At 71.7% G+C, this 113,571-nt stretch carries 97 protein-coding genes, 7 tRNA genes, 1 other RNA gene and 7 pseudogenes (1 of these 112 cut by a window edge); 61 read left to right on the top strand and 51 right to left on the bottom strand.

The annotated features are described in order from the left end of the window. Positions 1-97, bottom strand: the beginning of a protein-coding gene (locus tag IPT68_RS18150; RefSeq protein ID WP_265583749.1) for a metallophosphoesterase. Its footprint begins 1,007 nt before the window's first position; the window shows 97 of its 1,104 coding nt (coding positions 1-97); it begins with the start codon at positions 95-97; the stop codon falls past the left edge of the window. Between the two features lie 204 nt (positions 98-301). Then, positions 302-1,414, bottom strand: coding sequence for a LacI family DNA-binding transcriptional regulator (locus tag IPT68_RS18145; RefSeq protein ID WP_189696027.1), 1,113 nt, complete (start codon positions 1,412-1,414; stop codon positions 302-304). A 418-nt stretch (positions 1,415-1,832) separates the two neighbouring features. On the opposite strand from IPT68_RS18145, the gene hisC reads away from it, so the two are divergent. Then, a complete protein-coding gene (hisC, locus tag IPT68_RS18140; RefSeq protein ID WP_189696028.1) occupies positions 1,833-2,912 on the top strand; it encodes a histidinol-phosphate transaminase in 1,080 nt (359 codons plus the stop codon). Between the two features lie 289 nt (positions 2,913-3,201). Here the strand turns inward: hisC and IPT68_RS18135 are convergent, their stop codons facing one another. Beyond that, on the bottom strand, positions 3,202-3,579 hold the full coding sequence (locus tag IPT68_RS18135) for a cyclophilin-like family protein (RefSeq protein WP_189696029.1): 378 nt from the start codon (positions 3,577-3,579) through the stop codon (positions 3,202-3,204). 108 nt (positions 3,580-3,687) lie between these two features. On the opposite strand from IPT68_RS18135, the gene IPT68_RS18130 reads away from it, so the two are divergent. The 5 genes and pseudogenes from IPT68_RS18130 (at position 3,688) to IPT68_RS18110 (ending at position 12,742) form a co-directional block, all read left to right on the top strand. Then, the gene (locus IPT68_RS18130; protein ID WP_189696030.1) at positions 3,688-5,193 is read left to right on the top strand and encodes a cytochrome ubiquinol oxidase subunit I; all 1,506 of its coding nucleotides are present in this window, start codon (positions 3,688-3,690) and stop codon (positions 5,191-5,193) included. A 20-nt stretch (positions 5,194-5,213) separates the two neighbouring features. Continuing rightward, the gene (gene cydB, locus IPT68_RS18125) at positions 5,214-6,218 is read left to right on the top strand and encodes a cytochrome d ubiquinol oxidase subunit II (RefSeq protein ID WP_189696031.1); all 1,005 of its coding nucleotides are present in this window, start codon (positions 5,214-5,216) and stop codon (positions 6,216-6,218) included. Positions 6,219-6,269: 51 nt separating this feature from the next. Then, entirely contained in the window at positions 6,270-9,806 is a 3,537-nt protein-coding gene (gene cydD / locus IPT68_RS18120) for a thiol reductant ABC exporter subunit CydD (RefSeq protein ID WP_189696032.1), read from the top strand. A 56-nt stretch (positions 9,807-9,862) separates the two neighbouring features. After that, a pseudogene (locus IPT68_RS18115) lies at positions 9,863-11,550 on the top strand (GAF domain-containing sensor histidine kinase). Between the two features lie 133 nt (positions 11,551-11,683). Beyond that, a complete protein-coding gene (locus IPT68_RS18110) occupies positions 11,684-12,742 on the top strand; it encodes a M23 family metallopeptidase (RefSeq protein WP_189696033.1) in 1,059 nt (352 codons plus the stop codon). A 93-nt stretch (positions 12,743-12,835) separates the two neighbouring features. Here the strand turns inward: IPT68_RS18110 and IPT68_RS18105 are convergent, their stop codons facing one another. The 6 genes and pseudogenes from IPT68_RS18105 to IPT68_RS18080 all read right to left on the bottom strand — a co-directional run. Then, on the bottom strand, positions 12,836-13,762 hold the full coding sequence (locus IPT68_RS18105; protein ID WP_189696034.1) for an HAD-IIB family hydrolase: 927 nt from the start codon (positions 13,760-13,762) through the stop codon (positions 12,836-12,838). Positions 13,763-13,860: 98 nt separating this feature from the next. Continuing rightward, complete coding sequence (locus tag IPT68_RS18100; RefSeq protein WP_189696035.1) at positions 13,861-14,763, bottom strand: LLM class flavin-dependent oxidoreductase; 903 nt, start codon at positions 14,761-14,763, stop codon at positions 13,861-13,863. A 60-nt stretch (positions 14,764-14,823) separates the two neighbouring features. Next, positions 14,824-15,372: an RNA 2'-phosphotransferase gene (locus IPT68_RS18095; protein ID WP_189696036.1), complete on the bottom strand. Its 549-nt coding sequence runs from the start codon at positions 15,370-15,372 to the stop codon at positions 14,824-14,826. Between the two features lie 114 nt (positions 15,373-15,486). After that, positions 15,487-16,431, bottom strand: a complete 945-nt coding sequence (locus IPT68_RS18090) for a MerR family transcriptional regulator (protein ID WP_189696037.1) — start codon at positions 16,429-16,431, stop codon at positions 15,487-15,489. A gap of 13 nt (positions 16,432-16,444) precedes the next feature. Continuing rightward, positions 16,445-18,202: an SDR family oxidoreductase gene (locus tag IPT68_RS18085; protein WP_189696038.1), complete on the bottom strand. Its 1,758-nt coding sequence runs from the start codon at positions 18,200-18,202 to the stop codon at positions 16,445-16,447. Between the two features lie 74 nt (positions 18,203-18,276). Beyond that, positions 18,277-18,603 (bottom strand): annotated as a pseudogene (locus IPT68_RS18080) (M24 family metallopeptidase); the annotation flags it as partial. Positions 18,604-18,866: 263 nt separating this feature from the next. Between IPT68_RS18080 and IPT68_RS18075 the strand changes: the two are divergent. From IPT68_RS18075 to IPT68_RS18050, 6 genes are all read left to right on the top strand, one after another. Further along, complete coding sequence (locus IPT68_RS18075; protein WP_228040571.1) at positions 18,867-19,892, top strand: ABC transporter ATP-binding protein; 1,026 nt, start codon at positions 18,867-18,869, stop codon at positions 19,890-19,892. Then, entirely contained in the window at positions 19,882-20,790 is a 909-nt protein-coding gene (locus IPT68_RS18070) for an ABC transporter permease (protein ID WP_189696040.1), read from the top strand. The genes IPT68_RS18075 and IPT68_RS18070 overlap by 11 nt, the downstream gene beginning before the upstream one ends. Continuing rightward, positions 20,787-21,698, top strand: a complete 912-nt coding sequence (locus IPT68_RS18065) for an ABC transporter ATP-binding protein (protein ID WP_189696041.1) — start codon at positions 20,787-20,789, stop codon at positions 21,696-21,698. Before IPT68_RS18070 ends, IPT68_RS18065 begins: the two co-directional genes overlap by 4 nt. Before the next feature lie 10 nt (positions 21,699-21,708). Further along, positions 21,709-22,428 carry an ABC transporter permease subunit gene (locus IPT68_RS18060; RefSeq protein ID WP_189696042.1) on the top strand — a complete coding sequence of 240 codons (720 nt, stop codon included), beginning with the start codon at positions 21,709-21,711 and terminating at the stop codon, positions 22,426-22,428. A gap of 98 nt (positions 22,429-22,526) precedes the next feature. Then, positions 22,527-22,769 (top strand): SGM_3592 family protein, encoded by a 243-nt coding sequence (locus IPT68_RS18055; protein ID WP_189696043.1) that lies wholly within the window; start codon positions 22,527-22,529, stop codon positions 22,767-22,769. 270 nt (positions 22,770-23,039) lie between these two features. Next, positions 23,040-23,130: transfer RNA gene (locus tag IPT68_RS18050), tRNA-Ser, on the top strand. A gap of 79 nt (positions 23,131-23,209) precedes the next feature. Here the strand turns inward: IPT68_RS18050 and IPT68_RS18045 are convergent. The 9 genes from IPT68_RS18045 to IPT68_RS18005 form a co-directional block, all read right to left on the bottom strand. After that, positions 23,210-24,028 (bottom strand): HAD family hydrolase, encoded by an 819-nt coding sequence (locus tag IPT68_RS18045; RefSeq protein ID WP_189696044.1) that lies wholly within the window; start codon positions 24,026-24,028, stop codon positions 23,210-23,212. Then, positions 24,025-25,302 (bottom strand): serine--tRNA ligase, encoded by a 1,278-nt coding sequence (gene serS, locus IPT68_RS18040; protein WP_189696045.1) that lies wholly within the window; start codon positions 25,300-25,302, stop codon positions 24,025-24,027. The genes IPT68_RS18045 and serS overlap by 4 nt, the downstream gene beginning before the upstream one ends. A gap of 542 nt (positions 25,303-25,844) precedes the next feature. After that, positions 25,845-26,777 (bottom strand): prephenate dehydratase, encoded by a 933-nt coding sequence (gene pheA / locus IPT68_RS18035; protein WP_189696046.1) that lies wholly within the window; start codon positions 26,775-26,777, stop codon positions 25,845-25,847. Between the two features lie 154 nt (positions 26,778-26,931). After that, positions 26,932-28,182 carry an iron uptake transporter deferrochelatase/peroxidase subunit gene (efeB, locus tag IPT68_RS18030; protein WP_189696047.1) on the bottom strand — a complete coding sequence of 417 codons (1,251 nt, stop codon included), beginning with the start codon at positions 28,180-28,182 and terminating at the stop codon, positions 26,932-26,934. Between the two features lie 88 nt (positions 28,183-28,270). Next, complete coding sequence (locus IPT68_RS18025; protein WP_189696048.1) at positions 28,271-30,250, bottom strand: copper resistance CopC/CopD family protein; 1,980 nt, start codon at positions 30,248-30,250, stop codon at positions 28,271-28,273. Between the two features lie 13 nt (positions 30,251-30,263). Beyond that, positions 30,264-30,707, bottom strand: coding sequence for a copper chaperone PCu(A)C (locus tag IPT68_RS18020; protein ID WP_189696049.1), 444 nt, complete (start codon positions 30,705-30,707; stop codon positions 30,264-30,266). Continuing rightward, positions 30,704-31,354 carry an SCO family protein gene (locus IPT68_RS18015; RefSeq protein ID WP_189696050.1) on the bottom strand — a complete coding sequence of 217 codons (651 nt, stop codon included), beginning with the start codon at positions 31,352-31,354 and terminating at the stop codon, positions 30,704-30,706. Before IPT68_RS18015 ends, IPT68_RS18020 begins: the two co-directional genes overlap by 4 nt. 78 nt (positions 31,355-31,432) lie before the next feature. Continuing rightward, a complete protein-coding gene (locus tag IPT68_RS18010; protein ID WP_189696051.1) occupies positions 31,433-32,185 on the bottom strand; it encodes a YcnI family copper-binding membrane protein in 753 nt (250 codons plus the stop codon). A 154-nt stretch (positions 32,186-32,339) separates the two neighbouring features. Continuing rightward, positions 32,340-33,173: a hypothetical protein gene (locus IPT68_RS18005; RefSeq protein ID WP_189696052.1), complete on the bottom strand. Its 834-nt coding sequence runs from the start codon at positions 33,171-33,173 to the stop codon at positions 32,340-32,342. A gap of 324 nt (positions 33,174-33,497) precedes the next feature. Here IPT68_RS18005 and IPT68_RS18000 point away from each other — a divergent pair, with 324 nt between their 5' ends. Further along, complete coding sequence (locus tag IPT68_RS18000; RefSeq protein WP_189696053.1) at positions 33,498-33,947, top strand: ATP-binding protein; 450 nt, start codon at positions 33,498-33,500, stop codon at positions 33,945-33,947. Between the two features lie 121 nt (positions 33,948-34,068). Here IPT68_RS18000 and IPT68_RS17995 read toward each other — a convergent pair whose 3' ends face one another. Together IPT68_RS17995 and IPT68_RS17990 are read right to left on the bottom strand one after the other, a co-directional pair. Beyond that, positions 34,069-35,535, bottom strand: coding sequence for an aminopeptidase P family protein (locus IPT68_RS17995; RefSeq protein ID WP_189696054.1), 1,467 nt, complete (start codon positions 35,533-35,535; stop codon positions 34,069-34,071). A gap of 97 nt (positions 35,536-35,632) precedes the next feature. Further along, positions 35,633-37,138, bottom strand: coding sequence for a PP2C family protein-serine/threonine phosphatase (locus tag IPT68_RS17990; protein ID WP_189696055.1), 1,506 nt, complete (start codon positions 37,136-37,138; stop codon positions 35,633-35,635). Between the two features lie 505 nt (positions 37,139-37,643). Here IPT68_RS17990 and IPT68_RS17985 point away from each other — a divergent pair. Next, positions 37,644-38,309 carry a bifunctional DNA primase/polymerase gene (locus IPT68_RS17985; RefSeq protein WP_189696056.1) on the top strand — a complete coding sequence of 222 codons (666 nt, stop codon included), beginning with the start codon at positions 37,644-37,646 and terminating at the stop codon, positions 38,307-38,309. Positions 38,310-38,364: 55 nt separating this feature from the next. Next, positions 38,365-38,949, top strand: a complete 585-nt coding sequence (locus tag IPT68_RS17980; protein ID WP_189696057.1) for a hypothetical protein — start codon at positions 38,365-38,367, stop codon at positions 38,947-38,949. A gap of 282 nt (positions 38,950-39,231) precedes the next feature. On the opposite strand, the gene IPT68_RS17975 is transcribed toward IPT68_RS17980, so the two are convergent. From IPT68_RS17975 to IPT68_RS17965, 3 genes are all read right to left on the bottom strand, one after another. Next, positions 39,232-40,197 (bottom strand): DUF5926 family protein, encoded by a 966-nt coding sequence (locus tag IPT68_RS17975; protein WP_189696058.1) that lies wholly within the window; start codon positions 40,195-40,197, stop codon positions 39,232-39,234. Between the two features lie 200 nt (positions 40,198-40,397). Next, positions 40,398-41,036: an ATP-binding protein gene (locus IPT68_RS17970; RefSeq protein WP_189696059.1), complete on the bottom strand. Its 639-nt coding sequence runs from the start codon at positions 41,034-41,036 to the stop codon at positions 40,398-40,400. A gap of 139 nt (positions 41,037-41,175) precedes the next feature. Beyond that, positions 41,176-42,003, bottom strand: a complete 828-nt coding sequence (locus IPT68_RS17965; protein WP_189696060.1) for a glycerophosphodiester phosphodiesterase family protein — start codon at positions 42,001-42,003, stop codon at positions 41,176-41,178. Between the two features lie 237 nt (positions 42,004-42,240). On the opposite strand from IPT68_RS17965, the gene IPT68_RS17960 reads away from it, so the two are divergent. After that, positions 42,241-43,719 (top strand): S1C family serine protease, encoded by a 1,479-nt coding sequence (locus IPT68_RS17960; RefSeq protein WP_189696061.1) that lies wholly within the window; start codon positions 42,241-42,243, stop codon positions 43,717-43,719. Positions 43,720-43,844: 125 nt separating this feature from the next. Then, a tRNA-Ser gene (locus tag IPT68_RS17955) sits at positions 43,845-43,929 on the top strand. A 119-nt stretch (positions 43,930-44,048) separates the two neighbouring features. Here IPT68_RS17955 and IPT68_RS17950 read toward each other — a convergent pair. Together IPT68_RS17950 and IPT68_RS17945 are read right to left on the bottom strand one after the other, a co-directional pair. Continuing rightward, positions 44,049-44,387, bottom strand: a complete 339-nt coding sequence (locus IPT68_RS17950) for a hypothetical protein (RefSeq protein ID WP_189696062.1) — start codon at positions 44,385-44,387, stop codon at positions 44,049-44,051. A gap of 152 nt (positions 44,388-44,539) precedes the next feature. Beyond that, a complete protein-coding gene (locus IPT68_RS17945) occupies positions 44,540-44,953 on the bottom strand; it encodes an Imm10 family immunity protein (protein WP_189696063.1) in 414 nt (137 codons plus the stop codon). 462 nt (positions 44,954-45,415) lie between these two features. Between IPT68_RS17945 and IPT68_RS17940 the strand changes: the two are divergent. Beyond that, a pseudogene (locus IPT68_RS17940) lies at positions 45,416-46,642 on the top strand (IS256 family transposase). A 105-nt stretch (positions 46,643-46,747) separates the two neighbouring features. Here the strand turns inward: IPT68_RS17940 and IPT68_RS17935 are convergent. Beyond that, positions 46,748-47,008: a hypothetical protein gene (locus tag IPT68_RS17935; protein ID WP_189696064.1), complete on the bottom strand. Its 261-nt coding sequence runs from the start codon at positions 47,006-47,008 to the stop codon at positions 46,748-46,750. Between the two features lie 941 nt (positions 47,009-47,949). On the opposite strand from IPT68_RS17935, the gene IPT68_RS17930 reads away from it, so the two are divergent. Both IPT68_RS17930 and IPT68_RS17925 read left to right on the top strand, forming a co-directional pair. Then, positions 47,950-48,237, top strand: coding sequence for a hypothetical protein (locus IPT68_RS17930; RefSeq protein WP_194073988.1), 288 nt, complete (start codon positions 47,950-47,952; stop codon positions 48,235-48,237). Beyond that, positions 48,210-48,713 carry a hypothetical protein gene (locus IPT68_RS17925; RefSeq protein WP_194073987.1) on the top strand — a complete coding sequence of 168 codons (504 nt, stop codon included), beginning with the start codon at positions 48,210-48,212 and terminating at the stop codon, positions 48,711-48,713. Before IPT68_RS17930 ends, IPT68_RS17925 begins: the two co-directional genes overlap by 28 nt. A gap of 134 nt (positions 48,714-48,847) precedes the next feature. Here the strand turns inward: IPT68_RS17925 and IPT68_RS35215 are convergent. The 3 genes and pseudogenes from IPT68_RS35215 to IPT68_RS17910 all read right to left on the bottom strand — a co-directional run. Next, positions 48,848-49,318: pseudogene (locus tag IPT68_RS35215) on the bottom strand (transposase); the annotation flags it as partial. A 583-nt stretch (positions 49,319-49,901) separates the two neighbouring features. After that, positions 49,902-50,333, bottom strand: coding sequence for a hypothetical protein (locus IPT68_RS17915; protein ID WP_189696066.1), 432 nt, complete (start codon positions 50,331-50,333; stop codon positions 49,902-49,904). 44 nt (positions 50,334-50,377) lie between these two features. Then, positions 50,378-51,253, bottom strand: a complete 876-nt coding sequence (locus IPT68_RS17910; RefSeq protein WP_189696067.1) for a bifunctional DNA primase/polymerase — start codon at positions 51,251-51,253, stop codon at positions 50,378-50,380. A 361-nt stretch (positions 51,254-51,614) separates the two neighbouring features. Between IPT68_RS17910 and IPT68_RS17905 the strand changes: the two genes are divergently transcribed. From IPT68_RS17905 to IPT68_RS17890, 4 genes are all read left to right on the top strand, one after another. After that, a complete protein-coding gene (locus tag IPT68_RS17905) occupies positions 51,615-51,938 on the top strand; it encodes a hypothetical protein (RefSeq protein WP_189696068.1) in 324 nt (107 codons plus the stop codon). A gap of 334 nt (positions 51,939-52,272) precedes the next feature. Then, entirely contained in the window at positions 52,273-52,830 is a 558-nt protein-coding gene (locus IPT68_RS17900; RefSeq protein WP_189696069.1) for a SigE family RNA polymerase sigma factor, read from the top strand. A 128-nt stretch (positions 52,831-52,958) separates the two neighbouring features. After that, complete coding sequence (locus tag IPT68_RS17895; protein ID WP_189696070.1) at positions 52,959-54,635, top strand: long-chain fatty acid--CoA ligase; 1,677 nt, start codon at positions 52,959-52,961, stop codon at positions 54,633-54,635. A gap of 690 nt (positions 54,636-55,325) precedes the next feature. Continuing rightward, a complete protein-coding gene (locus IPT68_RS17890) occupies positions 55,326-55,532 on the top strand; it encodes a hypothetical protein (protein WP_189696071.1) in 207 nt (68 codons plus the stop codon). A gap of 167 nt (positions 55,533-55,699) precedes the next feature. Here the strand turns inward: IPT68_RS17890 and IPT68_RS17885 are convergent, their stop codons facing one another. Beyond that, complete coding sequence (locus IPT68_RS17885) at positions 55,700-60,133, bottom strand: hybrid sensor histidine kinase/response regulator (RefSeq protein WP_189696072.1); 4,434 nt, start codon at positions 60,131-60,133, stop codon at positions 55,700-55,702. Positions 60,134-60,568: 435 nt separating this feature from the next. Beyond that, a complete protein-coding gene (locus IPT68_RS17880) occupies positions 60,569-61,033 on the bottom strand; it encodes an SSI family serine proteinase inhibitor (protein ID WP_189696073.1) in 465 nt (154 codons plus the stop codon). 196 nt (positions 61,034-61,229) lie between these two features. Here IPT68_RS17880 and IPT68_RS17875 point away from each other — a divergent pair. The 3 genes from IPT68_RS17875 to IPT68_RS34135 all read left to right on the top strand — a co-directional run bounded on the left by IPT68_RS17875 (position 61,230) and on the right by IPT68_RS34135 (position 62,094). Further along, positions 61,230-61,320 (top strand) — tRNA-Ser (locus IPT68_RS17875). Positions 61,321-61,536: 216 nt separating this feature from the next. Further along, a tRNA-Arg gene (locus IPT68_RS17870) sits at positions 61,537-61,609 on the top strand. Positions 61,610-61,758: 149 nt separating this feature from the next. Then, entirely contained in the window at positions 61,759-62,094 is a 336-nt protein-coding gene (locus tag IPT68_RS34135) for a site-specific integrase (protein ID WP_228039746.1), read from the top strand. A 320-nt stretch (positions 62,095-62,414) separates the two neighbouring features. Here the strand turns inward: IPT68_RS34135 and IPT68_RS17860 are convergent, their stop codons facing one another. Continuing rightward, positions 62,415-63,110 (bottom strand): TNT domain-containing protein, encoded by a 696-nt coding sequence (locus tag IPT68_RS17860; protein ID WP_189696074.1) that lies wholly within the window; start codon positions 63,108-63,110, stop codon positions 62,415-62,417. Positions 63,111-63,505: 395 nt separating this feature from the next. Here IPT68_RS17860 and IPT68_RS17855 point away from each other — a divergent pair, with 395 nt between their 5' ends. Continuing rightward, positions 63,506-64,717, top strand: coding sequence for a hypothetical protein (locus IPT68_RS17855; RefSeq protein WP_189696075.1), 1,212 nt, complete (start codon positions 63,506-63,508; stop codon positions 64,715-64,717). A 187-nt stretch (positions 64,718-64,904) separates the two neighbouring features. Beyond that, a pseudogene (locus IPT68_RS35020) lies at positions 64,905-65,027 on the top strand (hypothetical protein); the annotation flags it as partial. A 718-nt stretch (positions 65,028-65,745) separates the two neighbouring features. On the opposite strand, the gene IPT68_RS17840 reads toward IPT68_RS35020, so the two are convergent. Continuing rightward, positions 65,746-66,105: a DoxX family protein gene (locus IPT68_RS17840; protein ID WP_189696076.1), complete on the bottom strand. Its 360-nt coding sequence runs from the start codon at positions 66,103-66,105 to the stop codon at positions 65,746-65,748. Between the two features lie 120 nt (positions 66,106-66,225). Between IPT68_RS17840 and IPT68_RS17835 the strand changes: the two genes are divergently transcribed. Next, positions 66,226-67,116, top strand: coding sequence for a DUF2797 domain-containing protein (locus IPT68_RS17835; RefSeq protein ID WP_189696077.1), 891 nt, complete (start codon positions 66,226-66,228; stop codon positions 67,114-67,116). Between the two features lie 111 nt (positions 67,117-67,227). Next, complete coding sequence (locus IPT68_RS17830; protein WP_228039745.1) at positions 67,228-67,965, top strand: response regulator transcription factor; 738 nt, start codon at positions 67,228-67,230, stop codon at positions 67,963-67,965. A 252-nt stretch (positions 67,966-68,217) separates the two neighbouring features. Here IPT68_RS17830 and IPT68_RS17825 read toward each other — a convergent pair whose 3' ends face one another. From IPT68_RS17825 to IPT68_RS17815, 3 genes are all read right to left on the bottom strand, one after another. Beyond that, entirely contained in the window at positions 68,218-68,571 is a 354-nt protein-coding gene (locus tag IPT68_RS17825; protein WP_189696078.1) for a hypothetical protein, read from the bottom strand. 94 nt (positions 68,572-68,665) lie between these two features. Further along, positions 68,666-69,136 carry a PPOX class F420-dependent oxidoreductase gene (locus IPT68_RS17820; protein ID WP_189696079.1) on the bottom strand — a complete coding sequence of 157 codons (471 nt, stop codon included), beginning with the start codon at positions 69,134-69,136 and terminating at the stop codon, positions 68,666-68,668. 44 nt (positions 69,137-69,180) lie between these two features. Further along, the gene (locus IPT68_RS17815; RefSeq protein WP_228039744.1) at positions 69,181-69,546 is read right to left on the bottom strand and encodes an STAS domain-containing protein; all 366 of its coding nucleotides are present in this window, start codon (positions 69,544-69,546) and stop codon (positions 69,181-69,183) included. A gap of 286 nt (positions 69,547-69,832) precedes the next feature. On the opposite strand from IPT68_RS17815, the gene IPT68_RS17810 reads away from it, so the two are divergent. Beyond that, positions 69,833-70,513 carry a GAF and ANTAR domain-containing protein gene (locus IPT68_RS17810; protein WP_228039743.1) on the top strand — a complete coding sequence of 227 codons (681 nt, stop codon included), beginning with the start codon at positions 69,833-69,835 and terminating at the stop codon, positions 70,511-70,513. A gap of 4 nt (positions 70,514-70,517) precedes the next feature. On the opposite strand, the gene IPT68_RS17805 is transcribed toward IPT68_RS17810, so the two are convergent. The 3 genes from IPT68_RS17805 to IPT68_RS17795 all read right to left on the bottom strand — a co-directional run bounded on the left by IPT68_RS17805 (position 70,518) and on the right by IPT68_RS17795 (position 74,441). Then, the gene (locus IPT68_RS17805; protein WP_189696081.1) at positions 70,518-71,375 is read right to left on the bottom strand and encodes a YceI family protein; all 858 of its coding nucleotides are present in this window, start codon (positions 71,373-71,375) and stop codon (positions 70,518-70,520) included. A 75-nt stretch (positions 71,376-71,450) separates the two neighbouring features. Continuing rightward, positions 71,451-73,976 (bottom strand): MFS transporter, encoded by a 2,526-nt coding sequence (locus IPT68_RS17800; protein WP_189696082.1) that lies wholly within the window; start codon positions 73,974-73,976, stop codon positions 71,451-71,453. 15 nt (positions 73,977-73,991) lie between these two features. Continuing rightward, positions 73,992-74,441 carry a MarR family winged helix-turn-helix transcriptional regulator gene (locus IPT68_RS17795; protein WP_189696083.1) on the bottom strand — a complete coding sequence of 150 codons (450 nt, stop codon included), beginning with the start codon at positions 74,439-74,441 and terminating at the stop codon, positions 73,992-73,994. Positions 74,442-74,623: 182 nt separating this feature from the next. On the opposite strand from IPT68_RS17795, the gene IPT68_RS17790 reads away from it, so the two are divergent. After that, positions 74,624-74,818, top strand: coding sequence for a hypothetical protein (locus IPT68_RS17790; RefSeq protein WP_189696084.1), 195 nt, complete (start codon positions 74,624-74,626; stop codon positions 74,816-74,818). Between the two features lie 474 nt (positions 74,819-75,292). On the opposite strand, the gene IPT68_RS17785 is transcribed toward IPT68_RS17790, so the two are convergent. The 4 genes from IPT68_RS17785 to IPT68_RS17770 form a co-directional block, all read right to left on the bottom strand. Further along, the gene (locus tag IPT68_RS17785; RefSeq protein WP_189696085.1) at positions 75,293-76,228 is read right to left on the bottom strand and encodes an RNA polymerase sigma factor SigF; all 936 of its coding nucleotides are present in this window, start codon (positions 76,226-76,228) and stop codon (positions 75,293-75,295) included. 338 nt (positions 76,229-76,566) lie between these two features. Continuing rightward, positions 76,567-77,490 (bottom strand): RNA polymerase sigma factor SigF, encoded by a 924-nt coding sequence (locus IPT68_RS17780; protein WP_189696086.1) that lies wholly within the window; start codon positions 77,488-77,490, stop codon positions 76,567-76,569. Positions 77,491-77,637: 147 nt separating this feature from the next. Then, on the bottom strand, positions 77,638-77,931 hold the full coding sequence (locus IPT68_RS17775) for a Dabb family protein (RefSeq protein WP_189696087.1): 294 nt from the start codon (positions 77,929-77,931) through the stop codon (positions 77,638-77,640). Then, complete coding sequence (locus IPT68_RS17770) at positions 77,928-78,107, bottom strand: hypothetical protein (protein WP_189696088.1); 180 nt, start codon at positions 78,105-78,107, stop codon at positions 77,928-77,930. Before IPT68_RS17770 ends, IPT68_RS17775 begins: the two co-directional genes overlap by 4 nt. 192 nt (positions 78,108-78,299) lie before the next feature. Between IPT68_RS17770 and IPT68_RS17765 the strand changes: the two genes are divergently transcribed. The 4 genes from IPT68_RS17765 to IPT68_RS34640 all read left to right on the top strand — a co-directional run bounded on the left by IPT68_RS17765 (position 78,300) and on the right by IPT68_RS34640 (position 80,403). Beyond that, positions 78,300-78,893 (top strand): HhH-GPD-type base excision DNA repair protein, encoded by a 594-nt coding sequence (locus IPT68_RS17765; RefSeq protein WP_189696089.1) that lies wholly within the window; start codon positions 78,300-78,302, stop codon positions 78,891-78,893. 67 nt (positions 78,894-78,960) lie between these two features. Next, positions 78,961-79,638 carry an HdeD family acid-resistance protein gene (locus tag IPT68_RS17760; protein WP_189696090.1) on the top strand — a complete coding sequence of 226 codons (678 nt, stop codon included), beginning with the start codon at positions 78,961-78,963 and terminating at the stop codon, positions 79,636-79,638. A gap of 259 nt (positions 79,639-79,897) precedes the next feature. After that, positions 79,898-80,230 carry a hypothetical protein gene (locus tag IPT68_RS17755; protein WP_228039742.1) on the top strand — a complete coding sequence of 111 codons (333 nt, stop codon included), beginning with the start codon at positions 79,898-79,900 and terminating at the stop codon, positions 80,228-80,230. Positions 80,231-80,280: 50 nt separating this feature from the next. Beyond that, a complete protein-coding gene (locus IPT68_RS34640) occupies positions 80,281-80,403 on the top strand; it encodes a hypothetical protein (RefSeq protein WP_265583748.1) in 123 nt (40 codons plus the stop codon). A 92-nt stretch (positions 80,404-80,495) separates the two neighbouring features. Here IPT68_RS34640 and IPT68_RS17750 read toward each other — a convergent pair. After that, positions 80,496-81,116: pseudogene (locus IPT68_RS17750) on the bottom strand (helicase HerA-like domain-containing protein); the annotation flags it as partial. Positions 81,117-81,220: 104 nt separating this feature from the next. Between IPT68_RS17750 and IPT68_RS17745 the strand changes: the two are divergent. Both IPT68_RS17745 and IPT68_RS17740 read left to right on the top strand, forming a co-directional pair. After that, a complete protein-coding gene (locus IPT68_RS17745; protein WP_003991361.1) occupies positions 81,221-81,517 on the top strand; it encodes a type II toxin-antitoxin system VapB family antitoxin in 297 nt (98 codons plus the stop codon). Between the two features lie 122 nt (positions 81,518-81,639). Next, positions 81,640-82,281 (top strand): LytR C-terminal domain-containing protein, encoded by a 642-nt coding sequence (locus tag IPT68_RS17740; protein ID WP_228039741.1) that lies wholly within the window; start codon positions 81,640-81,642, stop codon positions 82,279-82,281. A 606-nt stretch (positions 82,282-82,887) separates the two neighbouring features. Here the strand turns inward: IPT68_RS17740 and upp are convergent. Then, positions 82,888-83,523, bottom strand: a complete 636-nt coding sequence (upp, locus tag IPT68_RS17735) for a uracil phosphoribosyltransferase (RefSeq protein ID WP_189696091.1) — start codon at positions 83,521-83,523, stop codon at positions 82,888-82,890. A 96-nt stretch (positions 83,524-83,619) separates the two neighbouring features. Between upp and IPT68_RS17730 the strand changes: the two genes are divergently transcribed. The 4 genes from IPT68_RS17730 (at position 83,620) to IPT68_RS17715 (ending at position 85,305) form a co-directional block, all read left to right on the top strand. After that, positions 83,620-83,823 carry a hypothetical protein gene (locus tag IPT68_RS17730; RefSeq protein ID WP_189696092.1) on the top strand — a complete coding sequence of 68 codons (204 nt, stop codon included), beginning with the start codon at positions 83,620-83,622 and terminating at the stop codon, positions 83,821-83,823. Between the two features lie 303 nt (positions 83,824-84,126). Further along, positions 84,127-84,663 carry a tRNA adenosine deaminase-associated protein gene (locus IPT68_RS17725; protein ID WP_189696093.1) on the top strand — a complete coding sequence of 179 codons (537 nt, stop codon included), beginning with the start codon at positions 84,127-84,129 and terminating at the stop codon, positions 84,661-84,663. A gap of 32 nt (positions 84,664-84,695) precedes the next feature. After that, positions 84,696-85,151: a tRNA adenosine(34) deaminase TadA gene (gene tadA, locus IPT68_RS17720; protein ID WP_189696094.1), complete on the top strand. Its 456-nt coding sequence runs from the start codon at positions 84,696-84,698 to the stop codon at positions 85,149-85,151. Positions 85,152-85,220: 69 nt separating this feature from the next. Further along, positions 85,221-85,305, top strand: a tRNA-Ser gene (locus IPT68_RS17715). Positions 85,306-85,397: 92 nt separating this feature from the next. Here IPT68_RS17715 and IPT68_RS17710 read toward each other — a convergent pair. Further along, positions 85,398-86,126: a siderophore-interacting protein gene (locus IPT68_RS17710; protein WP_189696095.1), complete on the bottom strand. Its 729-nt coding sequence runs from the start codon at positions 86,124-86,126 to the stop codon at positions 85,398-85,400. A gap of 91 nt (positions 86,127-86,217) precedes the next feature. On the opposite strand from IPT68_RS17710, the gene IPT68_RS17705 reads away from it, so the two are divergent. The 8 genes from IPT68_RS17705 (at position 86,218) to IPT68_RS17670 (ending at position 94,723) form a co-directional block, all read left to right on the top strand. After that, positions 86,218-88,332 (top strand): penicillin acylase family protein, encoded by a 2,115-nt coding sequence (locus IPT68_RS17705; protein ID WP_189696096.1) that lies wholly within the window; start codon positions 86,218-86,220, stop codon positions 88,330-88,332. Continuing rightward, a complete protein-coding gene (locus tag IPT68_RS17700; RefSeq protein WP_189696097.1) occupies positions 88,325-88,933 on the top strand; it encodes a GNAT family N-acetyltransferase in 609 nt (202 codons plus the stop codon). Before IPT68_RS17705 ends, IPT68_RS17700 begins: the two co-directional genes overlap by 8 nt. Positions 88,934-89,050: 117 nt before the next feature. Then, on the top strand, positions 89,051-89,524 hold the full coding sequence (locus tag IPT68_RS17695) for a cupin domain-containing protein (RefSeq protein WP_189696098.1): 474 nt from the start codon (positions 89,051-89,053) through the stop codon (positions 89,522-89,524). Continuing rightward, complete coding sequence (locus IPT68_RS17690; protein ID WP_189696099.1) at positions 89,521-90,285, top strand: SDR family NAD(P)-dependent oxidoreductase; 765 nt, start codon at positions 89,521-89,523, stop codon at positions 90,283-90,285. Before IPT68_RS17695 ends, IPT68_RS17690 begins: the two co-directional genes overlap by 4 nt. Before the next feature lie 314 nt (positions 90,286-90,599). After that, positions 90,600-92,549 carry a copper resistance CopC/CopD family protein gene (locus IPT68_RS17685; protein ID WP_373300488.1) on the top strand — a complete coding sequence of 650 codons (1,950 nt, stop codon included), beginning with the start codon at positions 90,600-90,602 and terminating at the stop codon, positions 92,547-92,549. An 82-nt stretch (positions 92,550-92,631) separates the two neighbouring features. Further along, a complete protein-coding gene (locus IPT68_RS17680; RefSeq protein WP_189696100.1) occupies positions 92,632-93,477 on the top strand; it encodes an Fpg/Nei family DNA glycosylase in 846 nt (281 codons plus the stop codon). A 469-nt stretch (positions 93,478-93,946) separates the two neighbouring features. Next, positions 93,947-94,339, top strand: a complete 393-nt coding sequence (locus tag IPT68_RS17675) for an NAD-dependent epimerase/dehydratase family protein (protein ID WP_189696101.1) — start codon at positions 93,947-93,949, stop codon at positions 94,337-94,339. 48 nt (positions 94,340-94,387) lie between these two features. Continuing rightward, positions 94,388-94,723, top strand: a complete 336-nt coding sequence (locus IPT68_RS17670; RefSeq protein WP_189696102.1) for an antibiotic biosynthesis monooxygenase family protein — start codon at positions 94,388-94,390, stop codon at positions 94,721-94,723. 331 nt (positions 94,724-95,054) lie between these two features. Here IPT68_RS17670 and IPT68_RS17665 read toward each other — a convergent pair whose 3' ends face one another. Beyond that, complete coding sequence (locus IPT68_RS17665) at positions 95,055-96,083, bottom strand: AraC family transcriptional regulator (RefSeq protein ID WP_228039740.1); 1,029 nt, start codon at positions 96,081-96,083, stop codon at positions 95,055-95,057. 621 nt (positions 96,084-96,704) lie between these two features. On the opposite strand from IPT68_RS17665, the pseudogene IPT68_RS34120 reads away from it, so the two are divergent. Further along, positions 96,705-97,148, top strand: a pseudogene (locus IPT68_RS34120) (site-specific integrase); the annotation flags it as partial. A 291-nt stretch (positions 97,149-97,439) separates the two neighbouring features. Here the strand turns inward: IPT68_RS34120 and IPT68_RS34635 are convergent. Both IPT68_RS34635 and IPT68_RS17650 read right to left on the bottom strand, forming a co-directional pair. Then, a complete protein-coding gene (locus IPT68_RS34635; protein WP_189696104.1) occupies positions 97,440-98,675 on the bottom strand; it encodes an SWIM zinc finger family protein in 1,236 nt (411 codons plus the stop codon). Beyond that, positions 98,672-101,479, bottom strand: a complete 2,808-nt coding sequence (locus IPT68_RS17650) for a DEAD/DEAH box helicase (RefSeq protein WP_189696105.1) — start codon at positions 101,477-101,479, stop codon at positions 98,672-98,674. Before IPT68_RS17650 ends, IPT68_RS34635 begins: the two co-directional genes overlap by 4 nt. Positions 101,480-101,742: 263 nt before the next feature. On the opposite strand from IPT68_RS17650, the gene IPT68_RS17645 reads away from it, so the two are divergent. The 3 genes from IPT68_RS17645 to IPT68_RS17635 all read left to right on the top strand — a co-directional run bounded on the left by IPT68_RS17645 (position 101,743) and on the right by IPT68_RS17635 (position 102,829). Beyond that, positions 101,743-102,054, top strand: coding sequence for a hypothetical protein (locus IPT68_RS17645; protein WP_189696106.1), 312 nt, complete (start codon positions 101,743-101,745; stop codon positions 102,052-102,054). Positions 102,055-102,182: 128 nt separating this feature from the next. Next, positions 102,183-102,431, top strand: a complete 249-nt coding sequence (locus IPT68_RS17640) for a hypothetical protein (RefSeq protein ID WP_189696107.1) — start codon at positions 102,183-102,185, stop codon at positions 102,429-102,431. Further along, complete coding sequence (locus tag IPT68_RS17635) at positions 102,428-102,829, top strand: DNA-binding protein (RefSeq protein ID WP_189696108.1); 402 nt, start codon at positions 102,428-102,430, stop codon at positions 102,827-102,829. The genes IPT68_RS17640 and IPT68_RS17635 overlap by 4 nt, the downstream gene beginning before the upstream one ends. Positions 102,830-103,034: 205 nt before the next feature. Here IPT68_RS17635 and IPT68_RS17630 read toward each other — a convergent pair. Continuing rightward, positions 103,035-103,122 (bottom strand) — tRNA-Ser (locus tag IPT68_RS17630). A gap of 73 nt (positions 103,123-103,195) precedes the next feature. Between IPT68_RS17630 and ffs the strand changes: the two genes are divergently transcribed. The 6 genes from ffs to IPT68_RS17600 all read left to right on the top strand — a co-directional run bounded on the left by ffs (position 103,196) and on the right by IPT68_RS17600 (position 113,440). Continuing rightward, positions 103,196-103,290, top strand: an RNA gene (ffs, locus tag IPT68_RS17625) — signal recognition particle sRNA small type. 89 nt (positions 103,291-103,379) lie between these two features. Continuing rightward, positions 103,380-105,815: a DNA polymerase III subunit gamma and tau gene (locus tag IPT68_RS17620; RefSeq protein WP_189696109.1), complete on the top strand. Its 2,436-nt coding sequence runs from the start codon at positions 103,380-103,382 to the stop codon at positions 105,813-105,815. A 796-nt stretch (positions 105,816-106,611) separates the two neighbouring features. After that, positions 106,612-107,865, top strand: coding sequence for a phosphoribosylamine--glycine ligase (gene purD / locus IPT68_RS17615; protein ID WP_189696110.1), 1,254 nt, complete (start codon positions 106,612-106,614; stop codon positions 107,863-107,865). A 321-nt stretch (positions 107,866-108,186) separates the two neighbouring features. Continuing rightward, positions 108,187-110,475: a hypothetical protein gene (locus tag IPT68_RS17610; RefSeq protein ID WP_189696211.1), complete on the top strand. Its 2,289-nt coding sequence runs from the start codon at positions 108,187-108,189 to the stop codon at positions 110,473-110,475. A 448-nt stretch (positions 110,476-110,923) separates the two neighbouring features. Continuing rightward, positions 110,924-112,429, top strand: a complete 1,506-nt coding sequence (locus IPT68_RS17605) for a N,N-dimethylformamidase beta subunit family domain-containing protein (protein ID WP_189696111.1) — start codon at positions 110,924-110,926, stop codon at positions 112,427-112,429. 111 nt (positions 112,430-112,540) lie between these two features. After that, positions 112,541-113,440 (top strand): phosphoribosylaminoimidazolesuccinocarboxamide synthase, encoded by a 900-nt coding sequence (locus IPT68_RS17600; RefSeq protein ID WP_189696112.1) that lies wholly within the window; start codon positions 112,541-112,543, stop codon positions 113,438-113,440. Positions 113,441-113,484: 44 nt separating this feature from the next. Here the strand turns inward: IPT68_RS17600 and IPT68_RS17595 are convergent. Continuing rightward, positions 113,485-113,557 (bottom strand) — tRNA-Gly (locus IPT68_RS17595). Positions 113,558-113,571 lie beyond the last annotated feature (14 nt).

The following is a 113,571-nucleotide window of genomic DNA, read 5'->3' as shown; positions in this document are numbered from 1 at the left end:
CGTGGACGTAAGCGGGCACCCGGAAGTCGCGCAGCGTCGCCGTCCGCTCCACCTCGGGTCCCTGACCGGCCCCCTGAGTCATCGACCCCTCCACCATCGCGCCGCATCTGCACCGCATCGGACTGCCTGGTCGCAGCGGCCCGCGGTGTCGTGCGCCCATCATAGGAATGCGGATCGCGCCGTGTGATGACCCAGGGGTGGTGAATCGGATCAGGAGTCCGGTTCACCGCGGCTTTCGCCCCGATTGGACCTGGCTTTCGCCGGCCCGGTGACCGTTTCGCGTCACCCCTGTGGCGGTGCCCTAACCCTTGTCGGGCGTGCGCGGAGGGCTGACCGTGGTGCGCGGGGAGCGCCGCTGCGATGACGTGCGCACGATCAGCTCGGTCGGTATGACCTGCTCGACGGGCTGCTCCGACTCGACGCCCTCGATGGCGTCGATGAGCAGCTGGATTACGGCCGTGCCGATCCGGCGCGGCTTGAGGGAGAGCGTGGTGATGGGCGGCTCGGTGTTGGCGTACACGGTGGACTCGCTGCAGCAGACCAGCAGCAGATCGTCCGGTACGCGCAGTCCGTAGCGGCGGGCGGCGGCGAGCAGGTCGGTGCCGTTCGGGTCGAACAGACCGTAGACGGCGTCCGGCCGGTCGGGCCGGGCGAGCAGCCGGTCGGCGGCGACGGCGCCCGCACAGGGGTCGTGCGCCGGGTACGCCTCGTACACCGGGTCCTGGCCGACCCGTTCGCACCAGCGCAGGTACGCCGTGGTGGACAGGTGCGTGTAGGTGTCGGTGGTGGTTCCGGTCAGCAGTCCGATCCGGCGGGCGCCGGCCTCGGCGAGGTGGTCGAGGATGCCGAGGACGGCGGCTTCGTGGTCGTTGTCCACCCAGGCCGTGACCGGCAGCGGGCCGGCCGGGCGGCCGTCGGAGACGACCGGTAAACCCTGCCTGACGAGTTCGCTGACGACCGGGTCCTGGTCGGAGGGGTCGATGACGACGGTGCCGTCGAGCGCGACGTTCGACCACACGTCGTGGCGGGAGGTCGCGGGCAGGATGACGAGGGCGTAGCCGCGGGCGAGCGCGGCCGAGGTGGCGGCGCGGGCCATCTCGGCGAAGTACGCGAACTCCGTGAAGGTGAAAGGTTCATCCCCGTACGTCGTGACGGTGAGACCGATCAGTCCGGACTTGCCGGTACGGAGGGTCCGGGCCGCGGCCGAGGGGCGGTACCCCAGCCGGTCGGCGACCTCGCGGACATGGCGTCGGGTGGCGTCCGGGAGCCGGCCCTTGCCGTTGAGGGCGTCGGAGACGGTCGTGATGGAGACTCCGGCGGCGGCGGCCACATCTCTGATGCCCGCCCGGCCCGGCCGACTTCCTCGACGAGAGGTTTCCGCGCGGCTCACCTGGTGCTTCCCTGCTGCTGTCATGGCGAGCCGATAGTAGGGCTCACGCGGTGGGGTAGTGCGGACGCATATGCACCCGTTGACAGGCACGTTTCTGCAAGGTCATAAGGGGTCGAAAACCTGGGAAGTCAAGGGAGTTGCACCCCACTGACGCAGTACGTGGCTTGTCGACGCGCACAGGCCTGCCAAGGCCCCGATGTTTCGAAGAGGTCTCAACTCACCTGACCGGGGGATGCGCGCCACGGCGTGAGCCACCGGCGCGTAGATATATGTTCGGCGCGCCCCCGGATTCGTACGCCTTCATGCGGTGATGCCCCTGTTGCCAGTGTGACTGATGTGGTCGGGCCTCACCCATACGCAGTCGCCCCGAATCCTCATAAGGTGAGAAGCATTGGAAGCCGACGGCAGCCCAGGGCCGTCGGTGGTCGCGAGGAGGACTGCGGTGAGCGAGACGAGCCCCAAGCTGCGCGCCGAGCTGGAGGGAATTCCCACCTACAAGCCGGGCCGGCCCGCGGCGGCCGACGGGCCGGTCGCCTACAAGCTGTCCTCCAACGAGAACCCCTATCCGCCGCTGCCCGGCGTGCTGGAGAGCGTGACGGCCGCGGCGTCGTCCTTCAACCGCTACCCGGACATGTTCTGCACCGACCTGGTGAACGAGCTGTCCGACCGTTTCGGTGTCCCCGCGTCCCACGTCGCCACCGGTACCGGCTCGGTCGGGGTGGCCCAGCAACTTGTGCAGTCCACAAGCGGTCCCGGCGACGAGGTGATCTACGCCTGGCGCTCCTTCGAGGCGTACCCGATCATCACCCAGATCAGCGGTGCCACGTCCGTGCAGGTGCCGCTGACCTCGGGTGCCGTGCACGACCTGGACGCGATGGCGGACGCGATCACGGACCGGACGCGGCTGATCTTCGTCTGCAACCCGAACAACCCCACCGGCACGGCCGTCCGGCGGGCCGAGTTGGAGCGCTTCCTGGACCGGGTGCCGGGTGACGTGCTGGTGGTGCTCGACGAGGCGTACCGCGAGTTCATCCGCGATCCCGAGGTCCCGGACGGCTGCGCGCTGTACCGCGAGCGGCCCAACGTGTGCGTGCTGCGGACGTTCTCGAAGGCCTACGGGCTGGCCGGACTGCGCGTCGGGTTCGCCATCGCCCATGAGCCGGTGGCGGCCGCGCTGCGGAAGACGGCGGTGCCGTTCGGGGTGAGCCGGCTCGCGCAGGAGGCGGCGATCGCCTCGTTGCGTGCGGAGGACGAGCTGCTGGGCCGGGTCGGGTCGCTGGTGTGCGAGCGCAACCGCGTGGTCGACGGGCTGCACGCCCAGGGCTGGACGGTGCCCGACACCCAGGCCAACTTCGTGTGGCTGCCGCTGGGGGAGCGGACGGTCGCCTTCGCCGCGGCATGTGAGCAGGCGGGCGTGGTCGTGCGGCCGTTCCCGGGCGAGGGCGTGCGGGTGACGATCGGCGAGACCGAGGGGAACGACATCTTCCTGAAGGTGGCGGAGGGGTTCCGCAAGGAGCTCTGAGCCAGCCGCGGGGCGGCACCCGCGACAGGACCACGAGAAGGCTCTGAAGCCGGGCTGAGGTGTGCCTGCGGCGGGACGGTCGAGGGGGCTGCTCCGTGCGGGGTTGAGGTGTGCCTGCGGCGGGACGGTCGAGGGGGCTGCTCCGTGCGGGGTTGAGGTGTGCCTGCGGCGGGACGGTCGAGGGGGCATCTGCGTCGGACGAAGGCGACGTCCGCGGCAGCACAGTCGAAGGGGTGGTCGCCCCGAGGCGGAACAATCCCCGCCCTCTCGTCGGATCAGGCGGCTCGCATCAGGTGATTTCCGCGATCTCCACCCGGATCGGGTCATCGTCCTGGACCGTCGCCAGGAGGCGGGGATCGCCGTCCACGCGGCCGAGGACATTGCGCGGGACGGCGAGGCGACACTCGTCGCCCGGGATGGGCGTAGGTCCGTAGAGGAGTGCGAGGGCGTCGCCGTCGGTCCAGAAGGCCACCGTGCCGGGCTCGACGACCTGCCGAGCGTCGGTTTCACGTGAAACGGCGACGCGCGTGTCGAAGAAGACCTGCTTGCCCAGGCGTGCGCTGGAGGCGAGTGGCAGTGCCTTGGCGAGGGCCCGGATGGTGGGGTGCCGTCGGGGTTGACGTGAGATAGGGGACCCCCCTGTAGAAGTCGGACAGATGTGCGTCATAATGGCTTGTGAATGTGAACGCGTTCACAAGCGCGCCGATTGCCTGCGGTTTGAAGGGCAAAAGGGGCACCCAGTCGTACTGTCCACGGCGATGTAAGGAGAGGCGACGTGGAATTGGCTTTGGCGCCGGAGACTCTGGCGCGATGGCAGTTCGGCATCACCACCGTCTATCACTTCCTGTTCGTTCCCCTGACGATCTCGCTCGCCGCCCTCACGGCCGGCCTGCAGACCGCCTGGGTGCGCACCGAGAAGGAGAAGTACCTCAGGGCCACCAAGTTCTGGGGCAAGCTGTTCTTGATCAACATCGCCATGGGTGTCGTCACCGGCATCGTGCAGGAGTTCCAGTTCGGCATGAACTGGTCCGACTACTCGCGCTTCGTCGGTGACGTCTTCGGCGCGCCCCTCGCCTTCGAGGCGCTCATCGCCTTCTTCTTCGAGTCCACCTTCATCGGCCTGTGGATCTTCGGCTGGGACAAGCTCCCCAAGAAGATCCACCTGGCCTGCATCTGGATGGTCTCGATCGGCACGCTGTTGTCGGCGTACTTCATCCTCGCGGCGAACTCGTGGATGCAGCATCCGGTCGGCTACCGGATCAACGAGGAGAAGGGGCGGGCCGAGCTCACCGACTTCTGGGTCGTGCTGACCCAGAACACCACGCTCAACCAGGTCTTCCACAGCTTCTCGGCGGCCTTCCTGACGGGCGGCGCCTTCATGGTGGGCATCGCCGCCTTCCACCTGCTGCGCAAAAAGCACATCCCGGTCATGCGGACTTCTCTCCGGCTCGGCCTGGTCACCGTGGCGGTCGGCGGCCTGCTCACCGCGGTCAGCGGAGACACCCTGGGCAAGGTCATGTACGAGCAGCAGCCGATGAAGATGGCCGCTGCGGAGGCACTGTGGGACGGCGAGGAGCCGGCGCCGTTCTCCGTGTTCGCTTACGGCGACGTCGACGAGGGGCACAACAAGGTGGCCCTGGAGATACCCGGGCTGCTGTCCTTCCTCGCCCACAGCGACTTCGAGTCCTACGTGCCGGGCATCAACGACACCAACAAGGCCCTCCAGGAGAAGTTCGGGCCCGGTGACTACAAGCCCATCGTCCCCGTCGCCTACTGGGGCTTCCGCTGGATGATCGGCTTCGGCATGGCGTCCTTCTCCATCGGGCTGCTGGGGCTGTGGCTCACCCGGAAGAAGTTCCTGCTGCCGGCCGCGTGGCGAACCGGTGAGGACGAGGTCCCGCACCTGGTGCTGCTGAGGAAGCCGCTCCGACCGCGGCTCACCCGCCTGTACTGGCTGGTGGCGGTGTGGACGATGGCCTTCCCGCTGATCGCCAACGCCTGGGGCTGGATCTTCACCGAGATGGGCCGCCAGCCGTGGGTCGTCTACGGTCTGTTCCAGACCCGCGACGCGGTCTCCCCCGGTGTCTCCCAGGCCGAGGTCCTCACCTCGATGATCGTCTTCACCACGCTCTACGCCGTCCTCGCCGTGATCGAGGTCAAGCTGCTCGTGAAGTACGTCAAGGCCGGCCCCCCTGAGCTGACCGAGGCCGACCTGAACCCGCCCACGAAGATCGGCGGCGACGCCCGTGACGCCGACAAGCCGATGGCCTTCTCGTACTAGGCCGAGGGAGCTGCACAGTCATGGAACTGCACGACGTCTGGTTCGTTCTGATCGCCGTTTTGTGGACCGGCTACTTCTTCCTGGAGGGCTTCGACTTCGGCGTCGGTGTCCTCACCAAGCTGCTGGCCCGCAACCGGCCCGAGAAGCGGGTGCTGATCAACACGATCGGCCCGGTGTGGGACGGCAATGAGGTGTGGCTGCTGTCGGCCGGTGGCGCCACCTTCGCCGCCTTCCCCGAGTGGTACGCCACGCTCTTCTCCGGCTTCTACCTGCCGCTGCTGCTCATCCTGGTCTGCCTCATCATCCGGGGCGTCGCCTTCGAGTACCGGGTCAAGCGGCCCGAGGAGAACTGGCAGCGCAACTGGGAGAACGCCATCTTCTGGTGCTCGCTGATCCCGGCCTTCCTGTGGGGTGTGGCCTTCGGCAACATCGTCGGAGGCGTGAAGATCGACCGTGACTTCGAGTACGTGGGCAGCCTCGGGGATCTGCTGAGCCCGTACGCGCTGCTCGGTGGCCTGGTGACGCTGACGCTGTTCACCTTTCACGGCGCGGTGTTCACGGCGCTCAAGACGGTCGGGGACATCCGGGAGCGGGCCCGCAAGCTGGCCTCCCGGGTCGGTCTGATGACGGCCGCGCTGGCGCTGCTCTTCCTGCTCTGGACGCAGGTCGAGAGCGGGAACGGCAAGAGCCTGGTCGCCCTGGTGGTGGCGGTGGCCGCGCTGGTCGTCGCCCTGTTGGCGAACCGGGCCGGGCGTGAGGGCTGGTCGTTCGCGCTCTCCGGCGTCACCGTCGTCGCCGCGGTCGCGATGCTCTTCCTGTCGCTGTTCCCGAACGTCATGCCGTCCTCGCTCAATGAGGACTGGAGCCTGACGGTCACCAACGCCTCGTCGAGCCCGTACACCCTGAAGATCATGACCTGGTGCGCGGGGATCGCCACGCCGCTCGTCCTGCTCTACCAGTCGTGGACGTACTGGGTCTTCCGCAAGCGGATCGGTACGCAGCACCTGGCCGAAGCCGCTCACTGAGTCCGGCCGGGGTGTGTTTCACGTGAAACGCACCGCATGGGCCTGAAGGGCATGTTTCACGTGAAACCCATCGATCCGCGTCTCCTGCGCTACGCCCGCGCCACCCGGCTCTTCCTGGTGGTGCTCGTCGGTCTGGGTACCGTCGGCGCCGCGCTCGTCATCGCGCAGGCCATGCTTATCGCCGAGACGGTCGTCGGCGCGTTCCAGCACGGGATGTCCGTCGCTGACCTGCGTACTCCCCTCCTGCTCCTGCTGGCCGTCGCCTGCGGCCGTGCGGTCGTCTCCTGGCTCACCGCACTCGCCTCTCACCGGGCCAGTGCGGCAGTGAAGTCGGAACTGCGCGGACGGCTGCTGGAGCGTGCCGCGCAGCTCGGCCCCGGATGGCTGAGCGGTCGGCGCACCGGATCGCTGGTCGCCCTCGCCACGCGCGGAGTCGACGCCCTCGACGACTACTTCTCGCGCTATCTGCCGCAGCTGGGCCTCGCGGTGGTCGTGCCGATGGCCGTGCTGGCGCGGATCGTCACCGAGGACTGGGTCTCCGCCGCCATCATCGTCGGCACGCTGCCGCTCATCCCGGTCTTCATGGTGCTGATCGGCTGGGCCACCCAGTCCCGGATGGACCGTCAGTGGCGGCTGCTCTCCCAGCTGTCCGGGCACTTCCTGGACGTGGTCGCGGGACTGCCGACCCTCAAGGTGTTCGGCCGGGCCAAGGCGCAGGCCGAGTCGATCAAATGGATCACCGGCGAGTACCGGAAGGCGACGATGCGGACGCTGCGCATCGCGTTTCTGTCGTCGTTCGCGCTGGAATTGCTCGCCACGATCTCGGTGGCCCTGGTCGCGGTGACGATCGGTATGCGGCTCGTGCACGGCGAGATGGACCTCTACATCGGCCTGGTCATCCTGATCCTGGCGCCGGAGGCGTATCTGCCGCTGCGGCAGGTGGGCGCCCAGTACCACGCGGCGGCCGAGGGGCTCGCCGCCGCCGAGGAGATCTTCTCCGTGCTGGAGACGCCGCTGCCGCCGTCCGGCACCCGCACGCCGCCGACGGGTGCGCTGTCCTTCGAGGGCGTGAGCGTCCGTTACCCGGGCCGGGCCGCGGACGCGGTGTCCGAGGTGACCTTCGACGTCGAGCCCGGGGAGACGGTCGCCCTCGTCGGGCCGAGCGGTGTGGGCAAGTCGACGCTGCTGAACGCGCTGCTGGGCTTCGTACGGCCGAGCACGGGACGGGTGCGGGTCGGGGGAGTGGATCTCGCCGAGGTCGATCTGGACCAGTGGCGGGCGCGGATCGCGTGGGTGCCGCAGCGACCGCATCTGTACGCCGGGACGATCGCCGAGAACGTACGGCTGGCGCGGCCCGACGGGGACGACGCGGCCGTACGGCGGGCGCTGGCCGACGCGGGAGCGCTCGCGTTCGTGGACGCCCTCCCGCAGGGCGTCGACACGGTGCTCGGAGAGGACGGGGCCGGGTTGTCCGCGGGTCAGCGGCAGCGGCTCGCCCTGGCGCGGGCGTTCCTCGCGGACCGTCCCGTGCTGCTGCTCGACGAGCCCACGGCCGCGCTCGACGGGGAGACCGAGGCCGAGGTCGTCGCGGCGGTACGGCGGTTGGCGGCCGGGCGCACCGTGCTGCTGGTCGTGCACCGGCCGGCGCTGCTGGGCGTGGCGGACCGGGTGGTGCGGCTGGCGGGGACCGACCAGGTGGTGCGGCAGATGGAGACGGACCGGAGGACGCGGCTGCACGACGCCGTCTCCCCCGCCGGGCCGACGACGCCGACCACCCGTCCGGCCGTTACGGGCCCGGCCCCCGCAGCCCCGCGCTCGACGCGCGAGACCGAACCCGGAACGCGCGGCGCAGGTGGCGTCCGCGCCCTGTCGGCGGCCCGGCGCGGACGGCTGTGTCTGGCGCTGCTGCTCGGCAGCCTCGCCCTCGGCAGTGCCGTCGGGCTCATGGCCACCTCCGGCTGGCTCATCTCCCGGGCCTCGCAGCAGCCGCCCGTGCTCTACCTGATAGTGGCCGTGACCGCGACCCGTGCCTTCGGGATCGGGCGTGCCGTGTTCCGGTACGCCGAGCGACTCGTGTCGCACGACGCGGTGCTGCGGATGCTGGCCGACACCCGGGTCGCCGTCTACGGCCGACTGGAACGGCTGGCGCCCGCCGGCCTGAGCCGGGCCCGCCGGGGCGACCTGCTGGCGCGGCTCGTCACCGACGTGGACGCCCTGCAGGACTACTGGCTCAGGTGGCTGCTGCCCGCCGGTGCCGCGCTCGTCGTGTCCACGGCCGCCGTCGGTTTCACCGGCTGGCTGCTGCCCGAGGCCGGAGCGGTGCTGGCCGCCGGACTGCTCGCGGCCGGCGCCGGCGTCCCGGTGGTCACCGCCGCCGTGGCACGTCGCGCGGAACGCAGGCTCGCCCCCGCCCGAGGAGTGCTCGCGACGCGCGTGGCCGACCTGCTCACCGGCACCCCGGAACTCACCGTGGCCGGTGCTCTGCCCGCGCGTACGGCCCAGACCCGGCGGGCCGACTCGGCCCTGACCCGGATCGCCTCGCGCGCCACCACCGCGACCGCGATCGGCGACGGGCTCACCGCGCTGATCTCCGGCCTGACCGTCACGGCCGCCGCCCTCGTGGGCGCTCAGGCGGTCGCCGCCGGACGGCTGAACGGCGTGGCCATGGCAGCCGTCGTGCTCACCCCGCTGGCAGCGTTCGAGGCGGTGCTGGGAATGCCGCTCGCCGCGCAGTTCCGGCAGCGGGTGCGCAAGAGCGCCGAGCGGGTGCACGAGGTGCTGGACGCCCCCGACCCCGTGCGCGAACCGGAGCGGCCGCGGCAGGCGCCCGTGTCGCCGTTCCCCGTCGTGGTCAAGGGTCTGACGGCCCGGTACCCGGGGCAGGACCGGGACGCTCTCGCCGGGCTCGACCTGAGGCTCGACAAGGGCCGGCGGATCGCCGTGGTCGGCCCCTCCGGGTCGGGCAAGACGACGCTCGCGCAGGTGCTGCTGCGCTTCCTGGACGCGGACGCCGGCGCGTACACGCTGGGCGGCGTGGACGCGTACGCCCTGGACGGCGACGACGTACGGCGGCTGGTCGGGCTGTGCGCCCAGGACGCGCACCTCTTCGACAGTTCGGTCCGCGAGAACCTGCTGCTGGCGCGGCGGGACGCGACGGAGGACGAACTGCGGGACGCGCTCGCGCGGGCGCGGCTGCTCGACTGGGCCGAAAGCCTGCCCGACGGTCTCGACACGCTCGTCGGCGAGCACGGGGCACGGCTGTCCGGCGGGCAGCGGCAGCGGCTGGCGCTGGCCCGCGCGCTGCTGGCCGACTTCCCCGTCCTGGTCCTCGACGAGCCCGCCGAGCACCTCGACCTGGCGACGGCGGACGCGCTCACCGCGGACCTGCTGGACGCGACCGAGGGTCGTACCACCCTGCTGATCACGCACCGGCTGGCCGGGCTGGGCGCCGTGGACGAGGTGATCGTGCTGGACGAGGGCCGCGTCGTGCAGCGCGGGCCGTACGCCGAGCTGGCCGTCGAGGCGGGGCCGCTGCGGGCCATGGCGGAGCGGGAGGCGGAGACGGAACTGCTGGTCGGGGCGAGGTAGCCGGGAAGGGGTCGCTTCCGGGTTTCCGTAACACATCCGGATCCATAGATCGGGGCATGTCCGCAGCGTCGTCGTCCGCTCCTGTGCCGCCCTCCCCGGGGCCGGCCGGCGGGCCGGCGGAGCGGGTGCAGCAGTTGCTGGAGGCCATGCGGTCCGTCGGCAGCGGGCTGGAGCTGCACTCCACGCTGGACCGGATCTGCGAGACGGCGGCGTCGCTCGCGGACGCGCGGTACCCGGCGATCGGAGTGATCGCCCGGGACGGCGGAGGGCTCGCCGACTTCGTCTTCCGGGGCGTCGACGCCGCGACCGCCCGACGCATCGGACGGCTGCCCGACGGGCATCATCGGGGACTGCTCGGCGCGCTCATCCGGGATCCGGAGCCGGTCCGGCTCGCCGATCTGACCGAGAACCCGCGCTCCTGCGGCTTCCCGGCCCACCATCCGCCGATGCGTACCTTCCTCGGGGTTCCATCCGCGTCCGGGGCGAGATCTACGGCAACCTCTCCCTCGCCGGGAAGTGCGGCGGGGAGCCGTTCAGCGACCACGATCTCGGCATGGCGCAGGTGCCGGCCACCGAGGCGGGCATCGCGAACGGCAACGCCCGGTTGTACGAGGCCGCGCAGCAGCGTGAGCGCTGGATCGACGGGTCGGTCGCCGTCACCACCGCCCTGCTGTCCGGCGGTGACACGGACGACGCGCTGCAGGTCGTGGCGGAACAGGCCCGCCGGTTGTCGGGTGCGGCGGCCGGGCTGGTGCTGCTGCCCGCCGACGGGGGCGGCCTGGAGGTGGCGGCCGTCTCCCCGGACCGGCCGTCGAACGCCCTCGGTTCGGTCCTCCCCGTGGACAGCCCGATCGTTGCCGAACTCCTCGACGGCCGGGCGGTGTTCCTGGCGGACGCCGCCGCGGACAGCCGTATGGTCACGGCACTCGCCCGCGACTTCGGGCCGACGATACTGCTGCCGCTGCAGAGCGACGGCCGGGTGGTCGGCGCCCTCGTCACCCCACGGGCGCGCGGCGAGCGGGCGTTCAGCGATACCGAGCGCACCCTCGCCGTCCAGTTCGCCTCGCAGGCGGCGCCGGCCCTGATGACGGCCGAGGCGCAGCGCGACCAGGAGCGGCTCGCGGTGTACGAGGACCGCGACCGTATCGCCCGCAATCTGCACGACCTGGTGATCCAGCGGCTGTTCGCCACCGCGACGACACAGGACGGCGCGCGGCGCGCGTCCCAGGTGCCCGAGGTGCGCGAAGGCGTCGGCAAGGCCGTCGACGCACTCGACGTCACCGTCCAGGAGATCCGCAGCTCCGTCTTCGCGCTCCGCCACGGCCCGTCGGAGGCGCCGCCGGGGCTGCGCACGCGGGTGCTGCGCGAGATCAACACGGCGGCCGTGCCGCTGGGCTTCAGGCCCTCGCACCGCTTCGTCGGCCCCGTGGACACCGTCGTCGACGAGCTCACCGGCAAGAATCTCGTCGCGGCCCTGCGCGAGACCCTCTCCAACGCCTTCCGGCCCGCCGCCGCCTCCCGGATCCACGTCGTTGTCGACGCGACCGCGAAGCTGCCGGACGGCCGCCGCGCGGTACGCCTGACCGTCGCGGACGACGGCGTCGGCATCCCCGAGGGCGGGCGGCGCAGCGGGCTGAGGAACCTCAAGCGCCGCGCCGAGTCGCTCGGCGGCGACAGCCGGCACGGGCCGGGCATCGGGGAGGACGGCGGCGGCACGACGGTGGTGTGGCAGGTGCCGTTCTGACCGACGGCTCGTCACCCCGGGCGGCAGGTGCACCCTGTTCGGCCGTAGCGCTGCTCCATCCGTGCGCGTCGGTTACCCCATGCGTACGACTTCGACAGGACCGGCGACGTCCGTGCGGGACAGGATCGCTGACATGTCGTCATCCTGTCGCCCCAGTTGGCTCGTTCCGGCGCTGCTGTGCGCGCTCGCCGTGCTCGCGGCCCGCCCCGCCGAGACACCTGGGAGGAGCCCGGCCCGGGGTGGCGCCGAGCTCGGGGTCAGCGCCCAGGTGGCGCGGCTGTACGAGGAGGCGGCCGTGGCGACGCGGCAGTACGAGGAGGGGCGGCGCGCGGCCGAGACCGAGCGGACGCGCGCCCGGCAGCTGGACGAACTCCTCGACCGTGAACGCAAGCAGCTCGCCGTCCTGCACAAGGACCTGGGCCGGATCGCTCGCGCCCAGTACCGCAGCGGCGGCGACGTCCCTCTCACCGCGCGCATGCTCCTCACGGACCACCCCGAGGAACTGCTGCGCAGGCAGCACGCGGTGTCGCGGGCGGACCTCGCCGTCACCGACGCGATCAGACGAAGCCGGAGCGCGGAGGCCAGGCTCGCGGCCGACGAGGTGAAGGCCGCGGCGCGGTGGCGGGCGCTGGAGCAGCGGAACGTCGAGCTCGTGGCGCTGAAGGCGGACATCGAGGCGAAGCTGGAGGAGGCCCGCCGGAGATTGCAGGTGCAGGCCGACTCCTCCACCGCGTCGGGCACCTGCCGGGGCGCCGTCCGGCTCGACCAGCCGCACAAGTCGGTCAGGCGCGCGTGGGTCGCGCCGGTGCGGGAGTACGAGTTGTCCGCGCCGTTCGGCAGCGGTGGGGCCAGGTGGGCGAACCGGCACACCGGGCAGGACTTCGCGGTGCCGATCGGCACGCCCGTGCGGTCGGTCGGCGGCGGCCGGGTCGTGAGGGTGTCCTGCGGCGGCGCCTTCGGCATCCAGATCGTGGTCGCCCACCCCGGCGGCTACTACACGCAGTACGCGCACCTCGCCTCGGTCGCCGTCGACCAGGGGGAGCGCTTGGTGCCGGGGCAGTGGATCGGTCAGTCGGGCACGACCGGCAACTCGACCGGCCCGCACCTGCACTTCGAGGTACGGGTCACCCCGGAACTGGGATCGGGCGTGGACCCGGTGCCGTGGCTGGCGGCACGAGGAGTGCGCCTCTGACGCCGACAGCCCGGCCGCGGCGACGTGCGGGCTGTTCCCGACCGCCGAGTACGGATGACGACACGCGGGCGGACCTGCACTCCCCGTGGACCGTCAGAGGCGCTCCGCCAGCATCCGCTCGATCACGACTGCCACCCCGTCGTCGTTGTTGGCGATCGTCCGGCCGGACGCCGCGGCGATCACCTCCGGGTGGGCGTTGCCCATGGCGTACGACTGGCCGGCCCAGGTGAGCATCTCCACGTCGTTGGGCATGTCGCCGAAGGCGACGACCTCCTCGTGGGAGATGCCGCGCTCGGCGCAGCACAGGGCGAGCGTGCTGGCCTTGGAGACGCCGGGGCCGCTGATCTCCAGCAGGGCGCTGGGGCTGGACCGGGTGACGTTGGCGCGCTCGCCGATGGCGAGTCGGGCCAGGGTGAGGAAGGCGTCCGGGTCGATCTCGGGGTGGTAGGCGAGGATCTTGAGTACGGGTTCGCCCGCCCCGGGCGCGTCCGGTGCCAGCAGACGCTCGGCCGGCGCGAGCGTGTCCGGGATCTCCATGTGCAGCTTCGGGTAGTCCGGCTCCTGGTAGAAGCCGTACGTCTGCTCGATCGCGTACACCGTGCCGGGCGCCGCGTCCCGCAGCAGCCGTACGGCGTCCAGCGCGTTCTCCCGTGCCAGCTCCCGGACCTTCACGAACCGGTGGGTGCCGGGGCCGCCGTGCAGGTCGACCACGGCGGCACCGTTGCCGCAGATCGCGAGGCCGTGACCGTGGACGTGGTCGCTGACGACGTCCATCCAGCGGGCCGGGCGGCCGGTGACGAAGAAGACCTCGATGCCCGCCTCCTCGGCGGCCGCGAGGGCGGCGATCGTCCGCGGGGACAGCGACTTGTCGTCGCGCAGCAACGTGCCGTCGAGATCGGTGGCGATCAGCCGAGGCGGAACCATGGGGGTACCTCCCTGCTCGAGCGAGGTCGAGCGCTGTGGGGAGGCCGGGGTCTCTGGCTGTCTCGTCGCTGGATTCACCCGGCCATTCTCGCGCATATGCCTGCACGGGCGTGCGGAAGTCCGCACATGTGAGTGGATGCCGCCGCCCACACCGGTGCGCCGGCGTTTCGCAGGCTCGCTTCGGAGGAGCCGGCTCACACCAGCTGTGCCGCTGCCTCCATCGCGATCCGCTCGAAGACCTTCTCCTGCGCGGCGAAGTCCGAGTCCGGGATGGGCCAGTGGATCACGATCTCCGTGAAGCCCAGTTCCTGGTGCCGCCCCGCGAAGTCCACGAACGCGTCGAGGGACTCCAGGGGCCGGCCGCGGTCCGGGGTGAACCCGGTGAGCAGAATCTTGTCCAGGCGGGCGAAGTCTCGGCCGCTCGCGGCGCAGGCGTCCGCGAGCCGCTCGGTCTGCCGGCGAATGGCCTGAACCGACTGTGCGGGGGTGCCGTCCTCGTACAGCTTGGGATCGCCGGTGGTGACCCATGCCTGCCCGTGGCGCGCGGCGAGCGTCAGTCCGCGCGGACCGGTGGCGGCCACCGCGAACGGCAGCCGGGGGCGCTGCACACAGCCGGGGATGTTGCGTGCCTCGTGCGCCGCGTAGTAGTCGCCCTGGTACGACACCGTGTCCTCGGTGAGCAGCCGGTCCAGCAGCGGCACGAACTCGGCGAACCGGTCCGCACGCTCCCTCGGGGTCCAGGCCTCCTGCCCCAGCGCGGTGGCGTCGAAGCCGGTGCCGCCCGCACCGATGCCCAGCGTGATCCGGCCGCCGGAGATGTCGTCGAGGGAGATCAGTTCCTTCGCGAGCGTCACCGGGTGCCGGAAGTTCGGCGAGGTGACCAGGGTGCCCAGTCGCATCCGGTCGGTGACGGCCGCCGCGGCGGTCAGCGTCGGTACGGCACCGAACCAGGGGCCGTCGCGGAAGCTGCGCCAGGACAGGTGGTCGTAGGTGTACGCGGTGTGGAAGCCGAGCTGCTCGGCGCGCTGCCAGGCCGATCGGCCGCCCTCGTGCCAGCGGCGGTACGGGAGGATCACAGTGCTCAGACGCAGACTCATGCATCCGAGCGTAAGCGGCACCCGCCGTTTCACGTGAAACGGTGACCGTGCGTGGCGACGTCAGTGCCGCTCGGCGAAGCGCACGTACTGCGGCGGTACGGCTCGCGTCAGCCACACCCCGTTCGCGCTGACCTGGAACACATGGCCGTCGCGGTGCATCGCACCCGCGTCGATCGTCAGCACCACGGGGCGGCCCCGGCGGGCGCCGACCCGGGTGGCGGTCTCCAGGTCCGCCGAGAGGTGCACGTCGTGGCGGTTCATGGGCCTGAGCCCTTCGGCGCGGATCGCGTCCAGGGCGCCGGCCACGGTGCCGTGGTAGAGGTACGGCGGCGGGGTCGCCGGGGGCAGTCCCAGGTCGACCGTGATGCTGTGGCCCTGACTGGCGCGGATCCGGGTGCCCTCGATCGCGAAGCGCCTCTTGTCGTTCGTGGCAACCACGTGGTCCAGTTCCTCGCGGGTGAAATGGAACCCGTGCGCGGCCGCCGCCGCCACCAGCGTGTCGATCTCGACCCAGCCGCCCTCGTCGAGCGTGAGTCCGATGCGCTCGGGTTGGTGTCGCAGATGCTTCGAGAGGTACTTCGACACCTTCACGGTGCGTCTTTCGTCCATGTCCTCAGCGTGCCGGGAGAGACCTGGATCACGCACTTGATTTTGCGTCACAGGTTTGATCCACAACCAACGGCAGTTATCCACAGGCGTACGGGTGGAACTGTGGACAACTACTCACCCGCCTTGGCCCGATTGGTGGTCGTTCGGACGGTCCGCCCCATGCGAAGCGAGGCGATCCAACGCACGCGCTCGCACCTCCCGTTCGGCGGCGAGCGCGACGAACGTACCCGCCTCCTCGGCGCCGACCAGCTCCTCCACGGCCCGCAGGGTGTCCGCCGGTATGCGCACCAGCCGCGTCTCCTCCTCCGCCAGGCCCGCTCCGCTCCCGCCGAGGTGCCGGCGCAGTTGCCGGGATGCCGACACACGCATCGCGCGGGCGAGTTCCGCGTCCACCGTCTGACGCGCGAGGGGACGCAGTCGTCGTACGAGCGAGGCCGCCTCCGCCGCGTCCGCGTCCGTCGGGCGGCGCGGTCCGTCCAGGTAGCGGGCGAAGACGTGCTCGGTGGTGAACTCCAGGAAGCGGACGGCGATGTGCTCGACCTGAGTCCTCAGCTCCCGCAGATGGTCGGCGATCGCGGACAGCGGCACCCCCGCCGCGTGCAGCTCCACCGCCACGGCCAGCTCCTGGGGACTCGGCACGACGAACAGGTCATCGTCGCCCGGCACCGGCTCCAGGACGCCGAGAGCGACGGCCTGGGCGATCGCCGTGTCGTCGGGAGTGCCGCCGAAGCGTTCGGTCAGTTCGGCGCGGGTGATCCGGGAGGGCTGCTCGTCGGTCCACGGTCCGTCCACCTCGGCCACCAGGCCGAGCACCCCGCCGAGGCCGCGGCCGGTGTCGTGTGCCTCCAGCAACTCCTTGATCGAGGCCAGCGTGTAGCCCCGCTCCAGGAGGTCGGCGATCTGCCGGAGGCGATGGACGTGCGCGTCCGTGTAGGCGTTGGCCCGGCCGCGGCGCTCGGGGCGGGGGAGGACACCGCGGTCCTGGTACGCGCGGATGGTGCGCACGGTCGTGCCGGTGAGGTGCGCCAGGTCCTCGATGCGATAGGTCGGCCCGCTCATGACCGTGCCCCGCTCACAACCGCGGTTCCACCCGGGCGAGCCTGCGCAGCGCGCCCGGCAGGAACCGCGACAACAGATAGGCGCCGCGGGCCTCGGGGGTCACCGGCGCCACCGCTTCGTTGCGCACGACCGCTCGCAGGATGGCGTCGGCGACCTTCTCCGGCGGATAGTTCCGCAGCCCGTACAGGCGTGCGGTCCGCTGCCGGCGCCGCTGCTCCTCCGCCGCGTCCACGCCCGCGAACCGTGCCGTCGCCGTGATGTTCGTGTTGACGATCCCGGGGCACACGGCCGTGACGCCGATGCCCTGTCCGGCGAGCTCCGCGCGCAGGCACTCGCTCAGCATCAGCACGGCGGCCTTGGAGGTGCTGTAGGCGGGCAGCGCCCGTGAGGGCTGGAACGCGGCCGCCGAGGCGGTGTTGACGATGTGGCCGCCCTGCCCGCGTTCGGCCATCTGCCGGCCGAACAGCCGGCAGCCGTGGATGACGCCCCACAGGTTGACGTCGAGGACCTTGCGCCAGTCCTCGGGGGTGGTGTCCAGGAACGAACCGGACAGACCGATCCCGGCGTTGTTCACCAGCACGTCCACGACGCCGTACTCGGCCGCGACTCTTTCCGCGAGTTTCACCATGGCCTGTTCGTCGGAGACGTCGACCGCCTCGGCCCAGGCCACGGGAGCGCCCATCAGGCGGGCCGTCTCCGCGGTCCGGGACGCACCCTCCGCGTCCCGGTCGACGGCGATCACCCGCGCGCCGGCCTCCGCGAACGCGAACGCCGTGGCCCTTCCGATGCCGCTGCCCGCCCCCGTGACGAGCACGAGCTGTCCGCCGAAACGGTCCGCGTACCGGCCGGGCGCCTCGATCACCGGCCTGCCTTCCTCGTTGGCGAGCACGAACTCCTCGATCCAGGCGGCCAGCTGGTCCGGACGAGAGCGCGGGATCCAGTGCCTGGCGGGCAGCGTGCGCCGGGTCAGTTGCGGAGCCCATCGCTCCAGGTCGTCGTACAGCCGCTCGGACAGGAACGCGTCGCCCAGGGGTGTGATGAGCTGCACGGGCGTGTGTGCGTACGCGTCCGGGCGTGGCCTGCGCAGCCGGCGCCGGACGTTGTCCCGGTACAGCCACGCCCCGTGCGCCGCGTCGGCGGGCAGCGACGAGGTCGGGTAGGTGTCGGACGGGATCTTCTCGACGCGCTCCAGGATGCGCGGCCAGTGGGCGCCGAGCGGGCCCCGCCAGACCAGTTCGGGCAGGGCGGGCGTGTGCAGCAGGTACACGTACCAGGACTTGGCGCCCTGGCCGAGGAGCTGGCCGATGCGGCGCGGGGTGGGGCGCCTGAGCCGCCGCCTGATCCAGTGGCCGAAGTGGTCCAGGGACGGTCCCGACATCGAGGTGAACGACGCGATCCGGCCCTCGGTGCGAGGGACGGTGACGAACTCCCAGGACTGCACCGAACCCCAGTCGTGCCCGACCAGGTGCACCGGGCGGTCCGGGCTCACCGCGTCCGCGACGGCCAGGAAGTCGTCCGTCAGTTTCTCCAGCGTGAACCCGCCGCGCAGCGGCCGCGGCGCCGTCGAGCGGCCGTGGCCCCGGACGTCGTACAGCACGACGTGGAAGTGTTCGGCGAGGCGGACCGCGACCTCGGACCACACCTCCTTGCTGTCCGGGTAGCCGTGCACGAGGACGACCGTGGGCTGCTTCGGATCCCCCAGCTCGGCCACGCAGAGCTCGACCCCGCCCGTGCGCACCCGGCGCTCCCGCGCGTCCGCCAACATGGTCACCTCTCCTCCGCCGGGCGCCGCGGTCCCCCACGGCCCTTCAGGGACTGCGTGCCGCACCCGAACGGCCGCAGCGACGATCGGCGCTCGCGCACCTCGCGCAGGATCAGCCCACGGTGTGCCCTCAGGTCGGCCATCAGCATGTTCCGCACGGGGTTGACGCCGAGCGAGCCCGAGCAGCCGATGTCCGCGGCGCGGTCGCCGAACCAGGCGAACGGCAGATGGAACCTGTCCCCCACGCCCCGCTCACCCAGCCACTGGCGCCGCATCCGCGCCGCCTCACGCTCCGTCACACCCGGCTTGAACCGGGCTGCCACGGCCTCCCCGCACGCGCAGGCGAGGCGCTGCACCGTGCGGAACCCGCGCAGCTGCACCGAGCGTTCACTGGTCACTGCCGTCGCCATGGCACCCCGTCCACCGGTTGCGGTACGTGCTCGTCATGTGACATCGGTGAATGTGACAGTTGTTGGAGGCTGCGTCAACAGGCGTGTGCTGGCCTGTGGACAACCGGGCCTGTGGACAACCGCGCGGACGGGGACGAACGGGAGGCGCGCCGTTCGACCTCAGGGGGACCCTCAGGGTCCCGTACTACTCGAGGGTGACTCGAATACGGCTCTGCGGTCTGACGACCGGCGTGGCGCGGATCACTACCGTCTGAGTCGTGACTGTGATCGCGACCGAAAGCCTGAGCAAGCGGTTCCCCCGGGTGACCGCGCTTGACCGGCTCTCCGTGGACGTCGGGCCCGGTGTGACCGGACTCGTCGGAGCCAATGGAGCCGGCAAGTCCACACTGATCAAGATCCTGCTGGGTCTGTCCCCCGCCACCGAGGGCCGCGCCGAAGTGCTCGGACTCGATGTCGCCACCAAGGGCGCCGCCATCCGCGAGCGCGTCGGGTACATGCCGGAGCACGACTGTCTGCCGCCCGACGTCTCGGCCACCGAGTTCGTCGTCCACATGGCGCGCATGTCCGGCCTCCCGCCCGCCGCCGCGCGTGAGCGCACCGCGGACACCCTGCGCCACGTCGGCCTGTACGAGGAGCGCTACCGCCCCATCGGCGGCTACTCCACCGGCATGAAGCAGCGCGTCAAGCTGGCACAGGCCCTCGTCCACGACCCGCAGCTGGTCTTCCTGGACGAGCCGACCAACGGCCTCGACCCCGTCGGCCGGGACGAGATGCTCGGCCTGATCCGCCGCGTCTGGACCGACTTCGGCATCTCCGTGCTGGTCACCTCCCACCTGCTGGGCGAGCTGGAGCGCACCTGCGACCACGTGGTCGTGGTCGACGGCGGCAAGCTCCTGCGCTCCAGCTCCACCACCGACTTCACGCAGACCACGACGACCCTCGCCATCGAGGTGACCGACTCCGACGAGCACCCGGACGGCACCCGCGCGGTGCGCGACGCGCTCCACGCGCGCGGGGTGACCGTCGCCGCCGGCAGCGGACTGCCCGGCGCCGGGCACGTCCTGCTGCTCACCGCGCAGGGCGAGGAGACCTACGACCTGGTCCGGGACACGGTCGCCGACCTGGGCCTCGGCCTGGTGCGCATGGAGCAGCGCCGACACCACATCTCGGAGGTCTTCACGACCGAGACCGGTACCGAAGCCGGCAGCAACAGCACCGGAACCGGCCCCAACGGCACCGGCACCGGCCCCGACGAGCAGCGGAAGGAGGCGGTCCGCCATGGCGGTTGAGCAGCCCGTACCCACGGCGCCGGGTGACCAGACCCGCATCCACAACATCGGCTACCGCACGTACGACGGCCCGCGCCTGGGCCGCGCCTACGCCCGCCGGTCCCTCTACTCGCAGTCCCTGCGCGGTGCCTACGGCCTCGGCCGCTCGGTGAAGTCCAAGGTGCTGCCGATGCTGCTGCTCGTGGTGATGTGCGTGCCCGCGGCCATCATGGTCGCCGTCGCGGTCGCCACCAAGGCGAACGACCTGCCCGTCGACTACACGCGCTACGCGATCATCATGCAGGCCGTGATCAGCCTGTACGTCGCCTCGCAGGCACCCCAGTCGGTCTCTCGCGACCTGCGCTTCAAGACGGTGCCGCTGTACTTCTCGCGGCCCATCGAGACCGCGGACTACGTCCGTGCCAAGTACGCGGCGCTGGCCTCGGCGCTGTTCATCCTCACCGCCGCGCCCCTGCTCGTCCTCTACGCGGGCGCACTGCTGGCCAAGCTCGACTTCGCCGACCAGACCAAGGGATTCGCGCAGGGACTGGTCTCCGTGACACTGCTCTCACTGCTCTTCGCCGGCATCGGCCTGGTCATCGCGTCGGTCACGCCGCGCCGCGGCTTCGGCATCGCCGCCGTGATCGCGGTGCTGACCATCTCCTACGGCGCGGTGTCCACCCTCCAGGCCATCGCGGACGCGCAGGGCACCTCCGACTCCATCGCGTGGATCGGCCTGTTCTCGCCCATCACCCTCATCGACGGAGTGCAGTCCGCCTTCCTGGGGGCGCAGTCCGCGTTCCCCGGCGGGATCGGCCCCACGAAGGGCGAGGGCGTCGTCTACGTCGTCGTCGCGCTGGGCCTCGTCGCCGCGAGCTACGGCCTGCTGATGCGCCGCTACAAGAAGGTGGGCCTGTGACCACGCTCTCCCTCGACCACGTCTCCCGCTGGTTCGGCAACGTGGTCGCCGTCAACGACATCACCATGACCATCGGCCCGGGCGTCACCGGCCTGCTCGGCCCCAACGGCGCCGGGAAGTCCACCCTGATCAACATGATGGGCGGCTTCCTGGCCCCCTCCACCGGCACCGTCACCCTCGACGGGCAGCAGGTGTGGCGCAACGAGCAGATCTACCGGCACATCGGCATCGTCCCCGAGCGGGAGGCGATGTACGACTTCCTCACGGGACGCGAGTTCGTGGTCGCCAACGCCGAGTTGCACGGCCTCGGTGCCAAGGCCGCGCAGCGGGCTCTGGCGACGGTCGAGATGGAGTACGCGCAGGACCGCAAGATCTCCACGTACTCCAAGGGCATGCGGCAGCGCGTGAAGATGGCGTCCGCGCTGGTCCACGACCCGTCGCTGCTCCTGCTGGACGAACCCTTCAACGGCATGGACCCGCGCCAGCGCATGCAGCTGATGGACCTGCTGCGGCGGATGGGCGACGAGGGCCGCACGGTGCTGTTCTCCTCGCACATCCTCGAGGAGGTCGAGCAACTCGCCTGGCACATCGAGGTCGTGGTCGCCGGCCGGCACGCCGCCAGCGGCGACTTCCGCAAGATCCGCCGCCTGATGACCGACCGGCCGCACCGCTACCTGGTGCGTTCCAGCGACGACCGCGCCCTCGCGGCCGCGCTGATCGCCGACCCGTCGACGGCCGGCATCGAAGTGGACCTGACCGAGGGCGCGTTGCGCATCCAGGCCGTCGACTTCGGCCGTTTCACCGCCCTGCTGCCGCGGGTGGCCCGGGACCACGGCATCCGTCTGCTGACGGTCTCGCCGTCCGACGAGTCCCTCGAGTCCGTGTTCTCGTACCTGGTCACGGCGTAGGAGGCCGAAGATGTACGACCCCACAGTCGCCCGGCTCACCTACCGGGCCCTGCTCGGCCGGCGCCGGGCCCTCATCCTCGGCGCGCTGCCCCTGCTGCTGATCGTGATCTCCGTGGTCGTGCGCGCCCTCACCGGCGCCGACGACCAGACCGCATCCGACCTGCTCGGCGGACTCGCGCTCGCCACCATGGTGCCGATCATCGGAGTCATCGCGGGCACGGGCGCGATCGGCCCGGAGATCGACGACGGCTCGGTGGTGTACCTGCTGTCCAAGCCGGTCAAGCGGCCGACGATCATCTTCACCAAGCTGATCGTGGCGATCGCGGTGACCATGGTGTTCTCGGCGGTGCCCACCCTCGTCGCCGGGTTCATCCTGAACGGCAACAGCCAGCAGATCGCCGTCGCGTACACGGTGGCCGCGCTGGTCGCCTCCATCGCTTACGCCGCGCTGTTCCTGCTGCTCGGCACGGTGTCCCGGCACGCGGTGGTGTTCGGTCTGGTGTACGCGCTGGTCTGGGAGGCCCTGTTCGGCTCCCTGGTGGCCGGGGCGCGCACGCTCAGCGTCCAGCAGTGGTCGCTGGCCGTGGCCCACAAGGTCGGCAACGGTGAGCTGGTGACCTCCGACGTCGGGCTGCCGACGGCGACGGTGCTGCTGGTCGCGGTGACCGTGCTCGCCACCTGGTACGCCGGGCAGAAGCTGCGGTCGCTGACGCTCGCCGGCGAGGAGTGAGGGACCGGGCCCCCGACGGGGCCCGGACCTGACGACGGCTTGACCTCCGTCCGAGCACACTGGGCGGAGGGGAGCACCGCACGAACGGGAGGACGGGGATGGCCGACGGGACGTCGCAGCACGAGGATCGCGGACCGTCGGGGGACGACGCCTGGGACGACCTGGTCCTGGACGACGACTTCGTCCGCGCGGCCGGCACGTCGGAACCGTCGGCGCGCGCCCGCATGCTGGGCGCCCGCTGGCGCCGCGAGAAGCCCGAGCCGCAGCCGTGGCGTTCCGACGAGCCGCCGGCGGGCTGGTTCTTCAGCAAGGTCCGTCGGCGCAGGTGGCGAAGGCGGTAGCGGGACTCCGGCCGTCCTTTATTCGGTGGCGCCCAACTCGGCGTACAGGCATGCTGGTTGTGTCCACGACGCCGGACCTGGCCGGCGCCACGCACGGGGAGAGGAGCCGGACGATGTCCATGCACGGCAGTACGTCCAGCTCCCGTCAGGGCAGCCCGAGGCGGACTCCGGAGTAGCCGCTACCGCTCCGTAGAGCCCGCCCCCCACGGGGAGCTGCCCGGGGCGGCCGCTTCGAGCACGCGATGTCGCTCTCGCGTGGGCCGCCCACCCGGAGGATTGGCCGAGTGGTAAGGCACTGGCTTGCTAAGCCATGGTCGGGCCTGGAAAGCCCGCGCACGTTCGATCCGTGCATCCTCCGCCAGACGCGGTCACCGGACCGACCCAAGGGGCGCGGGGAACTGCGCGACCGGCCACATGCGGCCCGCGGTTCACCGACGACCTCAACCCAGCAGACGCTCCAGCACCATCGCGATCCCGTCCTCCTCGTTGGACGCGGTCACTTCGTCGGCCACCGCCCGCAGTTCCTCGTGGGCGTTGGCCATCGCCACGCCCCGGGCCGCCCAGGCGAACATCGGTATGTCGTTGGGCATGTCGCCGAAGGCGATGGTGTCCGCGGCCTTCATCCCCAGGCGCCGGGCCGCCAGCGACAGGCCCGTCGCCTTGGACAGGCCGAGCGGGAGGAGCTCGACGATGCCCTGGCCCGCCATGGTGACGGTGACGAAACCGCCCGCGGTGCGCTGGGCCGCCTCGGCGAGCTCGTCGTCGGTCAGGGTCGGATGCTGGATGTAGATCTTGTTCAGCGGCGCCGACCAGAGGTCGGCGGCCTCCGTGAGGGGGGTCGCGGGCAGGCCGCCCTGGAGCGCGTAGCCCGGCCCGACCAGCACCTCACCCTCCAGGCCGGCACGGCTCGCCGCCAGGTGCAGCAGACCGACCTCCGCCTCGATCTTGGCGAGGGCGACCCCCGCCAGCTGCCGGTCCAGGGTCACCGACGTCAGCAGCCGGTGCTCACCGGCGTCGTAGACCTGTGCGCCCTGGCCGCAGACGGCGAGGCCGGCGTAGCCGAGGTCGTCGAGGATGTGCCGGGTCCACGGCACCGCGCGCCCGGTGACGACGATGTGCGCGGCGCCCGCCGCGGTGGCCGCGGCGAGCGCCTCACGGGTGCGCCGCGAGACCGACTCGTCGGAGCGCAGCAGCGTGCCGTCGAGGTCGGTCGCGATCAGCTGGTACGGGAACCCGGCGGTGCCTGCCGTGTCGCTCACTTGGCCACCGGCTCCAGGACCTCCCGGCCGCCGAGGTACGGACGCAGCACCTCGGGCACGCGCACGGAGCCGTCGGCCTGCTGGTGGTTCTCGAGGATCGCGACGATCGTGCGCGGCACGGCGCACAGGGTGCCGTTGAGCGTCGCCAGCGGACGCACCTTCTTGTCCTCGCGCACGCGGATCGACAGGCGGCGGGACTGGAACTCGGTGCAGTCCGAGGTCGACGTCAGCTCGCGGTACTTGCCCTGCGTCGGGATCCACGCCTCGCAGTCGAACTTGCGTGCGGCCGAGGAGCCGAGGTCACCCGAGGCCACGTCGATCACGCGGAACGGCAGCTCCAGCGAGTTCAGCCACTGCTTCTCCCACTCCAGCAGGCGCTGATGTTCGGCCTGCGAGTCCTCGGGAGCGACGTACGAGAACATCTCGACCTTGTCGAACTGGTGCACGCGGAAGATGCCCCGCGTGTCCTTGCCGTGGGAGCCGGCCTCGCGGCGGAAGCAGGGCGAGAAGCCCGCGTAGCGCAGCGGGAGCCGCTCGGCGTCGAGGATCTCGTCCATGTGGTACGCGGCGAGCGCGACCTCCGACGTGCCGACCAGGTACAGGTCGTCGTCGGCGAGGTGGTACACGTCCTGGGCGGCCTGGCCGAGGAAGCCGGTGCCGGCCATCGACTGCGGGCGGACCAGCGCCGGGGTGAGCATCGGGGTGAAGCCAGCCGCCGTGGCCTGCGCCATCGCGGCGTTCACCAGTGCGAGTTCCAGCAGCGCGCCGACCCCGGTGAGGAAGTAGAAGCGCGAGCCGGAGACCTTCGCGCCGCGCTCGACGTCGATCGCGCCGAGGATCTGGCCCAGTTCCAGGTGGTCCTTGGGCTCGAAGCCCTCGGCGCCGAAGTCGCGGATCGTGCCGTGCGTCTCCAGGGTGACGAAGTCCTCCTCGCCGCCCACGGGCACGTCCGGGTGGACGAGGTTGCCGAGCTTGAGGAGCAGTTCCTGGGTCTCGGCGTCGGCCGCGTCGCGCTCCGCGTCGGCGGCCTTGACGTCGGCGGCGAGCTGGCTCGCCCGCTTCAGCAACTCGGCCTTCTCGTCGCCGGAGGCCTTGCCGATGAGTTTGCCGAGGCCCTTCTGCTCGTTGCGCAGCTCGTCGAAACGGACGCCGGACGACCTGCGCCGTTCGTCGGCGGACAGGAGAGCGTCGACGAGCGCGACGTCCTCTCCACGGGCGCGCTGGGAGGCGCGCACACGGTCGGGGTCCTCACGGAGCAGGCGAAGGTCAATCACGCGCTCAAGGCTACCGGTGCGGCGTGAGGCTCCACGACTCACTATTCCGTGCTGCGGCTCACGTTGCGTCGCGCGGGAATTGCCGGCTGTCGCGCATCCCCGTCAATAACGATCTTCCATGTCCCTTGATCGAGGCAGTCGGGACGTGACCGGTTGACTGGATTTCCTTGCGGGAAACGGGACTTGAGGTTTCGGTTGTCCACAGGGATCCGTGCCCTCGGGAAGGTTATCCACAGGGTGTGGGGAAGATCTGTGGATTCGGAATTGATCAATCCGGAGGGTGCCGATGGATCTTTGGATTGCCAGGGGAAACCTCCCCCTACGCCCACTTTCGAGTGGAGATGCATCGCTCCGAAGAGTTGCCTCAAGGAAAAGAGTGGACGAAGGGCGACCTGCGCACCGGTGGACGCCGCGATGCCTTCTGCGGCGATTTGTCGACAGGGTCATGGTCCACTGTCGACTTGTCCCCAGGTCGAGAAGCGGACCTGTGGATAACACCTGTGGATAACGAAAATATACAGGTAGGACCGGCGGTCGACGGGCTAGAACCGACCGTCCTGGCACCGGGCCACCCAGTCGGCCGCCGCCGCGAACTCGTCGTCCGACGTGCCGGGCCGCGGGGGCCGCACGTCCCCAGGCTCGATGTCGGCGCGCGGGTAGGAGCCGAGGAAGCGCACCTGGAGGCAGATCCGCTTGAGCCCTGTCAGGGCCTCGGCGACCCGGCGGTCGGAGATGTGCCCCTCGGCGTCGATGCAGAAGCAGTAGTTGCCGATGCCGGCGCCGGTCGGGCGGGACTGGAGCAGCATCAGGTTGATGCCCCGGGTGGCGAACTCGCCGAGCAGGTCGCGCAGGCCGCCGGGGTGGTCGTCACGCTGCCACAGCACGACGGACGTCTTGTCCGCCCCGGTCGGCGCGGCGGGCCGGGCGGGCCGGCCGACCAGCACGAACCGGGTCTGCGCGTTCTCCGCGTCGTGGATGCCGGTCTCCAGGGCGGTCAGGCCGTACCGGGAGGCCGCGAACTCGCCCGCGAAGGCGGCGTCGTACCGGCCCTCCTGGACCAGGCGCGCGGCATCGGCGTTCGAGGCGGCGGACTCCCACAGCGCGTCCGGGAGGTTCTTCCTCAGCCAGTTGCGCACCTGCGGCTGGGCCGCCGGATGCGCGGAGACCGTCTTGATGTCCGACAGTTCGGTGCCGGGCCGGACCAGCAGCGCGAAGGCGATCGACAGCAGCACCTCGCGGTAGATCATCAGCGGCTTGCCCGCGACCAGCTCGTCGAGGGTCGTGGTGATCCCGCCCTCGACGGAGTTCTCGATCGGCACGAACGCGGCCTCCGCCTCACCCGTGCGCACCGCGTCCAGCGCGGACTGCACGGACACGTACGGGACGAGTTCGCGGGTCGCCGCCTCCGGCAGCGTTCGCAGAGCGACTTCGGTGAAGGTGCCCTCGGGACCGAGATACGCATAGCTCGCTGGCATGTCCTCACCCTAATGGGCTCCCGCGCACCCGGCTCATGCGTCTCACGAGAGCCCCCTCCCGTGAGTGAACGCGCCCCCTCCCAGGAGTGATCGGGACAGAGGGCGCCGGTCCCTGTGGTGGGTGAGGTGGTCGTGCGGGGCACCTGTGCACCAGTCACCCCTCCAGCAACGCCTGCCCCACGTACTCGCCCTCCGCCGCCCCACCCGGCACGGCGAACAACCCGCTCGCCTCATGCCGGATGAACCGCGACAGCGCGTCCCCGCGGTCCAGCTTCCGCTGCACGGTCACGAACCCCCGCAGCGGGTCCGCCTGCCAGCAGACGAACAGCAGACCCGCGTCCGGCACCCCGTCCCCGTCGAAGCCGTCGTGGTACGAGAACGGGCGCCGCAGCATCGCCGCGCCCCCGTTCTGGTCGGGCCGGCTGATCCGGGCGTGCGCGTTGATCGGGACCACCAGGTTCCCCTCGGCGTCCGTCTTCTCCAGGTCCATCTCGGTCGTCTCGGACCCGCCCGACAGGGGCGCCCCGTCGGACTTGCGCCGCCCGATGACGTCCTCCTGGTCCTTGAGCGACAGCTGCTCCCAGTCGTCGAGGAGCATGCGGATGCGGCGTACGACGACGTAGGAGCCGCCCGCCATCCAGGCCGGGTCGGCCGCGCCGGAGTCCGGAACGAAGATCCGCCGGTCGAAGTCCGCCTCCGTCGGCTTCGGATTCCGCGTGCCGTCGACCTGGCCCATGAGGTTGCGCGCCGTCATGGGGTGGGACGTGGCGCCCGGCGACCGGTTGAAGCCGTTCATCTGCCAGCGGACACGGGCCGCGCCGCCCGTCTCCTTCTGGATCGCGCGCAGGGCGTGGAAGGCGACCAGGGCGTCGTTCGCGCCGATCTGCACCCACAGGTCGCCGTCGCTGCGCGCCTTGTCCAGCTGGTCGGAGGAGAAGGCGGGCAGCGGATCGAGGGCGACCGGGCGCTGCTTCTCCAGACCCGTCCGGGCGAAGAAGCCGTGCCCGAAGCCGAAGGTGATCGTCAGCGACGACGGCCCGGCGTCCCGCGCCACATCCGTGTCGCCGTCCCTCGCGGGCTCACCCGCCATCAGCCGCCGGGCCGTCTCCGACCAGCGGCGCAGCAGTGCCGCCGCCTCCTTGCGGCCCGCGCCGGCGGCGAGGTCGAAGGCGACGAGATGGCCCCGCGCCTGCATCGGCGTGGTGATCCCGGGCTGATGTTTCCCGTGAAACATTACCTGGGCGTCGCCCAGCGAGGTGAGCGGCGTCTCCTGCGCGGGCGCGGCGGCGTATCCGACGGCGCCGCCCGCCGCGCCGAGCACCAGCCCGGTCGCGCCGGCGGTACCGAGGAGCGTCCGCCGCGATATGCCCTCCCCGCGGAGCCGGTCCGCCGGAACAGTTCTCATGGGAGGCGTACCGGGTGTCTCGGCGGTACGCGTACCTGCGGGGGACTGGTCAGCCGTGTGGTCAGCCGTGTGCTCAGCCATGGGGTGTTCAGCCGATCTGCGCGTTCTTGGAGACGGTCACCTGGTCGATGTCGGAGGTCCGCACGGTCACGGCGATTTCCCATTCGCCGGCCATGGGGATCTGCACTCCGCTCGCCGACCAGTGTCCGGTGGTGATGTGGTCGGGTACGACGGGCAGCGGCCCGAGGTTCTTGGACTCCAGGGTGAAGGCGACCTTCACCTCGGGGATGTCGAAGGCCCGCCCGTTGGGGCGCTGCACGTAGACGTGCATGTCGTTGCCGCCGACCCGGGCCGGGTCGATGTCGAGCCGAACGACGCCCTTGCCGTCCTCGCCGCCCGTGTCGAAGGCCATGTCCAGCGTGACCACCCCGGTGGCCGAGGACGCGACGGACGAGGAGGACGCGGCGGCCGCCTCGGCCTCCTCCACCGTGCGCCCCGGCTCGGCGGAGGTCAGAGCGGTCGTCACCGCGAGCAGGACGACCGCGACGCCCGCCTCGGCCAGCACCGAGCGGCGCAGCCCGTACCGGTTCGGATCCGCGTCCCGCTCGCGCTTCTGCCGGGCCGCGTCCACGGCGGCCCGCTGCCGCGCGAGCTGAGCGGCCCGCTGGGAGTCGCCGGAACCGCCCTGCGCGGAGTCGCCCGAACCGGCGCCGGCGCCGGACCCCTTGGCTCCCGCGGCCCCCGACCGCACCGCGCCCTTGGCCCCACGGCCCCCCGACGGCGTCCCGGCCTCGGCGTTCTCCCTGTCCCGCCGCTTCCCGGCGCCACCGGCGACCACGGTGTCCGCCAGCCGCCCGGTCCACCGGCGCGAGATCCATGCGACGCCGACCAGCAGCGCCACCAGCCCGACCTTGACCAGCAGCAACTGGCCGTAGCGCGTCCCGGTGAGCGCCGACCAGGAACCGACCTGCCGCCACGACTGGTAGAGGCCGGTCACGACCAGCGCGATCACGCTGCCGAAGGCGACCTGCGAGAACCGCCGCACCGCGCTCGCCTCCAGCGGAGCCTCGGCGGGCGCCCGGTACAGCGACACCAGCAGCGCGCTCAGCCCACCGAGCCAGGCTGCCACCGCCAGCAGATGGACGACGTCGACCGGCATGGCGATCCCCGGCTGGAGCCCGCTGGACGCGTGCTCCGCCATCGCCCACGTCGCGGCGATCCCCGCGGCCACGACACCCCCGCCGAGCGCCAGCCCGAAGGTCAGGTCCCGCTTCTCGTCGTCGTCCCGCTTCTCGTACGCCCCGAAGAGCACGGCGATGAACAGCGCCGCCGCGGCGAGCAGCAGCAGCCGTGAGACGAGCGCCGCCCCCGTCTTGGTCTGGAGGACCTGTCCGAGCAGTTCGAGGTCGAAGACGTCGCCGAGCGAGCCGGACCGGGTGTACGAGCCGCGCAGCGACAGCAGGCCCAGCGTCGCGGCCGTCAGCGCCACCCACCCCGCGACGACGAGCCGCTGCACGGTCCGCACGCCGGAGCCGCGCGGCCAGCAGGCCAGCACGAAGGCGGCCCCACCGGCCAGCACGACGAACCCGGCGTACGACACATACCGCCCGAAGCCGTACAGCCACCCGACGACCCCGCCGCCGGCCGTCTGACCGGTCACCGTGACGGAGGTCGACGAGGGCGCGCCGATGGAGAAGGTGAAGGCGCCGGAGATCGGATGGCTGTCGGCGGAGACCACCTGATAGGCCACCGTGTACGTGCCGTCGGGCAGGCCCGAGTGCAGTTTCACGGCGTACGTCGTCCCGCTGACGTTGCTCGGCCCGCCGGTGTCGGCCCGCTCGCCCTTGGGGTCGAGCACCTGGAGCGAGTCGTCGGAGAGCGAGACGGCCTCGGAGAAGGTGAGCGAGACCTGCGCCGGGGCCTTGTCGACCACCGTCCCCTGCCGGGGGTCGCTGCCGGTCAGCGCGGCGTGCGCGGAGGCGGTCCCGGCGGCGCCGAGAAGCAGCGCGGCGGCGGCCAGGATCAGCAGCGCCAGGCCACGCAGGCGGGCAGCGACGGTCGGTGTCACGGTGGTCCCTCCCTCAGTGCCCGGAATCCGGGGTGTACGTCGCGGACTTCACCGGCATCTCCACCGTGACGCGGCCGGACTCGGCGAAGTGCAGTTCGACGGAGACCGTCTCGCCCTGCTTCGGCTTGCGCTTCAGCTTCTCGAACATCAGGTGGTTTCCGCCGCTCTCCAGCACGAGTTCACCGTGCGCGGGCACCGGCAGCCGTGTGACCTCCCGCATCGCCGAGTCCACCGTCCGGTGCACGGTCACCTCGCCGATGTCGCTGGTCACGGACGTCAACGCGTCCTCCGTGCCGCCCCGGTTGGCGACGGTCAGGAAGCCCGCCGCCATGGTGTCCGAGACGGGCTGCGGCATGTAGGCGGCGCTCACGGACAGGTCCGCCTCCGAGTCGGAGCCGCATCCCGCGAGCGCCAGCGCGCCCGCCAGCAGGGCCGCCGTCACGGCCGTACGCCTCACGGCCTCTCCCCCTTGACCAGCTTGGGGAGGTCCTTGATGTAGTCGTCGACGGTGGCGTCCTCGCCGTAGAGCACGTACCCGGCGTCGGTCTTCGGGGAGAAGGCGACGACCTGGGTGCCGTGCGCGGAGACGATCTTGCCCTTCTCCTTGTGCGGCGCCTCGATGGAGATGCCGAGGGTGCGGGCGGCGGCCTGGACGGTCGGGAAGTCGCCGCTCAGGCCGACGACCCGGGGGTCGATGCCCTTGAGCCACTTGCCGAGCGCGGCCGGGGTGTCCCGGTCCGGGTCGGTGGTGACGAACACGATCCGCAGCTCGTCCTGCTGCGCCTTGGGCAGCTTGGTCTTGGCGACGGCGATGTTGTTCATCGTCAGCGGGCAGACGTCGGGGCAGTTGGTGTAGCCGAAGTAGATCAGCGTCGGCTTGCCCGCGGTCTCCTTGCGGAGGTCGTACTTCTCGCCGTCGGTGTCCGTCAGCACCAGGTCCGGCTTCTCGAACGGCTGGTCGAGGACGGTGCCCGCCTTGTCGGAACCGCCCTCCTCGGAGACCACGGCGACGGGCGAACCGCCGTCGTCGCCGGTGCCGCAGGCGGACAGGGTCAGGGTGGCGGCGGCGAGCAGCGCGGCCGCCGCGAACGTCTTCTTGCGCATAGAAAAATGTCCCAGATGTGAATTCTTCGGTGCGCACCGGGGCCGTACGCCCCGGCACACACCGTCGGAGCGGAGGCGTCAGGCGGTGTCGCGCCGACGGCCGGCCAGCACGCCGTACGCCACACCGGCCGCGCCGACGACGATGCCGACGACGCCGAGGACACGGGCGGTGGTGTCGGTGCTGTCGGCCGGCTCGACGGCGGCCTCGGCGGTGGTGTCGGCGGCGGCGGCCGAGGCGTCGTCGGAGGGCTCCTCGGAGGCCTGCCCGGACGCCGACGAGCCGTGGTGGTCGTCCTCGGCGGCGGTCAGCTCCAGCACGGGCGCCGGGTTCTCCGGCTCCTCCTGGCCCTCCTGCGGCACCTCGATCCAGCGCACGACCTCGTCGTTGTCGTACGTCTGGATCGCCTTGAAGACGAGTTCGTCGGCGTCCTCGGGCAGCGCGCCCACGGAGACCGGGAACTTCTGGAAGAAGCCGGGCTCGATGCCGTCGCCGTCGGCGGTCCAGGTGACCTTGCTGACTGCCTCGGTGATCTGCCGCCCGTGCACCTCGAGCGGCTTGTCCAGCGTGGACTTGGTCACCTTGACGTCCCAGCCCGGCACCGGCTCGGGCAGCACCGAGGACAGTGGGTGCTCGGTCGGGAAGTTGATCTCCAGCTTGGTGGTCGACGCGTCGTCGCGCTCGTTGGGGACCTTGAAGTCGACGACCGCGTAGCCGCCCTTGGCGGCCGTGCCCTCCGGCTGCACGCTGACGTGCGCGAGGGCGGGGGCGGACAGGACGACGACGGCCGAGGCGGCGACAGTGGTGGCGGCGGCGAGACGGAAGGCCTTCATGGCGATGAGCACTCCACTTCGAGTGAGGTTCCGTTGGCGAAGAGGGGTACGCGCGCGTGACGGTGCCCGTTGAGGCCCTGCGGTGATCGGGACGCACGCATGCGTGCCGCGCGACGGCGGCGGCCCACGGAAGGAAGTGGCGGAGCGCGGCGCGTCAGGCGGCGAGAACGAGCACGGCGGCAGGCGGCCCGCGCCGGATCACGGTGTGCTGGAGTGCGGTGGTGCGAGGCTCGGGGATCACGTGTGCGGGAGCGCGCCGGATGCCCGGGCGGACGTCCGGCGCGCCGGGGAGCCCGGCACGCAGGGCGCGCGCCAGCGCGAACGCCGCGCGCAGGGATCGTACGGGCGCGCCTTCCGCGACCGCATGCGCCGAGAGTTCGGCGATCCGCAGCAGGGCGAGGTCACCGCGGCGCAGCAGCCACCCCGCGACGACCGCCGCGAGGACGTGGCCGAGCAGCATGGGCAGCGACGGCAGCAGCGCGGTGGAGGAGTCGGCGGCGGTGGACATGGCGTCCGCCGGATGATGCGCGGCGTGCGTTGCCGGGTCGGTACCCGGGTAGAGCCGGGCGTCGACGAGGATCCGCTGGGCCTGCGCCGGACTGAGCGCCGCCGCCGTGGCTCCGCACACCAGCCGCGCGGCCTGCGCGACGAGCGCCGCGTCGGACGCCGCGCCGGTCACCGGGGGAGCCGCGGCGGACGCGGCCGCCGTACTGTGCTGACCCAGCCCGAACAGCGTGTGCAGCACGGTCTGCCCGGCCGCGAGCAGCGCCGCTATCGCCGGCAGCGAGCGCTCCCGCCCGGCGAGGGGCGCCGCCACCAGGAGCACTCCCAGGAAGCCGGCGCCCAGCGTCCACAGCGGAACCGTGGCGCAGGAGGCGATGGCGTGCCCGGCCCCGGACAGCACGACGCAGACCGCGGCGAAGACCGCGGCCCGCGGGATCCGGAGCCCTGCTCCGGTGCGCACCGTGCGCGGGTGGGGGGCAGACATGGCGGGCTCATCATCGCACTGGGCTCGTCGCCGTCATACGGCAGGTCCGCAAGATTCCGTACGGTCCACGAATTCCGTTCGGTCCGCAAGAATGCGTACGGTCCGCAACTTCCCTACGAGTCCGGAACATCCACGTCTGTACCGGCAGGCCCGGCGCGCCTGCCACCGCCGGTCACCCGTCCGGAAGACTCCGGCCCCACATACACCGTTCGCCACCGTGAGCGCATCCCCCGTATGGGCGGCATCACGTTGAATCCGCGCTTACATACGCCTACGCGCGGTAATAGGTAACGGTATGTCGAGCCGCGGCCAGGAGGCTGGAGCATGAGCATCTGGTGGTCACTCCATCTGCGGCGCGAGGCCGCGAGCGTGCCGCTCGCCCGGCGTCTGCTGCTCGGCACGATGGAGACGGCCGGAGTCGACCCGGACGTCTCGTACGACCTCTCCGTCGCGCTCACCGAGGCCTGCGCGAACGCCGTGGAGCACGGCGGGGACACCGCGCACGGCCGCTCCTGCGAGGTGTACCGGGTCACCGCCTACCTCGACGGCGAGAAGTGCCGCATCGAGGTCACCGACTCCGGCCCCGGCTTCACCCGCCCCCACCCCCGTACGCCGCCGGCCCGCACGGACGCCGAACACGGCCGGGGCCTCTGCCTCATCGAGGAACTCGCCGATCACGTCCACATCGGCAACCACCCCGGCCGGGACGGGGCCGTGGTCAGCTTCGACAAGATCCTCAAGTGGAGAGAGGACGCGCCGCTGATGGCGGTGTAGCGCTGCGGGACACGACGTTCCCGGCCGGTGAGAGCGAACGACGACGGCCGGACACCCCGCTCGGCGTCCGGCCGTCACGCCTCATTTCTCGAGGCACGTCGTCATCCTTCGAGGCTCGTCCTCACCCCTTGAGGGAGGCCATCCACTCCTCGACCTCGTCCGCCCGCCGGGGCAGCCCGGCGCTGAGGTTCCGGTTCCCGTCCTCGGTCACCAGGATGTCGTCCTCGATCCGGACGCCGATGCCCCGGTACTCCTCCGGCACGGTCAGGTCGTCGGCCTGGAAGTACAGGCCCGGCTCGACGGTCAGGCACATCCCCGGCTCCAGCACGCCGTCGACGTACGTCTCGGTCCGCGCCGCCGCACAGTCGTGGACGTCCATGCCGAGCATGTGCCCGGTCCCGTGCAGCGTCCAGCGGCGCTGCAGCCCGAGCTCCAGCACCCGCTCGACCGGTCCCTCGACCAGCCCCCACTCGACCAGCCTCTCGGCGAGCACGCGCTGAGCCGCGTCGTGGAAGTCCCGGTACTTCGCCCCCGGCTTCACCGCCGCGATCCCGGCCTCCTGGGCGTCGTAGACCGCGTCGTAGATCTTGCGCTGGATCTCGCTGTACCGCCCGTTGATCGGCAGCGTCCGCGTCACGTCCGCGGTGTAGTACGTGTGCGTCTCCACGCCCGCGTCCAGCAGTAGCAGATCACCCGACCGCACCGGCCCGTCGTTGCGCACCCAGTGCAGCGTGCAGGCGTGCGGGCCGGCGGCGCAGATGGAGCCGTAGCCCACGTCGTTGCCCTCCACGCGCGCGCGGAGGAAGAACGTTCCCTCGATGTACCGCTCGGAGGTCGCCTCGGCCTTGTCCAGGACGCGCACCACGTCCTCGAAGCCCCGCACCGTCGAGTCGACGGCCTTCTGCAGCTCGCCGATCTCGAACTCGTCCTTCACCAGGCGCATCTCGGAGAGGAACACCCGCAGTTCCTCGTCCCGCTCGGCGGTGACCTTGTCGTTCAGCGCGGCCTCGATCCCGGCGTCGTACCCCCGAAGGACCCGCACCGGACCGGTCGCCCCGCGCAGCCGGTCGGCCAGCTCACGGACGTCGGAGGCGGGGATGCCGTACAGCTGCTCCGCCTCGGTGAGCGAGTGCCGGCGGCCGACCCACAGCTCGCCCTGGCCGTCCAGCCAGAACTCGCCGTTCTCGCGGTCGGAACGGGGCAGCAGGTAGATCGTGGCCTGGTGGCCGCCCGCGGTCGGCTCCATGACCAGGACGCCGTCCTCGGTCTGGTTGCCGGTGAGGTACGCGTACGCGACCGACGCGCGGAAGGCGTACTCGGTGTCGTTCGAGCGGGTCTTGAGGTTTCCGGCGGGGATCACCAGGCGGTCGCCGGGGAAGCGGGCGGAGAGCGCGGCGCGGCGGGCGGCCGTCTCGGCGGCCTGCGGGATCGGCTGCAGGTCGCGCAGCTCGGTGTCGGCCCAGCCGGACTTCATGTTCTCGGCCAGCTCGTCGGACACGCCCGGGTACAGGCCGTTCTTGCGCTGCTTGATGGGCTCTTCCTCAGAAGCCTCAACCGGGGTCTCCGGGAGCTCTTCGGCCACGGTCATCCTCCTAGATACGGCACTGGACCCCCTCCATCGTACGGTCGCACGAAAGGGGGCCCGGGGCCGGAAGACCGTCCCGGGCGTCGGCGTGACGCCGGGGTCACTCGAAGCGCGCCGCCAGCAGCACCACGTCCTCCTCGCTGTCCGCCGAGTGCAGTTCGTCGGGGAGCACTGTCCGCAGGACGTGGTCGACCAGCGCGTCCGGATCACGGCGCTTGGCCCGCGGCAGGCAGGCCGCCGCGGCGTGCAGCCGGGCGAAGGCGCGGTCCACGGGGTCGCCGGTGCGCTGGAGCAGCCCGTCGGTGTACAGCAGAACCGTCTCTCCGGGCTCCGCCTGCACCTCCACGCTGGGCGCCTCCCAGCAGGCGAGCATGCCGAGCGGCGCCGAGACCGACGTCTCCACGAACTCCGTGCGCCGCTCCCCGATCAGCAGCGGCGGGCAGTGCCCGGCACCGGCCAGCGTGATCTTGTGCAACGCGGGTTCGACGTAGGCGAACAGGGCGGTGGCGGAGCGGGCGGGCTCGGTCAGCCGGAGCAGCAGCTCCAGGTCGGACAGGACGGCGACCGGGTCCTCGCCCTCCATCACGGCGTACGCGCGCAGGGAGGCCCGCAGCCGTCCCATCGCGGCGACCGCGCTGGGCCCCGACCCGGTGACGGACCCCACGGCGAGACCGAGGGCGGCGTCCGGCAGCGGCAGGGCGTCGTACCAGTCGCCGCCGCCGCGCGGTCCGGTGCGGTGCCGGGCGGCGAGCTGGACACCGGAGACGCGGGGGAGCCGGGACGGCAGCAGTTCCTCGGAGATGGTCGCCATGCACGCGCGCGTGCGCTCGACTTCGAGCAGCCGGGCGAGGTGTTCGCCGGCGTAGCGGGCGTACAGGCCGACGAGGTGCCGCTGCCGTTCGACCGGTTCGGCGGGTTCGTCGTAGAGCCACACGGCGGCGCCGAGGCGGCCGGCCTCGGTGGCCAGGGGGAGGGCGTAGCTGGCGGCGTAGCCGAGGCGGCGGGCCACCTCGCGGTGGCGGGGGTCGAGGCCGTCCTCGGCGAGCAGATCGGGCCGAACGATCTCCCGGACGCCGCCCGGCGGCCCGACCGGGGCGTCCAGCAGGTCGCCGTATGGCATCGAACCGCGCGGCACGGTCTCGATGTGGCCGAGATCCGCGGGGGCGAGGCCCAGCCCGACGGTGCGGCGCGGGCCGAGACCGTCGGCCGGTTCCAGTACGACGAGACCGCGCCGGGCGCCCACCAGGGCCGCTCCGGCGCGCAGCAGTTCCCGCAGCGCCTCGGCGAGTGTGCCCGTGCGGGCCAGGCGTTCGGTGAGTTCGTGCAGCGTCGTGAGGTCCGAGACCCAGCCGGCGAGGCGGTCCTGGAGGAGGGCCCCGGGGCCGGTGGTGACGGCGGAGGCGGTCGGGGAGGAGGGCGCGACAGTGTGTGCGGGTGCCGGAACCGTCGGATCGATTCCAGCCACTTTCGGAGGGTGCGGGGCGTTCATGGCGTCCGGCTTTCCGACCGGCGCGTTTTGCTCAGAAGCATCGCAAACCCCCATGTCATTTTGCGCCGCTAGCAGTGTCTCCACATGTACACGCACTCGTGAGGAGATGTCCAGCATTGTCCTGCTGGGATTACTGGTGTCCGTGGGTCTGTCGTGGTTTCCGGGCGGGATGTCCCGGGATCTCTTGCGGAAAGCGGAAGTTGGCTGAAAACTGCTTCGGGTAATGCCCCATTGCGGTCGACTGGGCTTGCTCCACGGAGCGTCACAGCGGTCGTGATGGGTACGTACTCGGTGAAGGCCAGGGGTGGTTGGGGGGCACCCGGAACCTGGTGACGGACCCGGGCGTCTTAGCCACCGACGACCGAGCCCCATCCTCCCGTGACGGCGGCGAAGAGAAATGCGCGGCACGGCAAACGCCACACTTCGCCACCCCACGCCACGCCCATGCTCGAGATGGACGCAGTATGGACGCGGACGCAGCCAACGATCGGCCCATAGGGGTTCCCCGTGCTCGATGGCCCGGGTGTGATGCGCCAACAGGTACGCACAGTGAAGTGATCGACACATGATGTGATGTGGACCACGGTGTTGCCAGGCGTGCAACGGAAAGGAACGAGCGCTCATGCGCGAGATCCTCGGAAGGCGACGCAGGCTCCTGTCCAGGCGGAACGACGGGAGGCCTGACGTGATCAGCGCGGCCCTGACCTTCGCGACGGAATGGAAATGGCCCGTACTCCCGGGCGTCATGGCGGACCCGCAGGGCCGGGCCGGCTGCGGCTGCCCCGACCCCGAGTGCACGGTGCCCGGCGCGCACCCCTTCGACCCCGGGCTGCTGGCGGCCACCACCGACGAGCGCATGGTGCGCTGGTGGTGGACCAACCGGCCGGCGGCGCCGATCATCCTGGCCACCGGCGGCACGGCACCCTGCGCGGTCAGCCTGCCGGCGCCCGCGGCGGCGCGCGCCCTGACCGCGCTGGACCGCACGGGCATGCGCCTCGGCCCGGTCCTCGCCTCCCGCACCCGCTGGGCGGTGCTCGTGCGGCCGTACTCCATGGAACAGCTCGGCGAACTGCTCTACGCCAAGGACTTCGTCCCCGGCTCCCTGCGCTTCCACAGCGAGGGCGGCTATCTCGCGCTGCCGCCGTCGGAGACCGGTCAGGGGCAGATCCGCTGGGAGCGAGCGCCGCTGCCCGGCTCGGCCGCGCCGTGGGTGCCCGACGTCGAGGCCGTGGTGGACGCCGTGGTCGACGCCCTCACCCGTACGGGTGTGAGCGCGCCCGAGTTCTGAGGGTGTCGGGCGCGCGCGGAACCCGGCGCCCGGTGCCGGTCGTTATCGTCCCCTCATGAATGTCCGCCTGCTCGCCCTCGCGGCCGTCGCGACGTGCGCGGTGGCACTGCCGCTGGCCATGGCGTCCGCGGGGCCCGCGGACGACGACCGGCAGACCGCTGCCGTACGGCTGTCGGAACGTGACGCCAAGGCCCAGGTCGCCGAGGAGCCCGCTGTCGGCGCCGACGCCCCCGACGGGGAGGCCACCGAGCCCGACGCCGCCCGCTCCCCCCACCTGCTCGGCCTCGGCCTGGCCACCGCCACCCGCTGCGGCCCCGAAGTCACCTCGCCCGACGGCATCGAGGCGCAGACCTGTGTGCTGACGCAGGGCGAGGAGACCTGGGCGCGCACCTACTACCGCAACGCGACCGGCGAGACCCTGGACGCCGTGCTGAGCCTGATGGGACCGGGCGGGCGGACGGTGCAGATGCGCTGTCCGGTCGGCGCGGAGGACGAACCGGCCAGTTGCGAGACGCCCCGGGAGCCGACGGGGGGCGAGCCGACGGCCTACTCGGCGATCGCGGAGTTCGGCGCGCCGGGCGGCCGGGGTCCGGCACTGCTGCGCACGGGGAGCAACTCCACGGCGCCTACGGGCAGTTGACCGACGGCGGCGTTGCGTGAGCGACTCCGCACAGGGAAAGACCCGGTTGCTGGCGACGGGGGATGCACCAGCAACCGGGCTCCTCGAACGGTAACAAGAGATCGGCGGTTAGCAAATTCGATCTCTTGCTTTCCCCGGCTATTCGGACACCGACTGGCTTACGGGCAACGGGAGTTGCGACTGGAGTCACCTGCTTCGGTGAACCCTCGGCTGACCGACCGGTCAGCCGAGGGCCTCTGCGGCCGCCGTGTGCCGGCGGAGCCGCTCAGCCGCAGCCGTGGGTCAGTTGAGGGTCACCTGACGGTTGGTCAGCCCTCCGCGCGCGCGGCGCTCGTCCGCGGTGAGCGGCGCGTCCGTGGCCAACGCGGCGGCGAGCCGCTCGGCGAACTCCGCCGCCGGCTTCTCGATGTCGTCGGCGGTGACACCGCTCGGCAGGTCCCACACCGGCACGGTCAGACCGTGCGCCCGGAACGAGCCGACGAGGCGGGTGCCCTCACCGAGGCCGGCCCGGCCCGCCGCGTGCAGCCGCGCGAGAGCGTCCAGAAGCTGCTCCTCCGGGTGCGGCATGACCCAGCGCAGGTGGTTCTTCTCCGGCGTCTCGCACCAGTACGCCGCCTCCACGCCCTGGAGCTTGACCGTCGGGATGGCGGCGGCGTTGGCCCGCTCCAGGGAGGCGGTCACGTCCGGCGTGGCGCTCTCCGGGTCCGGCACCCAGAACTCGAAGCCGGAGTGCACCACGGGCTCGAACGGGGCCTTCGGGTCGAGCAGGTCCTGCAGGCGGGGGCCGTCGGCGGGGGCGCGGCGGCCCTTCACCGGGGTTCCGGGCTGCGCCTGCAGCGCGCGCGACAGGGTGTCGGCGAGGTCGCGGCTGAGGTCGCCGGACGAGGTGTCGTTCTGCAGGCCGAGCAGGACCGAGCCGTCGTCGCGGCGCAGGGCGGGCCAGGCCATCGGCAGGACCGTGGCGAGCGTGACCGACGGGACGCCCTCGGGGAGACCGTCCTTCAGGGTCAGCTCGGCGGTGGCCGCCGGGACCAGCTCGCGCAGGGCGACCCAGTCGCACTCGCCGGGCAGCCCTTCGAAGGGGCGGTGCACCAGCTCGGTCGCGGCCTGTGCGGCGGCCCGGCCGTGGCACGCCTTGTAACGGCGTCCGCTGCCGCAGGGGCAGGGCTCACGGGCGCCGACGACCGGGATCTCTCCGTCCGTGAGCTGCGGGCGCGTGGCCTTCGTCTGGGGTCGCTTCTTGGCCATGGTGGGTGTCTCCCGGTTACGGCTCGTCTCGTACGGCGGGAGCCTAGCCGCTCGTGAGCGGCAGGACGGGACCCTGTGGACGACGGGAGCGTTGTGGACGACGGGGCCGGCGGGGCGGCGGGCCCGAGGTCACCCATGTGTGCGGAGAACTCGGTCACCCGTGGCCGGCTCTGGCCGGCCCGAGCCCGGCCGCCGTGGTCTCAGTCCAGGTCGTCGAAGGCGTCCGCGAAGTCCAGCTCGGTAAGGGCCGAGACGGGCGGTGCCGTGACACGCGTAGCGAAGTCCTCGCGGCGGTGCGCCGCGGCCGGATCGCGCACGCCGTCGTGGACCACCACCCAGACCGTGACCTCGCCCTGCGTGTCGTCCCGGACGCCCCAGTCGTCGGCCAGTGCCGTGATGATGTTCAGGCCGCGGCCGCCGTGCGCGGTGACCGAGGGCGTCGCCGGGGCCGGACGCGTCGGTCCGCCGCCGTCCGTCACCTCGACGACCAGCCTGCCACCCGGGTCCAGGCGCCACGCGGCCCTGACGTCACCGTCGCCGGCCAGGGCGTTGCCCAGCGGCCGGCCGTGTTTGCAGGCATTGCTCAGCAGTTCGGAAAGGACCAGTACGGCATCGTCGATGACCGATTCCGCCACGCCACCCCTGCGCAACTGGTCGCGCATCCGGTGCCGCGCCTTGCCCACGCCCGCAGGACCATGGGGTACGGCCATGCTCGACGACGTGGGCACCCCCTGTGCCACCACCAACGCCACCCCCGAGACCTCCTTCGCCCCACGCCACGGTGTGGATGCCCCATTGGCCTGAACCGGAAACCGGCCAATCAACGTCCGGAGACGCATTCGCAACGATCGAACACGGACCGAACGCGCCGGAGCACTCCCTGTAAGGGTCCGGTCGGCAGGTGGCTGGATTTCGACGGTGTAGCCGTGACCGGAGGATGATGCAGTCCCCCTTCCTGGTCAAGGTTCGTTTCATGGGTCAGCGACCCAGTTGCTCCAGCACCGCGCGCGGTCGGTTGGTGATGATGGCGTCGATCCCCAGGTCAACGCAGAGATCCACGTCCGCGGTCTCGTTCACGGTCCACACGTGCACCTGGTGCCCGGCTCGCTTCAGGCGCTCGATGTACAGGGGGTGATTGCGCACGATCCGCATCGAGGGGCCCGCGATCCGGACACCCGCGGGCAGTCGTCCGTCGCGCAGCCGTGGTGAGAGGAACTGCATGAGATAGACGATCGGCAGCGTCGGCGAGGCCGCCCGGACCCGGTGCAGGGAGCGTGCCGAGAAACTCATGACCCGTACCGCGGACTCCTCCGGCGAGGCCGGAGCGTCCAGTCCGAACCGCTTCAGGAGCAGCAGCAGCCGCTCCTCCACCTGCCCCGCCCAGCGTGTGGGGTGTTTGGTCTCGATCGCCAGCTCCACCCGCCGCCCGGAGTCCGCGATGAGGGCGAGCAGCCGCTCCAGCGTGAGGACGGAGGTCTCCGCAGGATCCTCCGGGCGGTGCACCCAGTCGGGCTCCTCGTCGCGGTGGTGCAGTGAGCCGCGGTACTTCCAGGAGCCGAAGTCCAGCGCGGCGAGGTCGGCCAGCTCCAGGGCGGAGACCGCGCCGCGGCCGTTGGACGTGCGGTTGATCCGGCGGTCGTGGACGCACACGAGATGCCCGTCGGCAGTCAGCCGGACATCGCACTCCAGGGCGTCCGCCCCGTCCTCGATCGCCTTCTTGTACGCGGCCAGGGTGTGCTCGGGGGCGTCCTCGGAGGCACCGCGGTGGGCGACGACCTGGGTCCGGTGCTGTCGTGCGTGCGTCACCCGCGTCATGGTGCCACCGACAGGGGGTAGCCGTGGGGGCGGAGGTAATTCGGCTGCAGTGGGAATGCGCCCTTTTAGTATGACTGGTCCCATATAAAGGTACGTCGCGCACCCACAGCGACCGCTTATCGTGCTCTGACGTCCCGTGGGAAAAGCTGACGGCATACATATTTCACAAGCGAGCACAGGTACAGCCGCATCGCGCCTGACCGACAGCAGTGACCGAGGAGAGAAGCTGTGAGCACCGAGAACGAGGGCACTGCGGTACCCCCGGCCCCGTCCGCACCTCCTGTGCCGGTGGACACCCCCGCAGCCTCCCCGCAGCAGCCCGCGCCCCCCTACGCCCCCGCCGTCGACGCGCCGACGACGCCCCTGCCCACCACGCCTCCCCACAGCGCCCCCGGAGCGGCGGAGCAGCCGTCGCACGCCCCGGGCGCTCCCGCGTACGCGTCGGCGCCGCAGGGCGGCTCCCCGGACTCCGCGCCCGAGGGCGGCTGGCCGCCCCCGCCGCCGCCCACGCACGCGTACCCCACGCAGGGCGCCGGCGGGGCGGGTGACGGCTCCGGCTGGGGAACCGCGTACGCGCAGCCCGAGCCGAAGCCCCGGGGCCGGCGCGGTGGCCTGCTCGCCGCGGTGCTGGTGGCCGCGCTGGTCGCGGGCGGTCTGGGCGGCGGCCTCGGCTACACGCTGGCCAAGAACGACGACGCGAGCTCCACCACCGTCTCCGCCTCCGAAAGCGGCGGCGACATCAAGCGCGATCCCGGTACGGTCGCCGCGGTGACCGCCAAGGCGCTGCCGAGCACCGTCACCATCGAGGCCGAGAGCAGCAGCGGCGAGGGCGGTACCGGCACGGGCTTCGTCTTCGACACCGAGGGCCACATCATCACGAACAACCACGTGGTGGCCGAGGCGGTCGACGGCGGCAAGCTGACGGCCACGTTCCCGAACGGCAAGAAGTACGACGCCGAGGTCGTCGGCAACGCGCAGGGCTACGACGTGGCGGTGATCAAGCTCAAGAGCGCCCCCTCGGACCTGAAGCCGCTCACCCTGGGCGACTCCGACAAGGTGGCCGTCGGCGACTCCACGATCGCCATCGGCGCCCCCTTCGGCCTGTCGAACACGGTCACGACCGGCATCATCAGTGCCAAGAACCGCCCCGTGGCCTCCAGTGACGGCACCGGCAGCCAGGCGTCGTACATGAGCGCCCTGCAGACTGACGCCTCGATCAACCCCGGCAACTCCGGCGGCCCGCTGCTGGACGCCAAGGGCAACGTCATCGGCATCAACAGCGCGATCCAGTCCAGCAGCAACGGCGGCTTCGGCACCGGCCAGTCCGGCTCCATCGGCCTGGGTTTCGCCATCCCGATCAACCAGGCGAAGTATGTCGCCCAGGAGCTGATCGAGACGGGCAAGCCGGTGTACGCGAAGATCGGGGCGTCCGTCTCCCTGGAGGACACCACCGACGGCGCGAAGATCACCGACACGGGCGCGGGCGGCACCGACCCGGTCGAGGCGGGCGGTCCCGCCGACAAGGCCGGCCTGAAGCCCGGCGACGTCATCACCAAGCTCGACGACACGGTGATCGACAGCGGCCCGACCCTGATCGGCGAGATCTGGACCCACAAGCCCGGGGACAAGGTCACGATCACCTACGAACGCGACGGCCGCACCAACACCGTGGAACTCACGTTGGGCTCCCGCGTCGGCGACAGCTGATCCCGCGTCCCCCTCCGCACAGGGGTGTCCCTCGACGGGGGCACCCCTTCCGCGTCGCCCGAGTCCCCCGCGTCCCGCGTCGGGCCGGTACTCTGTACCCGCTCCGCCACTGGTGGGCGGCGCGAGGTGGGTTGCCCGAGCGGCCTAAGGGAACGGTCTTGAAAACCGTCGTGGCGCGAGTCACCGTGGGTTCAAATCCCACACCCACCGCAGATGAACGGCCCCTGACCAGGAACATCGGTCGGGGGCCTTCACCTTGCGTGGTGCCCGCTAATGACCGTGATTCCCCGTGAGTTCCCGGTCGATCGGGCACGGATGGGGCACGGGCTTCAGTCGCCCTGAAACCACAGATAGCTGCCTGGGGTGCCGGCGCACTGCTCCAGCAACCTTGCAAGATCGTCCAAGGCAGCGAGCTGACGCTCATCGGTGCACCGTTGCCGTAGATCGGGGATCTCGCCGAGAGCAAGGACAACCTCCTGCTCGTTCATCAGAGCATCCCCGTACGGATCCACAACGGTCAGCCGCCCCGGCACTCCGAGCAGCCGAAGCGAGCCGATCGCATCGGCCAACGCGTCACCGTGCCCGTACGAACTCTTCAGCAGCGTCGTTCGGGACTTGCGCCAGTTACGCGCTGGCCGTGCTGAGTGCAGCTCCACGTCTATCCCCACGGGTTCATGATGCCTGCTACAGAGGCTCAGCATCTGATCCGTAGCTCTATGCGGAGCGGCTGTTGGTGGTCATACCGGTCCTGACGCGGCTATCGAGGGTGCTACCGGTCGGGCTTGGTTGCTGGGGTTGCTGTACTGCGCTGCTGTACTCGCTACAGGTTGATCAGTCTCGGGTGGGCACCTGGACGCCCGTACGCCAGGATGCGCGACAGCACCTCGCGCATGCGTGCCACGTCGACCGCCGGCGCCCGCAGCAAGGCCTCGACGATGGGGTCGGCCAAGCCGAGCGCGTCCAGCGACGAAGGGTCCAACGTCACCCGAAGCACGTCTCCGTCCAGTTCCACCTCACGCACACAGCCATATGCGGTGCCCTGATCCGGCGTGACAAGACAGTGGGTGTCCATCCCCAAGGACACTTCCTGCGCGTCGGGCTCCTCAAAGTCGCACATGAACAACAGGGAGAACCCATCCTCGTCGTCCGACTCGGCCACACCCGCCATCACACAGTCGTCTTGATCCGGATCATCGAACCCGCAAGCGATCTGCGCCGTGAATCTGTACGCCATGCGGGTGTTTCTAGCACTCGGGCCTGACAGTCTCGATCACTCGGGGGACCCCAGACAAGACAACGGGAGCGGCGCACCCCTTGCCAGGTGCACCGCCCCAGTTGTATGGCGCTATGGCCTCATCCTTATCAGGTCGATCACAGGGGACCGCTGGCGTCGGTCGACCGGGCCAGCGCCCCGGTCGATTGTCCCCTGAGGTTCGGCGCCGACCGCTGCTGTACGTGCTTGTTGGTGTCAGCCGCTGGTGTCAGCCGCCGCACGCAGCCTTGACAAGCGTGGCCATTCTCTCGGGCCTGGAGCACCAGTTTGGAAGACGCCGTATGCGGATGACGGCTGGCCTGGGCACTCCCTGAGATGGTGTCCCGCCGAGTGGTGTAGCAGCGATCTCCGCATAGCCCCTGGTCATGAGGCGGCCATCGCGCAACTCTCCGAGTAGCGAAGCTCGTTGAGAGAGGTGACACGATGGCCTTGTCCCAGCATGACTTACTCCGGCTGATGGAGTCACTGCGTACGGCGGACGGAATCGAGTTGATCAGGATCCTGGCCCAGCGGATCCTGCAGGAACTCATCGAGGCCGAGGCCACCGCCCACATCGGCGCGGAGCCCGGCGAGCACGTCGTGACCCGTACGACCTGGCGCAACGGTCACCGCGACAAAGTGCTGACCACGCAGGCCGGAGACCTGGACCTGGCCATCCCCAAGGTCCGCACCGGCACCTTCTTCCCGAGCCTGCTCGAACGCCGCCGCCGGATCGACCAGGCCCTTTACGCCGTCATCGTTGAGGCATATGTCCACGGAGTGTCCACCCGCAGCGTGGACGACCTGGTCAGGGCCCTGGGTGCGGACACCGGGATCTCCAAGAGCGAGGTCTCCCGGCTCTGCGCCGGACTGGATGCTGAACTCACCGCTTTCCGCACCCGCCCGCTGGACCACACCCGCTTCCCCTACATCTACCTGGACGCCACCTACTGCAAGGCCCGGGTGAACCACCAGATCGTCTCCCAGGCCGTGGTCATCGCCACCGGCATCACGGAGGACGGCGGACGCGAAGTGCTGGGACTGATGGTCGGCGACAGCGAGACCGAAGCGTTCTGGAGCGAGTTCCTACGCTCGCTGCGCGAACGGGGCCTGAACGGGGTCCGCCTGGTCATCGCCGACCACCACTCGGGTCTGGTCAAGGCCGTGCGCAAAGTCATGCTCGGCGCCGGCTATCAAAGATGCCGCGTTCATTTCCTGCGCAACGTTTTCGCGGTGATCCCGAAGGACTCCGCGGAAATGGTGGCCGCGACCGTCCGCACGATCTTCACCCAGCCTGACGCCGCAGCCGTCCGGGCCCAGCTCGACACCGTCGCCGACATGCTCGGCCACCAGTTCCCCAAGGTCAGGGCCATGCTCCTGGAAGCGAAGGAGGACCTGACCGCGTTCGCGGACTTCCCAGATCGGCACTGAAAGAAGATCCAGTCGACCAGCCCGCTGGAACGGATCAACCGCGAGATCAAACGCCGGACCGACGTCGTCCAGATCTTCCCCAACCCCGCCGCCCTCGAACGACTCACCACTGCCGTGCTCATCGAGATGCACGACGAGTGGATCGCCTTCCCCCGCCGCTACCTCCCCGAAGGCAGCATGGACAAGATCTACCCCAACAACGACCAGATCGGTCCGGCTACACCACCACAGGGGACATGACCCTCCCTGACCTGGGCCGAAGCATGGTTGGCGCCCTTGTTCCCCGTGAGTCCCCGTAATGTCCCGCCGGAACGGGCACGCAGGGGGCACGGCCATGAGGACCGTCTACACCGCTCGGCGCAGTCGAAGCTCGCCAAGCCATGCGAGTACCTGCTCGTCGTCGTGCAGGAAGCCGCCCGTGGCGCTCGCAGGAAGATCAACGCCGTGCAAGAGGTTGAGCGCCCACCATTCAAGATCACCCCAGGCAAGGTCGCTCTTGGTCACCCAGTGTGCCGCCCATCGATCGGCGTCGTCCCGGCTCAGCCGCCCCTCGACAAGAGCAACAAATCGGTCTTCGATCTCGTCAAGCGTCGGCTGAACATCCATACTCCGAGCCTACGGGCAGGGCCGACGAGTTCTTCTGGAAGTGGTGCGCCACGTTTCCCACCTGCACCCTTCTGCCCCCAGGCCTCGTTGATCTGCGTCGACTTGGTGGTTGGCTGTCATCGGTGGTCAACGCTGGTTCCCCTCGGACGGCCCCGTGACGGCCCGTGCCGCCTTGTATGTCCGATCAGCGAGACGTGGCTTGGCGTCTCCGCTCCCGCCACCGGCGTCCCGCTTCGGAAATCGGCCCGCCAGTCATCATCAAACCTACGAAAAACGCACAGTCTGCGAGGCCCTTGTCCATATCCAGCAGTCGCGCTATGCCCCACGACACGAGCGTCAGCAATGGCCAGGTGACCAGCACTGGGCCCGCCATTCTCCGCCACAGCGGGCGCTCTTCTTCCACGTGTCGGAGGGTACCTGGCCGGTGCCGCACGGTTCTTACGCGGGCGGCGTGGAGAGGCTTTGGCACGCGGGTCGCTTGCTTACCTGCACCACAGACGACCTCGCTGGCGAGTCCCTACTCAGCGATCGGATCGCAATTCCTAATCAGCAGCCGAGTCGTCGGGGGTGTCGGGCGGCGAATCGTAGGAAGCCACGGACGGCAGACCACTGAAAGCCACACTCGACCCCCCTGGGTGAGCCAACCCTACGAATGGCTCGCTCATCCCGATCAACAAGGTAGGGACCACTGAACCCCTTGAAATCGATCATCCAGCCAGATCAAGGCGGAGCCAAGGCCCCGCGCTGTGCCTGCCCCGGATCGACGTCAGAGGGTCGTGGTCACTGGTGCGTCGCTGTTGTTGGTGAAGTGTTCAACCGATGTTCTGACTCCGTAACAGCGAACCTTTCCCCTGTTCAGGTGGCCATGCGGGTTTTACGCTCCTCGCGTCATCAAGATCCCGTCAGGCGGAGTCCGGCGGGCTTAGGTGGGGGACACCAACGTGCGTATTCGCTCCTTTGTGGGTGCCGTCTGCGGCGCCCTGGCTCTTTCCGCGCTGGTCGCTCCGGCGGCCCAGGCGGAGGAGAGCCCGATCACGTTCTCCAGCATCGCGATCAACAGCGGTCAGCCGCTGGTCGTGGGGACGGGCACGCCCCGGACCTTCCGCGTGTACTACAACGTGCACCACACCCACAAGCTCTACTTCACCGAGGCGACCCTGTACGCGGGGGCTTCGATGCCTGGAGCGCCCGGAGCCGACCCGTGGCGGACGCATCCTGCCGGGACCTGAGCGCCACTGTCGCGCGCTGCGTGCAGAGCCTGGCGATCGACCCGAAGACGTTCGTCGGCAACGGCGTCGCGGGCACCTGGCACGTTTACCTCAAGGCGGTGGACAGCGACCACAACGTCGTCGGCAAGGGCGGCCTGTATCCGACCACGGTGAAGCGCGCCTCCGTCCTGGCCTACACCACCGCGGGTCCGGAGCCGGTGGTGAAGGGCCAGACCCTGACCGTCACCGGCAAGCTGACGCACGCGGACTGGAACACCCAGACGTACGTGGGGCAGTCCGGCAAGGCGGTGGAACTGCAGTTCCGGCCCGACGGGGGCTCCTACCGCGTGGTCAAGACGGTGCAGACCGGCAGTGGTGGCGCGCTGAAGGCCACGGTCACGGCCTCCGTCGACGGCGCCTGGCGGTGGGCCTACAAGGGCGACTCCACCACCGGCGGCGCGATCGCGGTCGGCGACGCGGTCGACGTCAAGGAGTAGTTGCGCGGTAAACCGTGAGGCGCCGGGCCACCACTACGGGGGTCCGGCGCCAACGTTTCTCGTCGATCGACGGCGGCCTTCAGACGGCCGCTGAGCAGGACAAGGCGTATGCGCAGTCCGTTGCGACACAGCAGCGCCATGAAGGCGTCGAGGTGCTTGGACACGTAACCCTTGTCGCCGACGATCGACTGTCCGGGGTGGGTGGTCAGCAGGTCCGGGTCGCCGGTGAGCATGTCCGCCAGTACCTCGCGTTCGTCGGCTTTCGGGTTGGCCAGGCCCAGGCGATCGGTAGCCCGCCGGGCGTGCACATCAGGTGCAGGCGCAGGCCCTAAAAGAACCGGGAGTGCGAGGGCAGTAGCCGTATCCGGCCCAGCCGGCCAGGTCGGAGCGTTTGACGGCGGCCGTGAGCGGGCGCATTCCACCGGGGTGGAGTTGACGATCCACCCGTCGTCGTGCCACAGGTCACTGTCGCGGGCGTGGGTGCGGATGAACCTGCTGATCAGGGTGTTGGCGGCCCGCAGGCGTTTGTTGTAGCCGGACTGGCCCGGCAGGTAGGGGGACTCGGCTGCCAGGTGGACGCGGGCGAACCGTAGCCAGCGGGCCTCGGGAGGGGCGCAGTGCCAGCCATCCGTCATCCGCCAGAACACAACGAGTCCGTGCGTCCGGGGCCCGCCGTCCAACCCAGCCCCGTCCGCGGTCCAATGGAGGGCGGTCCCCCGCGCCTCATCCCCTTGCTCGTCCGGCGGGTAACCCACGCCATCGAGGGCGTCGACGACGGCCGTGACATATCGACGCATCTCCGCGTGCCCCAGCAGTTCGGTGCCATCCGCGGACGAGGCGTCCGTCGCGTACATGGTCGGCAGCAAGCAGACGCAGCAAGCAGCGAGACCAGCAGCCGGCGGACGGTCCCGGTCTAGCGGTTGCGCGCCGTGATCCAGCGAAGCGCCGCGACAACCAACCCCACCATGGCGACGCATGTGACGACCATGGCGGTCTTGGTTCCGGCGTCCACCGTCCCGAACATGTGCGTCTCCCTCGTCGATCGGCCGCAGTTGCCCGCGGGCACCCGCTCGCGTCCTTGTGTGGGATGACCATGTCATGCCGTGCGGCGCCCGGAACGGACTAGCCGGAAGAACTGAGGATCTTCTGAGCTGCACCGTACGCACGGGTACGGGACCGGGAACCGGGTCAGAGCTCGTAGTCCTGCGCCAGCCGTTCCCACGCCAAGCCCAGCAGCCCCGCGTCGGCCTCATGCCCCGACGGCACGTCCGGTGTCGCCTGGAACCACACCACCGTGAGCCGGGACCGGTACTGGACCGGGTCATGGGCCTCGTCCACCGAGGTGGAGTGGAACGCCCCGACGCACCCCACCGCCGGCAGCACCTCCACGGGCCCGAACGCGCCAGCCCCTTCGTCGGGATACTCGCGCGGCGGCGGGATCAGGTGCACCCGCGTCGTCGGGTACGCCCGTTCCGCGCCCCGCACCAGCGCGTTGATCTTCATGTCGTTGACCGGCTCGCAGGGATGGCCCTCCAGCATCCCGCCGTACGTCGACGACATGCGCAGCTCGGTCAGTTCGATCGAGCGGCCGGAGGACAGGACGACCCGGGTCAGCGACATGGGCCACACCCTAGGGCGGAGTCCCGGGGCCGTTCACCCCGGTTTCACGGCCGGTGGCCCGTCAGCCGCGCCGCCGAGGCGATCGTCGCCCGCGCCTCCCGTTCGCCGAGCCCCGTCGCGCGGGCCGCCTCGACCAGGGCGGGGACCAGGTCCGGGGCCAGGCCGTTCTCGTAGGCGCGGCAGGCCGCCCAGAACAGGCGCGTGTTGCGCTGCCCCTCGTGCGCGGCGAGCACGAACTGGACGAGGCCTTGGCCATGGCTCCCGGAGTGCCCGGCCCCGCGGTCCGGCGTGGTGGGCGTGCGCGGCGGCGGGAGCAGGAGGCGCAGCAGGGCCGGTGGGCAGGGCGCCGGGGCCAGGTGGGCGGTGCCCGGCGCCGTGCCGTACACCCCGTGGTCGGTGCGGGAACCGGGGCCGACGAGGTAGCCGCCGGCGCCGCGGACGTCGATGCCGGGGGCGAGGCGGCCGGCCGAGTTGGGGACGGCGACGTCCGGCGGTCCGGTCAGCCACAGGTGCCGGCCGCCGCTGGGAGTGAGGACGACGACGGTGTCCGGGATCGTGAACAGGTGCCGCAGCGCCAGTTCGCGCAGGGCGGCCGTGGAGTCCGTACCCGACTTGGTGTCCAGGTCGATGCCGACGAGATGGTGCGGGGGCAGCCCGCAGGCGATTCCGTAGCCGGTGGCCCAGGGCGCGGCGGCGAACAGTTCGCGGATCCGGCGCGGGTCGGTCGAGGCGTCGTACACCCCGTGTCCGAAGCGGCCGCACTCGCCGTGGCAGGCGGGGGCCGCCGGGTCGGCGCGATGGGGGGAGCGGAGGGCCGGGAGCTTGGTCCGGGACAGGGGGATGACGGCCAGGCCGCGCTCGGCGGCTGTCAGGGCGTGCGCGAGGGCCAGCGTCGTGGCCTGCCGGTCGATGGTGGCCATGCCCTCATTTTCGTACGAATGTTCGATGAGGGGAAGAGGGCGTCTGCTCGACGCGCCGGTGACCAGGAGATTGTCGGAAAAGTTGCCGGAACGCTTCACCTCTTGTGCCGCTTGGGATGGAGGCGTCCTGTGTGCCCTGATGCGAGGGGTCGGAGTGACCTAAGGGGTTTATCGACATGTCATCACGCTTGAGGGCGAATGACGGCTTCCGGGATGGTTCGCCGGGGATTCGGTGGGCAATCTGATCTCGCGACGTCGTGCTCACACCACCGGGGCGGTCGGCCAACTGCCCTGGTGAAAGCCGTACTTCACGCTCAAGGCCGTCCGGCCCGGGGCGTCTTTGCTACTGGAGGAACCGAACATGGCAAGCATCCGTACCGCTCGCGTTGTCGCCGCAGTCTCCGCCCTTCCGCTCGCAGCCGCCCTCTTCGCCGGTGTTGCGACGGCGGACAACGGCTCCTTCGCGGACAACGGATCGACCGCCTCCGTCACCAACGCGTTCGCGGGCATCATCGGCAGCGGTGTCGGCGACGACAACAACGGCAACTCGTCCACCACGCAGCAGCAGGCGGTCGGCTCCGGCGCCTCGAACCAGAGCAACACCGCGCAGGTCGACGACTCGGCGTACACGGCCGTCCAGCAGGGCAACGAGAACGTCGCCGTCAACTTCTACCCGTGGTGGTGATCTGAGGGGGCCGGCGCACCGGCGCCGGTCCCCTCGATCCCGAGTGGGGCGTGTTCATTGGGGTGAACAAGGTCAGTCCGCGCGGCGGTGCTCCGGCACCGCCGCGCAGGCGTTTCCCCTACGCAGCCCCCATGGCTGAGCTGTGGGCGTACCCTGACGGCTCGTGAGGTGAGCCCCCGTTGTAGCCCCTAGGGGACACCCCCGCAGGAGGAAGCTCCACCCCTCGTCCACCTCCAGGAGGTGCAGCCAACCCCACCTCTACACCCTGAGGGGGATCCCGCTTCGGGACCTGCGGGCGATCCGCGCGTGGGGGCCCCGAACCTAGCGTGGAGCCATGACCCCACCCGTCTGCACCACCGCCTCGGACGCGGCCGCACCTCGGACGCAGACCCTCACGTACCCGTCCTTCGCGTCGTACGTCCGGGCCCGCCAGCCCGTGCTGCTGCGCACCGCGCGGTCGCTCACGGCGAACCCGAGCGACGCGGAGGACCTGCTGCAGACCGCGCTGGCCAAGACGTACGTCGCCTGGGAGCGCATCGAGGACCACCGCGCGCTGGACGGCTACGTCCGCCGCGCGCTGCTGAACACCCGTACGTCGCAGTGGCGCAGGCGCCGGGTGGACGAGTTCGCCTGCGACGAACTGCCCGAGCCCGAGCCGCTGCCCGGCGGCGACGACCCGGCGGAGCGGCAGGCGCTGCGCGACGCGATGTGGCGGGCGATCATGAGGCTCCCGGCCCGGCAGCGGGCGATGGTCGTCCTCAGGTACTACGAGGACCTCAGCGAGACCCAGACGGCCGAGGTGCTCGGCGTCTCGGTCGGCACGGTGAAGTCGGCGGTGTCAAGGGCGCTGGGCAAGCTGCGCGAGGATCCCGAACTCGGCCTCGTCCGGTGAGATGAGCTGGGCGTTGTTCGATCCCGAGCCGTTGTGTCCGGCATCGTGAGGTGATCGATCACCCGGATCTAGTGACATACCGCGCGGTACGTGCGCAGAATCAGCGCACACTTACCGCCGCGTAGGCAATGTCGCCCCGGGAGGACGCCGTGCTGAGCACCATGCAGGACGTACCGCTTCTGATCTCCAGGATCCTGGCCCACGGGTCCGCGATCCACGGATCGTCGCAGGTGACCACCTGGACCGGCGAGGGCGAGGCACACCGCCGCTCCTACGCCGAGATCGGGGCCCGCGCCGCCCGGTTGGCGCACGCGCTGCGCGACGACCTCGGGGTCGAGGCCGACGAGCGGGTCGCCACGCTGATGTGGAACAACGCCGAGCACGTCGAGGCGTACTTCGCGATCCCCTCCATGGGCGCGGTCCTGCACACCCTCAACCTCCGCCTGCCTCCCGAGCAGTTGGCCTGGATCGTCAACCACGCCGCCGACCGCGTGGTGATCGCCAACGGCTCGCTGCTGCCGCTGCTGGCCCCGCTGCTGCCGCACCTGAAGACGGTCGAGCACGTCGTCGTCTCCGGTCCGGGCGACCGCTCCCTCCTCGCCGACGCCACCGCCCAGGTGCACGAGTACGAGGACCTGCTCGCCGGCAAGCCGACCACGTACGACTGGCCGGAGCTGGACGAGCGTCAGGCCGCCGCCATGTGCTACACCTCCGGCACCACGGGCGACCCCAAGGGCGTGGTCTACAGCCACCGTTCGGTCTACCTGCACTCCATGCAGGTCAACATGGCCCAGTCGATGGGCCTGACCGACCAGGACACCTCTCTCGTGGTGGTCCCGCAGTTCCACGTCAACGCCTGGGGCCTGCCGCACGCGACCTTCATGACCGGCGTCAACATGCTGATGCCGGACCGCTTCCTGCAGCCCGCCCCGCTCGCCGAGATGATCGAGCGGGAGAAGCCGACGCACGCCGCCGCGGTGCCCACGATCTGGCAGGGCCTGCTGGCCGAGCTGACCGCGCGGCCCCGTGACGTCGCGTCCCTCACCCAGGTCACCATCGGCGGCTCGGCCTGTCCGCCCTCGCTCATGGAGGCGTTCGACGAGCTGGGCATGCGGGTCTGTCACGCCTGGGGCATGACCGAGACCTCCCCGCTCGGCACGATCGCCCGCCCGCCGGCCCACGCGGTCGGCACCGACGAGGAGTTCGGCTACCGCCTCACCCAGGGCCGCTTCCCGGCCGGAGTCGAGGCCCGGCTCACCGGTCCGGGTGGCGAGCGGCTCCCCTGGGACGGCGAGTCCGCCGGTGAGCTGGAGGTCCGCGGCCCCTGGATCGCGGGCGCCTACTACAACGGCCCCGACGCCGAACCCCTGCGTCCCGCCGACAAGTTCAGCGAGGACGGCTGGCTGAAGACAGGAGACGTCGGCACGATCTCGCCCGACGGCTTCCTCACTCTCACCGACCGCGCCAAGGACGTCATCAAGTCCGGCGGCGAGTGGATCTCCTCGGTGGACCTGGAGAACGCCCTGATGTCCCACCCGGACGTGGCGGAGGCCGCCGTGGTCGCCGTCCCGGACGAGAAGTGGGGTGAGCGCCCCCTGGCCACGGTGGTCCTGAAGGAGGGCGCCACCGCCGACTTCGAGACGCTGCGCGCCTTCCTCGCCGAGGAGGGCAGGATCGCCAGGTGGCAGCTGCCGGAGCGCTGGACCGTCATCGCGTCGGTCCCGAAGACGAGCGTCGGCAAGTTCGACAAGAAGGTGCTGCGCAGGCAGTACGCGGAGGGCGCGCTGGACGTCACCCGGCTCTGACCGGCGGGTGCGTGCCGGACGGTGGCGGCCGTCGTCGGCGGTGGGGGGCGGGTGCCTCCCCAGTACGGCGATGGCTGTCACCGGCTCTGGGGGCGGCCGTCCGTGTGGTGGTGGCTGTGAGCGGGCTTGCGGGGGGTGGCCGTCCGTGTGGTGGTGGCTGTGAGCGGGCTTGCGGGGTGCGGCCGTCCGTGTGGTGGTGGCTGTGAGCGGGCTTGCGGGGTGCGGCCGTCCGTGTGGTGGTGGCTGTGAGCGGGCTTGCGCGGCGGGGACGTCGTGAGGCGGCGGCCGTCAGCGGGGTCCGCGCGGTGCGGTGCGGGACTGGGTGGAGAACGCCCACCACGTCGTCGTGGCCGCCCCGGTTCGCGAGGAGGAGACCAACCGGCGCGAGTTCGACACGGGCGCCTACCGCTTCCTGACGGACCGGACGGTCACGTTCCGCACGGACGACGTCCTCTGGTCCGCCCCGCGCGCCGACCGGTCGCTCGACGAGGGCTTCGCCCTGACCGTCCCCGGCCGGCGCGTCCACCGCGCGAGCGGCAACCGCGTCGAGCGGACCACCGGCTACGCGCCCCGCCTGGAGCGCGGCCACACCTGTCTGCTCGCCGTGCGCTGGACGGCCGACGGTTGGGCCGTCCTGGGCGAGGGCGCCGCCGTCCCGTTCGACGACCGCACGGCCGGGCGGGGGGAGTGGTGCGGGCGCGTCCTGAGCGTGCGGCCCCGGCGGCGTGGTCCGCGGGCAGGCCCAGCGCGTCCGCCGGCTCCGCCCGCGCCGCACAGGAGGAGGTGGCGCGCGGCGAACGCTTCTCCCGCCGGGCTGACGACAGCGTGGAGGAGGCCGTGCACGGCCACGACGAACAGGCGGTCACCCGCGCCCTCGAGAACGCCACCCGCCGCTGACCGTCGCCGCCTCGCTGAAGGCGCCCCGGTGAAGCCCCGAGCCGGCACTCGACCGGCGTCACTCGCGGCTATCCGCCGACCGGCGTCATCCCGGGAACCCGCTCACCGAGGTCACCCCCGGAAACCACCCACCGGCGTCACCGGTCACACACCCCGCCCTGCGTCGCTCAGTTCGTGCCGATCCGGGACAGCAGGTCCACGATCCTGTCCTGCACCTCCGCACTCGTGGACCGCTCCGCGAGGAACAGCACCGTCTCGCCGGAGGCGAGCCGCGGCAGGTCGGCCTGGTCGACGGCGGCCGTGTAGACGACGAGCGGGGTCCGGTTGAGCTGCCCGTTCGCGCGCAGCCAGTCGACGATCCCGGCCCGGCGCCGATGCACCTGCATCAGGTCCATCACCACCAGGTTCGGCCGGAACTGCCCCGCCAGCGTCACCGCGTCCGTGTCGCTCGCCGCCCGCGCCACCTGCATGCCGCGCCGCTCCAGCGTCGCGGTCAGCGCCAGCGCGATCTCCGCGTGCTCCTCGATGAGCAGCACGCGCGGCGGGTGCTGCTCACTGTCCCGGGGCGCGAGCGCCTTCAGCAGGACGGCGGGATCGGCGCCGTACGCCGCCTCGCGCGTCGCCTGCCCGAGCCCGGCCGTCACCATGACCGGCACCTCCGCCGCCACGGCCGCCTGCCGCAGCGACTGCAGCGCGGTCCGCGTGATCGGCCCGGTCAGCGGGTCCACGAACAGCGCCGCCGGGAACGCGGCGATCTGCGCGTCCACCTCCTCGCGCGAGTGCACGATCACCGGCCGGTAGCCGCGGTCGCTGAGCGCCTGCTGCGTCGACACGTCCGGCGCGGGCCACACCAGCAGCCGGCGCGGGTTGTCGAGCGGCTCCGGGGGCAGTTCGTCGTCCATCGGCTGCGGGCGCGGCGGGTCCGCGACCTCCACGGCCCCACCGGGACCGTCCAGCGGCTCGGGGCCCTCGGCGGCGTTCTCGTCCGGCGCGCCTATGGCGTACGACCGTCCGGCCCCCTCACTCGCCGGTCCGGCGAGCCGCGACTGCCCCGCCAGGGAGGGCTGCTTCGGCTGGGCGGCGACCGGCTGCTCGCCCTGCGGATGCGGGCGCGCGGCGGCCGGTTCCGGCGGTGTGCCCAGCTTGCGGCGCCGGCCACCGCCCGTCGACTGGTGCGGTGGCGGCGTCGCCCCGGCGGACGGCTGCTGCACCTGCGCCGCCTGCCGCGTGAACGGCACGCCCTGACCCAGCGTCCGCACACTGATCGCCCGGCCCTGCGTGGAGTTCGGGTCCACGGGCGCGGCGGCACCCGCGGCCTCGGCGGGCAGCGGCTGCGCAAGCCGTGCCTGGGTGGTGGTCGTCGGACCGGCCGCCGCCTCGGGAGGCAGCGGGGCAGCGGGTGCCGTGGGCTGCGGTGCCGGGGGCGCCTGCTCGGGCGCCGGAGCCGGAGGCACGGGGGCCGCCCCGGCGGCGTTCGGCGGCACGCCGGCACCTGGCGGGGGTACCGGGGTGCCCGCACCGGGCGTCTCGTCGGCACCGGCGCTGGCGGGCCACTGCTGCGGAGGCGGCGTGGCGCTCGCCGGAGCCGCCTCGGCGGGCAGGGGCATGCCGGGCGCCGGGGCCTGCGGGGGTACGGCGGCCTGAGCCGGCTGTGGCTGAGGCGGAACCGGCGGGCCGGGGGTCGGCTGCGCCTGGCCCGGCTGAGCGGGCACGGGTCGGCCCGGCATCGGCTGGGCCGCACTCTGCGCGGGGACGCCGACCTGCCCGGACGGCTGCTGCGCGGGAACGCCGGGCCGGGGACCCATCCGGGCCGGAGCAGCCTGGGGCGCCGGAGCCACCGGCGCACCGGGGGCAGCCGGCACCGACTGGGACTGGACCGCGGGCTGAACCTGCGGCTGGCCGGCCGCCTGCACCGGAGACACCTGGGACGGGATCGCCTGCGCGGGCACCCCGTTGCCCTCCGCCTGCGGGGCGGCCACCCGACGACGGCGTCCCGTGGGCGCGCTCGCCGGGTGCGGCTGGGGCGGGGTGTGGTCGTCGGACTGGTCGTGCGGTACGGCGTCATGCCGGCCGTGGTCGTCGGCGCGCCCACCGGGGGCGCCCTGGCCCGGCACCGGCACCGGCGCCTGGACCGGAACGGGCTGCGGGACGGCCTGTCCCGGCACCTGGACGGCCACCGGCCCCGGACCCTGCGGCTGGGCGGGCGCGGGGGCCGCCGCCCGGTCCGCTCCCCGGTCCGCATCGGCGGGCGGCAGCGCGAACACCGTGCGCGGCCCCGCCTCCTGCGCGGCCGCCCGCTCCTGCGCAGCGGCGAGCGCGCGCCGCCGCCGGCCGGTCGACTGCTGCTGCGCCTCGGCACCGGCCCCCGCCGGAACGACCGACGCGGACGCCTCCGGCCCGGGCGCGGGCACCGTACCTGCCGGAGTTCCCGACGCGGCGGCGGGCAACGCCGCCGGCAGGGCGTGCTGTTCTCCGGTCGCCCGCCGGGCCCGCCGTCCGCCGCCGGACGCGGGTACGCCCTGCGGCGGCACCGCCGCGCCCAGTCCGTTCGCGGCCGCCGCGGTGCCCGCGGCGTGCTCGGCGGCCGTGACGACGGCGCCCTCGGAGACTCCGTCCGCCGCCGCGCCGTCCGCCAGGGCGAGCTCGGCGCCCTCCGCAGGCCGTCCCCGTCGGCGCCCGGTACCGCCGCTCGGCTCACCCGCGTCGGCCGGCGCGGGCGCGGGCGCTTCCGCGCCCGTGGGCGCGGCCCGGCGCCGCCGCCGCCCGGTGGGGGCGGCGGCCTCCAGCTCGGCGGCCCTGCCCTCCGGCAACCCGCTCTCCAGGAAGGCGTCCGTGGAGGCCCGGCGCGCGCGCCGACGTCCTCCGCCGGAGGTCTCCTCGGCGGTCTCGGGCGCGGCTTCCGGCGTGGCCTGCGGCGCGGGCGGAGGGGTGACGGCTCCCGCCCCACCGCCGAGCGGCACCTCGAGCACATAGGCGCTGCCGCTCATGCCCGGCACCTCGTGCGTCTGGAGCACGCCACCGTGCGCGCGCACGATCCCGCGCACGATCGGCTCGTGCACCGGGTCTCCCCCGGCGTACGGCCCGCGCACCTCGATCCGTACGACCTCGCCGCGCTGCGCCGCCGCGACGACGACGGTGTTGTCCATGTAACCGCCCGCTGAGACGGGCGCGTTGCCGGTCGCGTCGACGCCCGCGACGTCCGCGACGAGATGCGCCAGCGCGGTGGCGAGCCGCTGCGGGTCGACCTCGGCCTCGATCGGCGGCGCGTGGACGGCGAACTGCACGCGCCCCGGCCCGACGAGCTCGACGGCCCCGTCGACACCGGCCGCGACGACCGCGTCGAGCATCACCTTGGTCCGCGTGATCGCCTCGGTGCCCGCGTCGATGCGCTGGTAGGCGAGGACGTTGTCGATGAGCTGGGTGATCCGCGAGTACCCGGCGGACAGGTGGTGCAGCACCTGGTTGGCCTCGGGCCACAGCTGCCCGGCGTCGTCCGCGGCGAGGGCCGCGAGCTCGCGGCGCAGTTCGTCGAGCGGCCCGCGCAGCGAACGGCCGAGCAGTGTCAGCAGCTGCTCGTGACGCCCGGCCAGGGCCTCGTACCGGTCCTTCTCCCGCTCGGCGAGCGCGGCGTAGCGCTCCTCGTTGGACGCCACTTCCTCGGCGTGCCGCTCGAGCAGTTCCTCCAGCTCCGTGACGTGCTGCTGGCGCAGGGCGGTCAGGTCGGAGGCGTGTTCCTCGGAGAGCCGCTCCAGCTCGTCGGCGTGCTGCTTCTCGACGGCGGCCTTCTCGTCGGCGAGTGCGTCGTACGGCCGCCGGTCGGTGAAGGTCATCACGGCGCCGACGAGCTGGTCGCCGTCCCGCACGGGCGCGGTCGTGAGGTCGACGGAGACCTTGTCCCCGTTCTTGGACCACAGCACCTGCCCGCGTACCCGGTGCTTGCGACCGGAGCGCAGGGTGTCGGCGAGCGCCGACTCCTCGTACGGGAAGGGGGAGCCGTCGGCGCGGGAGTGCAGGACGAGGGTGTGCAGTTCCTTGCCGCCGAGTTCGCCGGCGCGGTAGCCCAGGATCTGGGCGGCGGCCGGGTTGACGAGCACGATGCGGCCGTCGGTGTCGGTGCCGACGACGCCCTCGGACGCGGCGCGCAGGATCATCTCGGTCTGCCGCTGCGAGCGGGCGAGCTCGGCCTCGGTGTCGACGGTGCCCGAGAGGTCCCGCACGACGAGCATCAGCAGCTCGTCGCTGGCGTAGCCGTAACTGCCGTAGGCCTGCTGGCCGTTCTCCAGGTTGGCGCTGGTGACCTCGACGGGGAACTCGCTGCCGTCCGTGCGCCGGGCGATCATCCGGGTCGGCTTGGTCCGGCCGCGAGGGTCGATGTGGTCGGGCCGGCGCATGGACCCCGGGATGAGCTTGGAGTCGAACTGCGGCAGCAGGTCCAGCAGGCCGCGCCCGACGAGCGCGGTCCCGGGCGCCTCGAAGGCCTCGAGGGCGATGGTGTTCGCGTTGACGACGGTCCCGTTGGCGTTGACCAGCACCAACGCGTCGGGCAGCGCGTCCAGTATGGCTGCGAGGCGAGCAGCGCCTCGGGATGGCCTGCTGCTCACGAGACGCTTCCCTCCTGTTACCGCACCTTGCCGACCGCTTGGGCCATCTTGCCAACCGGCCCGCGACGTGTCACGCGAGGGAGTCTAAGGGCTGGGCTTGTGCGCGCGACGCGGGATGAGAGAGAGGTCGCACGACGAAGTGACAACGAACGGACGTGCGTCACACGACCCCGCACACCGACACCACGCGCCGTCCGCGCCCTCTGCGCCGGACCTTCACGCCGGCCGGGTGTACGCCGCGGAGGGCAGCGGCGCGAAGACGCTCGCACGGATGTCGGGGAGGACGCCTCGAGGGGCGATGTGCGGGTCTCGGGAAGGACGGCGCGAAGGGCGACGCGCGGGTTCAGCGGAGGGGGCCCGAACGGCTGCGCGCGGGTCAGGGCACAGGGGCCTGAAGGGCTCCGCGCGCGTTCGGGCGAGAAAGCCCTTGAAGGGCTACGCGCGGGCCACGGGCAGCAGGGGCACCAGCCGGTCCCAGCGGGCGATCTCGCAGCCGTTGCTGCGGTCGAACGCGGCATCGACGGAGCGTCCGGCCCACGTTCCGGTGACGCGGGCGGTGCCGGGGCCGCCGTACTGCATCGTGCACATGGTGTCCCCGGGCACGGGCGCGAAGACGTCCTGTCCCCACCGGCTCTCCCTCTCCAGCGCTCGGCACGCGCCGTCGGCGTCGGGGTGACGCCCGCCACTCGGGTGGCATCGCACCTCGAAAGTCCCGTCGGCACCAGTGTTCACATCGCGGACCGTGACGGTGAGGTGATCACTGTCGCCGCGATGATGGCCGGCGGAGAGGGAGGGCCCGGCGGCGGCCGCGGGGGCGGCGGACAACGAGGTGAGCGCGGCGAGGGAGGCGCCTGCGGCGACGGCGAGACGCGGCAGCGTGAGACTCATGACCTGCAACATGGCCTGACTAACGCGGTACGCCGCCGGACGTTGCGCGCCCCGTGCGCCCCCGGCGTCCGGCACCCGCCCCGACCGGTGGGGAAGCCCTTTGCCCTGCGGCCCGGCTGCCTAGTACCGTGGGGGGCGATTGGTGACAGCGCGCTCGACTGTGTCATCATCTGCACACACCACTCGCGCCCGCGTGAGTGGCTGTGCTGGAGGCGTCGCCTAGTCCGGTCTATGGCGCCGCACTGCTAATGCGGTTTGGGCCTTAAAGCCCATCGAGGGTTCAAATCCCTCCGCCTCCGCGCATCACCGAAGCCCCGGTCCCTCGGACCGGGGCTTCGGTCGTTCCTGATCGAGGTCCCACAGCAGCCGCAGGATCCCCCTGAAGGGCGTTTTCGCAGGTCGCAAGGGGTGCGGCTAACGGATTTCACATGACGGCGGCAGTCATGTAATGTTCTTCCTGTCGCCGCGAGCGGGCCGGAAGGAACGGAAGCGGCGGTACAACAGAACACAGACAAGCACTCGTAGCTTAACGGATAGAGCATCTGACTACGGATCAGAAGGTTGCAGGTTCGAATCCTGCCGAGTGCGCAGCACACCGGAGGCCCTGTGGATCATTCCACGGGGCCGTCTGGCCTTTTTCCTTGACGGCCGTGTTTGACGGCAATCGCCTCGCGGGCGGTGGGATGGCCGCCCTCGGGTCGGTTCGGGGCGATGGCGTTCAGGATCGCCGATGCGACGTGGTCGGCGGCGTTGCGGTGGCCGCGGGCGTTGGGGTGGACGACGGCTGGGCGGCTGTAGTCAGATCGCCCTGGGTCTTCGAGGAAAACACCCGGCTGCTGGCCAACCCGCTCGCCTCGCCCGAGGACATCGAGGACCTGGATGGCTGGACCCTGCACCAGCTGCGGCACACCGCGCTCACGCACGACGCGGAGGGCGGCACCTCCACCCCGATGCTGCTGGCCCGGTCCCGCCATGCCTCCGTCCGCTCCCTGGAGCGGAACGCCCGCCCCGGCGTGGACGCCGTCGCCCGACACGTCGCCGAACGCGACGCCGCCGCCCGCAGGAAGCGCTGACCCTTCCAAGATCAACTAGGGGCGGCTTCTGGGTTCACCTCGGCGATACCCCACCTACGCCCTGGGTGGCGCCCCGTCCGCCAGCTCCTACCCGGCGTCCTTCCCCTACGCGCACACCTCGGGCTGCAGGACGCCAGCAGCTCCAACGGCAGCTCCGGCGGCTCGTACCTGTGCACCGGCACCACCGGCTACGACGGCCCGTCCGGCCTCGGGGTCCGAAACGGCACCGCCGCGTTCACCGGCTGAACACCCCTGCGGACCGAGCCGGTCCGGTCGTGTGCACTGCACCGCGCGGTGTACACGACCGGACCGGCCTGCCGTCACGTGCCGGTGATCTCCTTCAGCTTCCCCTGGCTCTTCAGGTCCCCGACGATGGTGCTCGTGTAGTACTGGGTGCCGAGCCCGGGCTGGTTGAACCAGGGTCTGGCCGGGCCGGCCTCGACCGTGAAGTCCTCGGTGACCTCGTAGAGGTGGTAGTTGAACGGAGGGTCGGAGGCGTTGTACTCGTCGAGGTTGCTCGGAGGGATCGCGCGCTTGGCAAACGGCGTGCCCTTAGGTGCGAGGAAGTGGCCCGCGTCCCCCCTGCCGAAGAGGTCGATCAACTGCCCCTTCCGGAGGGTCAGCGAGCGTTTCACGGGTCGGCCGTTGCGGAGCACGAACCCGTTGTGGTCCGGGAACCACCAGCCACCGACCTGCGGGTCGTTCTGCGGATTCGTCTGCCAGTAGCACCCGAGGAACCAGTACCCCGAGGTGGGGCCCTCCGGGCGGTAGCCCTGCAGCATCCTCCCGATGGGGCCGGTGCGGGGGAGCACCTTGGGGCCGAGACGCCAGTCATTGCCGTAGTAGGCCTCCAGCTGCGGGGATGGCGCCTTGGTCGTCGCGGTGTCCCGATGCTGGGTCGGGCAGGTGACGCCGTTTCGGGTCTCGGCCGCCGCGGCCTGGGCGGTGGCGGGCGAGATGCCCACCAGCAGGAGCAACAGAACGGCGCTCCCTGCGATTCTGCGCGGTACGCGCATCCGACCTCTCCTTGACTGTGGCCCCCTCTGTGGACGCCGTTCAGTGCACCCGCTCATCCTCAGGGCTCTGCGGAAGCAGTCACGGGTGGCCACTCGAATGGCGGGGCAAGTACGCACTGGCAGCCGACAGCACTCCGGCATGCCGCAGACGGCCCAAGCGGGACACGACCGGGGAGCGGACGTTACGCCGAGCACCTCCACCACGGTGTCGGGAGAGTGACTTTTCCGGTCGTGCGCACGATGCACCGGACGAGGCGGGGATCGACGTTCTCGACGGTGGACCTCTGTCGTCGGCCACAGGCGCGACAGGAATGTCGCCGTGCTTCGCTTCCCTGTCATCGGAGAAGACCATGAAGTTCTACAAACGCGGCCGTGCGAGCGGTGCAGTGCTCCTCATGGCTGTACTCGGCATGCTCACCGCGGCAGTACCGGCCGCTCCGGCCACGGCTCCCCGCCCGGCTCCGGTGCCGATGGAGCCCGGCACCCCGGAGGCCTTCGCGCTCCGCTGGGGCGACGACCGGCAGACCCAGGCCCGCATGCTCAGAGAGGCCGTCAACCCGAACGGCGCGCGGGTCATGGTGGGATCCATGCTGGACGCGGCCAACCGAAACGCCCGGACGCAGAACAACACCGGCTGCCGCAACAGGGCCACCGGCAGCGGCGGTGCCCTGCGGGGCGTCCCCTTCGCCGCGCTCTACTGCCTGAACTCCCAGGACACCACAGACGACGACTGGACCCCGCAAGGGATCAGCGGCACCGAGGACGCCCAGCCGGGGGCCGGCACGGTGGACCGGCACAAGGCCATCGTCTTCTCCTGGCACGAGGGTCGTCCGGGAGGTTCGGGAATGGGAACCCGGCTGAGCTTCCTCGACACCGCCACCAACAGGTACATCCACGCTCTGCTCGTCGAGCCGAACGAGGCCGGCAACGATTACGACGAGGTGTCCGTCCACGCGGGCGGCATCGTCTGGTACCAGAACTACATCTTCGTCGCGGACAACCAGCGCGGGATCCACGTCTACGACACGACGAACCTGCTGCAGCTTGCGCGCAACCCGAAGGCAAGCACCAGCCCGCAATGCCCGACGGGACGTCAGCCTGGGCCCAACGGCAGGTACTGCGGGCGCGGGTACGACTACCTGCTGCCCGAGATCGGCCGCTGGAACAACCCGAACTCCTCCACCACCCGCTACGACTCGATGTCGCTGGAGCGCAACCCCGACGACCCCAGCTTCGCCCCGGTGTTCATCACCAGCGAGTACCGGACCTCGCGCGTCGGCCAGGTGGTCCGCTGGAACAACGCCGACATGACCAGCTTCCGTGGCACCATTCACCCGTTCAGGGCATGGATGCAGCCCGTCCGCTACGTCCAGGGCGCCTTCTCGCGCAGCTGCTACTACTTCAACACGGGTGGCGGAGGAAGCGGCAACCGCGATCTGGTCATCGCCAATGCCAGCGGCAACAGAACACCCAAGTCGCAGATCGGCGGCCGGGGGCTGCAGGACCTCTACTGGCTCCGCTCGGTCAATCAGCTGTGGACCCTCACCGAGCACGCGGGCGAGGGCAACCGGGTTCTCTACGGGGTGACCAGGCCAGCCTGCCCCTAGGAAGCCTTCTGCCGCGAGGAGGCCGATGCGGGAGGTGACGTGCTCCCGACCGTCGGCGGGACAGTGAACGAGGCCCGCCCATCACCGAGGGTGAGACCCAGGGCCGGAATCGTTGATCACCTCACGTCCCGTCAGGGATCCTGGCACCGTCGCGCGCGGATCACGCCGACGGATCAAGGAGCGGGCGGTGCCCACCGACTTTCTGAGCGAGGAACAGCACAGGAGCTTCGGCCACTTCACCGCGGACCCGGACGAGGGACAGCTCGCCGGCTCCTTCCTGCTGGACCAGACCGCACGCCGCAGGGTGGTGGCCGCCCACGGCGCGCGGAACCGCATCGGCTGGGCCGTTCAGCTCGGCACCATCCGCAAAGGCCCTTCGGGACGATCCGTTGACTTCGACGCGGCCGGAAAGGTGGTTCTGAGCACCAGACGGCTGCGCCGGCCGGAGGGTGCCCGGAATGCGATGTTCAGGGCACCCCCGTGTCGGCCGGTCAGTACAGGGCCTTTGGCCGCGGTTCCGTTCCTTGCGGCCGAGCAGCGGGAAGATGATCTTCAGGCCCTGCTCGCTGTCCGGTGCGGACACCACGAAGGACGAGTTGAGCACCCGTTCCTTGATGTCCGTGCGGACGAGTCCGGCGCGCGGAATCGTCATCAGGTGCTCCTCCGGCCGGGCGAACACGGGGTTCCCCCGGAAGACGAGGATGCGCCGGTCCGTCATGGCCAGGTACATCGGCGTCGGCGACGGGACCACCGCCATGCCGCCGCCGCTCACGATCGCCGAGGCCACCGCGAACGCCGCCGTCCGGCGCACGGAGACGGAGCTCAGGTTCACGACGGCCGTCACCTCGACCCGCTCCTGCGGTTCGAGCACGGGCTCGACGGCGGCCAACAGCAGTCTGCGGCGCTTCCCGTTCATGGGTGGTGCTCCGTGGGGTTCGGCGGAACCGGACGGGACGCTTCCGACCGGCGGGCGGACTCGCTCGCGAGGCTCGGCGGCGTGAGTCGTCGGCATACCTTGCCACCCACGATCACCGGTTCCACCCCTGGTGGGCGACGCCCAGCAGCAGGGCCGCCAGGGACAGGGCGAAGTACGCCGACCAGGGACCCAGCCGCAGGTCGCGGACCCGGACGTGGGCCCACAGGGCGCCCAGGAAGTACAGGACCAGGCCGGCCGCGGCGAGGACGCCCAGCGGGGGGACGGCCAGGCCGGCCAGGAGGCCGAGCGACGCCGCCGCCAGGACGGTGCCGAGCGGACGGATCCAGGAACGGGGGACGCTCAGCCGGTCCGCCTGGGTCTGCGGGTAGTCGTGCCCGATCAGGTTGGCGACGGCCGCGGAGGTGGTGGCCGCGGCGGTGAGGAGGGTGGTCACGAGGTAGGCGGTGAACATGGGCGCTCCTGTGCTGTTCGGCGGTCACTTCCCCGGTCACTTCCTCGACGTTGCGGGCGGCCGGGAGGTGACGGCCCGTGCGGGCGACGTTGTCAGTGGGTGCGCCTACGCTCGAAGGCGATGGCAGACGTGTGGAAGTGCTCGGGCCTGCGGTGGTCGGACGGCGAGCCCGTGCTCGGGTGGAGCGGAGAGCGCCGAAGTCCGCTGGGCCGGGGGAAGCGGGTGGCCTTCGGGGTCGTGGACGGGGGTGTCCGCCGGTGTGTGGGGGCTCGGGGGCACGTGTGCCCTGTGGGGGCCGCCGTGGCGGGACGCAGCACCGGGGCCCGGTGCGAGGAGTGCGCTCGGCTGGATCGGGCGCACTCCGTGGCCGCCGATGCCGTCCCGGACGATCCGCGGGCCTATCGCGTGTACCTGGCGTGGTTCGGGCCGGGCCTGGTGAAGGTCGGGATCACGGCCGTCGAGCGGGGGCGGGTCCGGCTGCTGGAGCAGGGGGCCGTCTGCTTCAGCTGGCTGGGCGCCGGGCCGCTGATGGCCGCTCGGCGGGCCGAGGAGATGGTGCGGGCCGCCCTGCGGGTGCCGGACCGCATCCCGTACGCCGCCAAGCGGGCCGTGCGCGCCGGGCTGCCCGGGACGCCGGCCGAGCGGGCGGCGGAGATCGAGGAGTTGCACGGCCGGGCCACCGCGGTCGCCGGGTGGCCGGAGTCGTTGGCGCGCGAGCCGTTCCGGGCCGTCGACCATGTGCGGGCGTTCGGGCTGGAGGGGGTTCCGCGCGCCGTCGGGGAGGTGAGCGAGCTGGTCGCCGGAGGCGGGGTGAGCGGGGAGCTGGTGGCGGCCGCCGGGCCCGATCTCCACCTCGACGTCGGCGGGCGCGTCGTGGTGCTGGACACGCGGCTCATGACCGGATGGGAGCTGGTCTCCTCGCCCGGGGGCCCGGGAGGCGGCTGCTCCTTCCCCGTGCGGGAGTTCCGGGAGTCGCGGAAGGCGGGGGTCCCGCAGGACGGGTTGTTCTGACCTGCCGGTAAGTGGGTCCCAGGCGCCGCCTGTCAGGCCCCTGTGGATTTCTCAGGCACATCACAGGTTGCCGGAAGGGAACTCTCAGAGGCGGACGACAAGGTGTCCGCCATGACCACGACTTCGCCCCAGGGGGGCACCGAACTGCTGAGGCCGGACGGGAGCCCCGTCCGGGTGCTCGTGGTGGACGACGAGCTGTCGATCACCGAGCTGCTGTCCATGGCCCTGCGCCACGAGGGCTGGCAGACACGCAGCGCCGACGACGGCCAGGGCGCGATCCGGACGGCGCGGGAGTTCCGGCCCGACGCGGTCGTCCTCGACATGATGCTGCCCGACATGCACGGGCTGACCGTGCTCGGCCGGCTGCGGCGGGAGCTGCCGGACGTGCCGGTGCTGTTCCTGACCACCAAGGACGCCGTCGAGGACCGCATCGTCGGGCTCACCGCCGGCGGGGACGACTACGTCACCAAGCCGTTCTCGCTGGAAGAGGTCGTCGCGCGGCTGCGCGGGCTCATCCGGCGCTCCGGTGCCGGCGACCGGCGCTCCGACTCCGTGCTCGTCGTCGGCGACCTCACCCTGGACGAGGACAGCCACGAGGTGACCCGGGCGGGGCAGAGCATCCACCTCACCGCCACCGAGTTCGAGCTGCTCCGCTTCCTCATGCGCAATCCCCGGCGCGTGCTGAGCAAGGCGCAGATCCTGGACCGCGTGTGGTCGTACGACTTCGGCGGGCAGGCCAATGTCGTCGAGCTGTACATCTCCTACCTGCGGCGGAAGATCGACGCCGGGCGGGAGCCCATGATCCACACCCGGCGCGGGGCCGGTTACCTGATCAAGCCCGCCGCCTGATGAGCCGGCGGCGACGGCCAGCGCACACAGTGGTGGCGAGTGGGACAGCCGCGCACCCTGCGTACACGGCTCGTCGTCTCCGCGGTGACGCTCGTCGCGGTGGCGTGCGCCGTGATTGGCACGGTGACGACGCCGGCGCTGCGCTCGTATCCGTACGAGAAGCTGGACGGGCAGGTCACCGAGGCCGCCCGGCGGGTGGCGGGTCCTCCGGCCGGGGTGCTGCCGGACGACCGCGACCCGGAGCCCGGTGATTTACAGGCGGGTACTGCAGGTCGAGACGGCCCCCGAGCGGCTGGACGACGTCGTCGGCAAGGGCCCGACGCAGGCCGACACCGTCGCCGCCGTCGTGGGCGGCGACGGCACGATCACCAAGGCGGTCGTCGCCGAGGAGGAGTCCTCCACGAGCGGTGGGTTCGAGCGGAAGAAGGGCGTCGAGGCGACACCTTCCCCGGCGGCGTCCCGGGACAGCACAGCCAGGGCGGCGGCATGGGTGCGGTCGGCGGCCTCCTCGACCGGCGCCACCGTCACCGACGAGGCGAAGGACCCGCTGGAGAAGGACGCCGGGGACTGCACATGGGTCGCCGCCGACTTCGTCGCCCGCGGCATGGGCGGTGGCGGAGCGGGCGGTTCCGGCGACGGCACGTCGTCGCAGGCCGACCGGGGCCTGCCGTTCGGACCAGGGCGCAGACGAACGACCCGCCTAGTCCCCCTCGACCAGCCGCGCCGGGAACCCTCCCGTGGCCACCGGTCCCCACCGCTGCGGTGTCACCCGGATGATCGACTTGCCCTGCTTCACCATGGCCTGGCGGTACTCCGCCCAGTCCGGGTGCTCCCCGGCGATGTTGCGGTAGTACTCGACCAGGGGCTCCACCGAGTCGGGGGCGTCGATGACCTCTGCGGTGCCGTCGATCTGCACCCACGGCCCGTTCCAGTCGTCGCTCAGGACGACGAGACTCACCCGGGGGTCCCGCTTGGCGTTGCGGGTCTTGGCGCGCTCCGGATAGGTGGACACCACGATCCGCCCCGAATCGTCGACCCCGCAGGTCAGCGGTGAGGCCTGGGGGCTGCCGTCGGCGCGGCGGGTGAGCAGCAGGGCGTGATGGCGGGGACGGACGAAGTCCAGGAGTTCGTCCAGCGAGACGCGGGTGTTGGTCGCGATGTTGGGTGCCATGGACGGCAGCCTAAGGGGGAGCGGGCCCTCCGAGGCTGACCCTGTCAGGGGTAGGTTCCCGCGGCGAGCGCCTCCGTCAGGTCGGCGTACACCGGCACGTCCCGCCGTACACCGGTCACCTCCAGAACCCGGTTCGGTACGCCGTCGGGGGCCGCCACCACCCGGAGCCGGACGTGCCGCGGCAGATGGTGGCGGACGTCCGAGACCAGGCGGGCGCCCTGGGAGTCCATGAACTCGGTCTCCGTGAAGTCCAGGACCAGCAGCCGCAGTTCGTCGGCGCGGGCGTCGGCGGCGGCGGCGACGGCGGCGTGCAGGGCGGCGCCGTTGCCGAGGTCGATCTCGGCGGGCAGGGCGAACAGGATGCAGCCGGGCAGATGACGCACCCGGCAGGGGCTCGGGAAGGGGGTCACGGCACTCACCTGGCAGACGGCATGGGCAGACGGCAGACGATCGTCCGGTTCCGAAATCCGAAGAGGCCGCTTCCTGACCCGTCGGCCCATTCCATCACGCCCGGGGCCGGGTTCATAGGTGTCCGGAAAGACCGTCAGCCGGGCGTCACCTCAGTGCAACGGAGCAGATAAAGTGCTGTCCGTCCTGTGCTCGCAGTCGGGAATGTGCTGCGGAGCTCTCCTGCGCACGGCCTTGTGGTCGCGCTCGCTGAAGAGGTTCGTGGTGACTGCGTCCGACTTTTCTGGTTTGCCCCGTTTTCCGGCTGGTTTCGAGCTGGCCGAAGCACTGACGGTGGCGGCGCAGCAACTGCACGACACCGTCACCCCGGACACCACCCTGGACTCCGCCGTCAGGCTCGCCGTGCGACTGCTGCCGGGTGCCGAGTACGCCGCGATCTCCGTGATCGAACGGGACGGCCACCGGCGTACCGTGGCCTGGAGCGACGAGCTGGTCGGCGCCGACGAGGGGCCTGGGGGCGACGGGGCCCGGCCGCCGTACTGGACCCGGCTGTGGAACGCCCCCGTGGTCCGGCTCGCGGACGCGGAGGACGAGGAAGGCGGCGACGGCCCGGCCGGTCTCGGGCTGCGCTCGGCGCTGGCGCTGCGGCTGAGGGCCGACAAGCGCAGCCTGACCGTGCTCACCGCCTACGCCCGCAAGCCGCACGTCTTCGACGACGCGGCGACCCGGATCGGCCGCCTGTTCACCGCCCACGTCAGCATCGCCCTGGAATCGGCTACCGTCCGCGAGCAGCTCACCGAGGCCATGCGCACCCGCGACCTGATCGGCCAGGCCACGGGCATCCTGATGGAGCGGATGAACATGGACGCGGCGGAGGCCTTCGAGAGCCTGGTGCGGGCGTCGCAGCGGGAGAACGTCAAGCTGCGCGACCTCGCCCGCCGACTCGTGGACGCGCATCCCCCGGCGTGAGGTCTCATGCCGCCGGCAGCGACTCCCCCTGCACCGCCTGCACGTCCAGCTCCACCTTGAGCGTCGTGCCGATCGCGGCGATGCCCGCCTGCACGACCTGGTTGTCGTGCAGGGCGAAGTCCGCGCGCCGCAGCTCGGTCGTCGCGCGGAACGCGGCGCGGGTGCCGCCCCACGGGTCGCGGCCGGTGCCGAGACAGGCGAGGTCGAGGTCGACCGGACGGACGACACCGTGCAGGGCGAGGTCGCCGTGCACCGTCCAGCGGTCCGCGCCGGCCGCCGTGAGGCCCGTCGACCGGTAAGTGATCTCCGGGTGCCGCTCGACGTCCAGGAAGTCGGGGGAGCGCAGGTGCTCGTCCCGCATGCCGTTGCCGGTGTCGATGGACGCGGCCCGGATCACCGCCGTCACCCGGGACTTGGCGACGTCGTCCGGGGCGATCTCGATCGTGCCCGCGAAGTCGGTGAACCGGCCGCGCACGCTGGAGATCCCCAGGTGCTGGGCGACGGCGGCCACGCCGGAGTGCGCCGGGTCGATCGTCCACGGCCCCGGCGGCGGCAGCTCCGTACCGCCCTGCCGGGCCGGCGTCACCGTGCCGACCTCCGCCCTCCCTCCCCCACTCTCGGCTTCGCTCGAGCGGGAGGTGCCCCCACCGGTGACGATCGCGCCGGCGGCGGCGGGCGCGTACCCGACCGCCGTGACGACGACGGTGTACGGCCCCGGCTCCAGCGGCGTCGCGTCCCGCACCGCGCCCTCGGCGTCCGCCTCGGCCCGCAGCACCTGCGCGCCCCGGGCGTCCGTCACGGTGACGACCGCGTGCGACACGGCCCATCCGTCCCGGGTACGGATCCTCGCGGTCAGTCCCATGTCCTTCGCAACTCCCTTTAGTGGAACGGCCCGTGACGGGGACACCCGCCACGGGCCGGGATGGATCTGTGAGAACTACTCGACGGAGTGGGCGAGTTCGATGTCGTGACCGTCGACGCCGGTACCGGTGACCGTCAGCGCGGTCGCGACCGGCGGGTAGCCGGTCGCGATCACCGTGTACTCGCCGCCGTCCAGGTCGGTGAAGGCGTACGCCCCGTCGGTGCCGGTCGTCGCGGTGCCGACGACGTTGCCGGCCGCGTCGACCAGGGTCACGCGCGCGTCGGCCAGCGGCCCGTGCGGCGCCCGTACGACGCCCTGGACCTGCGCGCCCGCGTCAAGGTCGACCTCGATCCGGGTGACGCCGGTGGCGCCCACCTCGACGGGCAGCGCGCGCGGCCGGAACCCGGCGGCGTTGACGGCCACGGTCACCGGGCCGGGCACCAGCTCGGCGAAGCCGAACTCGCCGTGCTCCCCGGTGGTCTGGCCGGCCAGCAGATCGCCGCGCACATCGGTCACGATCACCATCGCGTCCTTCACCGGCAGCGCGCTGTGGGCGGCCCGCACCACACCGGTGAGCCCGCTGGTGCCGCTGAGCAGGATGTCGAACGCCACCGGCTCGCCGTTCACGACGACCGTGGACGCCTGCGGCTGGAACCCGTCGGCGGAGGCGATCAGGACGTACGAGCCCGTGCCCGGCGCGTCCACCGCGTAGGAGCCGTCGGCCTGTGCGACCGAGCGGCCGAGCTGACGGCCCGCGAGCGAGATCAGCGTGACGGCGGCCTGCGGCACCGGCGCGTTCTCGGCGCCGCGGACGTGGCCGCGGACCGGGATGCCGCCGGAGACCGGGGGCTCGGTGGCCACGGCGACGGCGGCCGCGAGCGGCTGCGTGCCGGCGGGACCGGCCACGGTGTCCGCCACGACCGCCCGGCCCGGGACGGTCTGCCCGGCCGGAGCGGGGGCCTCGGCGGAAGCGACGGCCTCGGCCGGGGCCGACTCGGCGGCCGCCTGTGCCGTCGCGCCCCTGGTCTTCAGCGGGACCTCCTTGATGAACAGCGAGCACAGCAGCGCGAGCAGCGCGACCGGCGAGGCGTAGAGGAAGACGTCCGCGATGCCGTGGCCGTACGCGCTCTCCAGCAGCGTGCGGATGGGCAGGGGCAGGGCGTCCAGGTCCGGGATGGCGCCGCCGGAGGAGTTCGCGGCCAGCGCCGCGGCCGACTTCGGGTCGAGACTGGAGGCGCTCTCCTCGACGTAGTGCGTGATCCGGTGGGTCAGCACCGCGCCCAGCGCGGAGACGCCGACGGCGCCGCCGAGCGAGCGGAAGAAGTTCACCACCGAGCTGGCGGCGCCGAGGTCGCTCGGGACCACCTGGTTCTGCGTGGCGAGGACCAGGTTCTGCATCATCATGCCGACGCCCAGGCCGAGCAGCGCCATGTAGACCGCCACGTGCCAGTACTCGGTGTCGTACCGGATCGTGCCGAGCAGGCCGAGTCCGCCGGCCACCAGCACACCGCCGGCCAGCAGCCACGCCTTCCAGCGTCCGGTGCGGGTGATGACCTGGCCGGAGACGGTGGAGGAGACGAACAGGCCGCCGATCAGCGGGATGGTCAGGACGCCGGACATGGTCGGTGACTTGTCGCGGGCCAGCTGGAAGTACTGGCTGAAGAAGATGGTGCCGGCGAACATCGCGACGCCGACGAACAGCGAGGCGAGCGAGGCCAGCGTGATGGTGCGGTTGCGGAACAGCCGCAGCGGGACGATCGGCTCGCCGGCCCTGGTCTCGACCAGCAGGAAGATCAGCAGCAGCGCGACGGTGCCGCCGACCAAGGCGTACGTCTGCCAGGACGCCCAGTCGTACTTGTCACCGGCGAAGGTCACCCAGATCAGCAGCAGGCAGACCGCGGCGGTGATGAAGAAGGCGCCCGCCCAGTCGACCTTGACCCGCCGCTTGACGACCGGCAGGTGCAGGGTGCGCTGAAGGACGAGCAGGGCTATGACCGCGAAGGGCACGCCGACGTAGAAGCACCAGCGCCAGCCGAGCCAGTCGGTGTCGGTGATGACGCCGCCGATCAGCGGGCCGCCGACCATGGCGGTGGCGAACGTGGCGCCGAGGTAGCCGTTGTAGCGCCCGCGCTCACGCGGGGAGATCATCGCCGCGAGGATGATCTGGGCCAGCGAGGACAGACCGCCCATGCCGATGCCCTGGACAGCGCGGAAGGTGATCAGCATCGCCGGGTTCTGCGACAGGCCGGCCGCCGCCGAGCCCAGCACGAAGACCACCAGCGCCAGCTGGATCAGCAGCTTCTTGGAGAAGAGGTCCGCGAGCTTGCCCCACAGCGGGGTGGACGCGGTCATCGCCAGCAGCGACGCGGTGACCACCCAGGTGTAGGCGCTCTGGCCGCCGCCGAGGTCCTTGATGATGTCCGGCAGGGCGTTGGAGACGATCGTGGACGACAGGATCGCCACGAACATGCCGAGCAGCAGCCCGGTCAGCGCCTCCATGATCTGCTTGTGGGTCATCGGGGCGTCCGAGCCGTGCGAGCCGTGGGCGCCTCCTCCGTGCCTCGCGTGGGCCCGCACACCGGCTGGTGTGGATGTTGCCATGGGCTTCCTTGTCTCTCACGTGTTTGCGGGTGTACGGGTGCAGTCGTCGAAGCTCGCCCGGAGCCGGGTCATCAGCCGGATGAGCTGACCGAGCTCGTCGTCGGTCCAGTCGTTCAGCCGCTGGGCGAGCAGGTGTGTGGTCCGCCGGTACAGCTCGTCGAGCTTGTCCAGGCCGCTGGGCGTCAGGCGCAGGATGCGGGAGCGCTTGTCCGCCGGGTCGGGGGACCGCTCGATCCAGCCCCGCTCGGCGAGGTGCGCGACATGGCGGCTGGTCACCGACATGTCCACGCTGAGCAGCTCGGCGAGCCTGCTCATCCGCATGTCGCCGTGCCGGCCGAGCAGGGTGAGGACGGCGGCCGAGCCGCCGGGGCACTCGGGCGGCAGGATGCGCCCCATCTCCCGCTTCACGGCGCCGAAGGCGCTGAACTGACGCGCCAGTTCCTCGTACTGCGCCCGCTCTGCCATGACCTCTCCCAGTTCAGTTGCTTAAAGCAACCATAGGAACGTTGGTTGCTGCAGGCAAATGAAATCGGGGGTTCGGCCATAAAACCTTGGCAAAGGCAAGTATTGCGACCGTAAATGTGCAGGTCGGGTGCTGTGCGCCCCCCACTTGGGCAGCCCCGGCGTTTTCGCTAGGGTCTCGGACCATGGCTAACAACCAGGGTCCCCAGGGCAACCACGACCCCGCAGGCAGCACCCAGATGTTCCGCGCCTTCGTCGACGAGGCGCCTCAGGCCCGGCAGCAGGCGGCCGCGCCGGCGGGCCCGCGGATCGGCCTGATCGTCGGCATCGTGGCCGCCGTCGCCATCGTCGCCGCGGTCGCCTGGCTCGCGCTGAAGTAACGGGGCGGGCGGATCGCCAGCCGCGTCGGAGCGACCGCCTTCTCACTCCCACCGGACCGAGACGTCCCGCGTCTCGCTGCGCATGCCGGGCGGCGCCCGCCGGGAACGCCGATGATGTGCGGTCGAAGGCCACCGTGCCCGAACGCACGTGAGTTGAGTCGCTGTCGTGGAGGCACGGTCACCGCGGTACGGGCGTGCCCCACGGTCGGCTCGGCGGGCTCGGTGTCGTAGGACCGGCAAGCGCGCCGTCGGCGTGCCCGGTCGGCGCTCTCCGGGCGGCCCGGCCGTTGCCGTCCCGACGGCGCAACTCGCCGCGCAGCCGGGTGGAGTTGACGCACGCCCGCGCACACGGAGGCCGCCGCGGTACCCGGCGAGGCACCACGGCGGCCTGGCGACCGTGTCCCGAACGCAACCCGGTGCCCGACGCGTCGCGCCGGCGTGACGGGCGACGACTCCGTCGGGACAGAGGGTGTGTCAGTCGGAGATGAGGCCCTCGCGCAGCTGGGCGAGCGTGCGGGTGAGGAGGCGGGAGACGTGCATCTGGGAGATGCCGACCTCCTCGCCGATCTGCGACTGGGTCATGTTGGCGAAGAAGCGCAGCATGATGATCCGCCGCTCACGGGGCGGGAGTTTGGCCAGTAGCGGCTTGAGGGACTCGCGGTACTCCACGCCCTCCAGCGCGCTGTCCTCGTAGCCCAGCCGGTCGGCCAGGGAGCCCTCGCCTCCGTCGTCCTCGGGGGCCGGGGAGTCCAGCGAGGAGGCGGTGTAGGCGTTGCCGACCGCGAGGCCGTCGACGACGTCCTCCTCGGAGACGCCGAGCACCGTGGCGAGTTCGGTGACCGTCGGGGAGCGGTCCAGCTTCTGGGACAGCTCGTCGCTGGCCTTGGTCAGGGCCAGGCGCAGTTCCTGGAGCCGGCGCGGCACCCGCACCGACCACGAGGTGTCGCGGAAGAACCGCTTGATCTCGCCGACGACGGTCGGCATCGCGAACGTCGGGAATTCCACGCCCCGTTCGCAGTCGAACCGGTCGATGGCCTTGATCAGGCCGATCGTGCCGACCTGGACGATGTCCTCCATCGGCTCGTTGCGGGAGCGGAAGCGTGCCGCCGCGTACCGCACGAGGGGGAGGTTGAGCTCGATCAGGGTGTCCCGGACGTACGCCCGCTCGGGGCTGTCCTCGTCGAGCGCGGCGAGCCGCAGGAACAGGGAGCGGGACAGGGTGCGGGTGTCGATGTCCGCCGAGGCCTGCACGGCCGGGACGTCGGCCACCGGAAGGTCCGGGGCCGGCGCGGCCGCCAGGGCCGAGACGTCATCGATGGGGTCGAGCGCGTCGTGCGCGTCGAGCGCCTCGGGCGCTGTCTCGCTCTTGGTGAGCGTGAGCACCTTCGAGCTGCCCTGGTCTGCGGACATGCCACCCCCTTTGGGTCGCGGGACGGTCGCGGCGTGACGCTCCTCGTGAGGAGCGCAGCCTTCACCTGAATACCGGAGCCGGGGCACCGGCAAACGCGCTTCCCGCAGAATGTCACATGTCGGCAACACGCTGTAGTGACATGTCGACATGCGAGATGCGAATAGGCCCTGGATAGAGGGGGTCTGACGGTTCTTCGGGGCGTATCCGTCGGCAAAGCACCTGGTGAGCGATTCGCCCTCCGAGGTGATGCGTCGCTCCCGCTTTCGGTTGTGCGCCGGTTCGCCGCGCGGTCGCGCAGTGAATCCCCATGGCGGTTGCGCCGAGCGGGGTTCAGCGGTTATGCGTCGATGCGGTTCGCCGAACGCAGGCGCTGGAAGCTGCGCGCGAGCAACCGGGAGACGTGCATCTGGGAGACGCCGAGCTCCGCGCTGATCTGTGACTGGGTCAGATTGCTGTAGTAGCGCAGCAGCAGGATCCGCTGCTCGCGTTCCGGGAGCTGGACGAGCAGGTGCCGGACGAGGTCGCGGTGCTCGACGCCGTCCAGGGCCGGGTCCTCGTAGCCGAGCCGGTCGAGCAGTCCGGGCAGCCCGTCGCCCTCCTGGGCCGCCTCCAGCGAGGTGGCGTGGTACGAGCGCCCCGCCTCGATGCAGGACAGCACCTCGTCCTCGGTGATGCGCAGCCGCTCGGCGATCTCGGCGGTGGTGGGGGAGCGTCCGAAGGCGGTGGTCAGGTCCTCGGTGGCGCTGTTCACCTGCACCCACAGTTCGTGCAGCCGGCGCGGCACGTGGACGGTGCGGACGTTGTCCCGGAAGTACCGCTTGATCTCGCCGACCACCGTCGGCATCGCGAACGTCGGGAACTGCACGCCCCGGTCCGGGTCGAAGCGGTCGATGGCGTTGATGAGGCCGATGGTGCCGACCTGGACGACGTCCTCCATGGGCTCGTTGCGGGAGCGGAACCGGGCGGCCGCGTAGCGCACCAGCGGCAGGTTGGCCTCGATCAGCGCCCCGCGCACCCGGGTGTGCTCCGGCGTGCCCGGTTCCAGGTTCTTGAGCTGGGCGAACAGCACCTGGGTGAGGGCCCGGGTGTCGGCGCCCCGGCTGCTGCGCTGGGGCGCTGGTTCGGGCGCTGGTTCGGGCGCGGGGGCGGGTTCGAGGGCGGGTTCGGGAGCCGATGCGGATGCTTCTGGAGCCGGTGTCTCCTGGGGCGGTGCTTGAGGCGCAGTACTGGCCGGCACGGTCAACTCCACCTCGTGATCCATCAACTCATCCGTCAAAAGCGGTCATAGCATCACAAGACATGTGCACTGTGTGCAAGCACCGCATAATGCCGTGTTGAGGGCAAGTTGGGGCATAAGACGCATGAGAGCCCCCTGCCGTTCCGGCGGGGGGCTCGTCGGTCGTGCGTCCTAGAACTCGTAGTCGGCAATCACCCACGTGGCGAACTCCCGCCACAGCGCGACCCCCGCCTGGTGCGCCGGGTGCTCCAGGTACCGGCCCAGGGCGGCCGGGTCGTCGAACGACGAGTTGATCGCGAAGTCGTACGCGATGGGCCGGTCGCTGAAGTTCCAGCCGAGTTCCCAGGTGCGGATCTCCGGGATCGTGCCGTCGAGGGCGCGGAAGGCGGCCACGCCCTCGACCACGCGCGGGTCGTCGCGTTCGACGCCCTCGTCGAGCTTGAACAGGACCAGGTGGCGGATCATGACTTTCCTCCGTTGGCGACCCAGGTCATGAAGTCGCCGATGGCCTGGGCGGCGTCCGATATGCCCTCGAACCCTATCTGGACGTAGTCCGCGGCCCCCTCTGGATCGGTGATGATCACGTAGAACACGAAGACCACGACCACGTAGACGGCGAGCTTCTTCGAATTCACCGCCACCGCGGCCTCCCCTTGCCCCTGCTGTGCCCGTTGGAACGCCTGTTTGCCGGCCGTGAGTGTAGCTTCACGTCGTATTTGACGACCAACGGCACGCTGAACGGCGCCGGACGACTCGCCGGCCCACGCCGGCGGTGAGCGACGTGCGTCCGGCACGGGGAGGCAGCCCGGCGGTCGGCGCGGGATCATCGGTGCATGGACGTCACCCTGCACCTCGCCCAGGACCCCGAAGCCGATGAGCTGCTCGGCCGCTCCCCGCTCGCCGCGCTGGTCGGGATGCTGCTGGACCAGCAGATCCCGATGGAGTGGGCGTTCAAGGGCCCGTCGGCCATCGCCCGGCGGATGGGCGCCGACGACCTGGACGCGCACGAGATCGCCGCGTACGACCCGGAGGCGTTCGCCGCGCTGCTCTCCGACAAGCCGGCCGTGCACCGCTACCCGGGGTCGATGGCCCAGCGCATCCAGCAGCTGTGCCAGTACCTCGTCGAGCACTACGACGGCGACGCGAGCGCCGTCTGGGAGGGCGTCGGCGACGGGCGGGAGCTGCTCAAACGGCTTCAGGAGCTGCCCGGGTTCGGCAAGCAGAAGGCGCAGATCTTCCTCGCGCTGCTCGGCAAGCAGCTCGGCGTGACCCCCGAGGGATGGCGGGAGGCCGCGGGCGACTACGGCGCGCCCCGGTCCTTCCGGTCCGTCGCCGACATCACCGGACCCGAGTCGCTGGCCAAGGTGCGGGCGCACAAGCAGGAGATGAAGGCGGCGGCGAAGGCGGCCAAGGCCGCGAAGGAGTAGCGCCCGGCGTCAGCCGACTGGCCCGCTCCGGCGTGCGCCCGGCCCGGTCGCGTTCCCAGCATGGAGCATGACCGAGCCACCGAGCGGGTCTCCCCGGGGACCGGTGTTCGACGACCGGCACGTCCACGCCACACGTGACCCGCACACGCCGAGGCCCCCGTACGAGGGGCCCGAACCGCCCTTCGAGGGCCCGCTGCACCTGCTGTCCCGGGCGGCCTGGCAGGCCGTCCTCGTCACGGGCATCGCATCCTTGGTCCTGGGCGTCCTGGTCCTGGTCTGGCCCGGTCCGTCCCAGGTGGTCGCGGGTGTGCTCTTCGGGCTCTACCTCCTGCTCAGCGGCGTCCTCCAGCTCGTCTCCGCCTTCGGCACCCACAAGACGACCGCACTTCGGGTGCTGGCGTTCATCAGCGGCGCCCTGTCGATCCTGCTGGGCCTGTTCTGCTTCCGCGGCGCCATGCAGTCGCTGCTGCTGCTCGCGCTGTGGATCGGGATCGGCTGGCTGTTCCGCGGGATCACCCAGACGCTCGCCGCCGCCTCCGACCCGGCCATGCCCGCGCGCGGCTGGCAGATCCTCCTGGGAGCGGTCACCGCCCTCGCCGGCACCGTCCTGATCGTCTCGCCGCTCGAGTCGGTCGCCGTCCTCACCGTGGTCGCCGGCTGCTGGCTGGTCGCGGTGGGCGTGGTCGAGATCGTCACGGCCCTGCGCATCCGGACCCGCGCCCGCCGGATCCCCCGCGAGGTGTGAGCGCCGTGTCCGACTGCCCCTGCGCGTCGCCGCGCCCGTCCGGCATATCCCCGTGCCCGACCGCCGCACGGCGGTGTGTGCCCGGTACCACGCCGTGCGCCCCCGGCACACCGCCGCGTCCTGACGGCACACGCCCGTGCCTCCTCGGCACACCGCGGTGTGCCGGCGTCGCGTGGGCGCGCCGCGTCGCTACGCCGAGCGAGCGGATTCCACCGGCCGTGCGGCGGACACCGTACGGGCGCCGGGGAGATGACCTGCTGTGAGCACGTTCCCGCGGTCCCGCCGCTCCGCAGCGCGCCGTCGCGCCTGGTCCCGCGTGGTCGTCCTGCTGCTCGTGCTGGTCCTGCCGGTCGCGCACACGGAGGCGGCGGCGGCGCCCGTCGCGGCCCTGGCGGGGGAGGTGGTCGAGGCCGACGTCCTCGACACCGCCCTGCGCCCGCCGGGACGGGGCGCGCACCGGCCCGTGGTGCCCCAGCGTCCGGTACGGCCGGCCTCCCCCGTCGTGGGGAGCGCGCCGGTCCGCGAGCCACAGGCGCCGACCGGGCCGCCGTACCTACTGCGGACCCTGCGCTCGGTGGTCCTGCGTTGCTGACAGACCGCCCTGTCCCCAGGTCAGTCGGTACGACGCAAGGAGCCACAGCCATGCCCTCGGATCCGTACGCCGTTCTGCGCGCCCTGGTGCGCGCGGAGGCCATCCGTAACGCGAAGCCGGAACTGAAGGACGCCAAGCAGCCACAGCAGCCGCCGAAGGAACGGGGCCGCTGAGCCGACGGCGGAGGCGGGCCTACCGCCTCCGCCTCGCTGTGCCGAGGACCGAGCGGGTGATCTCCCGCCCGACCTGGGTGCCGATGGAGCGGATCGTCGGAGGTGAGGAAGGCGACGACCGCGCGCAGGTCCTTGAGGTCGATCAGCTCCAGGCCCTTGGTGTCGGCGTAGTGGAAGATCAGGCCGAGGGACTCCCCCTGGGTCCGGTTGAGCCGGAGCACCTTGGCGAGCAGGACCGGACCGAAGCTGGTGACGGTGGCGCGCAGCGGGATGCCGTGGCCCATGCCGCCCAGGGCGTGGAACCGGGCCGGGAAGCCGGTCGGCGTCCACTGCCGGCGCACCTCGGCGGCGCGGGAGCGGATCTCGTCGTTCGCCAGGCCCGGCGCCGAGATGCCCGACGCATCACCCTTGACGTCCGCGAGGAAGACGGGGACGCCGTGCGCCGAGAGCTGCTCGGCGATCAGCTGGACGGTCCTCGTCTTGCCGGTACCGGTGGCGCCCGCGATCAGCCCGTGCCGGCTGAGCATCGGCAGCGGGACGCGAAGCCGGGCCTCCGGCAGGCACCGGCCGTCCCACAGCAGGGCGCCGAGATCCAGCGCGGGACCGGTGAACGCGTAGCCGTCGGCGATCCTCCGGGCCTCCTCGGGGAGGGCGGGAGCGCTGCCGGATGCCTCGGGGCCGGTGGCCGCGGGCCCGGTCTCGCCGTCACTCATGTCGGACCCCTGTTCCGTTTCACCCCGGTTCACGGCATCTTTTCCAGCGTTGCGCTCCCTCTCCATGGCTGCGCCCGGAACGTCTCGACCGGTAGGCTTTCCGTGTGATCTTCAAGCGCATCGGAAACGGCCGGCCGTACCCCGACCACGGCCGGGACAGCACCCGGCAGTGGGCGGACGTCGCGCCGCGCCCGGTCCGCCTCGATCAGCTCGTGACGACCAAGCAGCAGCTCGACCTCGAGACCCTCCTCGCCGAGGACTCGACCTTCTACGGCGACCTCTTCGCGCACGTCGTGAAGTGGCAGGGCGACCTCTACCTGGAGGACGGCCTGCACCGCGCGGTGCGTGCGGCGCTCCAGCAGCGCCAGGTGCTCCACGCGCGCGTCCTCGAGCTGGACTGACACCCGCGGTCGTCCCCGTCAGCCGCACCGGCCGGACACGGCTTGGCCCTTTCGGGTTCTCCTGAGCGGTGTCTGATGATCATGTAGTAGGCATCGCCGCCCGGGCGCACTACGCTGCGCTCATGAGCATGCTGACTCCTCCCGGCATGGGCGGCCAGTACCGCATCACGGGGGACAAGTACCCGCGGATGCGTCCACCCCGTCGGCGCGGCAGGCTCGTACTCGTCGTCACCGCGTCCGTCGTCGTGATCGGCGTCCTCGGCTGGGGCACCCTGCAACTCGTCGACGTCTTCACCGGCGGCGGCGACGAGGCCTCGGCGGTCGGCACCAAGGCGGGCTGCGCGACCAAGGCGAGCCCGTCGCCCAGCGCGACGGCGACCGCGCCCCGGCCCGGGGCCGTCACCGTCAACGTGTTCAACGCCACGACGCGCAGCGGGCTCGCCAAGAAGACCGCCGACGAGCTGAAGAAACGTGGCTTCAGGATCGGCGAGGTGGGCAACGCGCCGAAACAGTGGGACAAGAAACTCAAGGGCACCGGGCTGCTGATCGGGCCCGACTCGGCCCTGAACACCTCACTGCCGGTGCTCGCCACCCAGCTGCCCACCGCCGACCGCCGCACCGACCCCGCCCGCAAGGGCGCGGCGATCGACCTGATCATCGGCGACGGCTTCAAGGAGCTGGCGAAGAAGCCGACCGCCGACCGCGCCCTGGCCCAACTGACCACACCACGACCGACGGCGACCGGCATGAAGGAAGCCTGCTGAGCGGGCCTCGGCCGGGCGGGTGATCGGGGCCCGGCCGAGCCCCTTGACCAGGGGTAGTCGGCCGGGCTGGTGCCCAAGGGGCCGCCGGGCTGGCGACCCGGAACTCCGCCGGGCCGGCGACCAGAACTCGGCCGGGCTGGTGACCAAGGGTCCGCCGGGCGGGTGATCGGGCGTCGCCGAGCCCTCCAGCGCGCGTGACCCAGATACTGAGTTCACGCCGCGGGCGCTGCTCGGCGCGCGTGACCCAGATGCTGAGTTCACGCCGCGGCGCTGCTCGGCGGGCGCGGCCCAGCTGTTGAGTGCGCGCCGCCGCGCTGCTCAGCGGGATGATCGTGCTGCTACCGGGGCCGTGTCCGAGGCATTCTCCGGTGGCCGGCCGAGCGGCTGAGCGGTGGGCGTGGGTGAGCTGCAGGGCAGGCCGTGCCGAGACGCTCGGTGGGCACGGGGCAACCGCCGGGGCACTGGCCGACTTGCTCGGCGGACGGGCAAGGAGCGCTGCTTGGTGGGCGGGGCCCAGTCGGTTACTGCGCTGCCGCCCCGCGCGGTGAGCGGGGCCGAGCCGTCGGGTGGACGAGACGGTCGTGCCCGCCCCGCCACTCGTTGGTCCTACTCCGCCGCCCCGTACATCCGGTCCCCCGCGTCGCCCAGGCCCGGGACGATGTAGCCGTGCTCGTTGAGGCGCTCGTCGACCGAGGCCGTGACGACCGTGACCGGGGTGCCGGCCAGCTCGCGCTCCATCAGTTCGACGCCCTCGGGGGCGGCCAGCAGGACCACGGCCGTCACGTCGTCGGCACCCCGCTTGATCAGCTCCTGGATCGCCGCGACCAGGGTGCCCCCGGTGGCCAGCATCGGGTCCAGGACGTACACCTGGCGGCCGGAGAGGTCCTCCGGCATGCGGGTGGCGTACGTGGAGGCCTGCAGCGTCTCCTCGTTGCGGATCATGCCCAGGAAGCCCACCTCGGCGGTCGGCAGCAGCCGCACCATGCCGTCCAGCATGCCGAGGCCGGCCCGCAGGATCGGCACGACCAGCGGACGCGGGTGGGACAGCTTGACGCCGGTGGTGGTGGCGACGGGGGTGGCGATGTCGACCTGTTCGGTGCGCACGTCCCGCGTGGCCTCGTAGGCGAGCAGGGTGACCAGCTCGTCGGCCAGCCGGCGGAAGGTCGGCGAGTCGGTGCGGCGGTCGCGCAGCGTGGTGAGCTTGTGGGCGACCAAGGGGTGGTCGACGACGTGGAGACGCATGAGCACAACAGTAACCGCGCTTCGCGGCCCGTACTCCCTGGCGTCAAACCCCCCGTCCGGGGGAAGGTGAGAGGGACGGATAGGGGTGGTGTGCCTATGCCTGACCTGCCAGAGCTGCCCGACCGCGCGTCCCGGGCGGACGCGAGGGCGCCGGAGACCGACTCCGAGCGGAGGCGGCGCCGGGCCCAGTTCCTGAGGGAACTCGCCGAAGCCCGTGCACTGCGTGACCGCGTTCAGCCGCGCCGCGCCAAGGCCGCCCGGCTGCGCCACGCGATGCGCATGCGAACGTTTCGCTGGTAGCCCCCGCGGCGCGTGCCGGTGCGGGAGGATCCGCGCCGCGCCCGGTCGTTGTGGGGGTGGGCGTGCGCGGCTTCGGCCTCGGGCCGCGTACGATCCGCAGGTGGCGGCAACGAGTGTGCGGGTGAGTCGTTCGCGTACGCGCGATCAAAACAGCCGGACACAGCGGGCCGAAGACGTCCCCTGAACGCCTTGTTTCTGCCACGATTCCGAGTGGGTGGGACTCGGAGCCCGAGCTCTCCCCGCCCGCAGCCTCCGCCGGGGGGACCCCCAACCGGCACGCCTAAGACCAGTGGGAGAGTCACGGTGTACTTCGCCGCACTGCTCGCGCGCACCGAAGACGGGTGGGAAGCGAGCGACACAGAGCTCGACGATGTGGAAACCCTGTCGGATCTGGCCGACCTGGCCCGGGAAGCCTCTCCCGACGAGGACACGGTGCTCGTCCTGATCGAGCAGGAGGGCGGGTGGTTCGGCGTCGTCCGTGTGGACGGCGAGGACGACCCCCGGATCTACGTCTCGGACGCCGCCGCCGCCGCGCGCAGCAGCTACGGCGAGATCCTGCTCACGGACGAGCTGCTCGGCCGGGAGCCGGGCGACGACGCCGCCGACCTGGACGCCCTCGACCTGGACGGCACCGAGGACGGCGAACCCGAGGACGACGCCGACGACGGCGAGGAGGGCGGTGGCTCCGCCGAGGCGGTGCCGCACGGCCCGGTCGGTGACACCGGCATCCTCGACGACCTCGGCGTCAGCGAGAAGGAGTTGCTGTCGCTGTCGGAGGACGCGCTCACCGAGATCGCCGAGGCCCTGGGCGCCTCGGAGACGCTGGAGACCGTCCGCTGACCCCGTCCGACCCGAGTACGACCCGGGACCCGGTGCGCGACCCCTGGCGGGCCGCGATACGGCTCGCCCTGGACGAGGCCCGGCGGGCGGTCCGGGGCGGCGACGTCCCCGTCGGCGCGGTCGTCCTCGCCGCCGACGGCACGACCGTGCTCGCCGCCGGGCACAACGAACGCGAGGCCACCGGCGACCCGACCGCGCACGCCGAGGTCCTGGCGCTGCGGCGGGCGGCGGCCGAGCTGGGCGAGTGGCGACTGACCGGCTGCACGCTGGTCGTCACCCTGGAGCCCTGCACGATGTGCGCGGGCGCGCTCGTGCAGTCCCGGGTGGACCGCGTCGTCTACGGGGCCCGCGACGACAAGGCCGGCGCGGCCGGCTCCCTCTGGGACGTCATACGCGACCGGCGTCTCAACCACCGGCCCGAGGTGATCGAGGGCGTGCTCGCCGAGGAGTGCGCCGGGCTGCTCACCGACTTCTTCCGCGCCCGCTGACGGCCCGGCGCCGGGGACCGCTCGAAACGGATTTCTGAGCACGCCCCACCGTGCTGTAAGGTCTCCCTCGGTAGCGTGTCCGAGCGGCCGAAGGAGCTCGCCTCGAAAGCGAGTGTGGCGCAAGTCACCGAGGGTTCAAATCCCTCCGCTACCGCTCTCAGCCGAAAGGGCGGTCCCGATGGGACCGCCCTTTCGCGTTCCTTCCACACCCGATGCACCCGGTGCACCCGGTCGCCGGGCGAGGGATCAGGTCTCCCGCCAGTACCCCAGCGCGTGCACCCGCTCCTTCGGCACGGCCAGTTCCTTGCGGACGTAGGACGCCAGGGTGCGGGTCGTCGCGGTCTCGCAGGCGATCCAGACGTACGGGTTCGGCGTGGCCGCCAGCAGTGCGGGCAGCGTGGCCCGTACGTCGTCGACCAGGCCGGTGCCGGTGCCGGTGCCGGTGCGGGGCATCTGCCGTATCTCGTGCCGATCGGTGTTTGCGTGGCACGGCAGGCCGTCCAGTTCGCCCTCGAACCAGATCGTCGCGGGGGCCGATCCGAGGGCGTCGACGAGGGAGTTGAGCGCGGGCAGCGAGGCCGGGTCGCCGATCGCGAAGACGTGCGAGGGCTCGGGCCGGGGATGCTGGAAGCCCGTGCCCTGGACGGTCGCCTCGACCGTGTCCCCTTCCTTCGCCGCCCGCGCCCAATCACTGGCGCACCCCTCGTGGAGTGCGAACTCGAGGCTGAACGTGTTGGTCTCACGGTCCGGGTCGACCAGCGTGTACGCCCGCTGGTGCGGCTTGCCCGCGTTGTCGAACCACAGCCGGACCCACATCGTGGGGTGCACCCCGTAGGCGGAGAGCAGGCCGCCGTCGGTGAAGTGCAGCCGGCGGTACTCCGGGGTGACGTCCTCGGCCCCGGTGACGGTGAGGACGAAGTCCTTCGCGCCCATCAGCTTCAGGACCGCGCCCTGCCAACCGTGCCCCTGCCCCATGGCGCGCCTTCACCTTTCGCGTAGCATTCCGCCACGACAAACTTAGGGAAGCCTAACCTAAAGCTCAGAGGGATGACAGGGTGATGACCAGGTGACCATCGAGACCTATCGCGACGCCTGGGGCATCCCGCACCTGCGCGCCACGGACGCCCGCGAACTCGCCCGCGCCCAGGGCCGGGTCACCGCCCTGGACCGGGCCTGGCAGCTGGAGGTCGAACGCCACCGCGCCCGGGGCACCTCCGCCGCGTTCCTCGGACCGGCCGCCGTGTCGTGGGACGTCCTGGCGAGACGGGCGCGGCTGGCGGACACGGCGAAACGTTCTTTCGACGCCCTGGACCCCGGGACGGCCGACTGGGTCCGGGCCTACGTCGAGGGAGTCAACGAGGCTCTCGCCGAAGGCGCCCGCCGTACCCCCGAGTTCACCGAGACCGGCCTGACGCCCGGCCGCTGGGAGCCCTGGACCCCGCTCGCCGTCTGGCTGTCCACGCACATCCTCTTCGCGGGCTTCCCGGCGAAGCTCTGGCGCGAGCAGGTGATTCGGCGGCTGGGGCGGGAGGCGGTGGCGCTGTTCGCCACGGACGGCCCCGGCACCTCCGGCAGCAACGGCTGGCTGGTCGCCGGGGAGCGGACCGTCACCGGGAAGGCGGTGATCGCCGGTGACCCGCACCGGTTCATCGAGGAGCCGGGCGTGTACCAGCAGGTCCGGTTGAGCTGCCCGGAGTTCGACGTCGTCGGCCTGGCCGTCCCCGGCGTCCCCGGCATCGCCCACTTCGGCCACACCGGCACCGTCGCCTGGGCCATCACCAACGCCATGGCCGACTACCAGGACCTCTACCGCGAGCGGCTGCGGCGGACGGGCGCGGGCGTGGAGGCCCTCGGCCCGCACGGACGCTGGGAACGCGCCTACCGGGACACCGAGTTCGTCGAGGTGCGCGACGCGGAGCCGGTGCCGGTCGAGGTGATCGAGACCGAGCGGGGACCGGTGATCGCCGGCGGTCCGGAGGGCCTCGACGACGGCACCCTCTTCCCGGGCGATCCCGAGACCCCCCTCGCCCTCAGCCTCCGTTACCCGCCCCGCGTCACCGCGGACGTAGGTTTCGCCGCCCTGCTCCCGCTGCTGCGCGCCCGCACGGTCGCCGACGTCGACCGCGCCTTCGACGCCTGGGTGGAGCCCGTCAACGTCGTGCAGGCCGCCGACACCGAGGGCGGCACCCTGCACCGGGTGGCGGGCCGGGTGCCGGTGCGGGCCGAGGCCAACCGGGTGCGGCTCGTGGCCGCCTGGGAGCCCGGCCACGAGTGGCGCGGCTGGCACGAGACGCCGCGAGCGGGTCTGACCGACGGCATCGCGGTGATGGCCAACCAGCGCGGCCCGTCCACCCCGCTCGGCGTCGAGTTCGCCCCACCGCACCGCGCCGACCGCATCACCGCGCTGCTGAACGAGAAGGACCAGTGGTCGGCGGCCGACATGCCGGCGATCCACATGGACACCCACCTCGCCTCCGCCGCTCCCCTCCTCGCCCTCCTCGCGGCCCTCGACGGCCTGGACCCCGAGGCCGCCCGCCTGCGCGACCGGCTGCTGCGCTGGGACCACCGCATGGACGCGACCAGCGAGGAGGCCGCCGCCTACGCGGCCGTCCGCAGCGCCGTCGTCCGCCGGCTCGCCGCCCACCCGGCGTTCACCGCGCTCACCGAGCCGCCCGCCTACCCCGAGGTCCTGCTGCCCTGGCTGGGCCTCACCGCGCGGATCGCGTTCGCCCTGGAGAACCTGCTGAAGGCCGGGGAGCTGTACGGCATCGACCGTCCGGCGATCGTCCGGGCGGCCCTGGAGGAGGTCGTGGCCGTACCGGCCGCCCGCACCTGGGGCGACACCCACCGCCTCGCCCCGTGGCGGGCGCTGCCCGGCACGCCGTACTCCACCGGGGGGACCGACGCGCACCCCGAACCGGCCCTGTCCGGCGACCACGACTGCGTGCTGTGCACCTCGGCCGTCCCCGGCCTCACCGACCTCGCCGCCCGCGGCCCGGCCGCCCGCTACGTGTGGGACCTGGCCCGCCGCGAGGACAGCCTGTGGGTGGTGCCGCTCGGCACGTCCGGTGTGCCCGGCTCGGCGCACCACCGCGACCAGCTCCCGCTGTGGACCAGGGGAGACCTCGTCCCGGTCGTCACCGACTGGGCCCGCCTGACGAAGGAGACCGACGATGACTGACCCCTACGCCGACCGCACCGCCGTCCACGAACAGGTGGTCGACGGCTTGGGCACCGTGCGCGTCCTGCCCCTCGACGCGCAGGGCGACGCCGAGGTGGTCCACGGCTGGGTGAGCCAGGAGCGGGCCGCCTTCTGGGGCATGAACGGGCTCACCCGCGACGACGTCGCCGGCATCTACGCCCACATGGACACACTGGACACCCACCACGCGTACCTGGTGGTGAAGGACGGCGAACCGGCCGCCCTGTTCCAGACCTACGAGCCGGAGGCGGACCGCGTCAGCGAGTGCTACGAGGTGCGGCCCGGCGACATCGGTGTCCACCTGCTGCTCGCGCCCGCGCACCCGGGCGGCGCCCGCGCCGGCTGGACGGCCGGCCTGCTGCTCGCCCTCACGTCGTACGTGCTGCTCACGCTCGGCCGGCAGCGGATCGTGGTCGACCCGGACGTGCGCAACGACAAGGCGATCGACCGTTTCCTGCGGCAGGGATTCGTGGCGGGGCCGAAGGTCGTCCTGCCGGAGATCAACCTGCCGGACGTGCACCTGCCGGAGAAGCACGCCCAACTCGCCTTCCTGCCCCGGGCGGTCGCCTTCCCGGCGTGACTCCCGAGCACCTCGTCGCGCTCTCCCGCGCCCGGCTTCGCTCGCGCGGGGCGACGCGTGTCGCCATGCAGCCGATTCCCCGCGAGGACGGCCTGTTCCGCCGGTAGCCTTCGCCGCGTGACTCCCGAGGACCTCGTCGCGCACTACTCCATGGAGCCGATCCCCCGCGAGGGCGGCCTGTTCCGGCAGACCTGGGCCGGACCGGACCGCCCCGACGGACGCCCGGAGGGCACCGCCATCGTCGCCCTGCTCCGGCGGGACGACTACTCCGCCCTGCACCGCCTGCCCACCGACGAGGTCTGGCACTTCTACCTCGGCGACCCGCTGGAACTGCTGCTGCTCGCGCCCGACGGCACCTCCCGCACGGCCGTCCTCGGACCGGACGTGCTCGGCGGCCAGTACCCGCAGTTCACCGTGGCGGCCGGCACCTGGATGGGCGGGCGGGTCGCCGAGGGCGGTTCCTGGACGTTCTTCGGCTGCACGATGGCGCCCGGTTTCACCTTCGCGGGGTACGAGCACGGCGACGCCGCCGAGTTGACCGCCCGGTATCCGGACCGGGCCGAGCGGATCGTGGAACTGTGCCGGCCATGAGGCTGCTGGAGGGCCAGACCGCCCTGGTCACGGGCGCGGGCGGCGGAATCGGCCGGGGCATCGCCCTGCGGTTCGCGGAGCAGGGCGCGGCGGTCGCGGTGCACTGCCGTACGGCGGTGGAATCGGCGCGTGCGGTGGCGTCCGCGATCGAGGACCTGGGCGGCCGGGCGGTCGTACTGCGGGCGGACCTGACCGACGAGGACGCGTGCCGGCGCGTGGTGCGCGAGGCCGCCGAGTGGGCGGACGGGCGACTGACCGCGCTGGTCAACAACGCCGCCGTGCAGCCGGTGCGGGAGCTCGCCGGGATGACGGCGGCCGAATGGCGGACGGTCGTGGACACCAACCTGACCAGCGTCTTCGCCTGCACCCAGGCGGCCGTCGAGGTCATGCGGGAGCGGGGCGAAGGGGGCTCGGTGACGCACATCGCCTCCATCGAGGCGAGCGCGCCGGCGCCGGCGCACGCCCACTACTGCGCCTCCAAGGCGGCCGTCGTGATGCACGCCCGGTCGGCGGCGCTGGAGTACGGGCGCCACGGGATCCGCGTCAACACCGTCTCGCCCGGGCTGATCGACCGGGAGGGGCTGGCGGAGGGCTGGCCGGAGGGCGTCGAGCGCTGGCGACGCGCGGTGCCGCTCGGCCGGCTGGGGCGGGCGCAGGACATCGGGGACGCGTGCGTGTTCCTGGCCTCACCACTGGCGTCCTGGGTGACGGGGCACGACCTGGTGGTGGACGGCGGGGTGTCGGCGCGGCCCACGTGGTGAGGCTGCGGAGGGGTGGGGAGGCCGGCGGGCGGGCTCGGCGGGTTCCGTCGCCGTGGTGCGCTCGTGGTGGGCCGGGTTTCCTGTCGGTTCTCGCCGGCCGGCCGTGTTGCTCGTTCCGTTGATCCCGGGCGGTGGTGGTGCCCGATGGGCCGGTTCCTCCGGCGGTGACCTCGTCGGCCGGCCGCACTCGGCCGTCCAGTCGGCCCCGACCGGTGGTGGTGCCCGACCGCCCGTCGCTCATTCCGGCGTGCGCTGAGCACATCGGCCCCCGCATCCGTACGTAATCCGGAAGCGGATGCGACGACGGAGCGGCGATGGGGATGCGCGATGGCGGAGCACGGCACGGCGGCGACGGCGGCGCCTCCCCACGACCCGGACCGCACCGGCGACTTCCGCGGCTGGTGCTGCTGGGCGCCGTGCTGGTCCTGCTCCTCCTCGCCGGTGCGGCCCCCGCGTCCGCGCACGCCGCACTCGGCCGCACCGACCCCCGCGACGGATCCGTCCTCGACTCCGCCCCTCGCCACATCACCCTGACCTTCACCGAGTCGGTCGGCCTGCTCGACGACTCGGTACGGGTGATCGACCCGGACAACCGCCCCGTCGACACCGGCGAGGCCGCACACCCGGGCGACCGCGCCGACACCGTCCGGGTCGGCCTGCCCGCGGACCTGGCCGACGGCACGTACACGGTGGCCTGGCGGGTCGTCTCGGCGGACAGCCACCCCGTCTCGGGGGCGTTCGTCTTCTCGGTGGGCGAACCGTCCGCGACGACCGCCGCGGTGACCGGCCCGGCCGAGGACCCTGCGACCGCATCCCTCTACAACGTCGCCCGCTACGCCGCGTACGGCGGCCTCGCCCTGGTCATCGGCGTCGCCGTCTTCATGTCCGCCGCCCTGCGCGGCCCCACCGACGCCCTGCGCCGACTCGTCCCGGCCGCCTGGCTGACCCTGGTGATCTCCACGGCCGCCCTGCTCCTCCTGCGCGGCCCCTACGAACGCGGCACGGGCCTGACGGACGCCCTCGACCCGACCGTCCTGGGCGCCACGCTCACCACCCGGCCAGGGCTGGCGCTGCTGGCCCGGCTCGCCCTGCTGGCGGCGGCCTTCGTCCTGGTACGCCGCCCCGCTCGCCGTTCGACCCGTCCCGCACCCGGCATCGCGCTGTCCGTCGCCCTGGCCGTCACCTGGGCCGCCGCCGAACACGCCTCCGCCGGCATCCAGGTGCCGGTGGCGATGGCGTCGTCCGTGCTGCACCTGCTGGCCATGGCGGTCTGGCTGGGCGGCCTGACGGCCCTGCTCACCGTCCTCCACCGGGCCCCGCACGACCTCACGCCCGCCGCCGTGACCCGCTTCTCCCGGCTGGCTCTCGCCTCGGTGGTCGTCCTCACCGCCACCGGCGTCTACCAGTCCTGGCGAGGCCTGGGCTCCTGGGAGGCCCTCACCGGGACGACGTACGGCCGCGTCCTGCTGGTCAAACTGGCCGCCGTCGCCCTGCTCCTCGCGGCGGCGGGCCTCTCCCGCGGATGGACGCGCCGCTGGGCGGCGGGGGAACCGGCGCGGGCGGAGGCCGCGGCGCGGGTGCTGGAGACGGTGGGCGGGCCGGCGGAAGTGGGCGGGTCGGCGGAAGTGGGTGTCGGCGCGGGGGCCGAGAGGGCCGAGGGGGCGGTGAGCGGGCACGGGGGAGTGGACGTGAGCGACTCCGCCGTCACCGAGCATGGGCCTCGGGACGGCCAGGAGTCCAGCGACCACCATGAGCATCGGGACCACCACGACCGGCACCGCCGAGCCCTGCGCCGTTCCGTCCTCGCCGAGTTCATGACCGCCGTGCTGGTCCTCGTGATCGCCACGCTCCTCACCATCACCCTCCCCGGCCGCGCCGCCACCGAGTCCGCAGCGGCGGCGACGGCCGCCGACCCGGGCGAGCCGACCGCGTCCAGCAGCCTGGTGCCCTTCGACGTGGGCACCCCGAACGGCCACGGCAAGGTCCAGCTCGACCTCGCGCCGGGAAAGGTGGGCCGGAACCAGGTCCAGGCCGTCGTCTTCGGCCCCGACGGCGGCATCGTCACCGTCCCCGAACTGCGCCTCACCTTCACCCTGCGGGCGCAGGACGTCGGCCCGATCGACGCCGAGTTGGAGAACCGGGGCGGTTACTGGGGCACCGACAAGCTCCGGCTGCCGCTGCCCGGCGTCTGGACCATGAAGATCACCATCCGGACGACGGACATCGACCAGGTCACGGTGGAGAAGGACGTCCGCGTCGGGTAGGGGACGGCTGTGGCCCGCCGGTCCCGCCGTCCCGCCGTCCCGCCGTGGGAGCGCGTCGGCCCGGCGTGCCTGGAGGTGAGCCATGCCAGAACTTCCGGACGTCGAGGGCTTCCGAAGGGTGTTCGAGTCCTGCGCGATGAGCAGGGTCGTCCGGCGCGTCGACGTGCGGGACGCGGGCGTGCTGCACGGGGTCAGCGCGCGGCGGCTGCGCGAGGCGCTGGAAGGCCGCCGGTTCACCGTGCTCGACCGCCACGGCAAGTGGCTCCTCGCCCGCACCGGCGGCGGCCACACCCTGATGCTGCACTTCGGCATGACCGGCCGGTTGGTCTGCGAGCATCCCGACGTCGCCGTCGCACCCCACGACCGCGTCCTGTTCACCGTGGGCCGCGACCGTCAGCTCCGCTTCCGCGACCAGCGCAAGCTGCAGGGCCTGTGGCTGGCCGACGACGCCCAGGTCGCGCGGCTGCTGGACCGCCAGGGTCCTGACGCGATGGCGGTGCGCCGCGAGGAGTTCGAGGCCGCGCTCGCCGCCCGCCGGGGCGCCCTGAAGACCGCGCTCACCGACCAGTCCGTGCTGGCCGGGCTCGGCAATCTGCTCGCCGACGAGATCCTGTGGCGCGCGGGCCTCCGCCCCACCGGCCGGGCGGCCGACCTCACCGAGGCGGACCGCCGGCGCCTGTACACCGAGATGCGCGGCACCCTGCGCTCCGCGATCACCGCGGGCTGCGTCCCACCGCGCGACTCCTGGCTCACCGGCCACCGCGACGCCCCCGACCCGCACTGCCCCCGCTGCGGCGCGCCCCTGCGCCGGTCCCGGCTGGCGGGCCGCACGACGGTGTGGTGCCCGCGGTGCCAGCCGGGGGCTCCTGAGGAGGAGCCGGGATCGCGGCCAGGGACGGTCTGGGACGGTGGCGCAGGGGCCCGGTAAGGGCGCGGCCTCGCAGGCACCGTCCCGGCGACCAGCCCGGCAATCTCCTCCCGGAGTTGCCGCGGGTGGTCGCTGACCTCCTCCGTGTCCGCGGCGAGGTCGCGAGGCTCCGGCGACGGTACGTAAGGACGATGCGGCGGATAGTAGCCATAGCGACGGGTAGGGATGGATGTGGTGGTGCCGGCGGCCGTGACGGCGCCACAGCTCATGGAACGCTCCCTTCCCTCCTTCCACTCTCCGCGACATCTGGTGCTGGCGCACCTCGCCCGGCGGGCACGCCGGCAGTCCGCCCAAGCACCTCAGCTTGGAAAGCTGGGGTCTTCCGGCGGCGATCACTGCACTGATTTCCCCGCACGATCCGGCACGCGAATGGCACGGCCGTGCTCTGCCTCGGCCGGGGACAGGCGATGCTGGGCCCCGACGCACGAGGCCAACCCAGCACCGATCCCCTCCGCTACCGTGGCAGCCCATGGCAGTCCTGATCATCGGTGGCAGTGGCTTTCTGGGAACCGAACTGGTCCGTCAGGCCGCCGCGACGGGGCACGACACGGCCGCGACGTCCGCCTCCCGGCCCGGCAGTGCCTCGGGTGTCGTCTGGCATCCGCTCGACGTCCGGCATCCGGCGTGTGTCGCCGGGCTGATCGCCGACATTGCCCCGTCGGCCGTCGTCAACGCGTCCAGCGGCCAGTCTCAGCGACCAGGGAGTCGGTCGCAGGGGTGCCGGTCTGACGCCGTCACGCCATCACATCGGTCATCCGCCTCGGCCGTAGCGGCGGGGCGGACGGCTGTCCGTGGTCGTCCCCGCGTGTCCGGGGCCGCCACGGGCCGGAAGGGGCGGCGCGCGGTGTCACGATGCCCGTGAACACCGGATATGCGTGAAACCGTGCCGAGGACCGCAGGGAGCAGACCGATGAGTGGAAGCGTGGAGACGGTGTGGCCGTTGACCGGGGCATCGCCGGGACACATCGTGGTGCTCGCCCGGTGGAGCCCTGCGCCCGGCAGCCAGGAGGACATCCGCGCCCTGCTCCCGGACCTGGTCCGCGCCTCCAGGTCGGAGCCCGGTTGCCTCGGCTACCAGCTGTTCCACCCCGAGGGGGACGGCGGGGACATCCTGCTGGTTGAGCGCTACGCGGACCGCGCGGCCATGGACGCCCATCGGGCGAGTCCGCATTTCCGTGATCTCGCTCTGGGGCGGATTGTGCCCCTGCTGCGGGACCGTCACATGGTGGTCACCACCGTCGGGTGACGCCCCGCCACCCCACCCGTGCCCCGTGCCCCGTGTACCGGGACGCCACGAGCTCCTGCGCCTACGTGCGGTGCACCGCCGACGGCTGCATCGGCGGTCGCGGAGCGCTTGCGGCCACGTGTACGGCGACAGCCTGGCCTGGCACCAGCGTCCTATCCGTATCCCCGTGCAGGCCCATCAAGCGGTCCGCGAGGCTGCCTCTCCAAGCGCCGGGAGACGTTCGCTGCCAACCGACGCGCCATATCGGCGCATACGTTCCTTCACGCCGAACCATCCAGATCCTCTCAGAGCCTGCTCAATATTCGCTTCACTTGCAGTGACCGGCCCTCGGTCACTCTTTGCCGTCCGTTTCGCCTTGACTCCTGAGGTACGCGGCTGGTGTAGCGCCATAGAACGATTTGAAGTGCCTGATGAAGTGACTCGCGTCCGCGAAGTGCCAACGTGCGGCAATTTCGGACACCTTCGCTGCCTTGCCGTGTCGCATGAGCTCGGCGTGAGCCTTCTGTAGGCGCCGCCGACGGGTAAAGGCCATGATCGAGTCATTCGACTCCGAGAATGAACGATGCAGCGTCCGGACGGATACACCGACCAACTGGGCGATCATCGCTGGGGAAAGGTCATGCCGGTCGAGATTTCCCTCGATGACATTCTTCGCGGCCTTGACGGTGGCATTGGGGTGATCGTGCACTACCCCATGAGGCTGATTGGTGAGCATCCCGGAGAAGAGAGCTGCGCAGGCATCCATCGCAATGCTCCGAGCAGGGCACGAACGGTCTAGATCGTCACTGCTCTTTTCGATTGCTTCGAGAAAGTTGACGAGGAACCGGACCTCGGGGGCAGCGACATCCGAGAGGTAGGACTGATTAAAAACCCCCAGTGATCCACGCCCGGAGAAAACCAGGTGCCGAGGGATGGATACGACGCGTACGCGAGTACCCGGTTCGCATACGAAGTCCCACGACGCCTTCGTGTCTCGAATGCATATCTGGCCGGGGTTGACGACGTGGGACGCCTTCTTTCTCGAGAAGGTAATCCGTCCGGAGGTCACCAGGTCGGCAACGATGGGATCTCGATCGAGGTCGTCCCCCGAAACGCCGGTCAGGGCGTCGCAGTAGACCTTTACGGACAGCAGCTCCTCGAAGAGATGACCGTTCGCCGCAAATTTGAATCCAGCACCACTGGATTGCTGGGGGATGGCAAGGCGTCTGAGGTGCGAGAAGGGCCCATCTTTCCAGTCGTGGAAGACGTTTTCGGACTCTCGTGCTTGCCGGGCGGTGAGACTCATGTAGGTCTTGAAGTCAGTTTTACGTTCCCGCTCCCGCGGAGAGTCTGCGATATCTTCCAGCTTTGGGTCGCTCATACGCGCTTCTTTTCAACGCTCTGCAATAGGAATGGCGAGGGAGTAGAGCCGTCCACGGAAGCGTGCACGGTCTGCGAAGTAGGTGACATCGGCGTCCCACACGAACATCCTATTTTACTCGGTTGGATCAGAGGCTGTCGAAATGATCAAGCGGTCACGGCATCGCTCTTCTATTCAGTGGCTCTGTTCTTCCACTGCCGGATATCCTGTGACGCTACGTGTTGAATCGTTCACGGCAGAGGGCTGGTCGGGCCACTGATGCGAGCAAGGCACGAAGGCGGCGTTGTTCCCGGGGCCGAAGTGGCCCACTTCGGATGGGTGACTGCCGCAGATTGCCCGTAAGTTGTGCCGCTCGCTGCGTGTCCTGTCGAGAGGCGACCGCGCGCATCTCCATTACCGCGGCAGCGGCATCACTCTCGAACGGCGCCTCTGCTGATACCGGACTCCGAGCTTTTTTGGGGCTGCCTTCCGATCGGGTGGTGCCCGGGAGGCGCAACGCGACCTGCGTCCTGCAGAGTTGACGAGATCTCGGATGTCCCCACCACACTGCTGGGCGATCGTTGCTCATCCGTCCTGCCGCCCCCGTCCTGCCGCATGCCCTGGCGGAGTGGGTCACCATGCTCGCGCGCCGGGCGTCGCGCGGTCGGACTGCCCGTTCCGCTGATCAAGCTTCTGCGCCAACACAAGGAAGAGCAGGAGCGGGAACGGATCGCTGCCGGTGCCGACCGGGAGGACCAGGGGTACGTCTTCGCCACACCGACCGGCGCTCCCCTCAGCCCGAACGCCGACTTCCACGTCGGGAAGCGTCTGCTGCGGGACGCGGGCGTACGAGACGGCCGTCTTCATGACGCTCGCCCACCGCCGCGACGGTTTTGCCGATCCTCGGCGTCCCGGACGTCGTACTCGACTCGATCATGGGCTGGGAGCCCTGGGGGAGCGGCACGCATGCGAGCCCGCCACATGCAGGTGACGGGAGCCATGCTCCGCAAGGTCGCGCAGCAGGTCGGAGACGCCGTCCGGGAGCGACGGGGAGCCGGCCCGGAAGCCAACGGAGACGGAGACTGAGACGGACGAACGCCAGAGGGCCGGACCACTGATGCGGTCCGGCCCTCTGAGCCGGCGGAGGATACGAGATTCGAACTCGTGAGGGGTGCCCCCAACACGCTCTCCACATGTTCGGCTGGGGGTTCTGGGGCCTACGGGAGCGTTCTGACCTGCGGTGCAGCGGGTGCCGGCGGGACTTCTGAACGGTGCTGTACGCCGGTGAATGCCACCAGAACTGCAACCACGGAAGTGGAGCAGCGTGAGTGTGTCCAGCTTCTGTTCGTGGCTCCTGGTCAGCGGGGAATCGCCTCCTTACTCCCCGTTCTGCGACCAGGCCGCTGTGAGCGCGGTGACCGGGTCACTGTCGGCCGGTGCCGCGGGCCACCATTCGCCGTCGTCGTCCTGGAGGTAGGGGTACCAGCGGGCGTCGGGGCCCAGACGCAGCTGGATGCCGTGGTGGGTGAGGGTGAGGCGGTTGCGCCAGGCTCTGAGGTGTGTGGGGGAGTCGGTCATCTCGGCGAGGGCCGCGTCCAGGGCGGTGCGGGCGGCCTTCATCACCGTCGGGTCGGGGGTGTGGGGCTGTTCGGCGACGGTGATGCCCGTGGGGCCGCCGTGGCGCCAGGCGCGGGTGAGGCGGGCGAAGGCAGCGGGTTTGATGCCTGTGTTCTGGATCAGGTGGTGGAACCACTCGGGTCCGGGGTTGCTCGCGGCGGTGCGGACGGCGTCCTGGTGCTGGGTCAGGTACAGGTCGGCGCTGTCGCCCGCGAGGAGCCGGGCGGCGCGCGCGGTGGCGTCGGCCATGAGGCGTTCCAGGTCCGCGGCAGCCAGGCCGGTGCCGGGTGGCGGGGCGACGGGCAGCGCTGTGGTGTGGGCGGCGGGTTCCGGGAGTTCGGGCAGTTCGGAGGGCGCTTCGGCCCAGTGGGCGTACGCGGCGGCAGCCGGGATGCCGGCCGGTGCCGGTGGCGCGGCGGTCTCCTGTGCTGCCGTACGGAGTGCGCGCAGCTGGGCGAAGACCTCCTCGCGACCGCGGCCGCGCAGCGCGAAGAGCACGAAGGGGTCGGTGTCGGTGGTGGCGGCGATGGCGTAGCAGAGCGCGGCGGCGTGCTTGCAGGGGTATCCCCAGTCGGGGCAGGAGCACTCCGGATCGAGCTCGGTGGGCAGTGGGAGCAAAGGGACGCCTGCGTGCCGGGCGTCGTCTACGAGTTCGGCGGGCATCTCGTCGTCGAGAAGTGCCGCGAGATGTCCGGCGCGGGCCGCGATCGTGTCGAGCAGGGTGTCCCACTGAGGGTCGGTGAGGACGGGCAGGTGGACTGAGGAGCGGTACGGGCGCGGGCGGCTGCCCTGGACAGCGGCAGTGACCTTGCCCGGAGCGACGGTGACCGGGCCGACCATGCCTTTGCGGGCGTAGGTGCGTCCGCGCGAGAGCCGACCGGCGTCCAGGGTGGAGTCCTCCAGGGCGGCTACCCATGCCTGTCCCCACCAGGTCGCGGCGAAGGCTCGCTTGCCGCGGGCGGGCGCACGGCGCGGGCCGGGGACAGCGGGGCTCATGACTGCCTTCCCAGGGCGACGAGTTCGGCGAGGTCGGCGTCGGACAGTTCGGTCAGGGCTGCCTCGCCGGAGCCGACGACGGCGTCGGCGAGGGCGCGCTTGGCTTCGAGCAGTTTCGCTACCTTGTCCTCCACGGTTCCCTCGGCGAGGAGCCTGTGTACCTGGACGGGTCTGTCCTGGCCGATGCGGTAGGCGCGGTCGGTGGCCTGTTCCTCGACGGCCGGGTTCCACCAGCGGTCGTAGTGCACGACGTGAGTGGCGCGGGTGAGGTTGAGTCCGGTGCCCGCCGCCTTCAACGACAGCAGGAACACCGGCACTTCGCCGCGCTGGAAGCGGTCCACCATCTCCTCGCGCCGCGCGACGGGGGTGGCGCCGTGCAGGAAGAGAGTGGGGACGCCGCGCTCGGCGAGATGCCGCTCCAGCAGAGCCGCCATCTGTTTGTACTGCGTGAAGACCAGCACGGATTCGCCTTCGGCGGTGATGGTGTCGAGAAGCTCGTCGAGCAGGTCGAGCTTGCCGGAGCGGCCCCGCAGGGAAACGGACTGGCGCAGGCTGTGCTCTTTCAGATACTGGGCGGGGTGGTTGCAGATCTGCTTCAGCGCGGTGAGCAGCTTGAGTACCAGGCCGCGTCGGGCGATGCCCTCCGACTCCGCGATCTTCGCCATGGTCTCGCGGACCTGTGCCTCGTACAGACTGGTCTGCTCGGCCGTCAGCGGGACGACGTGGTCGGTCTCGGTCTTGGGCGGCAGTTCGGGCGCGATGCCGGGGTCGGACTTCTTGCGGCGCAACAGAAAGGGACGTACGAGACGGGACAGGCGCTCGGCTGCCTCGGGATCCTCGCCCGCCTCGATGGCGCGGGCATGCCGGTCACGGAAGGCGGTGAGTGTGCCGAGGAGCCCGGGGGTGGTCCAGTCGAGCAGTGCCCACAGCTCGGAGAGGTTGTTCTCCACGGGGGTGCCGGTGAGAGCGACGCGGGCGCGGGCGGGCAGGGCGCGCAGTTCGCGGGCGGCGACGGCGTAGGGGTTCTTGACGTGCTGGGCCTCGTCGGCGGCCACCAGCGACCAGGCTGTCTCGGCGAGCACTTCGCGGTCGCGGCGCAGCACCCCGTAGGTGACCAGGACGATCTCGTCGCCGGCCAGGTCCCCCAGGTGGCGGTCGCCGCCGTGGTAACGGCGTACGGGGGTGAGCGGTGCGAATCTGGCCGCCTCGCGCTGCCAGTTGCCGAGCAGGGAGGCCGGGCAGACGACAAGGGTGGGGCCCGCGGTGGTGGGGTCGCTCTGGCGGTGCAGGTGCAGAGCGAGCAAGGTGATGGTCTTGCCCAGGCCCATGTCGTCGGCGAGACAGCCGCCGAGGCCGAGTGCGCACATCTCGGCCAGCCAGGCCAGGCCCCGCTTCTGGTAGTCGCGCAGCGTGGCTTTGAGCGCGGCGGGCTGCGCGGCGGGGGTGCGGGATGCGGGGTCGCGGATACGGGCGACGAGATCGCCGAACTGGCCGATGGCCGCGCAGGGGACCGGCTCGCCGTCTCTTTCCGCCTCGCCGGTCAGCGCGGCGCCGAGCGCCTCCATGGGGGTGAGGGGTTCCATCCGGCGGCGCTTGGCGCGGGCCACCAGCTTCGGGTCGGCGACCACCCACTGGTCGCGGAGCCGGACGAGGGGACGGCGTGACTCTGCGAGAGCATCCATCTCGGCCTCGGTGAGCGGCTCGCCGCCAAGGGAGACCTGCCAGCGGAAGTCGAGGAGGGCCTCAGTGTCCAGCAGGCCGCCCGCGGTGGAACCGGGGGCGGTGCGCTGCCCGATCTCCGCGGTCGCGGTGAGCGCCTTGACCAGGTCGCGCGGCCAGTGCACGTCGACACCGGCCGCGCGCAGCGCGTCCGTGGCGTCCCCGAGGAGATCGAAGGCTTCGTCGTCGGTCAACCGGAGCTGATCGGGAGCGGCATCGTCGAGCAGCCTGCGCAGCGGGGGCCAGGCTCGAGCGCCGCGGCGCAGGGCGAGCAGGGTCTCGGTCTCGGCGCGCGGGCCGAGCAGTCGCTCCACTTCGGTCGGCTCGCTCCACAGCCGTGCGGCCTCGATGACGAGCGCCGGGTCCGCTGCGGTGTGCAGCTGCAGGACGGCCCGGAACTGCCGTCGGCGTCCTTCGGGTACGTCGACGCGCAGGGAGACACTGACCTCGGCGGTGAGCGCCACCTGGGTTTCCTCGGCCCACTCCCGCAGGGCGGGCACGGCACGGGCCTCGCGCCAGGCGTACGGCAGCACTCCCATGGCGAGCGGCGCGGCCGGCGTACGGACCAGATCATCGGCGACCGCGTCGCAGAACTGGCGTACCAGCGCAGCCGGTTCGACGATCCGTACCGGAGCAGGGCCCGGCTCGGGCAGGCAGTGGGCGTGTGGCGGGAAGGCGGCGGCCAGGGCATCCAGCGTCTGGCGCTGGGCGGCGGTGCAAGGACCCACCTGCCAGGTGTCGTAACCGGCGGGGGTGAGCGCCGGGTGGAGGCGGCCGTCGGCGAGCAGCCGCAGCGCGAAACGAGTGGCGGCCTGCCAGGCGACGCCGGAGGGATGCGTCGGCTCCGCATCGGCCAGGGCGGAGACAGCGACGGCGACAGGCAGCGCGTAACCTTCGACCCTGCGCCGCCTGACCGAGCGGCCGTGCGGCAGGACCAGCTCCACCGCCTCGGTCTCAAGGCCGGTGGGCGCCGTACTGCCTCCGGCTGATGCCCCGGTCGGCTTCCACAGCAGCAGCCGTCCAAGGCGGGCGGGCTCATCGGGCAGGAACACCGCCGCCCAGCCGGCGCCGAGCAGTTCCCTCACGAAGGCGGATGTTTCCTGCCGGGCCAGCGGCGGTGCGCTCCTCGTGCCCGTACTCGGCTCTCGTACGACGACTCGTGCCACTCTCTTCCGCCCTGTCGCTTGCCGGGCCCTCCCCTGGGCCGCTCACTACCGAACCCCACCAGGCAACGTCACACGCTGGCAACCGCGAGCCTTGACTTGACTGCCGGCGACGGCGCCACGACGGATACGCCGCTGTTGAACACACCGGTCCTCCGCCGTACGGTGCAACGCTAGGTGAGGCCATGAGCACTTGGACCCCAGCCGCGCTGGAGGCGTTGATCGAAGAGGCCACCATCGACGCCTACGGTGAGGATGAGCAGCTCACCGGCTTCTTCACGATGATCGAGGAGAGCCTTGCCGTGCCGTTCACCACGACCGTTCTCGGCGTCGAGGTGAGCGTGGTCGGGGTCGACCTGACCGACGACGGACGCGTGGTCGCACACCGCGCCCGGGGGGCGGTCCGACAGGACATCGGAATTCTGGACCTGCCGCTGCCGGAACCCGCCCCCGAGGGCTCGCAATGGATCGAGGCATACCGCTACTGGGCCCGCTGAACTGGCGCGTCAAGCAACTGCCCAGCTGAGTCCCTGCTCGAACGGACACTCGCCCCGACTGCCGCTGACAGGACCGACTGCGAGGAACAGACAGCACGTAGTGCGCATACCGCAGTATGCTTGAGGCTATGGCTGACACCACGCGCATCACGGTGACACTCCCCACCGAGCAGGTGGCGGAGCTGAAGAAGATCACGGACAACATCTCCGGCTACGTGGCCGAAGCGGTCGCCAGGCAGATCCGGCACCAGCTCCTGGGGGCCGACCTGCGCAGCCACACAGACGATCATGGGGCCTTCAGTGAGGAAGAGCTGGCCGAGGCGCGGGCGCGGATCTTCGGTACGACGCAGGCCGCCGGCGGCGCGAGCGCCGCGTGAGCGGGCACATTGAGACCGTCGTCCTGGACAGCGAGGGGCTGTCGGCCTGGCTGGCGCAGGACCGGAAAATTCTGGCGATGTTCCAGGTGTTCCACGACATGGGAGCGGACCTTGTCGTCAGCGCCAACACCATCGTGGAGGTGAGCCATGCCAGGGTGAACCTGCCCCGACTGCAATGGGCACTGTCCCGGGTCAAGGTGGAGCCGGTCACGGAGGCGGCGGCCAAGTCGGCGGCCCAACTACTCAAGGGCGCCGGTCTGCACGGACACAAGTACGCGATCGACGTCACCGTCGCGGAAGCCGCCTTGCGTCAGCCTGGCCCGGTCGCCATCCTCACGTCGGATGCCGATGACATGGCCCGGCTGTGCGGCAGCAAGGTCCGGATGATCGGGCTATGACCGGGACGTCGTCCCGGGATCATCAGCAGATCCGCGTGGGTCCGCAGAAACCAGAGTCGCCGCAGGTCAGCCCGCGGTGGGTGAACGGGGCATGACCGCGTTCGGTGTCAAAGCTCCTCAGGCTGAGACGAAAAATGAGACGGAGAACGTCGAAGGGCCCCACCGTGAACGGTGGGGCCCTTCGACATCGTGCCCGGTGAGGCACTGGCGGAGGATACGAGATTCGAACTCGTGAGGGGTTGCCCCCAACACGCTTTCCAAGCGTGCGCCCTAGGCCTCTAGGCGAATCCTCCGCCGGAAACATTACATGACCGAGAGGAGTGCTCGCGAACTCGTTGCCGCACCTCGGCATCGGGTAGGCTGTGCGAAGCCCCTCACGCGGCGCTATCTGACTGAACTCCCCCAGGGCCGGAAGGCAGCAAGGGTAGGTTGGCTCTGGCGGGTGCGTGGGGGGCGTTTGCGTTGCCGGGCGGGGAGGGCGCAGGTCCGGAGGCCGGGGGCCTCGTTCGGGCGGGGCCCGTTGTCAGTGGGCGCCTATAACCTCGTATGCGTGTCGTCTCTCGCGTTGTACCGCCGCTACCGCCCGGAGTCCTTCGCCGAGGTCATCGGGCAGGAGCATGTCACCGACCCGCTGCAGCAGGCGCTGCGGAACAACCGGGTCAATCACGCGTACTTGTTCAGCGGTCCGCGTGGATGCGGCAAGACGACCAGCGCGCGGATCCTGGCGCGGTGCCTGAACTGCGAGCAGGGACCCACGCCGACTCCGTGCGGCGAGTGCCAGTCCTGCCAGGACCTCGCGCGCAACGGCCCCGGATCGATCGACGTCATCGAGATCGACGCCGCGTCGCACGGTGGTGTGGACGACGCCCGTGAGCTGCGGGAAAAGGCCTTCTTTGGGCCGGCGAGCAGCCGGTACAAGATCTACATCATCGACGAGGCCCACATGGTCACGTCGGCCGGCTTCAACGCGCTCCTGAAGGTCGTCGAGGAACCGCCGGAGCATCTGAAGTTCATCTTCGCCACCACCGAGCCCGAGAAGGTCATCGGGACGATCCGGTCGCGCACCCATCACTATCCGTTCCGGCTCGTGCCGCCCGGGACGCTTCGGGACTACCTCGCGGAGGTGTGCCAGAAGGAGAACATCCCGGTCGAGGACGGCGTCCTGCCGCTCGTCGTGCGCGCCGGCGCCGGGTCCGTGCGTGACTCCATGTCGGTCATGGACCAGCTCCTCGCGGGCGCCGGGGCGGACGGTGTGACATACGCCATGGCCACCTCCCTGCTGGGTTACACCGAGGGATCGCTCCTGGACTCCGTCGTCGAGGCTTTCGCCACAGGGGACGGGGCCGCCGCCTTCGAGGTCGTCGACCGCGTCATCGAGGGCGGCAACGATCCGCGGCGGTTCGTCGCCGACCTGCTGGAGCGGCTGCGCGACCTGGTGATCCTCGCGGCGGTTCCGGACGCCGTGGAGAAGGGGCTCATCGACGCCCCGGTCGACGTACTGGAGCGGATGCAGGCGCAGGCGGGCACCTTCGGCCCCGCCGAGCTGAGCCGCGCCGCCGACCTCGTCAACGAGGGCCTGACCGAGATGCGCGGCGCCACCTCCCCGCGTCTGCAACTGGAGCTGATCTGCGCACGTGTGCTGCTGCCGGCCGCGTACGGCGACGAGCGGTCCGTGATGGCTCGCCTCGACCGGCTGGAGCGGGGGGTCAACTTCTCCGCGGGGGCCGGAGCGCCCGCCATGGGCTACGTGCCCGGGCCCGTTGTTCATGGGGGAGCTCCCGCGGGCGCCGCCGACGCGGGCGCGGCCATTCCGCCGGGCGGCGGGATGGCGGCGGCTCGGGCCGCGGCGCGCGCCTCCGCGCCCGGGGGAGGCGGAGGCGTCCCGGAGACGACGGACGCCGTGCCCGGCGGACACGGCGGGCAGGGTGCGCCCACGGCCCCCGGTCCCGGCCGCCCCGCCGCCGGGGACCAGCAGGGCGACGCACGTCCTGTCGGCGGCCCGGGTGCGCCCACGGCCCCCGGTCCCGGCCGCCCCGCCCAGCAACCGCCCTCCGCCCCCGCACCGACCGCACCGGCGGCCCGCGCCCCCGTACCTGAGGATCCCGAACCCGCCCCGGGCCCCGCAGCTCCCGGCGCCTGGCCCACCGCGAGCCCTGCCGGTGCCGCCGGCCGACGCCCCGGCGGCTGGCCCACCGCCGCGCCTCCTGGCGGCGGCGCCCGGCCCCAGGCGGCGCCCGGCCCCGCCGCGCCCACACCGACGACACCGCCCGCGCCGCCCGCGGCGGCCACGCCCGCCTCACCACCCCCGACCGGCGGCCTCGACCCCCGCTCCCTCTGGCCGAACATCCTCGAAGCGGTGAAGAACCGCCGCCGCTTCACCTGGATCCTCCTCAGCCAGAACGCCCAGGTCGCGGGCTTCGACGGCACCACCCTCCAGCTCGGCTTCGTCAACGCCGGCGCCCGGGACAACTTCGCGAGCAGCGGCAGCGAGGACGTACTGCGCCAGGCGCTGGTCGAGCAGTTCAACGTCCACTGGAAGATCGAGGCCGTCGTCGACCCGTCGGGCGGCGGCTCGGCTCCGCCGTCACCGGGCAGCGGTGGCGGTGGGGGCTACGGCGGCGTGGGGACGCCCGGTGGGTACGGCGCCGGTGGCGGCGGTGCCCCCGGCGGCTACGGCGGTGGCGGCACCACGAGCGGGTACGGCGGCGGTACGCCGGGAGGCACCGGCGGCAGCGGTACGCCCGCCCAGCGCCCGGCGTCGACGCAGCCCACGTCGGCCGCTCCTCCCCAGGCCACCGCGGCCCCGGCAGCGACACCCGCGCCCGCCCCGATGCCGCCCTCCGCGCCGGAGCCGCCTCCCGTCTCCATCGAGGACGACATCCCCGAGGACGACGACCCCGACCTCGACGAGTCGGCCCTCTCCGGCCAGGAACTGATCGTGCGGGAGCTGGGGGCGACGGTCATGGAGGAGTTCTCGAACGACTGACGGCCGCGGCGGCGCTCCGCGGTCACGCCGACGCCCGCACTGCCGCCGCTCGGGCGTGGTGACGCCGCCCGCAGCGCGCCGTGCGGACTGCTGACGCCGTGGCGGGCCGGCCGGGCGGGCTGATGCCTTGGCGGCGCGGCCCGGCGTACTGACGCCCCAGCGACGCCGCGCCGACACGGTGACACCACGACGGCGCGGCTGGGGGCACGCTGACCCCGAGGAGACGCCGCTCGGCCACGCCGTCCTCACGCCACGCCCCGGCCACCTCACCTCTCCTCACGAGGCACCGGGGTACGCCCTCGCGCCGCCACGCCTCTCCTCACCAGGCACCGGGGGTACGCCCTCCCGCCACCATGCCCCAGCCACCCGTCTCACGAGGCACCCGGTGTACGCCCTTCCGCCGCCAGGCCCAGACCGCCCGTCTCACCAGGCACCCGGTGTACGCCCTTCCGCCGCCAGGCCCAGCCCGCCCGTTCAGGCACGCTCAGCGTGTCCGCCCCAGCACCACCGGCCCGGGCAGGCCCGCCTTCCGCCCAGGCACGCCTTCCAGGCACCCTCACCCCGCCACCCGGGCGCGGCCCCCCGGACCCTTCCCGACGGAAGGCCCCGACCCCCATCCGGAGCCCCACACCGAGCCCACCCCCCCATCCCGCGCCGCCCACTCCCTGTTCCCGCCGCCCCGCCCCCTCCCCATCCCGAACCACCCCCTCCCTCGGAGAAACGCACAACACCCCACCCCCCACCCCTTCGGCATCCCCCACAAACCCGCCCGGCCCGCTCCCGTTAGGCTGACCCCGTGAAGGTCCTCGTCATCGGTACCGGCGCCCGCGAACACGCCCTGTGCCGCTCCCTGTCCCTCGACCCCGCCGTCACCGCGCTCCACTGCGCCCCCGGCAACGCCGGCATCGCCGAGGTCGCCGAGCTGCACACCGTCGACGCCCTGGACGGCGCGGCCGTGTCCGAGCTGGCCGCTCGGCTCGGTGTCGACCTGGTCGTCGTGGGCCCGGAGGCCCCGCTGGTCGCGGGCGTCGCGGACGCCGTGCGCGAGGCGGGCATCGCCGTGTTCGGCCCGTCCAAGGAGGCCGCGTTGCTGGAGGGGTCCAAGGCCTTCGCGAAGGACGTCATGGCCGCGGCCGGCGTCCCGACCGCCCGCTCGTACGTCTGCACGACGGAAGCCGAGGTCGACGAGGCGCTCGACGCCTTCGGCCCGCCCTACGTCGTCAAGGACGACGGCCTCGCCGCGGGCAAGGGCGTCGTCGTCACCGCCGACCTCGGCGCCGCGAAGGCGCACGCCCGCGCCTGCGAGCGCGTCGTCATCGAGGAGTACCTCGACGGCCCGGAGGTCTCCCTCTTCGCCGTGACCGACGGCGAGACCGTCCTCCCGCTCCAGCCCGCCCAGGACTTCAAGCGCGCCCTCGACGACGACGAGGGCCCGAACACCGGCGGCATGGGCGCGTACTCCCCGCTGCCCTGGGCCGACCCGAAGCTGGTGGACGAGGTCCTGCACAGCGTCCTCCAGCCGACCGTCGACGAGCTGCGCCGCCGCGGCACCCCCTTCTCCGGCCTTCTCTACGCAGGCCTGGCGATCACCGGCCGGGGCGTGCGGGTGATCGAGTTCAACGCACGTTTCGGTGACCCGGAGACCCAGGTGGTCCTGGCCCGTCTGAAGACCCCCCTCGCCGGCATCCTGATGGCCGCCGCCACCGGCAACCTCGCCAGTCTGGAACCCCTCCGCTGGAGCGACGACGCGGCCGTCACCGTCGTCGTCGCCTCGCACAACTACCCCGGCACCCCCCGCACGGGTGACCCCATCACCGGCCTTGACGCGGTGGCCGTGCAGGACGCCCCGCACGCGTACGTCCTGCACGCCGGGACGAAGCGCGACGGCGACGCCGTGGTCAGCGCGGGCGGCCGGGTGCTGTCCGTCACCGCGACGGGCGGCGATCTCACCGAGGCCCGCGAACGGGCGTATCGCGCCGTCTCCCGCATCCGCCTGGACGGCTCCCAGCACCGTACGGACATCGCGGCGAAGGCGGCGACGGGCGCGTAGCCCGGAACGGGCCGGACCCGTCCGACCCCCGCGATCAGCCGCCTGAGCAGGTACTTCACAGGCCCCGGACTCCCCTCGGATCCGGGGCCTGATCCTTGCCCTCCGTCATCCACCTCTCCCCAAGGCCATTCCATCGAGTGACCGATGTCCTATCCGGCTGACGAGGGCCGGGGCCCCAACTAGGGTGCGGCGCAAGCGTTCCGGCACTTGGCCCACCGGCATTGCGATGTCAGTGGTGGGTGCCACAGTGGGGGAGTGAGCAACACCAGGACAGCCAAGGACAGCCAGGACGGGAGGGGGTGAGTTCCGGACGTGACCGCTATGGGTGTGGAGACGGGAGCGCAGAGCGCGCGTGCCCGGGCGCTGGCCGTGCTGCGGGTCCGCAGCCGGGCGCTGGCCGTCGCCGTGCTGCCCGCGGCCCTCGCCGTGGTGCTGCTGGCGGGCGGTTCCGCCGGCCACCTCGCCGGCCGTGGCTGGGACGTCGCCCGCTGGGCGGTGAGCGCCGTCGCGCTCCTCGTGCTGCTCGCCGCGGCCGGCTTCGCCCTGGTCCTCACCCGCGCCCGCCCCGCCGTGAGCCCGACGGTCCCGATCGCCGAGGAAGCGGCCCCCGACCTGTACCGCCTGGTGCGTGACCTCGCCGACCGCCTCGACGTCCCCGCACCCTCCGCCATAGCGCTCACCCCTGACTGCGACAGCTGGCTGGAGGACCGCACTCATCCGGCCCACGGCCCCCCACCCGCGTCGGAGGAACCGGACGAGACGGCGGGTCCGGCACGACGGCACGTCCATCGCCGTACGACATCCAGTCCGGTCCTCGTCATCGGCTCCCCGTTCCTGTGGTGGATGCGCGTGGGCGAACTGCGGGCGGTCCTCGCCCCGGTCGTCGCCGGTACGGGACCCTCGGCGCACCCCGACATAGCCGCAGCCCGGCGCTTCGTGCGGGGCCTGGACGCGGCGGTGGCCGTGGCCTCGGCACCGGGCCGCCGCCCCGTCGTTCGTACGGTCTACGCGGGCGTCGGCCGGCTGGCCCGCCTGCTGCTGCGCGGCTGCCGGGCGCACGCGGCCGAGATGGAACGCGGGGTCGCCACCGCGGCGGCCGAGCGTGCACAGGCTGTGGATTACGGGCTGCGGATCGTCGCGCAGGAACAGGTCGGGCTGGCGTACGCCGGCTGGGACCGACTGCTGACCCGGGTCGCGCTGCCCGCCTGGCGGATGGGCCGCTGGCCGTCCCGGCTGGACGCGGGCGTCGTCGCGGCCCTGACCGAACTGTCCCGGCGGGACCGCCTGGCCGAGGGCTTCACCTCCCGCCTCGGCGAGCGTCCCGCCTGCGACCTGCTCGACGAGCCCGGCCTGGTCGACGAGGCCACCTCCCTGCTCGCCGCCCGCCTCTTCCACGGAGGGCCGGCCGAGTCCGGCCCCGACTGGTCGCCGGTGAACTGGCAGGAGTATCCGGACGAGGTGGTCGACCGCAAGTGGCGCAGCGACGCCGCCCGCCTCCACCGCGTCCTGGACACCCTCGGCGTCCGCCGCACGACCCGTGACGCCGACCACGGCCCGACCTTGGCCCGCGTCCTGGACCACCTCACGGAACCGTCCACGACCCCCGAACCCGGCCACGACACCGAGACCGGAGGCAGGCACCCGGCAGCGGACACGGGCACGGCCCGCGACACGGCGCTCCCCGTGGGCACAGTCCCGGACCCGGGCACGGCCCCAACCGCAGACGCGGGCACAGACCCTCGCACGGACACAGCACCGGACAAGGGGGAGGCCGCAGATCCGAGCAAGCCCGGAGGCGCCGCCCCGGACCTGAACACCGCCCCGGACTCGAACACGGCCGAAGGCCCCGCCCGGGCCCCGGGCACGGCGGAGTTCCGTGCGGCCCGAGGTACCACCCCGGACCTGGGCACTGCGGACCGGAACACAGCCCACGGCGCCGCCCCGGACGGGGGCCCCATTCCAGCCCGGGACACGGCCCGGGAGAGGGTGCGAAGCATCACCCCGGACTCAGCCACGGCCCCGCCCACAGACACCACCCCGGACAGCGGCACGCCGGCAGCCCCCGGCACAGGGCCGAACACCACCCCACCCCGGGCCACCTATCCGGACACGGCCGCAATCCCCACCAACGGCTCGGCCTCCCATGCCCCCGGCACCGACCCCGGCACCGAGTTCGACGTCGACCTCGACGCGGAAGAGGCCGCACCCTCCGACCCCCGCAGCGCCGCCCTGGCCGCAGGCCTCAGCGCGGAACTCGCCCGCGAGGAGGCAACCGGCGCCCCACCCCGAGCGGCCGCGCCCACCCCCGCCCCCGACGCCCTCTGGGACGACGGAGCCCTGCCCCTGTTTCCCCTCCAGCCCGCGCGCACCCCCCGCGAACTCCTCGCCGACCACGTCACCGCGATGATCTGCTGCGCCGCGATGGACACGGCCGGGGCCACCCCCGGCCTGGACTGGCTCGACGGCCCGTCCCTCCTGGTCAAGGGCGAACGCGCCACCGACCTGACGCCCAGGGTCCTCAGCCTCATAGAGGACGGTGATCCGGCTCCGCTCAGGGCCTGGCTGGCCGAGGTCGGCATACGCCCGGAGAAGCCCGTACGACTCGTCTGAGCCGGGAAGGCCGCCCGGCCACCGCGGCGAGTCACCCGCACCGCCCGGCACCCGGAACCCTCCGGCCACTCCACAGCCCGACCCGGACTCCCCTCAGGCCGCCTCGCCCACCGCCCGGCCCGACATCGGCACCCGGCTCTCAGCGCCCAACCCCGGCGCCCGCCCTCAAGCCGGAGCCCATTCTTCCGCTTTCGGTCAATTCACAACGAACCGTGACGGAGTCCGTGCAGAATGTGATGTGCTGGGTGTTGAACGCGCACATGGCAATCGCACACGACATAAGACAGTCGTACGAACGCCGCAATGCCCATCACCTCCGGCACGCTCACCACAGACAGCCACACCCGCACCATCGCCGAACGCCACACCGGCAACCACATCCGAACACCACCGCCGAAGAACAACCGCACCACCACAACAGAACGGCGCCGAGGGAGGGGAAGCGACCATGGGGCCGGAGCAGATTCGCCGCTGGGAGTCAGGAGCACTGGCACACGCCGTGACGGATCCTTTCGGCCAGGGCCCGCTTCCCTGGCTGCGCGGCAGCGAGACGTACTTCGACGACACCGGCCAGGTGGTCCCTTGGTACGTGGACCCGGCCCTCGGCGCCCAGCAGCCCTCCGGCACCGCCACCGGCCGAGGCCGTGTCCCCGCGCCCCGCTCCGGCGGCCCCCGCGCGGCCGACGACGTGCGCCGCCAGATCAAGGGCTTCGTCTCCACCGGCGCGGTCGCCCCCGGCGAGGCCCTCGACTTCCACGTGACCGTCGACCCGCCCCAGGAATTCGCCGTCGACATCTACCGCATCGGCCACTACAACGGCGACGGCGCCGCCAAGATCACCACCAGCCCGCGCCTCTCCGGCATCGTCCAGCCTCCCCCGCTCACCGCCGACCGCACGGTCTCCTGCCACCACTGGTGGCTGTCCTGGCGCCTGCAGATCCCGTCGTTCTGGAACGTCGGTGCGTACGTGGCCGTCCTCACCACCGCCGACGGCCACCGCTCCCACGTGCCGTTCACGGTCCGCGACGACCACCCGGCCGACCTGCTGCTGTTGCTGCCGGACATCACCTGGCAGGCGTACAACCTCTATCCCGAGGACGGCCGCACCGGGGCGAGCCTCTACCACGCCTGGGACGAGAACGGCCGCCTGCTCGGCGAGGCCGACGCGGCGACGACCGTCTCCTTCGACCGGCCGTACGCCGGCGCCGGCCTGCCGCTGCACGTGGGCCACGCCTACGACTTCATCCGCTGGGCCGAGCGCTACGGCTACGACCTCGCCTACGCCGACGCGAGCGACCTGCACGCCGGCCGCGTCGACCCCACCCGCTACCGGGGCCTGGTTTTCCCGGGCCACGACGAGTACTGGTCGGCGAACATGCGCCGCACGGCGGAGCTGGCCCGCGAGCACGGCACGTCCCTGGTCTTCCTGTCCTCCAACACCATGTACTGGCAGGTGGAGTTGGGGCCGTCCCCGTCCGGGACCCCGCACCGCCTCCTCACCTGCCGCAAGCGCAAGGGCCCGGGCAGGCCGGTGCTGTGGCGGGAGATCGACCGCCCGGAGCAGCAGCTGATCGGCATCCAGTACGCCGGCCGGGTCCCCGAGCCGCACCCGCTGATCGTCCGCAACGCCGGCCACTGGCTGTGGGAGGCGACCGGCGCGCACGAGGGCGACGAGATCGAGGGCATGGTCGCCGGCGAGGCCGACCGGTACTTCCCACGCACCCCGCTCCCCGACCACGACGAGCGCATCCTGCTGGCCCACTCGCCGTACACCGACGGCGAGGGCGTCGCCCGCCACCAGGAGACGTCCCTCTACCGGGCCCCGTCCGGCGCCCTGGTCTTCGCGTCCGGAACGTTCGCCTGGTCCCCGGCCCTGGACCGCCCCGGCCACGTGGACCCGCGTATCCAGCGCGCCACCGGCAATCTCCTGGACCGCATCTGCAAACGCGACTGATCGCCACGGTCCGGAGCACGACCGCTCCCCACGACGCCACGACCCGCTGTCCGCACCCGTCCCGGCATACGGGAGAATCGACCCACTTGGACAGAACCACGGGGAGGAACCGTGTCCGGATTCGTCGAAAAGCCCGAGCCGACCGAGGTTCCGGGCCTGGTGCATCTGCACACCGGCAAGGTGCGCGAGCTGTACCGGAACGAGGCGGGGGACCTCGTCATGGTCGCCAGTGACCGCATCTCCGCCTACGACTGGGTGCTGCCGACCGAGATCCCCGACAAGGGCCGCGTCCTCACGCAGCTCTCCCTGTGGTGGTTCGACCAGCTCGCCGACCTGGTCCCCAGCCACGTCCTGAGCACGGACCTGCCCGAGAACGCCCCCGCCGACTGGGCGGGCCGCACCCTGGTCTGCAAGTCGCTGCACATGGTCCCCGTGGAGTGCGTCGCCCGCGGCTACCTCACCGGCTCCGGCCTGGCCGAGTACGACGAGTCCCGCACGGTCTGCGGCCTCGCCCTCCCCGAAGGCCTCGTCGACGGCTCCGAGCTGCCCGCCCCCATCTTCACCCCGGCCACCAAGGCCGAGGTCGGCGAGCACGACGAGAACGTCTCCTACGAGGAGGTCGCCCGGCAGGTCGGCGCCGACACCGCGGCCCGGCTGCGCCAGTCCACCCTCGCCGTCTACTCCCGCGCCCGCGACATCGCCCGCGACCGGGGGATCATCCTGGCGGACACGAAGTTCGAGTTCGGCTTCGACGGCGACGCCCTGGTCCTCGCCGACGAGGTCCTCACCCCCGACTCCTCCCGCTTCTGGCCGGTCGACCGGTGGCAGCCGGGTCGCGCGCAGCCGTCGTACGACAAGCAGTACGTCCGCGACTGGCTGACCTCGGCCGAGTCCGGCTGGGACCGCAGGAGCGAGCAGCCCCCGCCCGCGCTGCCGCCGCACGTCGTGGAGGCCACCCGCGCCAAGTACGTGGAGGCCTACGAGCGTCTGACCGGCACCAGCTGGTCGTAGCGGAACGGAAAAGCCCCCCGGCCGGAACCGGGGGGCTGATGCGGAGCGGACGACGAGGCTCGAACTCGCGACCTCAACCTTGGCAAGGTTGCGCTCTACCAACTGAGCTACGTCCGCATGCGCCGTGGCGC

Origin of the sequence: Streptomyces chromofuscus, assembly GCF_015160875.1 — a bacterium.
Lineage (GTDB): Bacteria > Actinomycetota > Actinomycetes > Streptomycetales > Streptomycetaceae > Streptomyces > Streptomyces chromofuscus.
The sequence above is the reverse complement of the archived record's forward strand: the minus strand, read 5'-3'. Positions and strand labels throughout refer to the sequence as shown.

What these genes read in the sequence shown, in the direction of transcription:
- IPT68_RS18145 (WP_189696027.1), bottom strand. Translation starts at nt 1,414, where the DNA reads ATGACAGCAGCAGGGAAGCACCAGGTGAGCCGCGCGGAAACCTCTCGT.
- IPT68_RS18135 (WP_189696029.1), bottom strand. Translation starts at nt 3,579, where the DNA reads ATGACGCACATCTGTCCGACTTCTACAGGGGGGTCCCCTATCTCACGT.
- cydB (WP_189696031.1), top strand. Translation starts at nt 5,214, where the DNA reads ATGGAACTGCACGACGTCTGGTTCGTTCTGATCGCCGTTTTGTGGACC.
- cydD (WP_189696032.1), top strand. Translation starts at nt 6,270, where the DNA reads ATGTTTCACGTGAAACCCATCGATCCGCGTCTCCTGCGCTACGCCCGC.
- IPT68_RS18110 (WP_189696033.1), top strand. Translation starts at nt 11,684, where the DNA reads ATGTCGTCATCCTGTCGCCCCAGTTGGCTCGTTCCGGCGCTGCTGTGC.
- IPT68_RS18105 (WP_189696034.1), bottom strand. Translation starts at nt 13,762, where the DNA reads ATGCGCGAGAATGGCCGGGTGAATCCAGCGACGAGACAGCCAGAGACC.
- IPT68_RS18100 (WP_189696035.1), bottom strand. Translation starts at nt 14,763, where the DNA reads ATGAGTCTGCGTCTGAGCACTGTGATCCTCCCGTACCGCCGCTGGCAC.
- IPT68_RS18095 (WP_189696036.1), bottom strand. Translation starts at nt 15,372, where the DNA reads ATGGACGAAAGACGCACCGTGAAGGTGTCGAAGTACCTCTCGAAGCAT.
- IPT68_RS18090 (WP_189696037.1), bottom strand. Translation starts at nt 16,431, where the DNA reads ATGAGCGGGCCGACCTATCGCATCGAGGACCTGGCGCACCTCACCGGC.
- IPT68_RS18070 (WP_189696040.1), top strand. Translation starts at nt 19,882, where the DNA reads ATGGCGGTTGAGCAGCCCGTACCCACGGCGCCGGGTGACCAGACCCGC.
- IPT68_RS18060 (WP_189696042.1), top strand. Translation starts at nt 21,709, where the DNA reads ATGTACGACCCCACAGTCGCCCGGCTCACCTACCGGGCCCTGCTCGGC.
- IPT68_RS18055 (WP_189696043.1), top strand. Translation starts at nt 22,527, where the DNA reads ATGGCCGACGGGACGTCGCAGCACGAGGATCGCGGACCGTCGGGGGAC.
- pheA (WP_189696046.1), bottom strand. Translation starts at nt 26,777, where the DNA reads ATGCCAGCGAGCTATGCGTATCTCGGTCCCGAGGGCACCTTCACCGAA.
- efeB (WP_189696047.1), bottom strand. Translation starts at nt 28,182, where the DNA reads ATGAGAACTGTTCCGGCGGACCGGCTCCGCGGGGAGGGCATATCGCGG.
- IPT68_RS18015 (WP_189696050.1), bottom strand. Translation starts at nt 31,354, where the DNA reads ATGCGCAAGAAGACGTTCGCGGCGGCCGCGCTGCTCGCCGCCGCCACC.
- IPT68_RS18010 (WP_189696051.1), bottom strand. Translation starts at nt 32,185, where the DNA reads ATGAAGGCCTTCCGTCTCGCCGCCGCCACCACTGTCGCCGCCTCGGCC.
- IPT68_RS18005 (WP_189696052.1), bottom strand. Translation starts at nt 33,173, where the DNA reads ATGTCTGCCCCCCACCCGCGCACGGTGCGCACCGGAGCAGGGCTCCGG.
- IPT68_RS18000 (WP_189696053.1), top strand. Translation starts at nt 33,498, where the DNA reads ATGAGCATCTGGTGGTCACTCCATCTGCGGCGCGAGGCCGCGAGCGTG.
- IPT68_RS17995 (WP_189696054.1), bottom strand. Translation starts at nt 35,535, where the DNA reads ATGACCGTGGCCGAAGAGCTCCCGGAGACCCCGGTTGAGGCTTCTGAG.
- IPT68_RS17990 (WP_189696055.1), bottom strand. Translation starts at nt 37,138, where the DNA reads ATGCTGGACATCTCCTCACGAGTGCGTGTACATGTGGAGACACTGCTA.
- IPT68_RS17985 (WP_189696056.1), top strand. Translation starts at nt 37,644, where the DNA reads ATGCGCGAGATCCTCGGAAGGCGACGCAGGCTCCTGTCCAGGCGGAAC.
- IPT68_RS17980 (WP_189696057.1), top strand. Translation starts at nt 38,365, where the DNA reads ATGAATGTCCGCCTGCTCGCCCTCGCGGCCGTCGCGACGTGCGCGGTG.
- IPT68_RS17975 (WP_189696058.1), bottom strand. Translation starts at nt 40,197, where the DNA reads ATGGCCAAGAAGCGACCCCAGACGAAGGCCACGCGCCCGCAGCTCACG.
- IPT68_RS17970 (WP_189696059.1), bottom strand. Translation starts at nt 41,036, where the DNA reads ATGCGTCTCCGGACGTTGATTGGCCGGTTTCCGGTTCAGGCCAATGGG.
- IPT68_RS17945 (WP_189696063.1), bottom strand. Translation starts at nt 44,953, where the DNA reads ATGGCGTACAGATTCACGGCGCAGATCGCTTGCGGGTTCGATGATCCG.
- IPT68_RS17935 (WP_189696064.1), bottom strand. Translation starts at nt 47,008, where the DNA reads ATGGATGTTCAGCCGACGCTTGACGAGATCGAAGACCGATTTGTTGCT.
- IPT68_RS17915 (WP_189696066.1), bottom strand. Translation starts at nt 50,333, where the DNA reads ATGTCGCTGACCCGGGTCGTCCTGTCCTCCGGCCGCTCGATCGAACTG.
- IPT68_RS17910 (WP_189696067.1), bottom strand. Translation starts at nt 51,253, where the DNA reads ATGGCCACCATCGACCGGCAGGCCACGACGCTGGCCCTCGCGCACGCC.
- IPT68_RS17905 (WP_189696068.1), top strand. Translation starts at nt 51,615, where the DNA reads ATGGCAAGCATCCGTACCGCTCGCGTTGTCGCCGCAGTCTCCGCCCTT.
- IPT68_RS17900 (WP_189696069.1), top strand. Translation starts at nt 52,273, where the DNA reads ATGACCCCACCCGTCTGCACCACCGCCTCGGACGCGGCCGCACCTCGG.
- IPT68_RS17895 (WP_189696070.1), top strand. Translation starts at nt 52,959, where the DNA reads ATGTCGCCCCGGGAGGACGCCGTGCTGAGCACCATGCAGGACGTACCG.
- IPT68_RS17880 (WP_189696073.1), bottom strand. Translation starts at nt 61,033, where the DNA reads ATGTTGCAGGTCATGAGTCTCACGCTGCCGCGTCTCGCCGTCGCCGCA.
- IPT68_RS17860 (WP_189696074.1), bottom strand. Translation starts at nt 63,110, where the DNA reads ATGCGCGTACCGCGCAGAATCGCAGGGAGCGCCGTTCTGTTGCTCCTG.
- IPT68_RS17855 (WP_189696075.1), top strand. Translation starts at nt 63,506, where the DNA reads ATGGCTGTACTCGGCATGCTCACCGCGGCAGTACCGGCCGCTCCGGCC.
- IPT68_RS17840 (WP_189696076.1), bottom strand. Translation starts at nt 66,105, where the DNA reads ATGTTCACCGCCTACCTCGTGACCACCCTCCTCACCGCCGCGGCCACC.
- IPT68_RS17835 (WP_189696077.1), top strand. Translation starts at nt 66,226, where the DNA reads ATGGCAGACGTGTGGAAGTGCTCGGGCCTGCGGTGGTCGGACGGCGAG.
- IPT68_RS17830 (WP_228039745.1), top strand. Translation starts at nt 67,228, where the DNA reads ATGACCACGACTTCGCCCCAGGGGGGCACCGAACTGCTGAGGCCGGAC.
- IPT68_RS17825 (WP_189696078.1), bottom strand. Translation starts at nt 68,571, where the DNA reads ATGCCGCGGGCGACGAAGTCGGCGGCGACCCATGTGCAGTCCCCGGCG.
- IPT68_RS17820 (WP_189696079.1), bottom strand. Translation starts at nt 69,136, where the DNA reads ATGGCACCCAACATCGCGACCAACACCCGCGTCTCGCTGGACGAACTC.
- IPT68_RS17805 (WP_189696081.1), bottom strand. Translation starts at nt 71,375, where the DNA reads ATGGGACTGACCGCGAGGATCCGTACCCGGGACGGATGGGCCGTGTCG.
- IPT68_RS17800 (WP_189696082.1), bottom strand. Translation starts at nt 73,976, where the DNA reads ATGGCAACATCCACACCAGCCGGTGTGCGGGCCCACGCGAGGCACGGA.
- IPT68_RS17795 (WP_189696083.1), bottom strand. Translation starts at nt 74,441, where the DNA reads ATGGCAGAGCGGGCGCAGTACGAGGAACTGGCGCGTCAGTTCAGCGCC.
- IPT68_RS17790 (WP_189696084.1), top strand. Translation starts at nt 74,624, where the DNA reads ATGGCTAACAACCAGGGTCCCCAGGGCAACCACGACCCCGCAGGCAGC.
- IPT68_RS17785 (WP_189696085.1), bottom strand. Translation starts at nt 76,228, where the DNA reads ATGTCCGCAGACCAGGGCAGCTCGAAGGTGCTCACGCTCACCAAGAGC.
- IPT68_RS17780 (WP_189696086.1), bottom strand. Translation starts at nt 77,490, where the DNA reads ATGGATCACGAGGTGGAGTTGACCGTGCCGGCCAGTACTGCGCCTCAA.
- IPT68_RS17775 (WP_189696087.1), bottom strand. Translation starts at nt 77,931, where the DNA reads ATGATCCGCCACCTGGTCCTGTTCAAGCTCGACGAGGGCGTCGAACGC.
- IPT68_RS17765 (WP_189696089.1), top strand. Translation starts at nt 78,300, where the DNA reads ATGGACGTCACCCTGCACCTCGCCCAGGACCCCGAAGCCGATGAGCTG.
- IPT68_RS17760 (WP_189696090.1), top strand. Translation starts at nt 78,961, where the DNA reads ATGACCGAGCCACCGAGCGGGTCTCCCCGGGGACCGGTGTTCGACGAC.
- IPT68_RS34640 (WP_265583748.1), top strand. Translation starts at nt 80,281, where the DNA reads ATGCCCTCGGATCCGTACGCCGTTCTGCGCGCCCTGGTGCGCGCGGAG.
- IPT68_RS17740 (WP_228039741.1), top strand. Translation starts at nt 81,640, where the DNA reads ATGAGCATGCTGACTCCTCCCGGCATGGGCGGCCAGTACCGCATCACG.
- upp (WP_189696091.1), bottom strand. Translation starts at nt 83,523, where the DNA reads ATGCGTCTCCACGTCGTCGACCACCCCTTGGTCGCCCACAAGCTCACC.
- IPT68_RS17730 (WP_189696092.1), top strand. Translation starts at nt 83,620, where the DNA reads ATGCCTGACCTGCCAGAGCTGCCCGACCGCGCGTCCCGGGCGGACGCG.
- IPT68_RS17710 (WP_189696095.1), bottom strand. Translation starts at nt 86,126, where the DNA reads ATGGGGCAGGGGCACGGTTGGCAGGGCGCGGTCCTGAAGCTGATGGGC.
- IPT68_RS17700 (WP_189696097.1), top strand. Translation starts at nt 88,325, where the DNA reads ATGACTGACCCCTACGCCGACCGCACCGCCGTCCACGAACAGGTGGTC.
- IPT68_RS17690 (WP_189696099.1), top strand. Translation starts at nt 89,521, where the DNA reads ATGAGGCTGCTGGAGGGCCAGACCGCCCTGGTCACGGGCGCGGGCGGC.
- IPT68_RS17685 (WP_373300488.1), top strand. Translation starts at nt 90,600, where the DNA reads ATGGGGATGCGCGATGGCGGAGCACGGCACGGCGGCGACGGCGGCGCC.
- IPT68_RS17680 (WP_189696100.1), top strand. Translation starts at nt 92,632, where the DNA reads ATGCCAGAACTTCCGGACGTCGAGGGCTTCCGAAGGGTGTTCGAGTCC.
- IPT68_RS17675 (WP_189696101.1), top strand. Translation starts at nt 93,947, where the DNA reads ATGGCAGTCCTGATCATCGGTGGCAGTGGCTTTCTGGGAACCGAACTG.
- IPT68_RS17670 (WP_189696102.1), top strand. Translation starts at nt 94,388, where the DNA reads ATGAGTGGAAGCGTGGAGACGGTGTGGCCGTTGACCGGGGCATCGCCG.
- IPT68_RS17665 (WP_228039740.1), bottom strand. Translation starts at nt 96,083, where the DNA reads ATGAGCGACCCAAAGCTGGAAGATATCGCAGACTCTCCGCGGGAGCGG.
- IPT68_RS34635 (WP_189696104.1), bottom strand. Translation starts at nt 98,675, where the DNA reads ATGAGCCCCGCTGTCCCCGGCCCGCGCCGTGCGCCCGCCCGCGGCAAG.
- IPT68_RS17645 (WP_189696106.1), top strand. Translation starts at nt 101,743, where the DNA reads ATGAGCACTTGGACCCCAGCCGCGCTGGAGGCGTTGATCGAAGAGGCC.
- IPT68_RS17640 (WP_189696107.1), top strand. Translation starts at nt 102,183, where the DNA reads ATGGCTGACACCACGCGCATCACGGTGACACTCCCCACCGAGCAGGTG.
- IPT68_RS17610 (WP_189696211.1), top strand. Translation starts at nt 108,187, where the DNA reads ATGGGTGTGGAGACGGGAGCGCAGAGCGCGCGTGCCCGGGCGCTGGCC.
- IPT68_RS17605 (WP_189696111.1), top strand. Translation starts at nt 110,924, where the DNA reads ATGGGGCCGGAGCAGATTCGCCGCTGGGAGTCAGGAGCACTGGCACAC.